This is a genomic window from Streptomyces sp. NPDC052023, from assembly GCF_044548465.1.
Taxonomy (GTDB): Bacteria; Actinomycetota; Actinomycetes; order Streptomycetales; family Streptomycetaceae; genus Streptomyces.
This window is the reverse complement of sequence record NZ_JBIUBW010000014.1, coordinates 1-112691: the sequence shown is the minus strand read 5'-3', so window position 1 is coordinate 112691 and position 112691 is coordinate 1. Positions and strand designations below refer to the sequence as shown.

100 protein-coding genes and 2 pseudogenes (1 of these 102 running past the window's edge) are annotated in these 112691 nt (G+C 72.2%); 45 read left to right on the top strand and 57 right to left on the bottom strand.

What is annotated here, in order from left to right:
- The 5 genes in view from ACIHCM_RS25720 to fdhD are tightly spaced (at most 7 nt apart) and all read left to right on the top strand, a layout consistent with a single transcriptional unit that may run on beyond the window.
- On the top strand, nt 1-220 hold the final stretch of the coding sequence (locus tag ACIHCM_RS25720; protein ID WP_399900153.1) for a 2-dehydropantoate 2-reductase. 752 nt of this gene lie to the left of the window's left edge; the window shows 220 of its 972 coding nt (coding positions 753-972); its start codon lies off the left edge, out of view; its stop codon occupies nt 218-220.
- On the top strand, nt 217-2139 hold the full coding sequence (locus ACIHCM_RS25715) for a molybdopterin oxidoreductase family protein (RefSeq protein ID WP_399900150.1): 1923 nt from the start codon (nt 217-219) through the stop codon (nt 2137-2139). Before ACIHCM_RS25720 ends, ACIHCM_RS25715 begins: the two co-directional genes overlap by 4 nt.
- 5 nt (nt 2140-2144) lie before the next feature.
- Nucleotides 2145-3962, top strand: coding sequence for an NADH-ubiquinone oxidoreductase-F iron-sulfur binding region domain-containing protein (locus ACIHCM_RS25710; protein ID WP_399900147.1), 1818 nt, complete (start codon nt 2145-2147; stop codon nt 3960-3962).
- Entirely contained in the window at nt 3959-4819 is an 861-nt protein-coding gene (locus ACIHCM_RS25705; protein WP_399900144.1) for a 2Fe-2S iron-sulfur cluster-binding protein, read from the top strand. The genes ACIHCM_RS25710 and ACIHCM_RS25705 overlap by 4 nt, the downstream gene beginning before the upstream one ends.
- Before the next feature lie 7 nt (nt 4820-4826).
- Nucleotides 4827-5675: a formate dehydrogenase accessory sulfurtransferase FdhD gene (gene fdhD / locus ACIHCM_RS25700; protein WP_399900141.1), complete on the top strand. Its 849-nt coding sequence runs from the start codon at nt 4827-4829 to the stop codon at nt 5673-5675.
- Between the two features lie 84 nt (nt 5676-5759).
- Here the strand turns inward: fdhD and ACIHCM_RS25695 are convergent, their stop codons facing one another.
- On the bottom strand, nt 5760-6194 hold the full coding sequence (locus tag ACIHCM_RS25695; protein ID WP_399900138.1) for a MarR family winged helix-turn-helix transcriptional regulator: 435 nt from the start codon (nt 6192-6194) through the stop codon (nt 5760-5762).
- A gap of 384 nt (nt 6195-6578) precedes the next feature.
- Between ACIHCM_RS25695 and ACIHCM_RS25690 the strand changes: the two genes are divergently transcribed.
- Both ACIHCM_RS25690 and ACIHCM_RS25685 read left to right on the top strand, forming a co-directional pair.
- Nucleotides 6579-8456 carry an exo-alpha-sialidase gene (locus ACIHCM_RS25690; protein ID WP_399900136.1) on the top strand — a complete coding sequence of 626 codons (1878 nt, stop codon included), beginning with the start codon at nt 6579-6581 and terminating at the stop codon, nt 8454-8456.
- An 11-nt stretch (nt 8457-8467) separates the two neighbouring features.
- Entirely contained in the window at nt 8468-9694 is a 1227-nt protein-coding gene (locus ACIHCM_RS25685; RefSeq protein WP_399900133.1) for a DUF4185 domain-containing protein, read from the top strand.
- On the opposite strand, the gene ACIHCM_RS25680 is transcribed toward ACIHCM_RS25685, so the two are convergent.
- On the bottom strand, nt 9630-10643 hold the full coding sequence (locus ACIHCM_RS25680) for a bile acid:sodium symporter family protein (protein WP_399900338.1): 1014 nt from the start codon (nt 10641-10643) through the stop codon (nt 9630-9632). The two genes, ACIHCM_RS25685 and ACIHCM_RS25680, sit on opposite strands and share 65 nt — an antisense overlap.
- Nucleotides 10644-10835: 192 nt before the next feature.
- Between ACIHCM_RS25680 and ACIHCM_RS25675 the strand changes: the two genes are divergently transcribed.
- The 3 genes from ACIHCM_RS25675 to ACIHCM_RS25665 all read left to right on the top strand — a co-directional run bounded on the left by ACIHCM_RS25675 (nt 10836) and on the right by ACIHCM_RS25665 (nt 14696).
- Complete coding sequence (locus ACIHCM_RS25675) at nt 10836-11699, top strand: LysR substrate-binding domain-containing protein (RefSeq protein ID WP_399900129.1); 864 nt, start codon at nt 10836-10838, stop codon at nt 11697-11699.
- A gap of 236 nt (nt 11700-11935) precedes the next feature.
- The gene (locus ACIHCM_RS25670) at nt 11936-13762 is read left to right on the top strand and encodes an AMP-dependent synthetase/ligase (protein WP_399900126.1); all 1827 of its coding nucleotides are present in this window, start codon (nt 11936-11938) and stop codon (nt 13760-13762) included.
- 97 nt (nt 13763-13859) lie between these two features.
- Nucleotides 13860-14696, top strand: coding sequence for an aldo/keto reductase (locus ACIHCM_RS25665; protein ID WP_399900123.1), 837 nt, complete (start codon nt 13860-13862; stop codon nt 14694-14696).
- Between the two features lie 76 nt (nt 14697-14772).
- On the opposite strand, the gene ACIHCM_RS25660 is transcribed toward ACIHCM_RS25665, so the two are convergent.
- Together ACIHCM_RS25660 and ACIHCM_RS25655 are read right to left on the bottom strand one after the other, a co-directional pair.
- The gene (locus tag ACIHCM_RS25660; protein ID WP_399900120.1) at nt 14773-15474 is read right to left on the bottom strand and encodes an SDR family oxidoreductase; all 702 of its coding nucleotides are present in this window, start codon (nt 15472-15474) and stop codon (nt 14773-14775) included.
- Between the two features lie 100 nt (nt 15475-15574).
- Nucleotides 15575-16480, bottom strand: a complete 906-nt coding sequence (locus tag ACIHCM_RS25655) for a class I SAM-dependent methyltransferase (protein ID WP_399900117.1) — start codon at nt 16478-16480, stop codon at nt 15575-15577.
- A gap of 147 nt (nt 16481-16627) precedes the next feature.
- Here ACIHCM_RS25655 and ACIHCM_RS25650 point away from each other — a divergent pair, with 147 nt between their 5' ends.
- Complete coding sequence (locus ACIHCM_RS25650; protein ID WP_399900114.1) at nt 16628-17461, top strand: hypothetical protein; 834 nt, start codon at nt 16628-16630, stop codon at nt 17459-17461.
- Between the two features lie 30 nt (nt 17462-17491).
- On the opposite strand, the gene ACIHCM_RS25645 is transcribed toward ACIHCM_RS25650, so the two are convergent.
- Together ACIHCM_RS25645 and ACIHCM_RS25640 are read right to left on the bottom strand one after the other, a co-directional pair.
- Entirely contained in the window at nt 17492-18235 is a 744-nt protein-coding gene (locus ACIHCM_RS25645; protein WP_399900111.1) for a class I SAM-dependent methyltransferase, read from the bottom strand.
- 7 nt (nt 18236-18242) lie between these two features.
- Nucleotides 18243-18548, bottom strand: coding sequence for a 4a-hydroxytetrahydrobiopterin dehydratase (locus tag ACIHCM_RS25640; protein WP_399900108.1), 306 nt, complete (start codon nt 18546-18548; stop codon nt 18243-18245).
- 160 nt (nt 18549-18708) lie between these two features.
- Here ACIHCM_RS25640 and ACIHCM_RS25635 point away from each other — a divergent pair, with 160 nt between their 5' ends.
- Entirely contained in the window at nt 18709-19539 is an 831-nt protein-coding gene (locus ACIHCM_RS25635) for a helix-turn-helix domain-containing protein (RefSeq protein WP_399900105.1), read from the top strand.
- Here ACIHCM_RS25635 and ACIHCM_RS25630 read toward each other — a convergent pair.
- A complete protein-coding gene (locus tag ACIHCM_RS25630; RefSeq protein WP_399900102.1) occupies nt 19521-19946 on the bottom strand; it encodes a hypothetical protein in 426 nt (141 codons plus the stop codon). The genes ACIHCM_RS25635 and ACIHCM_RS25630 overlap by 19 nt on opposite strands.
- Before the next feature lie 232 nt (nt 19947-20178).
- Here ACIHCM_RS25630 and ACIHCM_RS25625 point away from each other — a divergent pair, with 232 nt between their 5' ends.
- Together ACIHCM_RS25625 and ACIHCM_RS25620 are read left to right on the top strand one after the other, a co-directional pair.
- A complete protein-coding gene (locus ACIHCM_RS25625) occupies nt 20179-21045 on the top strand; it encodes a helix-turn-helix domain-containing protein (RefSeq protein ID WP_399900099.1) in 867 nt (288 codons plus the stop codon).
- 47 nt (nt 21046-21092) lie between these two features.
- Nucleotides 21093-21893 (top strand): SAM-dependent methyltransferase, encoded by an 801-nt coding sequence (locus ACIHCM_RS25620; RefSeq protein WP_399900096.1) that lies wholly within the window; start codon nt 21093-21095, stop codon nt 21891-21893.
- Between the two features lie 320 nt (nt 21894-22213).
- On the opposite strand, the gene ACIHCM_RS25615 is transcribed toward ACIHCM_RS25620, so the two are convergent.
- Complete coding sequence (locus ACIHCM_RS25615; RefSeq protein WP_399900093.1) at nt 22214-22432, bottom strand: hypothetical protein; 219 nt, start codon at nt 22430-22432, stop codon at nt 22214-22216.
- A 207-nt stretch (nt 22433-22639) separates the two neighbouring features.
- Between ACIHCM_RS25615 and ACIHCM_RS25610 the strand changes: the two genes are divergently transcribed.
- Nucleotides 22640-23209 (top strand): transposase, encoded by a 570-nt coding sequence (locus tag ACIHCM_RS25610; RefSeq protein ID WP_399900090.1) that lies wholly within the window; start codon nt 22640-22642, stop codon nt 23207-23209.
- On the opposite strand, the gene ACIHCM_RS25605 is transcribed toward ACIHCM_RS25610, so the two are convergent.
- The 10 genes from ACIHCM_RS25605 to ACIHCM_RS25560 form a co-directional block, all read right to left on the bottom strand.
- Nucleotides 23206-25689: a SpoIIE family protein phosphatase gene (locus ACIHCM_RS25605; RefSeq protein ID WP_399900087.1), complete on the bottom strand. Its 2484-nt coding sequence runs from the start codon at nt 25687-25689 to the stop codon at nt 23206-23208. The two genes, ACIHCM_RS25610 and ACIHCM_RS25605, sit on opposite strands and share 4 nt — an antisense overlap.
- Before the next feature lie 91 nt (nt 25690-25780).
- Nucleotides 25781-30061, bottom strand: a complete 4281-nt coding sequence (locus tag ACIHCM_RS25600) for a HAMP domain-containing protein (RefSeq protein ID WP_399900085.1) — start codon at nt 30059-30061, stop codon at nt 25781-25783.
- A 188-nt stretch (nt 30062-30249) separates the two neighbouring features.
- On the bottom strand, nt 30250-32118 hold the full coding sequence (dnaK, locus tag ACIHCM_RS25595) for a molecular chaperone DnaK (protein ID WP_399900082.1): 1869 nt from the start codon (nt 32116-32118) through the stop codon (nt 30250-30252).
- Between the two features lie 61 nt (nt 32119-32179).
- Nucleotides 32180-33043: a glycerophosphodiester phosphodiesterase family protein gene (locus ACIHCM_RS25590; RefSeq protein ID WP_399900079.1), complete on the bottom strand. Its 864-nt coding sequence runs from the start codon at nt 33041-33043 to the stop codon at nt 32180-32182.
- Nucleotides 33044-33106: 63 nt separating this feature from the next.
- Nucleotides 33107-33532 (bottom strand): OsmC family protein, encoded by a 426-nt coding sequence (locus ACIHCM_RS25585; RefSeq protein WP_393109008.1) that lies wholly within the window; start codon nt 33530-33532, stop codon nt 33107-33109.
- Nucleotides 33533-33606: 74 nt separating this feature from the next.
- Nucleotides 33607-35406, bottom strand: a complete 1800-nt coding sequence (locus tag ACIHCM_RS25580) for a hypothetical protein (protein WP_399900076.1) — start codon at nt 35404-35406, stop codon at nt 33607-33609.
- Nucleotides 35403-36464, bottom strand: a complete 1062-nt coding sequence (locus ACIHCM_RS25575; protein WP_399900073.1) for an ATP-binding protein — start codon at nt 36462-36464, stop codon at nt 35403-35405. The genes ACIHCM_RS25580 and ACIHCM_RS25575 overlap by 4 nt, the downstream gene beginning before the upstream one ends.
- Nucleotides 36465-36521: 57 nt before the next feature.
- Complete coding sequence (locus tag ACIHCM_RS25570) at nt 36522-37934, bottom strand: amino acid permease (RefSeq protein WP_399900071.1); 1413 nt, start codon at nt 37932-37934, stop codon at nt 36522-36524.
- Between the two features lie 83 nt (nt 37935-38017).
- Entirely contained in the window at nt 38018-40153 is a 2136-nt protein-coding gene (locus tag ACIHCM_RS25565) for a phage holin family protein (RefSeq protein ID WP_399900068.1), read from the bottom strand.
- Nucleotides 40154-40254: 101 nt separating this feature from the next.
- Nucleotides 40255-40656 carry a hypothetical protein gene (locus tag ACIHCM_RS25560; protein WP_399900066.1) on the bottom strand — a complete coding sequence of 134 codons (402 nt, stop codon included), beginning with the start codon at nt 40654-40656 and terminating at the stop codon, nt 40255-40257.
- Between the two features lie 82 nt (nt 40657-40738).
- Here ACIHCM_RS25560 and ACIHCM_RS25555 point away from each other — a divergent pair, with 82 nt between their 5' ends.
- Together ACIHCM_RS25555 and ACIHCM_RS25550 are read left to right on the top strand one after the other, a co-directional pair.
- Entirely contained in the window at nt 40739-41512 is a 774-nt protein-coding gene (locus ACIHCM_RS25555; RefSeq protein ID WP_399900063.1) for an MBL fold metallo-hydrolase, read from the top strand.
- Nucleotides 41509-42135, top strand: a complete 627-nt coding sequence (locus ACIHCM_RS25550; protein WP_399900061.1) for a DedA family protein — start codon at nt 41509-41511, stop codon at nt 42133-42135. The genes ACIHCM_RS25555 and ACIHCM_RS25550 overlap by 4 nt, the downstream gene beginning before the upstream one ends.
- A gap of 287 nt (nt 42136-42422) precedes the next feature.
- Here ACIHCM_RS25550 and ACIHCM_RS25545 read toward each other — a convergent pair whose 3' ends face one another.
- The 4 genes from ACIHCM_RS25545 to ACIHCM_RS25530 all read right to left on the bottom strand — a co-directional run bounded on the left by ACIHCM_RS25545 (nt 42423) and on the right by ACIHCM_RS25530 (nt 46478).
- A complete protein-coding gene (locus tag ACIHCM_RS25545; RefSeq protein ID WP_399900058.1) occupies nt 42423-43511 on the bottom strand; it encodes an MBL fold metallo-hydrolase in 1089 nt (362 codons plus the stop codon).
- Nucleotides 43508-44755 (bottom strand): aminotransferase class I/II-fold pyridoxal phosphate-dependent enzyme, encoded by a 1248-nt coding sequence (locus tag ACIHCM_RS25540; protein WP_399900056.1) that lies wholly within the window; start codon nt 44753-44755, stop codon nt 43508-43510. Before ACIHCM_RS25540 ends, ACIHCM_RS25545 begins: the two co-directional genes overlap by 4 nt.
- A gap of 137 nt (nt 44756-44892) precedes the next feature.
- Nucleotides 44893-45519: a hypothetical protein gene (locus ACIHCM_RS25535; RefSeq protein ID WP_399900054.1), complete on the bottom strand. Its 627-nt coding sequence runs from the start codon at nt 45517-45519 to the stop codon at nt 44893-44895.
- A 158-nt stretch (nt 45520-45677) separates the two neighbouring features.
- Entirely contained in the window at nt 45678-46478 is an 801-nt protein-coding gene (locus tag ACIHCM_RS25530; RefSeq protein WP_399900051.1) for an RNA polymerase sigma factor SigF, read from the bottom strand.
- Between the two features lie 244 nt (nt 46479-46722).
- Here ACIHCM_RS25530 and ACIHCM_RS25525 point away from each other — a divergent pair, with 244 nt between their 5' ends.
- Complete coding sequence (locus tag ACIHCM_RS25525; protein ID WP_399900048.1) at nt 46723-48516, top strand: thiamine pyrophosphate-requiring protein; 1794 nt, start codon at nt 46723-46725, stop codon at nt 48514-48516.
- Between the two features lie 108 nt (nt 48517-48624).
- Here ACIHCM_RS25525 and ACIHCM_RS25520 read toward each other — a convergent pair whose 3' ends face one another.
- Nucleotides 48625-49500, bottom strand: a complete 876-nt coding sequence (locus ACIHCM_RS25520) for a universal stress protein (RefSeq protein ID WP_399900046.1) — start codon at nt 49498-49500, stop codon at nt 48625-48627.
- Between the two features lie 494 nt (nt 49501-49994).
- On the opposite strand from ACIHCM_RS25520, the gene ACIHCM_RS25515 reads away from it, so the two are divergent.
- Together ACIHCM_RS25515 and ACIHCM_RS25510 are read left to right on the top strand one after the other, a co-directional pair.
- Nucleotides 49995-50453 carry a Crp/Fnr family transcriptional regulator gene (locus tag ACIHCM_RS25515; protein ID WP_399900043.1) on the top strand — a complete coding sequence of 153 codons (459 nt, stop codon included), beginning with the start codon at nt 49995-49997 and terminating at the stop codon, nt 50451-50453.
- 66 nt (nt 50454-50519) lie between these two features.
- Nucleotides 50520-50675 (top strand): annotated as a pseudogene (locus tag ACIHCM_RS25510) (CBS domain-containing protein); the annotation flags it as partial.
- A gap of 66 nt (nt 50676-50741) precedes the next feature.
- On the opposite strand, the gene ACIHCM_RS25505 reads toward ACIHCM_RS25510, so the two are convergent.
- From ACIHCM_RS25505 to ACIHCM_RS25465, 9 genes are all read right to left on the bottom strand, one after another.
- Entirely contained in the window at nt 50742-51437 is a 696-nt protein-coding gene (locus tag ACIHCM_RS25505) for a hypothetical protein (protein ID WP_399900040.1), read from the bottom strand.
- A 77-nt stretch (nt 51438-51514) separates the two neighbouring features.
- Nucleotides 51515-51937 (bottom strand): SsgA family sporulation/cell division regulator, encoded by a 423-nt coding sequence (locus tag ACIHCM_RS25500; RefSeq protein WP_399900037.1) that lies wholly within the window; start codon nt 51935-51937, stop codon nt 51515-51517.
- A gap of 245 nt (nt 51938-52182) precedes the next feature.
- Nucleotides 52183-52725 carry a hypothetical protein gene (locus tag ACIHCM_RS25495; RefSeq protein ID WP_399900034.1) on the bottom strand — a complete coding sequence of 181 codons (543 nt, stop codon included), beginning with the start codon at nt 52723-52725 and terminating at the stop codon, nt 52183-52185.
- Nucleotides 52726-53081: 356 nt separating this feature from the next.
- On the bottom strand, nt 53082-53435 hold the full coding sequence (locus ACIHCM_RS25490) for a DoxX family protein (RefSeq protein ID WP_399900031.1): 354 nt from the start codon (nt 53433-53435) through the stop codon (nt 53082-53084).
- A 113-nt stretch (nt 53436-53548) separates the two neighbouring features.
- Nucleotides 53549-54166 carry a malonic semialdehyde reductase gene (locus tag ACIHCM_RS25485; RefSeq protein WP_399900336.1) on the bottom strand — a complete coding sequence of 206 codons (618 nt, stop codon included), beginning with the start codon at nt 54164-54166 and terminating at the stop codon, nt 53549-53551.
- Between the two features lie 114 nt (nt 54167-54280).
- Complete coding sequence (locus ACIHCM_RS25480; RefSeq protein ID WP_399900029.1) at nt 54281-56299, bottom strand: acetoacetate--CoA ligase; 2019 nt, start codon at nt 56297-56299, stop codon at nt 54281-54283.
- Nucleotides 56296-57924: a bifunctional 3-(3-hydroxy-phenyl)propionate/3-hydroxycinnamic acid hydroxylase gene (locus ACIHCM_RS25475; protein ID WP_399900026.1), complete on the bottom strand. Its 1629-nt coding sequence runs from the start codon at nt 57922-57924 to the stop codon at nt 56296-56298. Before ACIHCM_RS25475 ends, ACIHCM_RS25480 begins: the two co-directional genes overlap by 4 nt.
- Entirely contained in the window at nt 57921-58859 is a 939-nt protein-coding gene (locus ACIHCM_RS25470) for a fumarylacetoacetate hydrolase family protein (protein ID WP_399900023.1), read from the bottom strand. Before ACIHCM_RS25470 ends, ACIHCM_RS25475 begins: the two co-directional genes overlap by 4 nt.
- Nucleotides 58856-60001 (bottom strand): VOC family protein, encoded by a 1146-nt coding sequence (locus tag ACIHCM_RS25465; RefSeq protein ID WP_399900020.1) that lies wholly within the window; start codon nt 59999-60001, stop codon nt 58856-58858. Before ACIHCM_RS25465 ends, ACIHCM_RS25470 begins: the two co-directional genes overlap by 4 nt.
- A gap of 137 nt (nt 60002-60138) precedes the next feature.
- Here ACIHCM_RS25465 and ACIHCM_RS25460 point away from each other — a divergent pair, with 137 nt between their 5' ends.
- The 5 genes from ACIHCM_RS25460 (at nt 60139) to ACIHCM_RS25440 (ending at nt 64593) form a co-directional block, all read left to right on the top strand.
- Complete coding sequence (locus ACIHCM_RS25460; RefSeq protein WP_399900017.1) at nt 60139-60804, top strand: TetR/AcrR family transcriptional regulator; 666 nt, start codon at nt 60139-60141, stop codon at nt 60802-60804.
- Nucleotides 60805-60942: 138 nt separating this feature from the next.
- Nucleotides 60943-61599, top strand: a complete 657-nt coding sequence (locus ACIHCM_RS25455) for a TetR/AcrR family transcriptional regulator (RefSeq protein ID WP_399900014.1) — start codon at nt 60943-60945, stop codon at nt 61597-61599.
- Between the two features lie 210 nt (nt 61600-61809).
- Nucleotides 61810-62019, top strand: coding sequence for a ferredoxin (locus ACIHCM_RS25450; protein ID WP_399900011.1), 210 nt, complete (start codon nt 61810-61812; stop codon nt 62017-62019).
- Nucleotides 62009-63376 (top strand): NAD(P)/FAD-dependent oxidoreductase, encoded by a 1368-nt coding sequence (locus ACIHCM_RS25445; protein ID WP_399900008.1) that lies wholly within the window; start codon nt 62009-62011, stop codon nt 63374-63376. Before ACIHCM_RS25450 ends, ACIHCM_RS25445 begins: the two co-directional genes overlap by 11 nt.
- A 32-nt stretch (nt 63377-63408) precedes the next feature.
- Nucleotides 63409-64593, top strand: a complete 1185-nt coding sequence (locus tag ACIHCM_RS25440; RefSeq protein ID WP_399900005.1) for a cytochrome P450 — start codon at nt 63409-63411, stop codon at nt 64591-64593.
- A 360-nt stretch (nt 64594-64953) separates the two neighbouring features.
- Here the strand turns inward: ACIHCM_RS25440 and ACIHCM_RS25435 are convergent, their stop codons facing one another.
- Nucleotides 64954-65583: a TetR/AcrR family transcriptional regulator gene (locus tag ACIHCM_RS25435; protein WP_399900002.1), complete on the bottom strand. Its 630-nt coding sequence runs from the start codon at nt 65581-65583 to the stop codon at nt 64954-64956.
- Between the two features lie 187 nt (nt 65584-65770).
- Here ACIHCM_RS25435 and ACIHCM_RS25430 point away from each other — a divergent pair, with 187 nt between their 5' ends.
- From ACIHCM_RS25430 to ACIHCM_RS25415, 4 genes are all read left to right on the top strand, one after another.
- A complete protein-coding gene (locus ACIHCM_RS25430; RefSeq protein WP_399899998.1) occupies nt 65771-68236 on the top strand; it encodes a SpoIIE family protein phosphatase in 2466 nt (821 codons plus the stop codon).
- A gap of 126 nt (nt 68237-68362) precedes the next feature.
- On the top strand, nt 68363-70717 hold the full coding sequence (locus tag ACIHCM_RS25425; RefSeq protein ID WP_399899995.1) for a SpoIIE family protein phosphatase: 2355 nt from the start codon (nt 68363-68365) through the stop codon (nt 70715-70717).
- A gap of 262 nt (nt 70718-70979) precedes the next feature.
- Nucleotides 70980-71504 carry a TetR/AcrR family transcriptional regulator gene (locus ACIHCM_RS25420; protein WP_399899992.1) on the top strand — a complete coding sequence of 175 codons (525 nt, stop codon included), beginning with the start codon at nt 70980-70982 and terminating at the stop codon, nt 71502-71504.
- Between the two features lie 336 nt (nt 71505-71840).
- Entirely contained in the window at nt 71841-72293 is a 453-nt protein-coding gene (locus ACIHCM_RS25415) for a universal stress protein (RefSeq protein WP_399899989.1), read from the top strand.
- A 167-nt stretch (nt 72294-72460) separates the two neighbouring features.
- Here ACIHCM_RS25415 and ACIHCM_RS25410 read toward each other — a convergent pair whose 3' ends face one another.
- Nucleotides 72461-74188, bottom strand: a complete 1728-nt coding sequence (locus tag ACIHCM_RS25410) for a GAF domain-containing protein (protein ID WP_399899987.1) — start codon at nt 74186-74188, stop codon at nt 72461-72463.
- 152 nt (nt 74189-74340) lie between these two features.
- Complete coding sequence (locus ACIHCM_RS25405) at nt 74341-75033, bottom strand: response regulator (protein WP_399899984.1); 693 nt, start codon at nt 75031-75033, stop codon at nt 74341-74343.
- 215 nt (nt 75034-75248) lie between these two features.
- Here ACIHCM_RS25405 and ppdK point away from each other — a divergent pair, with 215 nt between their 5' ends.
- Together ppdK and ACIHCM_RS25395 are read left to right on the top strand one after the other, a co-directional pair.
- Complete coding sequence (gene ppdK / locus ACIHCM_RS25400) at nt 75249-77948, top strand: pyruvate, phosphate dikinase (RefSeq protein WP_399899981.1); 2700 nt, start codon at nt 75249-75251, stop codon at nt 77946-77948.
- A 44-nt stretch (nt 77949-77992) separates the two neighbouring features.
- Nucleotides 77993-78484, top strand: coding sequence for a pyridoxamine 5'-phosphate oxidase family protein (locus ACIHCM_RS25395; RefSeq protein ID WP_399899979.1), 492 nt, complete (start codon nt 77993-77995; stop codon nt 78482-78484).
- Nucleotides 78485-78531: 47 nt separating this feature from the next.
- Here the strand turns inward: ACIHCM_RS25395 and ACIHCM_RS25390 are convergent, their stop codons facing one another.
- Both ACIHCM_RS25390 and ACIHCM_RS25385 read right to left on the bottom strand, forming a co-directional pair.
- On the bottom strand, nt 78532-79194 hold the full coding sequence (locus ACIHCM_RS25390) for a helix-turn-helix domain-containing protein (RefSeq protein WP_399900333.1): 663 nt from the start codon (nt 79192-79194) through the stop codon (nt 78532-78534).
- 44 nt (nt 79195-79238) lie between these two features.
- Nucleotides 79239-80309 (bottom strand): zinc-dependent alcohol dehydrogenase family protein, encoded by a 1071-nt coding sequence (locus ACIHCM_RS25385; RefSeq protein WP_399900330.1) that lies wholly within the window; start codon nt 80307-80309, stop codon nt 79239-79241.
- A 216-nt stretch (nt 80310-80525) separates the two neighbouring features.
- Here ACIHCM_RS25385 and ACIHCM_RS25380 point away from each other — a divergent pair, with 216 nt between their 5' ends.
- From ACIHCM_RS25380 to ACIHCM_RS25365, 4 genes are all read left to right on the top strand, one after another.
- Nucleotides 80526-80918 (top strand): STAS domain-containing protein, encoded by a 393-nt coding sequence (locus tag ACIHCM_RS25380; RefSeq protein ID WP_399899976.1) that lies wholly within the window; start codon nt 80526-80528, stop codon nt 80916-80918.
- A gap of 202 nt (nt 80919-81120) precedes the next feature.
- Nucleotides 81121-82641: an FAD-dependent monooxygenase gene (locus tag ACIHCM_RS25375; RefSeq protein WP_399899973.1), complete on the top strand. Its 1521-nt coding sequence runs from the start codon at nt 81121-81123 to the stop codon at nt 82639-82641.
- A gap of 50 nt (nt 82642-82691) precedes the next feature.
- A complete protein-coding gene (locus ACIHCM_RS25370) occupies nt 82692-83303 on the top strand; it encodes a TetR/AcrR family transcriptional regulator (protein ID WP_399899971.1) in 612 nt (203 codons plus the stop codon).
- Nucleotides 83304-83358: 55 nt separating this feature from the next.
- Nucleotides 83359-83571 (top strand): hypothetical protein, encoded by a 213-nt coding sequence (locus ACIHCM_RS25365; RefSeq protein WP_399899968.1) that lies wholly within the window; start codon nt 83359-83361, stop codon nt 83569-83571.
- Nucleotides 83572-83619: 48 nt separating this feature from the next.
- Here the strand turns inward: ACIHCM_RS25365 and ACIHCM_RS25360 are convergent, their stop codons facing one another.
- The 4 genes and pseudogenes from ACIHCM_RS25360 to ACIHCM_RS25345 form a co-directional block, all read right to left on the bottom strand.
- Entirely contained in the window at nt 83620-84153 is a 534-nt protein-coding gene (locus tag ACIHCM_RS25360; protein ID WP_399899965.1) for a MarR family winged helix-turn-helix transcriptional regulator, read from the bottom strand.
- Nucleotides 84154-84192: 39 nt separating this feature from the next.
- Nucleotides 84193-85305, bottom strand: coding sequence for a PP2C family protein-serine/threonine phosphatase (locus ACIHCM_RS25355; RefSeq protein ID WP_399899962.1), 1113 nt, complete (start codon nt 85303-85305; stop codon nt 84193-84195).
- A gap of 231 nt (nt 85306-85536) precedes the next feature.
- Nucleotides 85537-86835, bottom strand: coding sequence for a cation:proton antiporter (locus tag ACIHCM_RS25350; protein WP_399899959.1), 1299 nt, complete (start codon nt 86833-86835; stop codon nt 85537-85539).
- A 178-nt stretch (nt 86836-87013) separates the two neighbouring features.
- Nucleotides 87014-89416: pseudogene (locus ACIHCM_RS25345) on the bottom strand (AAA family ATPase); the annotation flags it as partial.
- Nucleotides 89417-89901: 485 nt separating this feature from the next.
- Between ACIHCM_RS25345 and ACIHCM_RS25340 the strand changes: the two are divergent.
- From ACIHCM_RS25340 to ACIHCM_RS25320, 5 genes are all read left to right on the top strand, one after another.
- Nucleotides 89902-91437 (top strand): alanine/glycine:cation symporter family protein, encoded by a 1536-nt coding sequence (locus ACIHCM_RS25340; RefSeq protein WP_399899956.1) that lies wholly within the window; start codon nt 89902-89904, stop codon nt 91435-91437.
- A gap of 271 nt (nt 91438-91708) precedes the next feature.
- Nucleotides 91709-93010 carry a Na+/H+ antiporter NhaA gene (gene nhaA / locus ACIHCM_RS25335; protein WP_399899953.1) on the top strand — a complete coding sequence of 434 codons (1302 nt, stop codon included), beginning with the start codon at nt 91709-91711 and terminating at the stop codon, nt 93008-93010.
- A 278-nt stretch (nt 93011-93288) separates the two neighbouring features.
- Complete coding sequence (locus tag ACIHCM_RS25330; RefSeq protein WP_399899950.1) at nt 93289-93669, top strand: DUF2795 domain-containing protein; 381 nt, start codon at nt 93289-93291, stop codon at nt 93667-93669.
- Nucleotides 93669-94127, top strand: coding sequence for a CBS domain-containing protein (locus tag ACIHCM_RS25325; RefSeq protein WP_399900327.1), 459 nt, complete (start codon nt 93669-93671; stop codon nt 94125-94127). The genes ACIHCM_RS25330 and ACIHCM_RS25325 overlap by 1 nt, the downstream gene beginning before the upstream one ends.
- 83 nt (nt 94128-94210) lie before the next feature.
- The gene (locus ACIHCM_RS25320) at nt 94211-94753 is read left to right on the top strand and encodes a type 1 glutamine amidotransferase domain-containing protein (RefSeq protein ID WP_399899947.1); all 543 of its coding nucleotides are present in this window, start codon (nt 94211-94213) and stop codon (nt 94751-94753) included.
- 66 nt (nt 94754-94819) lie between these two features.
- On the opposite strand, the gene ACIHCM_RS25315 is transcribed toward ACIHCM_RS25320, so the two are convergent.
- The gene (locus ACIHCM_RS25315; protein WP_399899944.1) at nt 94820-95155 is read right to left on the bottom strand and encodes a DUF6158 family protein; all 336 of its coding nucleotides are present in this window, start codon (nt 95153-95155) and stop codon (nt 94820-94822) included.
- 56 nt (nt 95156-95211) lie between these two features.
- On the opposite strand from ACIHCM_RS25315, the gene ACIHCM_RS25310 reads away from it, so the two are divergent.
- Nucleotides 95212-96327: a Vms1/Ankzf1 family peptidyl-tRNA hydrolase gene (locus ACIHCM_RS25310; protein ID WP_399899940.1), complete on the top strand. Its 1116-nt coding sequence runs from the start codon at nt 95212-95214 to the stop codon at nt 96325-96327.
- Nucleotides 96328-96595: 268 nt separating this feature from the next.
- On the opposite strand, the gene ACIHCM_RS25305 is transcribed toward ACIHCM_RS25310, so the two are convergent.
- The gene (locus tag ACIHCM_RS25305) at nt 96596-98215 is read right to left on the bottom strand and encodes an ABC-F family ATP-binding cassette domain-containing protein (RefSeq protein ID WP_399899937.1); all 1620 of its coding nucleotides are present in this window, start codon (nt 98213-98215) and stop codon (nt 96596-96598) included.
- A 42-nt stretch (nt 98216-98257) separates the two neighbouring features.
- Nucleotides 98258-98923, bottom strand: a complete 666-nt coding sequence (locus tag ACIHCM_RS25300) for a histidine phosphatase family protein (protein WP_399899934.1) — start codon at nt 98921-98923, stop codon at nt 98258-98260.
- 73 nt (nt 98924-98996) lie between these two features.
- Here ACIHCM_RS25300 and ACIHCM_RS25295 point away from each other — a divergent pair, with 73 nt between their 5' ends.
- The 3 genes from ACIHCM_RS25295 to ACIHCM_RS25285 all read left to right on the top strand — a co-directional run bounded on the left by ACIHCM_RS25295 (nt 98997) and on the right by ACIHCM_RS25285 (nt 101654).
- On the top strand, nt 98997-100493 hold the full coding sequence (locus ACIHCM_RS25295; protein ID WP_399899931.1) for a bifunctional phosphatase PAP2/diacylglycerol kinase family protein: 1497 nt from the start codon (nt 98997-98999) through the stop codon (nt 100491-100493).
- A gap of 129 nt (nt 100494-100622) precedes the next feature.
- Nucleotides 100623-101444, top strand: a complete 822-nt coding sequence (locus ACIHCM_RS25290; RefSeq protein ID WP_399899928.1) for a methyltransferase domain-containing protein — start codon at nt 100623-100625, stop codon at nt 101442-101444.
- 39 nt (nt 101445-101483) lie between these two features.
- Entirely contained in the window at nt 101484-101654 is a 171-nt protein-coding gene (locus ACIHCM_RS25285; protein ID WP_399899925.1) for a hydrophobic protein, read from the top strand.
- A 15-nt stretch (nt 101655-101669) separates the two neighbouring features.
- Here the strand turns inward: ACIHCM_RS25285 and ACIHCM_RS25280 are convergent, their stop codons facing one another.
- From ACIHCM_RS25280 to ACIHCM_RS25220, 13 genes are all read right to left on the bottom strand, one after another.
- Nucleotides 101670-101951 carry a gas vesicle protein K gene (locus tag ACIHCM_RS25280; protein WP_393108916.1) on the bottom strand — a complete coding sequence of 94 codons (282 nt, stop codon included), beginning with the start codon at nt 101949-101951 and terminating at the stop codon, nt 101670-101672.
- Nucleotides 101948-102136, bottom strand: a complete 189-nt coding sequence (locus ACIHCM_RS25275) for a gas vesicle protein (RefSeq protein ID WP_393108914.1) — start codon at nt 102134-102136, stop codon at nt 101948-101950. Before ACIHCM_RS25275 ends, ACIHCM_RS25280 begins: the two co-directional genes overlap by 4 nt.
- On the bottom strand, nt 102133-102951 hold the full coding sequence (locus ACIHCM_RS25270; RefSeq protein WP_399899921.1) for a GvpL/GvpF family gas vesicle protein: 819 nt from the start codon (nt 102949-102951) through the stop codon (nt 102133-102135). The genes ACIHCM_RS25275 and ACIHCM_RS25270 overlap by 4 nt, the downstream gene beginning before the upstream one ends.
- Nucleotides 102948-103274, bottom strand: a complete 327-nt coding sequence (locus tag ACIHCM_RS25265) for a gas vesicle protein (protein WP_399899918.1) — start codon at nt 103272-103274, stop codon at nt 102948-102950. The genes ACIHCM_RS25270 and ACIHCM_RS25265 overlap by 4 nt, the downstream gene beginning before the upstream one ends.
- A complete protein-coding gene (locus ACIHCM_RS25260; protein ID WP_399899915.1) occupies nt 103271-104395 on the bottom strand; it encodes an SRPBCC family protein in 1125 nt (374 codons plus the stop codon). The genes ACIHCM_RS25265 and ACIHCM_RS25260 overlap by 4 nt, the downstream gene beginning before the upstream one ends.
- On the bottom strand, nt 104392-105096 hold the full coding sequence (locus ACIHCM_RS25255; RefSeq protein ID WP_399899912.1) for a DNA primase: 705 nt from the start codon (nt 105094-105096) through the stop codon (nt 104392-104394). The genes ACIHCM_RS25260 and ACIHCM_RS25255 overlap by 4 nt, the downstream gene beginning before the upstream one ends.
- On the bottom strand, nt 105093-105356 hold the full coding sequence (locus ACIHCM_RS25250) for a gas vesicle protein GvpG (protein WP_399899909.1): 264 nt from the start codon (nt 105354-105356) through the stop codon (nt 105093-105095). The genes ACIHCM_RS25255 and ACIHCM_RS25250 overlap by 4 nt, the downstream gene beginning before the upstream one ends.
- Before the next feature lie 4 nt (nt 105357-105360).
- On the bottom strand, nt 105361-106134 hold the full coding sequence (locus ACIHCM_RS25245; protein ID WP_399899906.1) for a GvpL/GvpF family gas vesicle protein: 774 nt from the start codon (nt 106132-106134) through the stop codon (nt 105361-105363).
- Nucleotides 106131-106550: a gas vesicle structural protein GvpA gene (locus ACIHCM_RS25240; RefSeq protein ID WP_399899903.1), complete on the bottom strand. Its 420-nt coding sequence runs from the start codon at nt 106548-106550 to the stop codon at nt 106131-106133. Before ACIHCM_RS25240 ends, ACIHCM_RS25245 begins: the two co-directional genes overlap by 4 nt.
- A 45-nt stretch (nt 106551-106595) precedes the next feature.
- Entirely contained in the window at nt 106596-106958 is a 363-nt protein-coding gene (locus ACIHCM_RS25235; protein ID WP_399899900.1) for a gas vesicle protein, read from the bottom strand.
- Nucleotides 106959-107063: 105 nt separating this feature from the next.
- Nucleotides 107064-107990: a non-homologous end-joining DNA ligase gene (ligD, locus tag ACIHCM_RS25230; protein WP_399899897.1), complete on the bottom strand. Its 927-nt coding sequence runs from the start codon at nt 107988-107990 to the stop codon at nt 107064-107066.
- Nucleotides 107987-109834, bottom strand: coding sequence for a transketolase (locus ACIHCM_RS25225; protein WP_399899894.1), 1848 nt, complete (start codon nt 109832-109834; stop codon nt 107987-107989). Before ACIHCM_RS25225 ends, ligD begins: the two co-directional genes overlap by 4 nt.
- Nucleotides 109831-111459, bottom strand: coding sequence for an FAD-dependent oxidoreductase (locus tag ACIHCM_RS25220; protein WP_399899891.1), 1629 nt, complete (start codon nt 111457-111459; stop codon nt 109831-109833). The genes ACIHCM_RS25225 and ACIHCM_RS25220 overlap by 4 nt, the downstream gene beginning before the upstream one ends.
- Before the next feature lie 162 nt (nt 111460-111621).
- Between ACIHCM_RS25220 and ACIHCM_RS25215 the strand changes: the two genes are divergently transcribed.
- Nucleotides 111622-112578, top strand: coding sequence for an LLM class F420-dependent oxidoreductase (locus ACIHCM_RS25215; protein ID WP_399899888.1), 957 nt, complete (start codon nt 111622-111624; stop codon nt 112576-112578).
- The last annotated feature ends 113 nt before the right edge of the window (nt 112579-112691 follow it).

The window sequence follows — 112691 nt, the reverse complement described above, 5'->3', positions numbered from 1 at the left end:
CGAGGTCGGCGTCTCCATCGAGCGCCGCCTCGAGGGCGCCGAGAAGGTGGGCGACCACCGCACCTCCACGCTCCAGGACCTGGAGCGCGGCAAGCCGCTCGAACTCGACGTGCTGCTCGCCGCGGTCGTCGAACTTGCGGAGATCACCGGCGTCGACGTGCCCACCCTGCGCACCGTGCACGCCATCTCGGACCTGCTCGCGCTGAGGAGCGCCGCATGAGGAAACGCCAGTCCCCGAAGACCTACACCCGGCTCACCCATCCCCTTGTCAGGGACTCGCGCGACGAACCGTTCCGCCCGGCCACCTGGGACGAGGCGCTCGACCGGGCGGCGCGCGGACTGAACGCCGCACGTGGGGCGTTCGGCATGTTCTCCTGCGCCCGCGCGACCAACGAGATGAACTATGTCGCCCAGAAGTTCGCCCGCGTGGTCATGGGCACCAACAACGTCGACTCCTGCAACCGCACCTGCCACGCCCCCAGCGTCGCGGGTCTGTCCGCCGCCTTCGGCTCGGGCGGCGGGACGTCGTCGTACGAGGAGATCGAGCACACCGACGTCATCGTGATGTGGGGCTCCAACGCCCGCTTCGCGCACCCGATCTTCTTCCAGCACGTCCTGCGGGGCATCCGGGGCGGCGCGCGCATGTACGCCGTCGATCCGCGCCGTACCTCCACCGCCGAGTGGGCGGAGAGCTGGCTCGGACTGAACGTCGGCACCGACATCCCGATGGCGCACGCGATCGGCCGCGAGATCATTCACGCCGGGCTCGCCAACGAGGCGTTCATCGAGCGGGCGACCAGCGGCTTCGAGGAGTACAAGGCCCTGGTCGAGCCGTGGACGCTGTCGCTCGCCGAGAAGGTGACGGGCGTACCGGCCCAGGCGATCCGCGAACTGGCGCACGCCTACGCCCGTGCCGAGCGCGCCCAGTTGTGCTGGACCCTCGGCATCACCGAGCACCACAACGGCACCGACAACGTCCGCGCGCTCATCAACCTGTCGCTGCTCACCGGCCACGTGGGCCGCTTCGGCTCCGGTCTCCAGCCGCTGCGCGGCCAGAACAACGTGCAGGGCGGCGGCGACATGGGCGCGATCCCCAACCGCCTGCCCGGCTTCCAGGACATCCTCGACGCGGGCACCCGGCTGAAGTTCGAGTCCGCCTGGGACACCGTCATCCAGCCGCACTACGGACTGAACCTCACGGAGATGTTCGAGGCGATGGAGGAGGGCACCCTCAAGGCCGTCTACTGCATCGGCGAGAACCCGGCCCAGTCGGAGGCGGACAGCGGTCAGGCGGTACGGCGCCTGCAGGCGCTGGACTTCCTGGTCGTGCAGGACATCTTCCTGACCAAGACCGCCGAGCTGGCGGACGTCGTGCTGCCCGCGACGGCCGGATGGGCCGAGACGGAGGGCACGACGACCAACAGCGAGCGGCGCGTGCAGCGGGTACGCCGGGCCGTGACCCCGCCCGGCGAGGCCCGCGAGGACATCGACATCCTCTGCGACCTGGCCGCGCGCCTCGGCCACGACTGGAAGTACGCCGACGCCGAGGCCGTCTGGAACGAGCTGCGCTCGGTCTCGCCGGACCACTACGGGATGACGTACGACCGCCTGGAGGAGCACCAGGGCATCCAGTGGCCGTGCCCGAGCACGGACCGGCTCGAACCCACCTATCTGCACGGCCGGTTGTGGGACCCGGACCCGGCCCGGCGCGGCCGGCTCGCGCCCTTCGGGCTGGTCCAGCACGACCCGCCCGTGGACCTCACCGACGACCAGTACCCGATCCGGCTCACCACCGGCCGCCGTCTCGACTCCTACAACACCGGTGTGCAGAGCGGCAGTTTCGCCTCCCCGCTGCGGCGCGGCGAGTACGTCGAGCTGTGCCCGGAGGACGCCGAGCGGTACGGGGTCGTCGTGGGCGAGGAGGTCCAGGTGTCCTCCCGGCGGGGCTCCGTGGTGGCGCCCGTGTGGATCGACCCGGCGCTGCGGCCCGGACTCGCCTTCATGACCATGCATTTTCCCGACGAGGTGGACACCAACCAGCTGACGATCGAGGCGAACTGCCCGATCGCGGGGACGGCGGAGTTCAAGGCGTCGGCGATCAGGATCGAGAAGCTTCCCGTCGCGACCATCGTGAGGTGACGTAAGTGGACCTGCACTTCGGTGACAGCAAACCGACGGACGACGAACGGGCGGCCGTCGACGCCCTGCTCGGTCCGCCCGGGTCCTCGTGGGAGGGGGCCGACCGCTCCGATGCCGACCTGCGGTGGGCGCGGGGCGGCCGGGAGGCACGCGACCGCCGCGACCTGCTGTTGCCGGGGCTGCACGCGATCAACGACCGGATCGGCTGGATCAGCGAGGGCGCCCTGGACTACCTGTGCCGGCGGCTGACCGTGCCGCCGGCGGAGGCGTACGGGGTGGCCACCTTCTACGCGATGTTCTCGGTGAAGCCGCGCCCGGCGACCGTGCTGCACGTCTGCACGGACCTCACCTGCGCGGCCGCCGGAGCGCAGGAGCTGTGCGCCGGGATCGAGGCCCGCCTCGGTCCCGGCGTCCACGTCGAGCGCTCCCCGTGCCTCGGCCTGTGCGAACGCGCCCCGGCCGCGCTCGCGGTCAAGGCCGGCGACCCGGTCCGTACCGCGGTGTCGGCACCGGCGACCGTGGACGCGGCCGTCCTCGCCGCGACCGCACCCGACTCGGCGCCGGAGGAGCCCCCGGCGGCACTGGCCGTACCGCAGGCGGGGTCGCCGGACCTGGTGCTGCTGCGGCGGGTAGGCGTGGTGGATCCCGCGTCGCTCGACGACTACCGCGCCCACGGCGGCTACACCGCCCTGCGCCGCGCCTTCGACCTCGGACCGGCCGGGGTGATCCGCGAGGTCACCGACTCGGGCCTGGTCGGGCGCGGCGGCGCCGCCTTCCCCACCGGCCGCAAATGGCAGGCCACGGCGTCCCAGCCGGACCATCCGCACTACGTCGTCTGCAACGCCGACGAGTCCGAGCCGGGCACCTTCAAGGACCGGGTGCTCATGGAGGGCGACCCGTACGCGCTGGTGGAGGCGATGACCATCGCCGGGTACGCCACCGGCGCGCACCACGGCTACCTCTACCTGCGCGGTGAGTACCCGCGCGCCCTGCACCGGCTGGAGCACGCCCTCGCCCAGGCCCGCGCCCGTGGCCTGCTGGGCGAGGACGTCCTCGGCCAGGGGTACGCCTTCGACATCGAGATCCGGCGGGGCGCGGGCGCGTACATCTGCGGTGAGGAGACGGCGCTGTTCAACTCCATCGAGGGCTACCGGGGCGAGCCGCGCTCGAAGCCGCCCTTCCCGGTGGAGAGGGGGCTGTTCGGCAAGCCCACGGTCGAGAACAACGTCGAGACGCTGGTCAACGTCCTGCCGATCCTGACGATGGGCGCCCCGGCGTACGCGGCGATCGGCACGGCGGCGTCGACCGGCCCCAAGCTGTTCTGCGTGTCGGGCAGCGTGGCGCGGCCCGGGATCTACGAGCTGCCGTTCGGCGCGACGCTGGGCGAGCTGCTGGAGCTGGCGGGCGTGCGGGACGGGCTGCGGGCGGTCCTGCTCGGCGGCGCGGCCGGCGGCTTCGTACGGCCCGACGAGACGGACATCCCGCTCACCTTCGAAGGCACCCGCGAGGCCGGCACGACGCTCGGCTCGGGCGTCGTGATGGCCTTCGACGACGCGGTCCCGCTGCCCCGGCTGCTGCTGCGTATCGCCGAGTTCTTCCGCGACGAGTCGTGCGGGCAGTGCGTGCCGTGCCGGGTCGGCACCGTGCGGCAGGAGGAGGCGCTGCACCGGATCGCGGAGCGCACCGGTGCCGCCGCCGCCGGCGACATCGCCCTGCTCAGGGAGGTCGGCCGCGCGATGCGGGACGCCTCGATCTGCGGTCTGGGACAGACCGCCTGGAACGCCGTGGAATCCGCCATCGACCGACTGGGGGCCTACGAATGACCGCGATACCGCTGGGAGTGCCTCGCCGGCTCGTCGAGTTCACCGTCGACGGGCATCAGGCCCGGGTCCCGGAGGGCTCGACCATCCTCGACGCCTGCCGGGCCGCGGGGAAGGACGTCCCCACCCTCTGTCACGGGGACACGCTCACCCCGAAGAACGCCTGCCGGGTCTGCATGGTCGAGGTAGAGGGCTCCCGGACCCTGGTCCCGGCCTGCTCGCGCAAGGCGGAGCCGGGGATGACCGTCCGCACGGACACCGAGCGCGCCCGGCACAGCCGCAAGATCGTCCTGGAGCTCCTCGCCTCCTCGGTCGACCTGTCGACCACACCCGAGGTGGCGGGGTGGCTGAAGGAGTACGAGGCGAAGCCGGACCGCTTCGGCCCTCAGGCCGCCCGCCTGAGCGAGGAACCGAGGGTCGACAACGACCTCTACGTCCGTGACTACGACAAGTGCATCCTCTGCTACAAGTGCGTCGACGCCTGCGGCGACCAGTGGCAGAACACCTTCGCGATCTCCGTCGTGGGCCGCGGCTTCGACGCCCGGATCGCGGTCGAGCACGACGCCCCGCTGACCGACTCGGCGTGTGTCTACTGCGGCAACTGCATCGAGGTCTGCCCGACGGGGGCGCTGTCGTTCAAGTCCGAGTTCGACATGCGCGAGGCGGGTACGTGGGACGAGTCGCAGCAGACGGAGACCACGACGGTGTGCGCCTACTGCGGTGTGGGCTGCAACCTCACGCTCCATGTGCAGGACAATGAGATCGTCAAGGTCACCTCGCCGCACGACAACCCGGTGACCCACGGCAACCTCTGCATCAAGGGCCGTTTCGGCTACCAGCACGTACAGAACCGGGGCTGATCAGGACATGGGACGAGTCACGGAGCGACGCAAGGTGATCCGGATCCGGGACGGGGCGGTCTCCACCCGCCCGGACACGCTCGTCGCCGAGGAACCCCTGGAGATCCGGCTGAACGGCAAGCCGCTCGCGATCACCATGCGCACCCCCGGCGACGACTTCGCCCTCGCGGCCGGGTTCCTGGTGAGCGAGGGCGTGCTGGGCGAGCGTGGCGACCTGCGCAACATCGTGTACTGCGCGGGTGCCACGGTCGACGGCTCGAACACCTACAACGTGGTGGACGTGCAGACGGCTCCCGGGGTGCCGATCCCGGACATCACGCTCGAGCGCAACGTCTACACGACCTCGTCCTGCGGGCTGTGCGGCAAGGCCAGCCTGGACGCGGTGCGGACCACGGCCCGCTGGCCCATCTCCGACACTCCCCCGGTCCGTGTCGAGCCCGAGCTGCTCGCGTGCCTCCCCGACCGGCTGCGCGCGGCCCAGCGGGTCTTCGACCGGACCGGGGGGCTGCACGCGGCGGCGCTGTTCGACGAGGGCGGCGAGCTGCTGGACGTACGGGAGGACGTGGGCCGGCACAACGCGGTCGACAAGCTGGTCGGCCGTGCCCTGCAGAGCGGGGACCTGCCGCTGTCCCGCACCGTCCTGCTGGTCTCGGGCCGGGCCTCCTTCGAGCTGGCGCAGAAGGCCGTGATGGCGGGCATCCCGGTGCTGGCGGCGGTCTCGGCGCCCTCGTCGCTGGCGGTGGACCTGGCCCAGGAGACCGGGCTGACCCTGGTGGGCTTTCTGCGGGGCAGCTCCATGAACGTGTACGCGGGCGAGGACCGCATCCCCTTGCGGACCGCGGCCGCCCAGGGCTGACGGTCCCCCGCTGCACGGCGGCGGGACCCGGGCCGGCGGGGAGCGCCCCCTGCGCCGCCGGGGTCCCGCCTCAGCCCCCGGGCGTCACTCCGTGCCGGAGATCCTGCCCAGCAGGCCCATGAACTGGCGGCGTTCGGCCGCGGTGAGCGGGGCCAGCAGGGCCTCGTTCGCCTCGCAGGCGGCCTGCTCGCAGCGCCGCAGCAGCCGGGTGCCGTCCGCGGTGACGGACACGGCGTTCTTGCGCCGGTCCTCCGGGTCGGGTGCACGCACGACGTGGCCGGCCGACTGCAGGTCGTTGAGCACCCCGACGACGTCCTTGGGGTCGAGCCCCACGCTCCGGCCGAGGTCGGCCTGGGCGATCGGGCCGAGGTCACGGACGGCGACCAGCACCATGTGGTGCCACATCTTCATGCCCTCGGCGGCCAGCGCCTGTGCCACCAGGGCGCGCCCGCGAGCGGCGGCCCGGCCGAGGATCCAGCTGGGCAGCGAGTGAATCGCGGAGAGTGGTGCCTCGGCCATGACTCCAGCCTAGTGCGCATTTCATTGGATTTCCCCACGACCTGATTTATCGTTGGGAACTCCAACGAACTCAGGAGGCTCGATGCGCCGCGTCGTCCGCCACGGCTCCCTCGGCGACGCCATACCCGACGCGGCCTCCGCCGTCACCGCCGCCCGCCCCGGACCGCGGCGGCCGTAGCGCCAGGAGCCGACGAGACCGCGCGGTGACCGCGCCGCCCATCCGCTCCCCTTTCACTGGCCCCTGACGTCGCGTCAGGACGTCCTGCCGGCATTCCACTTGCGCCGCTGGCGCCGGTTGCGGTGTGTCGTTGCCGCCAACTACCGTCTGTGGCGCATAGGTTGGACATGGGATGTACAGATGTCCAGACAAATGAAGGGTCATTCATGCCGTCGAGACTCCGCGCACGTCTGAGAACCACCCTCACCGCGGGCGCCGTCCTGACGGCCGCCGCCGCACTCCCGGGCCCGGCCCAGGCCCAACCCGCCGCGGCGGCACCTTTGTTCGAGGAACAGGTCCTCTTCAAGGCCTCGCAGGACCCCGGCTACGCCTGCTTCCGGATTCCGACGGTCGTGCAGACCACGAAGGGCACCCTGCTCGCGTTCGCCGAGGGGCGGGTCCTCAACTGCGGGGACGCGACCGACATCGACATCGTGCTGAAGCGCTCCACCGACGGCGGCCGCACCTGGGGCCCGTTGCAGGTCGTCAACGACGGCGCCGGTGACACGCACGGCAATCCGACGCCGGTCGTCGACCGGGACACCGGCCGGATCCTGCTCGCGGAGACGTACAACACGGGCCGCCCCGACAGCGAGCACTGCGACGTCCCCTGCGACCGCGTCCCCCATCTGCAGCACAGCGACGACGACGGGGTCACCTGGTCCACACCCCGCGACCTCAGCCCGCAGATCCTGCCCTCGCACTGGAACTCCTGGTACGCCACCGGCCCCGTGCACGGCATCCAGCTCACCCAGGGCGCCCACGCCGGCAGGCTGGTCTTCGGCGTCAACACCGAGACCTGGGACGGCAACCGGGTCACCGCGAACCACGCGGCCCTCATCCTCAGCGACGACGGCGGCACCACCTGGCGGGTCGGCGCCACGGACTCCTGGCCGCTGTCGGCCGACGGCACCTTCCGCCAGAAGCCCTCCGAGATCTCCATGACCGAGCGCTCCGACGGCACGATCCTGGTCAGCGGCCGTGAGCAGGAGGGCACCGACCTGGGCCACCGCTCCCAGGTGCTCAGCAGCGACGGCGGCGAGACCTACAAGGGCACCTTCGAGGCCCTCCCCGACCTCTACGCCCCCCAGGTCCAGGGCGCCACGCTGCGCCTCGGCGACCGCCTTCTGCTGGCCTGCCCGGGCGACCCCGACCGCCGCCGGACCATGATGATCCGCTCCTCCTACGACGACGGCGAGACCTGGGACAGCGTGGACCGCGGTACGGTCGTCACCCGCGACTGGTCCGGCTACTCCGACCTGGTGCACATCTCCGGCAGCACCGTCGGCCTGATGTACGAGGCCGGCACGGCCGACGCCCGCGACGAGATCCGCTTCACCCGCTTCAACGAGGAGTGGCTCACGCCCCGCCGCGGCGCCGACCCGACCACCACCGACCGTGCCCTGCTCGCCCCCGAGGCGAGCGTGCTCGGCGGCGCCTCCACCACCGCCGGCGTGCTGAACAACGGCATCTCCTTCGACGGCACCGACGACGCCGTGCGCCTGCCGTACCGCGAGGAACTCCAGCTCGGCAGCGGCGACTTCACCGCCTCCCTGTGGTTCCGCTACACGGCGGCCAGCGGTGAGCAGCCGCTGCTGTGGATGGGCGGGGTGGGCACCAGCCAGCCACAGGTCTGGCTGCGCGCCGAGCCCGAGGGCAAGCGGGTGCGCGGACTGATCAGCACCCGGGAGGGGGTGCGGACCGTCAACACGGCCGCCGTGGCGACGAACGGCGCCTACAACGACGGCAAGTGGCACCACCTCGCACTGCGCCGCGGCGACGGGCAGCTGACCCTGTTCATCGACGGCACCGCGATCAGCACCGAGGACGTGCCCGGCTCGGTGAGCCGCAACTCGCCGTTCGGGGTGCACATCGGCCAGCGCATGGACAGCCGGGCCTTCTTCACCGGGGCGCTCGACGAGGTGCGTGTCTGGGACATGGCGCTGTCCGACGCCGAGATCGAGCAGGTCCGCCTCACCCACACCGGCCCCTGGTTCGGCAACGTCCTGTGGCTCCCCATGGACCAGGTGACCGCGGCCCGCTAACGTCACGGAGCGTGCCCGACGAACGACGAGCACGACAGCGCACGGGAACCGGGGCCGCTCTGCTGCTGGCCCTGGTTCTCGCGGCCGTGCTGCTCACCGCCCTCCCGGACGACGACCGGGAGGGCGGCGGTGCGTGCGCGGGCCGTCGGGTCGCTTCCTGGACGGCCGCCGACGCGCTCACCGGCGAGTTCGCCCGCTACGGCGACGACGCGGGCCGCACCGACGACTGGACCGGCGGCGACGGCACGCACTCGCTGAGGCTGCCGGACGGCCGGGTGCTGTGGCTGTTCTCCGACACCTTCCTCGGCCCCGTGCACCCGCCGCCCAACCCGTCCGGCGAGTCGTACGCCTGGCGCGACAGCGGCGCGCCGATGGTGCGCAACTCGGCCGTGGTGATGTCCGGGGACCGGCTGCGCACCACGCTCCCCGCGCCGCTCTTCCCGGAGCCGGCCACCGGCCAGTGGCGCTGGCCCGTCGCCGCCCGGGTCGAGCCGCGCTCCCCCGGCGCGGCCGAGCAGGTGGTGCGGGTGCTGCTGTGGACGCGCGCGGCCGGCCAGGCGCCGTGGATCTACGGGGTGCCGCTCGCCACCGAGGTGGCCACGCTCTCCCTGCCGCAGTTGCGGGTCGAGTCCGTCACGAAGGTGTTCGACCAGGGGTCGGTGCCGGATCCGTCCCGGCGGGTGCTGTTCGGCACGACGCTGGTGGCGCGGGACGGCTGGACGTATGTGTTCGGTGGCGACGACGGGCAGGCCGTGTCGCGCCCGGCCTCGTCGGCCTATGTGGCGCGGGTGCCGGACGGCGGGCTCGCGGACCCGGCCGCCTGGGAGTACTGGGACGGTTCCGCCTGGGTCACCGGCACCCGGCCGGCCGCCGTGCTCGGCGACGAGCGGCGCACCGGGGTGGGCAGCGCGTTCTCGGTCGTACGGGACGGGGACACATATGTCCTGTTCACCATGGCGGCGGGTACGGCCGGACTGGGCACGGTGACGTCGTACTGGGCCTGCTCCCCCACCGGGCCCTGGCACGGGCCGGCCCGCGGCTTCAGTCCGCCACTGCCGTCCGCCGGGGTCGCCGCGTACAACCCGCAGGCGCATCCCGACGTCGGCGGCGACGGGCGTCTGGTGCTCAGCTACGACGTCAACTGGCTGGAGACGACGGGCGCGGCGGCGGCGATCAGCGGGAACGTGAGCCTGTACCGGCCACGGTTCGTGACCCTGAGGCTGAAGCCGGTGCAGTGAGCTCCTCGCGCGGGTCGCGGGAGCGGCGCTTGGCGATCACCGCGCAGACCATCAGCTGCATCTGGTGGAAGAGCATCAGCGGCAGCACGGCCAGCGAGGCCTGCGCGCCGAACAGCACGCTCGCCATCGGCAGCCCGGAGGCCAGCGACTTCTTCGAGCCGGCGAACTGGATGGCGATGCGGTCCTCCCGGCTGAAGCCGAGCGCCTTGGAGCCGTACCAGGTCAGGGCGAGCATCACGGCGAGCAGCACCGCCTCGACGCCGAGCAGGCCGGCCAGCCGCACCGGGCTGACCTGGTGCCAGACGCCGTGGACCATGCCCTCGCTGAAGGCCGTGTACACGACGAGAAGGATCGACCCGCGGTCGACGTATCCGAGGCCCTTCCTGTGGCGTGCGACGAAGCCGCCGATCCAGCGGCGCAGCAGCTGCCCGGCGAGGAAGGGCACCAGCAGCTGGAGCACGATCTTGAGGATCGAGTCGGCCCGGAAACCGCCCGCGCCACTGCCCAGCAGCGACGCCGCGAGCAGGGGGGTGATCACGATGCCCGCGAGGGAGGAGAAGGAGCCGGCGCAGATCGCCGCGGGCACGTTGCCGCGGGCGATCGAGGTGAACGCGATCGACGACTGGATGGTCGACGGGACCAGGGTGAGGAAGAGCAGGCCGGTCCACAGGGAGTGGGTCAGGAACACCGGGACCAGCCCGCGGGCGGCCAGCCCGAGCAGCGGGAAGGCGACGAAGGTACAGGCCAGCACGGTGACGTGGAGCCGCCAGTGCCTGAGCCCGTCCAGCGCCTCACGGGTGGACAGCCGGGCGCCGTAGAGGAAGAAGAGGAAGGCGATCGCCGCGGTGGAGGCGCCGGAGGCCACGTCGGCGGCCGTACCCCTGGCCGGGAGGAGCGCCGCGAGGCCCACCGTCCCGAGCAGCATCAGGATGTACGGGTCGATCGGCATCCAGGACGGCCGGCGCAGGCGTTTCACGGTGCTCCACTACCTCTGTACTTGCTTCTGTACGTACTTCTGACTCGGTACCCGTACGGGGACGCGGGTCCCCGCTCCATCCTGCTCCCTCACCGGCCGATCGTGAATCCGGCATACCGCTCTGACTGTCATCACGGATTCCGATGACCCCGTTACCCTGGCCTTGTGTACGACCCCTCCCAGCTGCGCACGTTCCTCGCCGTCGCCCAGACGCTGAGCTTCACCCAGGCCGGGCGGCGGCTCGGGCTGCGCCAGTCGACGGTCAGCCAGCACGTACGGCGGCTCGAGGACGCCACCGGGCGCCGGCTGTTCAGCCGGGACACCCACTCCGTGGAGCTGACGGAGGACGGCGAGGCGATGCTCGGTTTCGCGCGCCGGATCCTGGAAGTGCACGAGCAGGCCACGGCGTTCTTCACGGGTACCCGGCTGCGGGGCCGGCTGCGCTTCGGCGCCTCGGAGGACTTCGTGCTCACCCGGCTCCCGGAGATCCTGGAGGGCTTCCGGCACGACCACCCCGAGGTCGACCTGGAGCTGACCGTGGAGCTGTCCGGCACCCTGCACGAGCAGCTCGCCGCCGGAAAGCTGGACCTGGTCCTGGCCAAACGGCGCCCCGAGGACCCGCGCGGTGAGCTGGTGTGGCACGACCGTCTGGTCTGGATCGGCGCGGAACGCCTGCGCCTGGACCCCGGCCGCCCGGTCCCGCTGATCGTCTATCCGCCGCCGGGCATCACCCGCGCCCTCGCTCTGGAGGCGCTGCAACGCCAGGGCCGCGAGTGGCGCGTCGCCTGTACCAGCGGCAGCCTGAACGGGCTGATCGCCGCCGCCCGCGCGGGCCTCGGCGTGATGGCCCACTCCCGGGGCTTCGTCCCGCCGGGCCTGGTCCGCGTCCCGGACCGGCTCGGCCTGCCCGAACTCGGCCAGGTCGACTTCGTGCTGGTCCACGGCCGCCGCCGCGCCACCGCCCAGGGTCCGGCGGACGCCCTTGCGGCGGCGGTCCTGGCGGCGGGCGAGCGGCTGCACCGCCGCTGACACCCGGCACGGTGAGTGGGTCGTACAGATTCCGTGGAGATTACGGTGCCGAAACTTACTCCGCCGTCAGGAATCTGTACGAACCTTCCCCTTCTGCGGCTTATCTCCCCCGCTGACCAGCACATACCTGAGCGCCTCTCCGCTTTCGCACCCCTCCCGTCACGACGGTCCGTGGGGTAGCTTTCACGGCCTGTGCGGGCGTCACAGGGAGCCGTCACAGAGAGCGGGGAACGGGTTTGCGCGAGTTCACCAATCCTCCGTTGGCGCTGGCGCCCCCCGTGGGCGGTCTGGCCGACGTCGTCTTCGAGCACGCCCAGGACGATCCGCTGCACATCGCGCTCGGCCGCAAGGACGACGCGGGGCACTGGCGGGACGTGACGTCAGCCGAGTTCCGCGACGAGGTGCTCGCGCTCGCCAAGGGCCTGCTCGCCGAGGGCATCCGGTTCGGCGACCGCGTCGCCATCATGTCCCGCACCCGCTACGAGTGGACCCTGTGCGACTTCGCGCTGTGGGCGATCGGCGCCCAGGTGGTGCCGGTCTACCCGACGTCCTCGGCCGAGCAGTGCTACTGGATGCTGTACGACGCGGAGGTGACGGCCGCGTTCGTGGAGCACGAGGACCACGCGATGACCATCGCCACCGTCATCGACCGGCTCCCGAGGCTGCGCCGCCTGTGGCAGCTCGACGCGGGCGCGGTCCATGAGCTCTACGACGCGGGCGCCCACCTCGACGACGACGTGGTGCACCGGCATCGCAAGGCGGTCACCCCGGACTCGGTCGCGACCGTCATCTACACCTCCGGCACCACGGGCCGCCCCAAGGGCTGTGTCCTCTCGCACGGCAACTTCATGTACGAGGCGGACACCGTCATCGAGCGCTGGGAGCCGGTGTTCCACTCCAAGCGGGGCGACGAGGCGGCGACCCTGCTCTTCCTGCCGCTCGCGCATGTGTTCGGCCGGATGGTGGAGGTGGCCGCGATCCGCGGCAGGGTCCGCTTCGGCCACCAGCCGCAGCTCAACGCGGCCGCCCTGCTGCCCGACCTGGCCGCCTTCCGGCCGACGTTCATCCTGGCCGTGCCGTACATCTTCGAGAAGGTCTTCAACGCCGCCCGCCGCAAGGCCGAGCGGGAGGGCAAGGCGGGGCCCTTCGAGAAGGCCGTCGACGTCGCCGTGCGCTACGCCGACGCGGCCGAGGCCAAGGCGTGGGGTATCGGGCCCGGCCCCTCGGCCGGCCTGCGCGTGCAGCACCAGCTGTTCGACAAGCTCGTCTACGCCAAGGTGCGCCAGGCGATGGGCGGCAGGGTGCGGCACGCCATGTCCGGTGGCTCGGCGATGGACCGGCGGCTCGGCCTGTTCTTCGCGGGCGCGGGCGTGCAGATCTACGAGGGGTACGGCCTGACCGAGTCCACGGCGGCCGCGACGGCCAACCCGCCCGAGCGCACCCGCTACGGCACGGTCGGGCAGCCCGTCCCCGGTGTCACCGTGCACATCGCGGACGACGGCGAGGTCTGGCTGCGCGGCCCCACCGTCTTCCAGGGCTACCTGAACAATCCCAAGGCCACCGACGAGACCCTGCACGAGGGCTGGCTCGCCACCGGCGACCTGGGCTCGCTCGACGAGGACGGCTACCTCACCCTCACCGGCCGCAAGAAGGAGATCCTCGTCACCTCGGGCGGCAAGAGCGTGTCGCCGGGCCTGCTGGAGGAACGCGTCCGTGACCACCCGCTGATCGCCCAGTGCATCCTCGTCGGCAACGACCGCCCCTTCGTCGCCGCCCTGGTCACGCTCGACCAGGAGGCGGTCGAGCACTGGCTCCAGATGCGCAACAAGCCGCGGCTCACCCCGGCCGCACTGGTCCGCGATCCGGACCTGGAGACCGAGGTGCGGCGGGCGGTGGTCGCCGCGAACACCCTCGTCTCGCAGGCCGAGTCGATCCGCACCTTCCGCATCCTGGCGCAGCCCTTCACCGAGGAGCACGGGCTGCTCACGCCGTCGCTGAAGCTGAAGCGCAAGGCGATCGAGAAGGCCTACTCCAACGAGGTCGAGGCGCTGTACGGCACATGAGGCGGGTTCCGGTCATTTTCGCGTCAGGAATGCATCCGGGCCCGTGATCGTTGACGATATGAGTACCACCTGACGACAACCGAAGGATCAAGAGCTCGTGAGCAGCAAGGTCCCCCCGATCATCCTGAACAACGGCGTCGAGATGCCCCAGCTGGGCTTCGGCGTCTGGCAGGTGCCGGACGACGAGGCGGAGCGCGCGGTCGCCACGGCGCTGGAGGCCGGGTACCGCAGCATCGACACAGCGGCGATCTACGGCAACGAGGAGGGCACCGGCAAGGCCGTCGCCGCCTCCGGCGTCCCCCGCGAGGAGCTCTTTGTCACCACCAAGCTCTGGAACGGCGACCAGGGTTACGACTCCACCCTGCGCGCCTTCGACGTCTCCCTCGGCAAGCTCGGCCTGGACTACGTGGACCTGTACCTGATCCACTGGCCGCTGCCGTCGAAGGACCGGTACGTCGACACCTACAAGGCGTTCGAGAAGCTGCACGCCGACGGACGTATCAAGGCGATCGGCGTCTCCAACTTCCTGCCGGAGCACCTCGAGCGGCTGATCGGCGAGACCTCGGTCGTCCCGGCCGTGAACCAGATCGAGCTGCACCCGCACCTCCAGCAGCACGCCGCGCGCGAGTTCCACGCTGAGCAGGGCATCGCCACCGAGGCCTGGTCGCCGCTGGGTTCCGGCAAGGGCCTGCTGGAGGTCCCGGCGATCGTGGCCATCGCCCAGAAGCACCATCGCACGCCCGCCCAGGTCGTGCTGCGCTGGCACCTCCAGCTCGGCAACGTGGTGATCCCGAAGTCCGTGACACCGTCCCGGATCGCGGAGAACATCGACGTCTTCGACTTCAGCCTGGACACCGAGGACCTCGCGGCGATCAGCGCCCTGAACGAGGACCGCCGCCTGGGCCCGGACCCGGCCACGTTCGACGTGAGCTGACCGTTCCCCGGCACGGAACCGTACGCGAAGCGCCCCGGGAACCTCGTCGGTCCCGGGGCGCTCGGCGTGCGTGAGGTCAGTTGGGCTGTCCGACGGGCCGTACGACGACGGTGTTGACGTCGACCCCTTCGGGCTGCCCGATGGCCCAGACGACGGAGTCGGCGATCTGACCGGCGGTCAGCAGGCGCCCCGGCGGCAGGCCCCCGAAGTCGTCCCAGAACGGCGTCTCCACCCGCCCCGGCGCGATCAGCGTGACCCCGATCCCCCACTCCGTGACCTGGCGCCGGGTGTTCTCGGCGAGGCCGGTCACCGCCCACTTGGTGGCCCCGTAGAGGTTGCCCGGCGTCGGCACGAAGCCGGCGACACTGCCGACGAGCACGATCCGCCCGCGCGTCTGCTTCAGCGCCTCGGCGGAGGCCCGGATCAGCAGCGCCGGTCCGAGCACGTTGGTCAGCACCATCTCCGTCCACCCCGACGGGTCGCCGTCGGCCACGGCGTCATGGGTGGCGAACCCGGCGTTGGCCACGACGGTGTCGAGCCGCCCGAACTCCTTGAGCGTGGTCTCCACCGCGGCCCGCACGTCCGCGTAGTCGGCGGCGTTCCCCGGGATCGTCAACAGCCCCTCGGGCCGCCCGAGTTCCTCGGCGAACCCGCGCAGCCGCGCCTCCCCGCGCCCCGTGACGGCGACCCGGTGCCCACCGTCCAGCAACCGCCGCGCCACCGCGGCACCGATACCACTGCCCCCACCGGTGACGAGCGCGACCTGAGACCCGGTCATGGTGTACCCCCTGTTCCTGATGCGTGCCGGGAGTCCATCACTTGGAGCGCGCTCCAGGTCAAGTCCCGCGTACGTCAAGGCGGGAAACGGGACAAGCGCCCTACAGCGGCCGGCTCGCCGTGTGCACCGTCTGTGCCGTCAGCAGGAACAGGTCCGGACGGTGGTGGACGCTCGCCTTGTCCCCGGGGTCGAGGAGGCGGTCCACGGTGGCGAGGTCGGTGGCGTCGAGACGCTCGGCGACCGCCTCGCGGGTGCGGGAGAGGGTGGCGGCCACATAGGCGCGGGCCCGCTCGGGGGCCGGGGCGGGCAGGTCGAGCAGGAAACTGCGGGTGCGGGGGTGGGCCAGGCCCGCCTCGGTGAGCAGCGCCGGCCAGTCCTCCGTCTCCTCGACCGTGCCGGGCAGCGCCGCGCGCATCTCGTTGAACCACTCCTCCTCGATCGCGTTCAGCCGGGCCTGGAGCCCCGGGCGGCCCATGCCGATGTCGCGCGGCAGGAAGCGCGTCGGCAGGCCCCCCTCCACGATCGCCAGTGTGCCGCCTGGCGCCAGCCGTCCGGCGAAGGCGGCCAGGGCGGCCCGCTGGTCGCCGAGGTGGTGCAGGCTGCGGCTGGCCCACAGCAGGTCGGCGGGGTAGTCGAGGTCGTCGAGGACGCCGGGCAGCTCACCGGCCAGGGTGCCGAACCGGTCGGCGAGGCCGAGGCGGGCGGCGCGGTCGCGGGCCCGCGCGAGCAGCGGCTCCGCGCCGTCCACGGCGACGATGCGGGCGCCGGGGAAGGTCTCGGCGAGCAGACAGGACACGACGCCGGGTCCGCTGCCCACGTCCACCACCAGGCCGGGGGCCGTCTGCTGCTTCGCCAGCCAGGCCAGGGCCCGCTCGTACAGCGGCGCGTACAGCTCGGCGCCCGCCTCCAGCAGCGGGGCCATCTCGGTCCAGTCGATCTCGGCGTGGTCGTGGTGGTGACCTGGCCGGTGCTCGTGCCGGTGGTCGTCGTGGTGGTCGTGCGCCATGGGTCAGCCTCTCCTCCGGATGCCGCCAGCGTGCGACGGCGCCCGGGGAAAGGGCAAGAGACGTTGCCGGAACGGCAAGGTGGACGCGGTCCGGCGGCCGTGACGTCCAAGGCGGCCACGGCGTGCCCCGTCCGTAGGATTCGCCGCGTGACTGAGATCGACTACGCACGTTTCCCTGAGCTCCTGGAGCACGCACGCGACGCCGGCACGGCCGCCCGCTGGGAGTTGCTGCGCTCCTTCCAGCAGGGGTGGGGCTACGAGCCCAGCGGCGACCGGGAACGGACGCGGACCGGCGAGGCGGACGAGGCCTCCGGGCGCGTCGACCCCACGCTCCCCATACCGGCCGCGCTGGCCGAGTGGTGGGACCTGCCCTTCAACTCCTTCGCCGACCAGCCGCGCCTGTACTGGACCCACCCGGAGTGGCCCCCGACGGTCCGCCCCGACCCTTCCGGCTACGGCGCCTCCGAGGCCCTGCCGCGGGACAACCCCTTCGTCGGGCCGGAGGAGGATCTGCGGGTCTGTGTGTTCATGGCGGAGTACCAGTACGGCAACGAGTGGGGCTATCCGGCGGCCCGCGGCGCCCTCGCCGACCCGCCGGTGCTGGTCACCGCCGAGGACGACGACGGCGGGGACGGATGGGTACTGCAGAGCCACTCGCTCTCGGAGTTCTTCCTCCAGCTCGCCGTCAACCGGCTGCCCGAGCACTTCGGATGGGCGGCCGGGGAGAGCGAGATCGCCCCGGAGACGGTGACACGGCTGCACAAGCACCTCACCCCGCTGGGCCTGCTGCCGTGGCGTGAACTGGGCGCCCGGAGCGAGTACTTCGGCGGCCCGGACGTCATCGTCCGCCACGACACCGGCCTGCACGACCTCGCGCTCACCGCGTACGGCCGCACCGAGGAGGCCGTACACGAACTCGCCGGCACCCTCGGCATCGAGTGGTCCGAGGGCATCGGCGAGCCGGCCAGTCACGGCGTGTAGAGCCGGCGTCAAGCTCCGGCCCAAGGCCGGTCACGTGGCCTTACGGAACGCGCGGAGGGTGAACCACGGGTCCGGGCGCGGGCGGTCCTGGTCGGGGAGCGCGGCGAGGCGTGCGGCGAAGCCGTCGGCGAGCGGGTGGCCGGGCGGGAGCGTCACGAACCAGCCCCGGCGCAGGTCGGCGATGGTGCGGCGGGGACTGCGGCCCTGTCCCCGGCCCGGGAAGCGGGTCTGCCCGGCGGGCAGCAGTCCGTGCTCCGCGGCGTACGACTCGACGGCCGCCGAGGTGTCGGGGGCGGGGCTGCGGGGACGCGAGGCGAGGACGGCGTCGATGTCACTGCCGACGTTGTGAGCGGCGGCCTTGTCGACCGTCGTGACATGGACGCCGCCGGGGCGCAGCACGCGGGCGCACTCGGCGACGGCGGCCCGCACGTGCTCCGGCCGCCGCAGCAGGTGCAGCAGCCACACGCTGGCGACGGCATCGAACTCCCCATCACGGAAGGGCAGTCGGCGGCAGTCGGCGAGGACGACGGCGCCGGGCAGCCGTTCGGCGGCGTGCCGCGCCATGGCGTGCGTGAGGTCGGCGCCGATGACCCGCATCCCGGCCCTGGCAACCGCGAGCCGCCGGGTCACGATGCCGGTGCCGCAGGCCACGTCGAGCAGGCTGCGCGCCCCTTGCGGCACGAGGCTCAGTACGCCCTCGGCGGCGGCGGCCGCCCTGGCCTCGCCACCGCGCAGGACGTCGTAGCACTCGGCCTCATCGGTGTAGTCCAGCACCGTGCGCTCAGCCGGCGCCGTGCGCCGGGGCGAGGGCCTCGACCCGCTCGGCCAGCCCGAAGTCCAGGGCGGTGACCTTGCCGCCGGCGCTGTGCGTGGTCACCGTGAGGCCGACGGTGCGGTAGCCGAGGGTCAGGTCGCAGTGGTGGTCGAGTTCTTCCTGGACCTGGGCGATATGGACGACCAGGGCGGTCGCGGCGAAGTGCGAGGCGAGCCGGTACGAGCGGGTGAGGGAGTCGCCGTCGAGCGACCAGCCGGGCAGCTCCGCCAGGCGGTCCTCGATCTCCTTCTGCGACAGCGGTTCGACGGGCATGAGCAGGCTCCCTTCACGGACGTCGCGTACCTCTTCAGCGTGCCACAGGCCCGCGACTGCGGGCCTGGTCAGGCCGGTTCCTCCGGGACCGGCACCCGCCGGTACCGCATGGATCCGGCCGGGAGAGCGTCCGGGCGCCCGTTCGACTACGGTCGTACGTATGACCCTCCTCCCGCCCGCGCCGGGCACGCCTCCCGTCGTCCCCCACGGCCAGGGCGCCGGTCCGATGCTGCGGGCCTGGCGAGAGCAGCGGCGGGTCAGCCAGCTGGAACTGGCGCTGCGCGCGGGCTCCTCGGCCCGGCACATCAGCTTCGTCGAGACGGGCCGCTCCCGCCCCAGCGAGGAGATGGTGCTGAAGCTGGCGGAGCACCTGGACGTACCCGTACGGGAGCGCAACGCGCTGCTGCTGGCGGCCGGTTACGCCCCGCGGTATCCGCAGACGCCCTTGGACGACCCGGCGCTGGATGTCGTACGCGAGGGCATGGAACGGCTGATCCAGGGCTACGAGCCCTACCCGGCGCTGGTGGTGGACGCGACATACGACGTACTGGCCGCCAACCGGGGGGTCTCCCTGCTGCTGGAGGGCCTGCCGGAGTCCCTGCTCGCCCAGCCGCCGAACGCGATGCGGCTGACGCTGCACCCCCAGGGCCTGGCGCCGCGCATCCGCAACTTCCCCCAGTGGCGCGGGCATCTGCTCGCCCAGATGGAGCGGCAGATCGCACTGCACCGCTCGGCGGCGCTGCGCGAGCTGTACGAGGAGGTGTCCGCGTACCCGGCCCCCGAGCGGGCGGCCGGCGGCGAACCGGAGGGACCCGTCCCCTACTTCGCGCTGCCGCTGCGGATCGAGCACGAGGGCCGGACCCTGTCGTTCGTCTCGTCGATCGCCACGTTCAACACGCCCCTGGACGTGACCGTCGCCGAGCTGGCCATCGAGACGTTGCTCCCGGCCGACCCGGCGACGGTCAAGTACCTTCACTCGACCCTGCCCTGACAGGCTTTCGCCGCGGCGTACTGCACAGCCGCGAACCCGGCCACCACCAGGGCCTGGAGCACGCCCCACACGGCACCCGCGGTGCTCGGCGTGAGCCACAGGGCGAGGGCGAGGAAACTGAGCACGGCCCAGGCGAGGTTGATCTCGATCACGGCCCGCACGGGCGGGCCTGCCGGGCGCGGCCGGGAGGCGAGCAGGCCGACGCCCGCCGCGTACGCCGTCAGCACCGCGCCGAGCACCGACAACAGCCCGGCATCCACGCCGAGGAGCCGCCCGAGCGGCCCGGAGGCGACGAGGTAGGCGACGCCGTTGGCCCCGGTCACCACCGCGTCCAGGGCCAGGAAGCGGCGGAGCGCGGACTGCGGCCCGGTGGTACGGGCGAGAGCGGCGAGCTGTGTTGCGGTCATGGCGGATCACCCTCCGTCGAGGTCGAGTCGGGCCGGGAGCCGGGCCGGAGTGCGCCGGTCCGGCCCCCGGTACGACCACGATGGCCCGCGCGGGCGAAGCGGTCGATTACCCCGGACGTCATGCCGCCGCCGGACCGGCTGAGTGGCGTATGCCGCACCGCCGCGCCCGTGTGGCGGTAAGCGGAACATGACAGACTGCACGCATGCTTTCGGCGCGTAGGGGAGGCGTGGCGTGAGTGAGCGGCGGGCCGCGCCCACCGTGGGCCAGGTGGTGCTCGGAAAGCGGTTGCAGGAGTTGCGCGAGGCAGCCGGACTCAGACGCGAGGAGGCCGCACGCGTCCTGCGGGTGGCCCCGGCGACGGTGCGGCGGATGGAGACGGCCGAGGTCACGCTCAGGATTCCGTACCTCCAGATCCTGCTGCCCGCCTACGGCATCCCCGAGGACGAGGTGGCGGCGTTCGTCACGCTGGCCGAGGAGGCGAACCGGCCGGGCTGGTGGCAGCGGTTCAGCGACGTGCTGCCGGACTGGTTCAGCCTGTTCGTCAGCCTGGAGGGCGCCGCCCGGCTGATCCGCTCCTACGAGCCGCACTTCGTGCCCGGACTGCTCCAGACCGAGGACTACGCCCGTGCCGTGCTGGAGGCGGGGACGATCGGCCGGTCCGGCGGCGCGGAGACGATCGAACGGCATGTGTCCCTGCGCATGGCCCGGCAGGAGCTGCTGCGGCGGCCCCGTCCGCCGCACCTGTGGGTGATCATGGACGAGACCGTCCTGCGCCGCCCGGTGAGCACGCGCCGCGACGTCATGGCCGCCCAGCTGGACCGGCTGCTGGAGGCCGCCGAGAGCGACCGGATCACCCTCCAGGTCGCCGAGTTCGCCGCCGGCCCGCACCCGGGGACGTACGCCCCGTTCTCGCTGTTCCGCTTCGCCGAACCGGAACTGCCGGACATGGTCTTCACCGAGTACCTGAGCGGCGCGCTGTACCTGGACTCCCGCAGCGAGGTCTCCGCACATCTGGAGGTACTGGACCACATGACCGCGCACGCGGCGTCGGCGCAGCGCACCAGGAAGATCCTGCGGGAGTGCCGCGGCGACTTCTGACCCCCGTCCACGGCACCACCTCACACACGACCAGGAGAGCGCAGCGCATGACCGGATCCGACGCACCGGCCCCCCGGATCGACACCAGCCGTCCGCACCCGGCGCGGGTCTACGACTGGTGGCTGGGCGGCAAGGACAACTACCCGGTGGACGAGGAACTCGCCCGCCGGATTCTCGCCGTGGACGGGACGGTGCTGCGCGGTGCGCGCGCCAACCGGCGGTTCATGCACCGGGCGGTGCGCACGGTCGCGGAGGCCGGCGTCCGCCAGTTCCTGGACATCGGCACCGGCATCCCCACCGAGCCCAATCTGCACCAGGTGGCCCAGGGCATCGCCGCGGAGTCCCGGGTCGTGTACGCGGACAACGACCCCATCGTCCTGCGGCACGCGCAGGCCCTGCTGCACAGCTCCCCCGAGGGCGCCACCGCCTATGTGCACGCCGATGTGCGCGATCACGACACCCTGCTGCGCCGGGCGGGCGAGACGCTGGACTTCGGCCGGCCCCTCGCGCTGTCGCTGGTCGCGCTCACCCACTACCTCGACGACGAGGTGTACGGCCTGGTCGAGCGCTACGTCGCCGCGCTCGCGCCCGGCAGTCACCTGATCCTCTCCCAGGTCACCCCCGACCTCAGCCCCGAGGCGATCGGGAAGGCCGCCGAGCACTTCCGGGGCACCGGTACGCCGTTCTTCCCCCGCTCGCTCGCCGACTTCTCCCGCTTCTTCGACGGCCTGGAACTGCTCGGCCCCGGCGTGATCCCCGTCCACGGCTGGCGGCCGGCGCCCGAGGACGTGGCCGCGCAGGCGGAGGGCATCGTGCCGGTGTACGCGGGCGTGGCCCGCAAACCCTGACCCACGGCGGGGCCCCGGCTAGATCAGGCCAACCACATCCAGACGCCTCACCGGTGTCGCTGCGCCGCTCGTAGTCACGGACCAGGCGCCGGCTGCGCAGGAGCCCGGCGAGGGCGTCCCGGCCGGTCGTGGACGCCGCCCGCCAAGAGGCCCTTCTTCTCTGCCCCACCAGCCAACACGTCACCGATTCAGGCCCCTGTTCGAACCAGACCGAGCGCACGACCGGACAGAGAACGGCCAGTTGTTACCGCGGGAGTTCGCTGGGGTCGATGTTGTTGACGGGGTCGCCTCAGCAGCTGTGACCTGTGGCAGGTGCTCGATCAGCGCTGAGGAGGGAGACCGCTGGTGCCAACGCCTTTGAACCGCCAGGCTATGAGAGCCCAGACGGCAACGACGATTCCCAGCCCGATCCATGCCTCACTGATCCCCTGGCCAACGATCAGATAGATGAGCAGCAGGACGCAGGGCACGGTGGCGACAGTCGTCCACCGCAAGTTCCTGCGGGTTCTGCTGGCGTCGGTGAAGCTTCCCTTGCTCATACTCGTTCCTTCCGAAGTAGGGGTGGGAGAGGGGTGAGCCTCCCACCCTGCGGCGGCTTTTCCAGTCACCCTTGATGGCGCCTGACACGATCTCGCCGGTGTAGAACCCCACGCCCGCGCATACGGCGGGAGCCACCGCCGCTCCCACCCCTGCGCGGCTGGTCCTACGTGGTGGCGGTCGACCCCAAGGAGATTGCCCGCCCGGCCATGGCCGAGCCCCACCTGCCCGAGTACGGCGAGTTGGGGCCGCCCACCCTGCCCCGCTACCGCGAGGCCGCCAAGCCACTGACCTCGTTTGTCGGCTCTGACACCCGCTTCGAGTCGGTCACCTGGCGGCAGGGCAGCAAGGGCACGATGACCTCGCGATTCACCGTGCTCGAGGTGCGGCCCTCGGGCAAGGAAGCCACCCGAACCGCGCAGGAAGCGGCCGGCGGACGCAGCCGCTGGAACGGGGTGCTGCCGTTGCGGACCCTGCTGATCGAGCAGCCCGAAGACGCGGCCGAGCCCACCGGCTACTGGATGACCAACCTGCCCGCCACCACCCCGATCGCCGACCTGGTGCGGTGGGCGAAGATGCGCTGGCGCATCGAGCACGACTACCGCGAGCTCAAACACGGCCTGGGCCTGGACCACTTCGAGGGCCGCACCTGGCGCGGCTGGCACCACCACGTCACCCTCGTCACCGCCGCCCAGGCCCTGGACCGGTACCTGCACCACCTGCGGCCGCCCCCTCACCACACGCAGAAGAAGAGCCAGAACCTAACGAAGCACTGTTAGTCGACGCGGATGCCGACGAGGCAGGTGTCGTCGTCCGTGTCCGACCTGCTGTACGTCAGCAGCCGGTCGAGCTGCTGGTCCAGGGTGCTCGGCGCGGTGCGGGCCGCGGTCAGCAGATGGGTCAGCGACTCCTCCACGGAGCGGTCCCGGCGTTCGACGAGGCCGTCGGTGTACATCAGCAGGGTGTCCTCGGCAGCCAGTTGCACCTCGGCCTCCTCGTACGCCGCCTCGGGCACGGCGCCCAGCAGGATGCCCTTGACCAGCGGCAGCGGCGTGGCCTCCGTGTCGCGCACCAGCACCGGCGGCAGATGACCCGCGCGGGCCCAGCGCAGGGTACGCCGCCCGGGGTCGTACAGGGCGCACACCGCGGTCGCGGTGACCGCCCCGGTGAGGTGGTGCGCCACGATGTTGAGCCAGGAGAGCAGCTGGCCGGGTCCGGCGCCGGTGACCGCGAGGCCGCGCAGCGCGTTGCGCAGGACCACCATGCTCGTCGCGGCCTCTATCCCGTGGCCGGCCACGTCTCCCACGCACAGCAGCACGCGCCGCGAGGGGAGCACCACGGCGTCGTACCAGTCGCCGCCCACCAGTTGCTCGGTCTCCGCCGGCCGGTAGCGCACCGCGACCTCCAGGCCGGGCATCTGCAGGGGCGCCTGCGCCGGCGGCATGATGGCGTGCTGCAACTGGAGTGTCAGCCGGTTGCGTTCGGCGGCCTGCTGTTCGGTGTGGGCGAGCTGGTCGCGGGTGGCCGCCAGCGCCACTTCCGTCCAGTGCTGGGCCGAGATGTCCTGACAGGCCCCGCGGACGACGAACAGCCGGCCGTCGGTGTCGAGGACCGGCTCGGCGACGACGCGGATGTGACGGTTGACTCCGTCGGGCCGCTGCAGCCGGAAGGCCGCGGTGGCGGGCCGCCGGTGGTGGAGCAGCGTACGCAGGAACCGGCCGATGATGACCGCGTCGTCCGGGTGGGCATGAGCGGGGAGGTTCTCCAGCGGCACGGGCGGGCTCGTGGCGGGGTGGCCGTACAGGTCGAACATCTGGTTGTTCCAGGTGATCTGGCCGGTCAGCAGGTTCTCCTCGAAGCCGCCGATACGGCCGAGGCGCTGGGCGTGCTGGAGCAGGCTCGCCAGGCGTGCCGTCTCGTCCTCGATGCGCCAGATCAGCAGCACGCTGTTGGCGTGCCGGCTGATGCTGATGTCGGCCACCGCCGACAGCGGCACCTGGTCGACCAGCGCGGTCAGCTGCATGCGGCGGGCCCGGAACGGCTCGCCGGTGGCGTACACCCGCTCGATGCGCTGGAACAGCTCGCTGTCCCCGGCCGTCATCGGGTAGGCCTCCAGCAGCAGCGCCCCGCTCACCACGGCGCGGGGCCGGCCCGCCGGGTCGAGGAAACGGGTGTTGACGTGCTGGATGCGGAAGTCGGCCAGTTGCCCGGACTCGTCGACGTGCGGCACGAGTACAAGAGCGGGGTCGTGCAGCCCGTCGGCGAGGTCGGTGAGTTCCGCGGCGTCCGGCAGGATCCGCGGCTCCTGCACCGTGCCGGGGCGCGGCGTGTACGTCTCCAGCGTGTGGGCGCACAGCTCCGCCAGGGCCTCGACCTGCCGGACGACCTGCGGCGGCTGCGGTTCCAGCGGCCCCGGCCAGGCGATCTCCAGCACGCCGTGGATGCGGCCGCCGGTGCCGGCGGGCACGGCCACCCGGCCGCCGTCGGGGTACGGGTGGCGGCCGACGGTGGGCAGCCCGGTCCGGGCCAGCGACGTGATCCACTGGCCGCTGCGCTCGACGAGCCCGCGGCGCGCCACCGTCACCACGTCCGGCGGCACATAGCGCCAGCGGGAGGCCTCGGCCGGGGAGAAGCCGGCGCTGCCGGCCAGGGTCAGGGAGCCGTCGGGGCCCGCCGCCCACACGGCCACGGCCACCGCGCCCAGCGGACGCAGGGCGTGCTCCAGCAGCGAGTCGGCGACGGCCTGCGCGTCGGACGCGGCGAGCGCACCGCTCTCGGCGGCGCGCAGACGTACGGCGGCCGTGTCGCGCTCCGCCGGGCGGGTGCCGTGGGCGGCTGCGAGGAAGGCTTCCGTGACCTCTGACATCCGGTCGCGGGCTGCCTGGTTGATGACCTCGACGGCGAACTCCAGCGGGGTCACCCGGGCCTGCTCCGTCAGTTCCGCGAGCTGCCGGGCGGCCTGCGCGGGGCCGCATCCGAGCCGCTCGACCAGGATGCCCTTGGCGAGCTCGACCAGGGCACGTCCCTCGGCCTCCGCCTGCGCCGCCCGCACCTCCCGCCGCAACCGCTCGACCGTGGCGGCGAGCCTGCCGACGGGGGAGGTCCGGGAGACGCCCGCCCCCTCGCCGGCCGGCTCCGCACCGGGCGCGGCGGGGCGCCGATCCGTCGGCTCCGGCGCGCCTGAGGCGGCCTGCTGCGACGCCGGCTCGGCGCCCGGGGGCACGGGGGCCTGGTCGGAAGGTCGGTCGGGCGTGCTCACGATGTGGATGCTCCTCGGCGGGAGGCCCGTGGGGCGTGGACGGTCGGGCCGGGCCCGCCCCCGCGCGGTGCCGGGGCGGGCTGCGGTGCGCTCACGGGGTCAGCCAGCGTCGGACGCAGGTGATCAGGTCGTGGGTGTCGACCGGTTTGGTGACGTAGTCGCTGGCCCCCGACGCCAGGGACTTCTCCCGGTCCCCGGGCATCGCCTTGGCGGTCACGGCGATGATGGGCAGGTCGGCGTACCGGGGCATCCTGCGGATCTCGGCCGTGGCGGTGTAGCCGTCCATCTCCGGCATCATCACGTCCATCAGCACCAGGGAGACGTCCGGGTTGTCGACGAGCGTCTCGATGCCCTTGCGGCCGTCCTCCGCGTGCAGCACACGGAAGCCGTGCAGCTCCAGGATGCCGCTGAGCGCGAACAGGTTGCGCGCGTCGTCGTCGACGACCAGCACGGTGCGGCCGGCGAAGGAGTGGTCGACGACGTGTGACGCGAGGTTCTGCGGCTCCTCCGCCCTGACCAGGGTCAGCACGTCCCCGGGCTCTTCGGCGGACAGGTGCAGCGCGATGCGCTCGCGCAGTTCGTCGAGGCTGGAGAGGAACTCCAGTGCCCCGTCGTCCGCGCGGGAGCGCAGCGCCCACGCCCGCGCCACGTCGGGGCGGTGACTGCTGTGCACCAGCACGGGCACGTCGGCGAGGGCCGAGTCGCCCTGGAGCGCCTCCAGGAAGCGGGTGGCCTCGTCGTCGGGCATGTCCAGGTCCAGCACGACGCAGTGGCACGGTTCGGCGGCCAGCGCTCCGGCCGCCTCCTGGGCGCTGTCGGCGGTGATCAGCTCCACGTCCGGCCGCGGCACCGCTTCGTCGGCGCCGTGCCGGACGACGTCCGCGACGACGCTCTCGGCGACCAGGGTCAGCAGGCCGCGGGGCCGCTCCTCCACGACGAGCAGCCGGCGCCGGCGCGATCCCCGCCCGGCCGGTCCGGGACGCGGGGCGAGCGCGGGGGCGTCGACGGGGACCTGCGCGGCGGGCAGTTCGGCCGCCTTCTCGGGGTACCGGCCGGCCAGCGCCTCGAAGTCGGGCCGGGTCACCGGAAGGAACAGCGTGAAGGTGCTGCCCCGGCCGGGCGTGCTGTCCACGGTGACCGCGCCGCCGAGCAGGTGGGCGATCTCCCGGGTGATGGACAGGCCGAGGCCCGTGCCGCCGTACTTGCGGCTGGTGGTGCCGTCGGCCTGCTGGAAGGCGCCGAAGATGGACTCCAGTTGCTGTTCCTGGATCCCGATCCCGGTGTCCTTCACGCGGAACGCCACCACGGCACCGCCCTTGACGACCCCCTCGGGCACCTCCTCGTCCACGGCCGGCTGGATGAGCAGCTCGACTCCGCCCTGCTCGGTGAACTTGACCGCGTTCGACAGCAGGTTGCGCAGCACCTGACGCAGGCGGGAGTCGTCGGTGAGCAGGTCGCCGGGCGCTCCCGGCGAGGTGGTGACCGTGAACTCCAGGCCCTTCTGCGTCGTCATCGGCCGGAAGGTGGCCTCGACGTACTCGATGAGCTGGCGCAGCGGCACCCGTTCCGGGGCGACGTCCATCTTCCCGGCCTCGACCTTGGACAGGTCGAGGATGTCGTTGATCAGCTGGAGCAGGTCGGAGCCGGCGGAGTGGATGATGCCCGCGTACTCGACCTGCTTCTGCGTGAGGTTGCGCGAGGGGTTCTGGGCGAGCAACTGGGCCAGGATGAGCAGGCTGTTGAGCGGGGTGCGCAGCTCGTGGCTCATGTTCGCCAGGAACTCCGACTTGTACTTCGAGGCCAGTGCCAGCTGCTGCGCCCGCGCCTCCAGCTCCTGCCGGGCCTGCTCGATCTGGAGGTTCTTCGCCTCGATGTCGCGGTTCTGGGTCGCCAGCAGCGAGGCCTTGTCCTCCAGTTCGGCGTTGGAGCGCTGGAGCTCCTCCTGCTGTGCCTGCAACTCCGCCGAGCGGACCTGGAGTTCGGCCGTCAGACGCTGCGACTCGCCGAGCAGCTCGTCGGTGCGGGCGTTGGCGACGATCGTGTTGACGTTGACGCCGATCGTCTCCCGGAGCTGCTCCAGCAGGTCCCGGTGGATGGGGGTGAAGGATGTGACGGACGCCAGCTCGATGACGCCGAGGACCTGGTCCTCGAAGAGGATCGGCAGCAGGAGCAGGGCGGTCGGCACGGTCCGGCCGAGCCCGGAGGAGATGGTCACGTAGTCCGGCGGCAGCTGGTCGACCGGGATCGTACGGCGGCTGCGGGCGGCCTGGCCGACCAGGGAGCGGCCGAAGGGGATCCGGTCGGGCCGCGGGTCGTCCTCGGGGCGGCCGTAGGAGCCGACGAGCCGCAGCTCGGGGCCTGTCGCGCGGTCCTCGGCAAGGTAGAAGGCGCCGTACTGGGCGGAGACCAGCGGCACCAGCTCGTCCATGATCAGTTCGGCTACGACGGGCAGGTCGCGGTGGCCCTGCATCAGGCCGGCGATCCGCGCCAGGTTGGTCTTGAGCCAGTCCTGCTCCTGGTTGGCCAGGGTCGTCTCACGCAGGGACTCCACCATGGAGTTGATGTTGTCCTTGAGCTCGGCGACCTCGCCGGAGGCCTCCACGGTGATCGACCGGGTCAGGTCGCCCTCGGCGACGGCGCTGGCCACCTCGGCGATCGCGCGCACCTGCCGGGTCAGGTTGCCGGCCAGCTCGTTGACGTTCTCGGTCAGCCGCTTCCAGGTGCCGGAGACGCCTTCCACCTCGGCCTGGCCGCCCAGGCGTCCCTCGGTGCCGACCTCGCGGGCGACGCGGGTGACCTCGTCGGCGAAGGCGGAGAGCTGGTCGACCATCGTGTTGATGGTCGTCTTCAGCTCCAGGATCTCCCCGCGCGCGTCGACGTCGATCTTCTTCGACAAGTCGCCCCGGGCCACCGCCGTCGTGACCAGCGCGATGTTGCGGACCTGGCCGGTGAGGTTGTTGGCCATCGAGTTGACGTTGTCGGTGAGGTCCTTCCAGGTGCCCGCCACGTTCGGCACCTGGGCCTGGCCGCCGAGGCGTCCCTCGGTGCCGACCTCGCGAGCCACGCGGGTGACCTCGTCGGCGAACGCCGAGAGGGTGTCCACCATCGTGTTGATGACGTCCGCCAGGGCCGCGACCTCGCCCTTGGCCTCGACGGTGATCTTCTGCGAGAGGTCGCCGCGGGCGACCGCGGTGGCGACCTGGGCGATGGAACGGACCTGGCTCGTCAGCTTCGACGCCATCACGTTGACGTTGTCGGTGAGGTCCTTCCAGGTACCTGACACGCCCCGCACGTGCGCCTGCCCGCCCAGGCTTCCCTCGGTGCCGACCTCGCGAGCGACCCGGGTGACCTCGTCGGCGAAGGCGGACAGCTGGTCGACCATCGTGTTGATGGTGTTCTTCAGCTCCAGGATCTCGCCCCGCGCGTCCACCGTGATCTTCTGCGACAGGTCGCCCTTGGCCACCGCCGTCGCGACCTGGGCCACGTTGCGCACCTGCGAGGTCAGATTGCCCGCCATGAAGTTCACCGAGTCGGTGAGGTCACGCCAGGTGCCCTTGACGCCCTTCACGTCCGCCTGACCGCCGAGGCGCCCCTCGGTGCCGACCTCGCGAGCGACCCGGGTGACCTCGTCGGCGAAGGCGGACAGCTGGTCGACCATCGTGTTGATGGTGTTCTTCAGCTCCAGGATCTCGCCCCGCGCGTCCACCGTGATCTTCTGCGACAGGTCGCCCTTGGCCACCGCCGTCGTCACCTGGGCGACATTGCGGACCTGGGAGGTCAGATTGCCCGCCATCAGGTTGACCGAGTCGGTCAGGTCACGCCAGACGCCCGCGACCCCGGGCACCTTGGCCTGACCGCCGAGCCTGCCCTCACTGCCGACCTCACGGGCGACGCGCGTGACCTCGTCGGCGAAGGCCGAGAGCTGGTCGACCATCGTGTTGACGGTCTCCTTCAGCTCCAGGATCTCGCCGCGCGCGGGCACGTCGATCTTCTGGGAGAGGTCGCCCTTGGCCACCGCCGTCGCCACCTGGGCGATGTCGCGGACCTGGGTGGTGAGATTGCCGGCCATGGCGTTGACCGAATCGGTCAGATCGGCCCAGGTGCCGGAGACCCCCGGCACCTCCGCCTGGCCGCCCAGGGTCCCCTCGGTGCCCACCTCACGGGCGACCCGGGTGACCTCGGACGTGAACACGGACAGCTGGTCCACCATGCCGTTGAACACCGTGGCGATGTCGCCCATGAGCCCGTCGGCGTCCTCGGGCAGCCGTGTGCCGAAGTCACCGTCACGCACCGCTGTCAGGCCCGCCAGAAGCCGTCTGAGCTCCTGATCGCCCGGCACCGTCTCGGCGGCTTCGCCCGTGTTGCTGGTCATGCGCACCCTCGTTCCCCTCCCAGGGGCAATGCCGACTGTTCGTTGCCGGACGACAAATACGCCGCAGGTTAACAGTCCGAACGGTGCACACAAAGTCTTCCACCAACCTGCACACCACGGCCGCCTTTGGCCGGAAACAGACCGTGGACGCGCGTGTACCCCCTTTGCGGGGCCCACGCGCGGTGCTCCTAGGCCGCCCCGCCCTTGGTGTCCTTCTCGTCGTCGACGATCTCCGCGTCGACGACACCCTCCTCGTCCTGCGCTCCGGTGCGCTGCTCCCCGGCGGTGCCCTCCGTCGGCGTCTGCTGCGACTGCGCGTACATGGCCTGGCCGACCTTCTGGCTGACGGTGGCCAGCTTCTCGACGCCGGTGCGCAGTTCGGCGGTCTCGGCGTTGCGCTCCAGCGACTGCTTCAGCTCCGTGATCGCGGACTCCACCTCCGACTTCGTATCGGCCGGCACCCGCTCCTCGTTCTCGCGCAGGAACTTCTCCGTCTGGTAGACGAGTTGTTCGGCCTGGTTGCGGGTCTCGGCGGCCTCCCGGCGTCCCCGGTCCTCCTCGGCGTACTGCTCGGCCTCCCGCATCATGCGGTCGATGTCGTCCTTCGGCAGCGCCGAGCCGCCGGTGACGGTCATCTTCTGCTCGCGGCCGGTCGCCAGGTCCTTGGCGGAGACGTGCATGATCCCGTTGGCGTCGATGTCGAAGGCGACCTCGATCTGCGGGACACCGCGCGGTGCGGGCGGCAGGCCGGTGAGGTCGAACGTGCCGAGCTTCTTGTTGTAGGCGGCGATCTCGCGTTCGCCCTGGTAGACCTGGATGCCGACCGAGGGCTGGTTGTCGGTGGCGGTCGTGAAGATCTCCGAACGCCGGGTCGGGATCGTGGTGTTGCGCTCGATGAGCTTGGTCATGATGCCGCCCTTGGTCTCGATGCCCAGGGACAGCGGGGTGACGTCGAGCAGCAGCACGTCCTTGACGTCGCCACGGATGACGCCGGCCTGGAGGGCGGCGCCGACGGCCACCACCTCGTCCGGGTTGACGCCCTTGTGCGGGTCCTTGCCGGTGAGTTCCTTGACCAGGTCGGTGACGGCGGGCATCCGCGTGGAGCCACCGACGAGGATGACGTGGTCGATCGCGGCGAGCTTGACGCCGGCGTCCTTGACCGCCTGGTGGAAGGGGGTCTTGCAGCGATCGAGCAGGTCGGCGGTGAGCTCCTGGAACTGGGCCCGGGTGAGCTTCTCGTCCAGGTGCAGCGGGCCCTCGGCGGAGGCGGTGATGTACGGCAGGTTGATCGACGTCTCCGACGAGCTGGACAGCTCGATCTTGGCCTTCTCGGCGCCCTCGCGCAGCCGCTGGAGGGCCATCTTGTCGTTGCCCAGGTCGATGCCGTACTGGCCCTTGAACCGCTTGACGAGGTGCTCGACGATCCGCTGGTCCCAGTCGTCGCCGCCGAGGTGGGTGTCGCCGTTGGTCGCCTTGACCTCGATCACGCCGTCGCCGATCTCCAGCAGCGAGACGTCGAAGGTGCCGCCGCCGAGGTCGAAGACGAGCACGGTCTGCTCCTCGCCCCGGTCGAGACCGTAGGCGAGGGCGGCGGCGGTGGGCTCGTTGATGATCCTCAGCACCTTCAGGCCGGCGATCTCGCCGGCTTCCTTGGTCGCCTGCCGCTGGGCGTCGTCGAAGTAGGCGGGCACGGTGATGACCGCGTCGGTGACGTCCTCGCCGAGATAGGCCTCGGCGTCCCGCTTCAGCTTCTGCAGCACCCGCGCCGACAGCTCCTGGGCCCGGTAGCGGGTGCCGTCGACGGAGCCCTCCTCGGGGAACCGCCAGTTCCCGTCCCCCATGTGCCGCTTGACGGAGCGCGCGGTGCGCTCGACGTTGGTCACGGCCTGCCGTTTGGCGACCTCACCGACGAGAACCTCGCCGTTCTTGGCGAAGGCCACGACCGACGGTGTGGTCCTGGCTCCCTCCGCGTTGGCGACGACCGTGGGGTCGCCGCCCTCCAGGACGGCCACCACCGAGTTCGTGGTCCCGAGATCGATACCGACCGCGCGTGCCATCGCTGTCCCCTTCCGCCAGGGCGCCTCTTGAAGTCCAGCACAAAACTTGAGTGGGCTCCTGTCAATGGGGCCCTCGGTCGTGCAGACGGTCGTCCATGCGGCCATTCAGGTACATACCCGGGCAGGGCCCGCTCAGTCCGCGCTCGGCTCCCGCACCCGGCCGGGCGGCGCGCGTCCCGTCCCGCGGCGTCATCGCGTCCGTCGCCGCTTCACGCAGGGCCACGGCGTGCCGCGGCCGGTCGGTGACCAGTACGTCGACGCGCGGGTCGCGGAGGAAGCTCCGCATCGCGGGCTCGTCGTTGACCGTCCAGACCATGGTGTGCAGGCCGTTCCGGGCGGCCTCGCGCAGTACGTTGGCACGCGCCAGCCGCTGGTGCACGGCGACACCATGCGCCCCGCAGGCGCGCACCCGACGCATCGGGAACAGCTCGCTCGCCCGGATCGCCGCCCGCCGCGCCGCCCCGGTCCCCGCGCCGCCCCGGCCCAGCGACAGCGCGGTCCGCACGCCGGGGAAGGCCTCGGTGATCGCGGCGACGGAACGGTCCTCCAGGGTGGTCGCGACGAACCCGTCCCGGCCCAGCAGGGCCACCGCGCGATCGATCACGGCACGCTCGTAGCCGGACTCCTTGAGGTCCAGGTGCGCGACGAGCTTGCCGGCGATCAGCTGCATGACGTCGTCCACGACGGGGACGGGACGCCCCGCGCGGGCGCCCATTTCGGCATGGGTGAGCGCGGCGACGGGCGGCCCGCCGGGGCCGACGCGGGCGTCGTGGTGGACGACGAGGACACCGTCGGCGGTGCGCCGGATGTCGAACTCGGCGTACTCGGCTCCCGACAGCAGGGCGTCCTCGTAGGCCTCCCAGGTGGCCGGGCCGAAGCGCTCGGTGCCGCCGCGATGGGCGGAGACGGCGGGGCGTGGGGGCATGACGGTCCCTCCCGACGGTCAGGCCGCCCCCGCGGGGACGGCCTGTGTCCGGTAGCGCGTGTCTCAGGCGAGCTTCGCCGACAGGGTGATCGGGACGGCCTTCAGGGCCTGGCTCACGGGGCAGTTGGCCTTGGCGTCCTCGGCGGCGGCGACGAACGCGTCGTCGTCCAGACCGGGGACGGTGCCCTCGACCGTCAGGGCGATGCCGGTGATGCCCTCACCGGGCTGGAAGGTCACGTCGGCGGTGGTGACCAGCTTGGTGGGCGGGGTGCCGGCGCCGGCCAGGCCGTGCGACAGGGCCATGGAGAAGCAGCTGGAGTGGGCGGCGGCGATCAGCTCCTCGGGGCTGGTCTTGCCGTTGGCCTGCTCGGCGCGCGACGGCCACGACACCGGCTGCTGGCCGATGCCGGAGGAGTCGAAGGTGACGACGCCGTTGCCCTCGAGCAGGTTGCCTTCCCAGACGGTGTGTGCGGAGCGCGTGGTTGCCACGGTTGTTCCTTTCGCATGCTCTCGATGCGACCCCGTTTCCGGGGTTCCCGGCCTCTATCCGATCACATTCCGGCTCACCGCACCCGGAACACCGGACCACGTGCGGTGAACGGCAGCCGGGCACCCTGGGGAATCAGATAGGCGTGCTCGCGCCGCACCCGCAGCACGTCGCACCACCCGTCGGTGATCACCAGTACGGGCGCGCCGGGCGGGAAGTCCTCCGCCCGCTGCAGCAGATCGATCCCGGGCTGCAGGACCGTGCCGCCGCGCCCGCGCACCCGCACCCGGCCCGCGATGTCGGCCACCGGCAGATAGCCGGCGTCGTGCGCCGCCGCGTCGCAGAAGACGACCCGCGCGGCGGGTACGTCACGGGCCTCGGCGTACGAGGCGATGGCGCCCAGCGCCTTGCCGAGCAGTGTCCGCTCCATGGAGCCGGAGGTGTCCAGGACGACGCCGAAGGTGCAGCGGGCGACCTCCTCGGGCGGGAAGTGGCGGCCCGCGCGCGGGATGCCGGGCGTGGACGCCTGCCGCCGGGCGGGCCGGGCGTAGGAGCGCACCGGCTCCGGGCGGGGCACGAACTCGTCGAACCACCGCGCCAGCCGGGCGTCCCAGGGCAGCGGCGGATGGCTCAGGGCGCGGATCTCCTCGACGAGGCCGCCGGGCAGGAAGCCGCGCTCCTGGCGCTCGTGCAGGTCGAGGCCGCCGGCGAGGCCGCGCCGGTAGAACTCGTCGAGGTCGACGTAGGCGCCCGGCGCGCCGAGCGGGGCGCCCAGGATGTCGGGGCGTCCCCTGCCGCACAGCGTGGACAGGCGGCGTATCCGGCGCAGATCGCCGGCGATCCGGTCGTAGACCTCCTCGGCGGACAGGCCCGCCAGGTCCCTGTCGTACAGCAGCCCCTCCGGCATGGCGCCGACCTGCATCTCGCACAGCCAGCCGTTGATGACGTAGTCGCAGGCGACGTTGAACAGGTACGGGTCGCGGGTGCCGCAGCGGTCGCCGTGGCGCAGGGCGGCGTGCAGCATCTCGTGGGCGAGGACGAAGCGCCACTCCTCGTCCTCGAATTGGCTCAGCGGGTTGATGTAGATCTCGCCGGCCTCGGCGTTGACGGCCGCGACGGAGATGCCGTGTGCGCGGGTCAGTTCGGCGTCGGCGACGAGCTTGATGCCGGCCGCGATGCCGCCGAGCAGCGGGTAGGAGGAGACGAACCAGCGCAGCGCCCGCTCCCACGGGCGGGCCGGGGCCAGGGTGCCGTCGAGGGAGTCACGCCGGCCGCCCGCCATGTCCAGGGCGGCGGACATGGTGCGGGTGAGGGCGTTCGCGAAGGCGAGCTGCCAGTCCGGGGGCTGCCCGAGCCAGCCGCGCCAGGTGAGCAGCAGCTGGTCGGGCTCCCCGCCCGCGGTGCCGCACCGCTCGTACGCGGGCGGGACGCCGTCGCGGCGCCAGCGGGCGGCGAGATGCTCCTCGTCGCCGTCGGGATAGGTGTCCGGAAGGTGCTCGGGCGTGCGGCCGACGGGGAAGGTGAGCAGGAAGCGGTTGACGACGGCGCAGCGGGCGGCTAGTTCGTGGCGCTCGGGCCGGATCCGGTCCCCCTTCGCGGCGGGCACGTGGCCGAAGCCGAGGTGGATCACGGCGTGCGCGATGGCCCAGGCCCAGTCGCGGCCGTCGGCGAGCCGGTCGGGATGGGAGTGCAGCACGCCCTCGGAGTCCACGCGGATCAGGCCGTCCCGGGGCGCGAGCTCGCAGTGCTCGTCCCGGCAGGTGTCGAAGTCGACGGCCTTCAGCGCCGGGTTCGCCAGGACGAGCCGCATGCCCTGCGCGAACGCCTCCGCCGCCGCCTCCCGCTTCTTGTGGCCCTTGCCGCGCGTCCGGCTCACCGGCGGGCCTCCACCAGCCGCGGCATGTCGCGGGCCGCCTCGATCAGGAACCAGGCGGGCAGGACCGGGTTCCCGTCCGCGTCGGAGGCGATCACGCTCTGCGCGACCTCGACGGAGATCTCGGCGAGCTGCACCAGCAGCGACTTCGCGCGGTACGCCGTCTGGCGCCCGTGCGCCGACATGTGCTCCTTGTTCGCGGGCAGTTCCTTGACCAGCCGCCCCCGGAACGACTCGGCGAGGTAGTAGAGCAGGTCGCGGTCCTGAAGGCGGTGCGGCCAGCGGGCCTCGCCCTTGAGGATGGCCTCGATGCCGAAGCGGCTGCGCACGATCTTGACGTAGCCGCAGAACGCCGTCGCGTGCGCGGGAGTCAGCACGCCGTGCGCGAGCACCTTCAGCGTCTCCTCGTCGAGGTCCCGGCCGAAGGAGTGCAGCGCGTCGGAGAGCATGTGCCAGGAGCGGGGCGTGGAGAACGGCTCCTCGGTCTTGGGCGGCTTGGACCACAGGTGGTCGGGCCGGTCGGTGAGGTGGTCCAGGACCCACGGGTGGATGCCGTTGTTCGCGGCCCACACCAGCCAGTCCTTCGGGGACGCCTCCAGATGCACATGCGCGAGACGGTTGACCAGCGCGGAGGCGATGGGGCGGGCGAGGGCGTTGTCGGTGGCGCGGTTGCCGGCACCGATGACGATCGAGCCCTTGGGGAGTTCGTAGGTGCCGATACGGCGGTCCAGGATCAGCGAGTAGAACGCCTTCTGCACATCGGGCGTGGCCGCGTTCAGCTCGTCCAGGAACAGGCAGTACGGCTCGTCGCGGGCGATCGCCTCCGGCGGGCAGAACACCGACCGTCCGTCGCGGATCTGCGGCACGCCGATCAGGTCCTCCGGCGCGAGCTGCGTGCCGAGCAGACTGACGCACTCCAGGCCGAGCGACTCGGCGAACTCCCGCACCAGGGACGACTTCCCGATGCCGGGGGCGCCCCAGAGGAAGACCGGCCGGACGGTGGCGAGGCCGAGGAGGAGTTCGGGGACACGGGCGGGAGTGACGGTTATGGCTGCCTGCACGGGGTCCAGTGTGAGCGGCACGGGTGCAAGGTGCAGCCGAATTTTCGGCGCGGGGTGCTACTTCATCCGCTTTGCTCTCGCTGCCATCACGGCATGGACCAGTACTCCCGCGAACAGGAACAGGACTCCCTGGTAGACCGCCGCGTAGCCTGCTCCCGCCACCAGCCACATCGAGAAGGCGGCCGCGACCGTGGCGACCACCGCGTCCCGGACCAGGCGGCGGCGGTCGACCAGCTCGCGCCGTCCCGAGAGCAGGTGGAACAGCTGCGCGGCGGTTGCCAGGAGGTAGGGGACAGTCGCCGTGAACGTCGTGACCAGGACCAGGACCTCGAAGACCTTCGCCGAGCCGGAGGTGTAGTTGTAGACGGTCAGCAGCGAGGCCAGCACGACCGTCACACCCACGCCGAAGGTCGGCACCCCGCGCTTCCTGCGGGCGAACGCGGCCGGGAAAAGTCCGTCCTTCGCGGCGGCGTACGGGGTCTGGGCGCTCAGCAGGGTCCAGCCGTTGAGGCAGCCGGTCATGGAGACCAGCGCGGCCAGCGCGACCACCCAGCCGCCCCAGCCGCCGCCGAACATGGCGTTCACGGCGTCGGAGAAGGGCGCGGTGGAGTTCACCAGTTCGTCGTGCGCGACCGTGCCGAAGACCGCGAGCGTGCCCAGCAGATAGACCAGCGCGGCGCCCGCCGTGCCGATGACGGTGGCCCGGCCCACGTTGCGGCGCGGGTTCGTGACCTCCCCGGCGCTGACGGCTGCGGACTCGACGCCGAGGTAGGAGAAGAGCAGGATCGCGGCAGAGGCCGAGACCGCGCCGATCGCGCTGCCGTCGCCCGTGTGGAACGGGCCGAGGTTGTCCGCGTCGAAGAAGAACAGCCCGCCGACCGCGACCAGCAGCAGCGGCACGAACTTCAGCACGGTGGAGACCAGCTGGACGGCACCGACCCAGCGGGTGCCCGCGAAGTTGGCGAGGGCCGGCAGCCACTGGATGCCCAGCGCGGCGAGGCAGGCGGTCCAGCGGTGGTCGTTCACCGGGATCAGGACGTCGAGGTAGCCGACGGCGGCGACGGCGAGCGCCGCGTTGGACACCCAGGTGGTGATCCAGTACGCCCAGGCGGCGAGGAACCCGGCGAAGTCACCGAAGGCGGCGCGTGCGTAGACGTAGGGCCCGCCGGTGCGCGGGTCGCGCTCGGCGAGCCGCCCGAAGACCAGGGCGAGGGCGATGGCGCCGACGGTCAGCACGCCGAAGGCGACCAGGCTGACGGTGCCGAAGGGGGCGACGGAGGCCGGGAGCAGGAAGATGCCGCCGCCGATGATGTTGCCCATGACCAGCGCGGTCGCGACGGGCAGCCCGAAGCGGCGGGCGTGCTTGCCGGAGTCACCGGGGTCTGCGGGGCTCTGCCGGGCCGGGGCGGGGGCCGCCGGGGTCTCCTGCGGGGCCGGAGCCGACGGGGGGACGGTTCCGGTGACGTGCATGGGGTGGTGCGCCTCTCATCGAACTGATGCCCGGGATCGCCGGACGCCGCCCATGGTCGGACATGGTCCGGAAGCGCTCCACATCACACGATTTTGTCCTGCGCGGCCTGGTCCGGCGCCGTAAAAGGTGTGGCCTCACGGACCGTGAGCCGGGAATCGTCCAGCGGCACCTGAGGACCGTTGCCTTCCCGCAGCCAGCGGCGGAGCACCCGGTGCACCTGCTCCGCGCCGACCAGGTCCGTCCCGTCGGCCACCGGCGCGGACAGGTCGAGCGGCGACAGCAGGAAGGGGCGGCCCTGGCAGCCGCCGAGCCCGCCGTGCGAGCCGATCTGCTCCTCGAAGGCGAGGACCTCGCCGTCCGCGGGGTCGTGGAAGGAGTTGACCATGACGTCGGCGGTGTGCGGGAAGGAATGCGTACGCCGCACGGCGTCCGCGGCGCCGGGCCCGAACCCGGCGAGCGGCCCGGGATGCTCGTCGTCGAGCTCGTCCACCGGCACCTCGGCGCCGTTCGCGCCGAGCACGACGCCGCCGTGCTCCTCGCTGCGCACGAGCAGGAAGCCGATGCCGGGGTGGTTGGCGAGGGTCGGCAGCAGCGCCGGGTGGCGGGCGTCGATCTCCTCCCTGCTCAGCCGGTGGCGCACGTCGGGAAAGGAGATCAGGCCCAGGTTGCCGGAGGCCAGCACGATCGGCTCCGAGCGGCGCGACGTGCGGCGCTGCCCGTACTCCTCCTCCACCGGTATGCGCAGCGCGGCCCGGACGGCGGCGCGGGCCTCCGTGCCGCTGCGGGTGCGACGCGCCCGGCGCGGCACGGGCAGCCCGCAGCCGGCCCGGACCAGGTCGCCGAGGGTGAGGCCGTAGCGGGCCCGGAAGGTCTCGCCGGGACTCTGGCCGTGGTCGGACAGGACGACGATCCGGTACGGGCGGGGAGCGTGCTCGGCGACCTTCTCGATCAGCGCCAGCGCCCGGTCGAGGCGTTCGAGGACCTTCTCGGCGTCCCGGCTCGCCGGTCCGGAGTGGTGCGCCACCTCGTCGTAGGCGACCAGGTCGGCGTAGACGGCGGTCCGCCCGGCGAGCAGGTCGCCCATCACCGCGGCGACGACGACGTCCCGTTCGACGACGGTCGCGAAGGCGCGGACGAGGGGGTAGAGGCCGCCGCGAGAGACACGCGGACGGACCTTGCGCATCCGGGCCCGGGTGGACTGGCCCATCTCACGCCCGGTCTCGGCGACGAAGGACAGGGCGGTGCGCACGGCGTTGGCGGGGTCGGAGAAGTAGGCGAAGTAGCCCGCGCGGGAACGGGTCTCGCGGCTGCGCCGCCGGGTGGCGATGGACAGCACCAGGGCCTGCTCGTCGGCGCCGCCGCTGAAGAGGTTGCCGCGGCTGGCGCCGTCCACCGTGAGCAGCCCGCCGTCGCCGGTGCGCTCGACGGCGCGGCGCTGGAGCTCCGCGGCGCTGGTCGGCCGGTTGCTGACCATCACCTCCTGGGTGTCCTTCTCGTACCACCGGAACGCCGGCACGTCGAAGGTGCTGCCGTGCAGGATGCCGAGCTGGCTGGCGCCGGTCTGACTGGACCAGTCGGTGCGCCAGGGGGTGAGGCGGTGGGTGGCCCTGCCGGGACCGGCGGCTGATCCGTGGCCGAGCCAGCGCGCGACGGTCGGCATCAGCCCCCGGCCGACGGCGGCCGTCAGCACGTCGTGCCCGACGCCGTCGAGCTGGACGAACACGGTGCCCGGCGTGAGCGGTCCGGGCGGCAGCGTGCGGCGGCGCCGGTCGGCGAGGCGGTACAGACGGCGGCGGTAGGCGTCGTCGTCACGGACGGCGAGGGCGGCGCCGGTGGCGGAGGCGACGGCGGACATCACGGCGGCGACGACCACGGCGGTCTCCGGGTCGACAGCGCCGCGCTCGGCGGGGTTCAGGCGCAGGGCGACGAGGAGCAGCGCGCCGTTGAGGAAGAACACCAGCAGCCCGAGCACGAGGGCGGGCACCAGCAGCAGAAGCCGTACGAGCAGCGGCCACACCAGCGCGGACAGCAGACCGAAGGCGCCCGCCCCGAACGCGGCGGTCACGGTGATGGTGGTGGCGCTGTCGCCGTCGGGGCTCTGCAACTGGAAGTCGGGCAGGAGCCCGGCAAGCACGAGCATGGTCAGCGTGCTGACGGCCCACACCGCGACGCTCCGCCCCACCTGACTGACGGCCCGCCGCCAATGCCCTCCGAGCACTCCCCGTACACCTCACGTCCCGGCCCGCCGTCGGCGCAGGCCTGCGTCCAGATTGTCATAACGCGTGCCGGAACCCCCGCGTCCGCCGGTACGACGGCCCGTCAGCCCCCGTCGTACCCCGCCGTCGGCATCGACAGCCGCCGGTGCACCCGGGCCTTCATCTGCGCGTCGTACGACGGCTCGGCCCGGCCCACCGTCTCGACGCGCACGCCGCGCCGCGCGCACTCCGCGGTGAACTCGTCGACGTTCGACAGGGCGCACTCGAGCACCCGGCGGCTCGGCGCCACGAAGAGGTCGCATCCGGGCCGTACGCCGTCCCACAGGGCGCAGTGATCCGCGCGCAGCCCGCGCACCAGCAACTGGCGGGCGACGACGTACCCCCGCTCCGCGGCCCACCCCGCGCACATGGCGTGCTGGCTGCGGGAGTCGACCAGGAAGGGGTCCGCGTCGAGTTGCTCCAGCGGCGTCAGACTGGCGATCGCCGTGACGCGCAACGGTCCCATGGCGCCCCCTCACCTCCGGGTTTCGCGGCCGACCCTACTCCTGCCCGTAGGCTTCGGGGAGTCGCGCGAAGGAGGCAAAGAGGTGCCGGTGGAGATCACCTGGTGGGGGCATGCCACCTGCACGGTCGCGGACTCGGGCGTACGTGTGCTCACCGATCCCCTGTTCGCCCGCAGGCTCGCCCATCTGCGCCGCCGCCGGGGCGCGATGCCCCCGCCCGGCGCCTGGCGCGCGGACGTCGTCCTCGTCTCCCACCTGCACGCCGACCATCTGCATGTGCCGTCCCTGGCGCGGCTCGCGCCGGGCACGCGCCTGCTCGTACCCCGGGGCGCACCCCGGGCGGTACCGGCGCTGCGCCGGCTCGTCCATCTCCGCCTGACGGAGATGGCCCCCGGCGACACCACCCGCGTGGCCGATCTGACCCTACGGGCCGTACCCGCCCGGCACGACGGGCGGCGGCTGCCCGTCGGCCCGCACCGCTCCCCCGCCCTCGGCTACGTCGTCGAGGGCGAGGCCCGCACCTACTTCGCCGGTGACACCGGGCTGTTCGACACGATGGCGGCGGACGTGGGGCCGATCGACGTGGCGCTGCTGCCGGTCGGCGGCTGGGGCCCGTATCTCGGCCACGGGCATCTGGACCCCGCGCTGGCCGCGGAAGCGCTGGTCCGGCTGGCGCCGCGCAGCGCGGTGCCGGTGCACTTCGGTACCTACTGGCCGATCGGCATGGACGCGGTGCGCCCGCACGAGTTCCACGCGCCCGGCGACGAGTTCGTGCGCCTCGCGGCCCGGCGGGCGCCGAAGGTGGACGTACATCTGCTGGGGCACGGGGAGAGTGTGCGGCTGGAGGTCGCACGGTGAGCTGGCTCGCGGCGGTCCCGTCGCCGATACCGACGGAGTCCACCCAGCAGGCGATCGGCTATCCCTCGCTGTTCCTGCTGGTGCTGGCCGGGGCGCTGGTGCCGGTCGTGCCGACGGGGGCACTGGTGAGCTCGGCGGCGGTGGTGGCCTTTCACCAGACGGCGCCGTTCTCGCTGGCGCTGGTGTTCGTGACGGCGTCGCTGGCCGCGTTCCTCGGCGACGCCACCCTGTACTGGCTGGGCCGGCGCGGCCTCAAGTCGAAGAACGGCTCGCGCTGGCTGGAGGCGATCCGGGCGCGGGCGCCGGAGGACCGGCTGGGGCAGGCGCAGGAGAAGCTGGCCTCGCACGGTGTCGCGGTGCTGGTGCTGTCCCGGCTGGTGCCGGCGGGCCGGCTGCCGGTGATGCTGGCCTGTCTGCTGGCGAAGTGGCCGATGCGGCGGTTCGCGCGCGGGAATCTGCCGGCGTGTCTGGCGTGGGCGGTGACGTATCAGCTGATCGGGATCCTGGGTGGGTCGCTGTTTCCGGAACCGTGGGAGGGGGTTGTCGCGGCGGTGGCGCTGACGCTGGTCATCAGTGTGGTGCCGGGGGTTTGGCGGCGGTTCCGGGAGCGGTCGGCCGGGTGAGGTGCCCCTGGCCGGGGGTGCGTGGGGTGTGGGGTGCGGGGGGGCGGGGTCGTCGGGATGTGCGGGTCGTGGGGGCTGGTCGCGCAGTTCCCCGCGCCCCTCAGCGGCGTCCGGGCTCGCGTTCGGGTAGAGGTCGGTCGGGTGTGGGGATCGTCGGGATGTGCGGGTCGTGGGGGCTGGTCGCGCAGTTCCCCGCGCCCCTCAGCGGCGTCCGGGCTCGCGTTCGGGTAGAGGTGGCGTCCCTGGGTGGTGTTCGGGCTCGCGTTCGTTGAAGGTGGCCGGGTCGCTCACGGCGTGCTGCTGGTCAGCAGCCTTGAGGCTCCCACCGGCAGGTCCCAGAGGTCCTCGCGGTCGCGGCCCGCCTTCTGCCATGCCGTCCGCACGCGGATCAGGGGTTCCAGGACGGGCTCCGCCGAGAGTACGAACGTCCCCCAGTGCATCGGGGCCATCCGCCGTGCGCCCAGGTCCTGCACCGCCCGCACCGCCTCGTCCGGGTCGCAGTGCACGTCGCTGAGCCACCAGCGCGGGTCGTACGCGCCGATCGGCATCAACGCGAGGTCGATGCCGGGGTAGCGGCGGCCGATGCGCGAGAACCAGTGGCCGTACCCGGTGTCGCCCGCGAAGTAGACCCGCCTGCCCTCGGGGTCGGTGAGCACCCAGCCGCCCCACAGGGAGCGGCAGGTGTCGGTCAGGGTGCGCTTGGACCAGTGGTGGGCGGGGACGAAGTCGAAGCGCACACCGTCCAGTTCGGCCGCCTCCCACCAGTCCAGCTCGGTGACGCGGGTGAAGCGGCGGCGCTGGAACCAGGGGCCGAGCCCCGCCGGGACGAACACCGGCGTCTCCCGCGGGAGCCTGCGCAGCGTGGGGGCGTCCAGGTGGTCGTAGTGGTTGTGGCTGATGACCACGGCGTCGACGCGGGGCAGTTCGCTCCAGGGGACCCCCACCGGCGTGATCCGCGCCGGGGTGCCCAGGATGCGGCGTGACCAGACCGGGTCGGTGAGCACGGTGAGCCCGCCGACGCGCAGCACCCAACTGGCGTGTCCCGCCCAGGTGACGGCGATCGTGCGGGCGTCGACGCGGGGCAGCGGGCCGGGTGCGAAGGGCAACCGGGGGATGTCGGCGAGACCTTCACGGCCGGGGCGTACGGCTCCCTCGCGGGCGAACCGGGCCAGGGCCCTGATCCCGGGCAGCGGGGCGGTCAGCCGGTCGTGGAAGGTACGGGGCCACACGCGCCGTTCCGCCAGCGGGCGGGGCTCGGCGAGCGGCGGGAACGGGTGCGCGAGCGGCGGCACGGCCGGTGCCGCCGGTGTCCTGGACGCCGGAGCGTCGGCCTCCTCGGTGGGCGTGCTCGTGGCCGACTCGGACTGCTGCGTCATCGAGGAGACTCCCATCGCTGAGCGTCGTCACGGAGATCGTCGAGTACCGACTTCAGATTGATCAACGCGCGTTCCACATGCGGAAGTTCCAACGGCGCGGGGGCGGCGAGGCACTGGGCGCGCTCGGTGTCGGTGCCACCCAGCAGCGGGCCGGTGGACAGCCGTACGCGCAGCGCGGCCAGGTCGTCGCCGAAGCGGTGGCCGCCCGGGGCGGGCATGCCGAGCCGGGCGGCGAGGAAGTCCTCCAGTTCCTGGGCGTCCCCCACGTCGTGCGCGGCGAGCCCGGACCGCAGCGGGCCCAGGTCGACGTACAGATGCCGGCCGGCCTGCGGCGGCGGGGAGAGGGCACCCGCGGCGACGACGGCCTGGTGCGCGGCCCCGGCCACGCGCGCGTGCAGGCGTACGACGGCGTCCACGTGCCCGCCGAGCGGCTCGGGCTCGCCCAGGGCGTAGGTGGCCGCGGCGGCGACCGGTGCGGCGATGCGCGCGTCCAGCGCGGTCAGCACGTCCAGCACGCGCGCGTGCAGCCCGTCCCCGGCCTCCCCCTCGGGGAACCGGCCCACGGCGGCGGGCCAGCCGGACGGCAGCAGGGCACCGGCCAGGTCGGTGACGACAGTGACCTGGCCGGGCAGCATCTCCGCCGGGCTGAGGAGCACCGTGTCGTGCGGGGCGTGCAGGGTGTCCCGCCAGGTCTCGTCGCTGACCAGGTGCAGGCCCTCGCCGGTGGCGGCTTCGAGGGTCTCGTGCACCAGCTCGGGCGGCGCCACCGTGGCCGTCGGGTCGTCGGCGACCGACAGCACCAGCAGCCGTGGGTCCCCACCCTCGGCGCGCACCCGGCGCACGGTCTCCAGCAGGGCGTACGGATCCGGTACGCCCCCGCACTCGGCGGGCGTCGCGACGTGGAACACCGGCCGGCCCAGCAGGCGTGCGTAGGGCGCCCACCAGGCGGCGCAGGGCCGCGGCACGAGCACGTCACCGCCGAGGGCCGCGGTCAGCGCCAGCAGCAGCGCGGGCGCCCCGGGCGCGGCCACGGCCCGCTCCGGCCCGGCGGCCAGCCCGCGCCGCTCCCAGTAGCCGCACGCGGCCTCCAGCAGCGCCGCACCGCCGCCCACCGGCTCACCGGCGGCACGGCCGGCGGCCGCGGCGAGCACGGCGGACAGCTCGGGCAGTACGGGCAGCCCGTCGTCGGGTAGGGGCGGCCCGTAGCGGACGGGCCCGTGGCCTTCCGGTTCGGTCCGCCGCATACGTACCTCCGCGCAGTCCCTGGTGCCGTGCCGGTGCCGTGCCGGGTCGCCCTGTGGCCGGGTCGGGTCGCCGGACGATGCGTCGTTCCTACGGTTCCGGTCGTGCTCTCGCTCTGCGTACCCAGCACGACGCCGCCTCAGGCGTCCCCCGGCGTGTCCCTGCGCCACAGCCGGTGCCCGGCGGCGCCGGCGGCCCCCGCGATCAGCAGTCCACCGGCGACCAGCGCGGGCACGGAGTCGTTGAAGGCGCCGCCCCCGCCCGCCCGCACGCCGTGTTCCACCGTGGCACCCTGGCACCACTCCTGGCCGTCGGAGCAGGCGGGCCGGGCGTCGTTCCCCTTGCGCGGCACGGTGAACGACGCGGTCCACGCCTTGCCCTGCGCGCCGGCCGCCGCCGGGCAGGTGCCGTCCACGGTCCACACGGAGTCGGCGGCCGCGGCGGCCGGATCGGCTTCGAACACGCTCGCAGGCAGCATGAGAGCGCTCCCCTCGTACACGAGACCGGTCGCGGCGGCGCCGTCGCCGGGCACCAGTTGCAGCTGGACCGTGCTCTCGGCGAACGCCTCGGAGGTCGCCTCGATCACTTCGGGCGCCGCCGCCCCGCTGAGGGGGTCGCACGTCACGGCGACGGTGACGCTCCCGCCCGGCTGGGCGGAGGCGGGCGACACCTCGGCGGCCGGGTCCGCCGACACCAGGGGAACGGCTCCACCCCAAGCGCCCCCGGCTATGACGGCAACGGACAGGACACGGGCGCTGCGGCGCATGGGACGGGCTCCTTAGACCGACGGGGAGGTACGAATCCGCACCCCCACAGCCATCACAGCCCGCGGCCCTCACTCCTGCCCGCGCCCGGACCCCATTCGCGGGAACCAGGCACCCAACCAGGTGACAACGCCTCTCCCACGGGACGAGACGCGGGCCGCTAGGCGCTGCCGCGCATCACTTCCTGCCGCACCCGGTCGCACGAGCGGCTGATCAGCCGGGACACGTGCATCTGCGAGATTCCGAGATGCTCGGCGATCCGGCTCTGTGTCATGTCGCGGAAGAACCGCATGTACAGGATCTCCCGCTCCCGCTCCGGCAGCGCGGCCAGCCGGGGCTTCACCGCCTCCCGGTCCACCACCGTCTCCAGCGCGGGATCGGCCGCTCCGAGCGCGTCGCCGAGCGAGTACCCGTCCTCGCCGCCTTGCAGCTCGGCGTCGAGCGACAGCGCGCTGAAGCTCTCCAGTGCCTCGAGGCCGGCCCGCACGTCCTCCTCGCTCATGCCGGTGTGCCGGGCGATCTCGGCCACGCCCGGCTGACGGCCCGAAGCGCCCTGCGTCTGCGCCGACAGCTCCTGCATGGCGATGCGGACCCGGTTGCGCAGATCCTGCACCCGCCGGGGCACGTGCAGCGTCCACATGTGGTCCCGGAAGTGCCGCTTGATCTCACCGGTGATCGTCGGCACGGCGTAGCTCTCGAACGCGTGGCCACGCGCGGGGTCGTACCGGTCGACGGCCTTGACCAGCCCCAGGGCGGCGACCTGGCGCAGGTCCTCGTAGTTCTCGCCACGGCTGCGGAAGCGCCCCGCCAGCCGTTCGGCCATGGGCAGCCAGGCCTCGACCAGCTCGTCACGGAGCGCGTCGCGCTCGGGTCCGGCGGGCAGTGCGGCGAGCCTGCGGAAGGCGCCGGCGGTGTCGGGGGCGTCGTCGTGCGGATGCCTGGCGCTCACTGGGGTTCGCATGATGCGTCGCAACTCCCTTGAAAGTGCTCTGGATTGGACGGTCACCGTGGGAGCGCGCGGGCGACCGGACCGGCCGTACGCGGGGGCCGCTAGGGCCGTTCCCACGGACGTGCCTCCTGTCCGAAGCACTGTGTCGCGCCTGCCCCCCGCACCTGGGCGCAAACTCCCCCGACGGGGTTTTCCGGGTGCGCGGAGGGTGACTCGTGACGGTGCTGCCATGTCGTCACGTCCGAGAGGTCACCCCATGAGCACCAAGGTCTCCGACCACGTCCTGCAACGGTTGCGCGAGTGGGGTGTGGAGAACGTCTTCGGCTACCCCGGCGACGGCATCAACGGGCTCCTCGCCGCCTGGGGACGCGCCGGCGACCAGCCCCGTTTCGTCCAGTCCCGGCACGAGGAGATGTCGGCGTTCCAGGCGGTCGGCTACGCCAAGTTCAGCGGGCGGCTCGGGGTGTGCGCCGCGACTTCCGGACCGGGTGCGATCCACCTGCTCAACGGGCTGTACGACGCCAAGCTCGACCATGTGCCGGTGCTGGCGATCGTCGGCCAGACCCACCGCAGCGCGATGGGCGGCTCGTACCAGCAGGAGGTGGACCTGCACTCGCTGTTCAAGGACGTCGCCTCGGACTTCCTGGAGACGGTGACGGTTCCCGAGCAGCTGCCGAACGTGCTGGACCGGGCGATCCGCACCGCCTACGCGCGCCGCTCCCCGACCGCGGTCATCATCCCCGGGGACGTGCAGGAACTCGACTACTCGCCCCCGACACACGAGTTCAAGATGGTGCCCTCCAGCCTGGACCGCAGCGCCTGGACGGCCGTTCCCTCGGAGGAGTCGCTGCGCCGGGCGGCGGAGGTGCTCAACACCGGTGACAAGGTGGCGATCCTGGTCGGCCAGGGCGCGTCGGGGGCGCGCGCGGAGGTGGAGCGGATCGCGGAGCTGCTCGGCGCGGGGGTCGCCAAGGCGCTGCTCGGCAAGGACGCGCTGAGCGACGAACTCCCTTACGTCACCGGCTCGATCGGCCTGCTCGGCACGCGTCCGTCGTACGAGCTGATGCGCGACTGCGACACGTTGCTGACCATCGGCTCCTCGTTCCCGTACTCGCAGTTCCTGCCGGAGTTCGGCAAGGCGCGCGGGGTGCAGATCGACATCGACCCGCACATGGTGGGGATGCGTTACCCGTACGAGGTGAATCTCGTCGGGGACGCCAAGGAGACCCTGCGGCGGCTGATCCCGCTGCTGGACGGTGACCGCGGGCGCGAGTGGTTCGACACGGTGTGCGACAACGTGCACCGCTGGCGGGACGTGATGGAGCGCCGGGCCGCGCTGTCCGCCGACCCGATCAACCCGGAGCACGTGGCGCGGGCGCTGGACCCGCTGCTGCCCGAGAACGCGATCGTCACCTCCGACTCGGGCTCGGCGGCCAACTGGTACGCCCGCCATCTGACGATGCGCGCCGGCATGCGCTCCTCGCTCTCCGGGACGCTGGCGACGATGGGCTGCGGGGTGCCGTACGCGATCGGCGCCAAGTTCGCCCACCCGGACCGGCCCGCGATCGCGCTGGTCGGCGACGGGGCGATGCAGATGAACGGGATGGCGGAGCTGATCACGGCGGCGAAGTACCAGGACCGCTGGCAGGACCCGCGGCTCGTGGTCGGGGTGTGGAACAACCACGACCTCAACCAGGTCACCTGGGAGTTGCGGGCGATGGGGGGCGCACCGTCGTTCCTGCCCTCGCAGGAGCTGCCGGACGTGCAGTACGCGGCGTTCGCCCGCTCGCTCGGCCTGACCGGGGTCAGGGTGGAGAAGCCGGAGGACGTCGAGGCGGGCTGGCGGGCCGGGCTGGAGGCGGACGGCCCGGCGGTCGTCGAGTTCGTCACCGACCCCGCGGTGCCGCCGATCCCGCCGCACGCGACGTGGGAGCAGATGGAGGCGACGGCCGCGTCGATCCTGAAGGGCGACGCCGACCGTGGCTCGATGGTGCGGCAGGGCTTCAAGGCGAAGATGCAGGAGTTCCTGCCGGGGCGGGAGAAGAAGTAGCCGCGCCGACCGGGCACGAGCCCGCGCCGCACGATCTGCAGCGATACGTCCCCGACCACGCGGCGAGCCTGTGAGACCACCGATCGACGGGTGCTGCCGATCGGTGGGTCACACCGGTTGCGGTACGACCACCACCGGGCACGCCGCGTGGTGCAGCAAGGTGTGGTTCACGCGGCCCAGTTGCAGACCGAAGTGGCCGGACCTGCGCCGTGCGCCCACGACGACGAGGTCGGCGGCGGCCGAGCGGTGCACCAGCACCTTGCGTGCCGGGCCCTCGACCGTCGTACGGTTCACGCGGACGGCGGGGTGGTCGCCCGTCGCGTCGGCCAGCAGCGCGTCGAGCACGGCAGCGGCCTGTTCCTCGTGCTGGTGCGCCTGCTCGCGGGCGAGGGCCGCGTGGTCGGCGGTCTCGTACGCAGGGCAACGCCAGGCGCAGACGACGTCCAGGAGGCATCCGCGAGCGTCGGCCTCCCGGAAGGCGAACCGCGCGGCCTCGCCGCATTCCCCGGCCTCACCGGCGCCGAGCAGTATCCGCCCGTGGCTGCCGGCCAGGCCGGCCCGGTCGCCGCGGACCACGATCACCGGGCAGTTCGCACCGGCCGCGACGGCCAGGCCGACCGAACCGAGAAGCAGCCCTTTCAGCTCCCCGCGGCCACGCGAGCCGGTCACTACGGCGGCGGCGTGGTTGCCCTCCTCCAGGAGGGCGGACGCCGCGTCCGCCGGGATCACGTCGGTGGTGATCTTCACGTCGGGGTTGCGCAGATGGGCACGCTCGGTGGCAGAGGCGACGATGTGCTCCGCGAGCACCTGCTCCGCGGGGCGTTCGAGACTGGTCGCCGGAACGACGCCCTCGTAGCGTTCCCACAGCGAGGCGTGGACAAGCCGCAGCGGCAGACCGTGCCGGGCGGCCTCGTCCACCGCCCAGTCGACCGCATCGATGCTGCCGTTCGATCCGTCGACGCCCACGACCAGGGGCAGCTCCATCGTCCCCACCGCCTTTCACCGGGCAGTTGTGCGAGTCCCGCTTTCACCCTCGCATCACCCGGTCCCGGCAGGTAGGGCGGTTCGGCCCCTGTCCGGGACGTCCTTCCCCGGGCTCGACGGGCCTGTGGTGTCCGATGCCGTGCCGGGACCTCGGTCGGGACCGAACGGCCCTGGCGCCCGCGCGGTCCGCGTGGTGTGCTGCTGGTGACGGGAAGGACCCGAGGAAGACGCGGGGAAGCGGCTCTCACCGCGCACCGCGCAATCAGGATCCGCGAGAAGTGGATGTCCTTCCCGTCGCCCGTGTCCGGCCGCCGCCCGATGCCGTCTCCTGCGCTCGAATGGGGCCGGACGACCCTCGATCAGGTCCGTGCGGCCCGTGGTGGGCCCGCCCGCGCGGGAAGAGCCTGGGATCAGCGGGCCCCACGGCTCCCGGAGGGCCGATGACCGTTCAGCCCCTGAGCCGGTCACGCGGGCCGGAAGAAAGGACCGGAGCGATGACCTCCACCACCACCTCGGCCAGGGGCCTTCCGGCCGAGCACCGCGAACGACTGATGCGGATCGCCCGCGAGGTGTCCTTCGACGCGGGTGTCCGTCTGTTCGAGGAGGGCCGGCGCGCCGACCGGTTCTGGATCATCCGGACCGGCACGGTCACGCTGGACCTGAAAGTCCCCGGCCGCCGCGCCGCCGTCATCGAGTCCCTGGGGCCCGGCCAACTGGTCGGCTGGTCCTGGCACTTCCCTCCGTACCTCTGGCACCTGGGTGCCGAGGCCATGAGCCCGGTACGCGCCTGGGAGTTCGACGCGGACGCCGTGCGCGCCCTGTGCGCCGAGGACCCGGAATTCGGCCGCGCGATCGCCCACTGGGTCGGCCACGTGGTCGCCGACCGGCTGCACACGTCGCGGAGCCGGCTGCTGGACCTGTACGCCCCTTACGGCAGCGGGAGCCTGATATGAGCGCACCGCCGCGGCGTGCGGGCCTGCCTCGCCGTCCGCCACACCGGACCGCACGAGGAGGAGACCATGCACGGCCGTGCGCACGTCGTGAGCGACGTCATGACGCACACCGTCGTGGCCGTCGGCCGTGACGCGCCGTTCAAGGACATCGTCGGGCTCATGCAGCAGTGGAAGGTCAGCGCCCTGCCCGTGCTGGCGGGCGAAGGCCGCGTGATCGGTGTCAGCACAGGGGGAGGGGTGCCGTCGGCGGCCGGCACCGCTGCCGCGACGTGGTCCTCGAAACGGAGACTACGGGTTCGTACCGGCGTCGCCCTCGTCCTGCGAAGAGCCTCGCGGCCTGGTCTCGCCCTTGGTGCGGGCGTTCCTTGCATGGTCCTCCAGGAGCTCCCGGATCGCGGCGTCCGCCTTTCGCTTGTCTTCCTTCGTCAGTTCCAGAACTGCGTTGACGTAGACGGTGTACCGATCGGGTTGCGTGATGTTGTTGGCCCTCAAGGTGAATGTCAGCAGTCGGCGCCACCCCTTGCGGTGGCCGACCCTCACCTGGACTTCGACTTTGTAGTCACGCGCCTCCAGAACGACTCCGGTGAACGGTGCCTCGAACTCGATGATGAGTTGTTGCGCTTCTCTGCCGGACACGACGAATCCGGCCGGCACCCTCGCTTCCTCGTCCGGCCCGGGTTGGAGACGGGACGGCGAGGCGATCCACAGAAGCGGCAGATGCGAAGCGGGCTCATCAGGGAAGGCCAGCCTCAGGTCCTGGACGACTATGGGCCTGGCACCCGTGTTGTGAAGGACGAGTGGAAGCCGCAGGCGAACCACGGAGCCGTGAACGATCGCCGCGAAGGAATGGGGCTCCCACGACTTGAGACACCCCTGTCTGGCGTTGAGCCACCAGAACGAGGCAACGGTGAAGAGCAGTGCGCAGACCGACACCACGCCGGCGGCAGTAAGCGAATCGGACGCAACCTGCTCAGCGGCTGCCATCAGCGGAAGCACAAATTCAGTCTGCCAGCCTCAAGGTGGGCACGCCATGAACACCTGCCGCACCTGCCGCCCGTCCGTCATCCCTCGGCAAGGAAGTGGGCCAGCAAGGCGTGCCAGTCGACATACCGGGACTCGCCCCCTCTGGGCACCACCGACTCCGTTTCCCGCAGAAACATTCTGATTTCCCGAGCCGGGGCCTTGAGCAGAGCCGTACCGCTCGGCGGGCTGAACAGGATGCACACCTCGCGGCGGTCGTGCTCGCCGGCGGGCCATACGCGTACGTCCCCCTCACCGGCGGGGCCTTCCAGGCCATCGGTCAGAAGATCTCGTCCAATGATCCATTCCACCGTCTCGTCGCTGCCCACAACGGTGAACGCGGCACGGACGGCATAGGGATCACCGGGCTCGTACCGCAGACTCATGCTCACGGAGAAGGACACCTCCGGGGAGGCGACAAGCTGCACGGACAACTCGCGGAACAAGGTTCTCGACGAGTTCATGGTTCTCACTCTCCTGGTGCCCCGTCGACTGATACGGAGGGCCAAGGGCTACCGCCGTCATCGCAGACGCCGGCAGAGAAGCGGGTACTACGGGATCGCAGGGCCGGCACGAGAACGCTCGCAGGCTCATCGCGTGCCGTCCCGACGGGTACCCGGCCGTCAGGGGCGGGCGAACCCACCACTGACGGCCGGGACGTCACAGGGACGCGACCGGCACCATGCGCCGGACAGAGACGCTTCGGCTGTCAGCGCCCCAAGTGGTACCGGTCGTGACTGTCGTGGCCGTCACGGTCCGAGCGGTCCCGGTCACGATCCCGGCCGTCGTCGTGGCGGCGGTCCCACCGGTCGCCGTCACGGTCCCGGCCGTCGTCGTGGCGGCGGTCCCACCGGTCACCGTCACGGTCCCAGCGGTCGTCGTCCCGGCGGTCCCACCGGTCGCCGTCACGGTCCCGGCCGTCGCAGTCACGGTCCGACCGGTCCTCGTCACGGTCCCACCGGCCACCGTCACGATCCCACCGGACGTCGACGTAGCGGCCCCACCCGTCGCAGTCACGGTCCCGGTCATCGCCGTCCCGTCGGTCCCGGCGGTCGCCGTCGTCACGCCCCCAGCGGTCGTGGTGGTCCTCGTCCCAGCGGTGGTCGCCGGCCTCGCGGCCGGCGACCGGGCGCTCGGCGTGCGCGGAGGTGGACGTGGCGGCCGACGCGGTACCCCCGGTACCGAGAACGGCTCCGCCTGCCACCGCCAGGGAGGCGACAGCGACACATATGCGGTTCGCGAGGTTGCTCACGATTTCTCCTTCGGCTCAGAGCGACCGTCCATGCGACGGTGCTCGGATCACTCATGCGATGCGCGGGGCGGTCTTCGACGGCATGAGGGGGGCTCTCCCTCATGAACGCCGGTCGGCTCTTGCACTACGTCACCGGCGCCGGGAGGGGCCCAGCCGTCACGCCCCCGGGTTCCGTACGGCGTACGGAAGCCTCTGCAAGTAATACCATACAACGTATGGAAGATCGAAGTAGGAACGGCCGCCTCAGGAGCCGGTACGGACGCCTGGACGCCGAAAAGCCCGTTCTCCCCGCGCCGAACCGGCGGGTCGAACGGGCTGTTCAGCGGAGAGCGCACTCCGGCAACGCCTGGAAAGGACTACCCCGCGCCCCCGGTAAGCAGCACGAGGTACCAGGTCACGAGCGCCCCGCACACCACCGCGGGCACGAGCTTGGCCGGTGCGTCGCGCTTGCGCACGTGAGTCGCCGCCGCACCGGCAAGCAGCAGCAACAGCCCTGCGCCGGCCAGGACTCCGCCCAGCGGTACGACCGGGCCGAGCGCCACGCCGATGGCGCCCGCCAGCTCCAGCGCACCGATGACGCGGTAGGCCCCTGTGCTGAAGCCGGCATGTGCGGCCAGCTCAGGCATGGGCCCCAGGGCCAGGAGCTTGGACACACCCAGCAGGGCGAAGATCAAAACGATGAGACAGATCACAATGGCGTAGAGGTACATGAGAGCTTCTCGGTGATGTGGAGGATGGAGGCGCTCGCCCGGCAGAGCGGGAGCCCTGGTGCCGCGGCTGGGACAGCCGCTGCCGCGCGACCGGGCGGCGGCGGTGAGTGCCGTCAGGCCCAGGCGACGGCGTCCTCGACGGGCACGCGGGGCAGCCGCGGGAACCACGGGTCGGCACCGGGGTGACCGATGTTGACCACCAGATGCGAACGCCAGCTCGTACCGGCGAAGAACTCCTCGTCCACGCCCGCCCTGTCGAAGCCCGCCATGGGGCCCGCCGCCAGCCCCGCCGCGCGCACCGCGAGCAGGAAGACCCCGGTCTGCAGCGCGGAGTTGTAGGCCGCGAGGACCTCCCGCTTGCCGGCCTGGTCCGCGAACGCCGCGCGCAGCATGGCGCCGCGCGCCGGGAAGACGGTCGGCATCTGCTCGTGGAAGTCGACGTCGTACGCCAGGACCGCCACGGCCGGCGCCTGAAGCGTCTTGGCCCTGTTGCCCTCGTCGAGGTGCTGGACCAGTCGCTCCTTGCCCTCGCGGGTCCGCACGAAGAGCGCACGGAGCGGCTGACCGTTGGCGGAGCTCGGCGACCAGCGGGCGAGTTCCCATATCGAGGTGAGTTCGTCGTCGGTGACGGGCACCTCGGCGAAGGCGTTGGCGGTGCGGGCCTCGGTGAACAGCAGCTTGCGGCCGGCGTCGTCGAGGACGTCGAGGGGCTGCGGTTCGCGGTCGGTCATGCTCACGGTTTCTCTCTTACGTCAGTGTGCGAATGCAGTGCCGGCTGAGCGGGTTCTCCGCGCCGGCACCACTTGGTGGGACAGAAGTTGACGAATCGCCCCCCCGGACGGCGGTCATGTGCGGTGTGCCGCCCGTTCACTCCGCTCAGTGCCCAGCCTGGCGAAGTAGGCGATCAGGTCGGGGTCGTCGACCGCTGCGGGGTTGAGGACCTGCTCGGCGGGGGCGCCTTGGAGGAGCCGTTTGACGGGGACCTCGAGTTTCTTGCCGGTCCTGGTGTGCGGAATGGCCGGCACGGCGACGATCTCGTCGGGTACGTGGCGCGGTGAGGCGCCGGTGCGGATCGCGTCGCGGATCTTCTCGCGCAGGGCGTCGTCCAGGGTGACGCCGGGCGCGGGGACGACGAACAGGGGCATCCAGTAGCCGCCGTCGGGTTCCTCCGCGCCGATGACGAGGGCCTCGGTGATCTCGGGGAGGTTCTCGACGATCTCGTGGATGTCGGCGCTGCCCAGGCGCACGCCGTTGCGGTTGAGGGTGGCGTCGGAGCGGCCGTGGACGATCACGGAGCCGTGGGAGGTGTGGGTGATCCAGTCACCGTGCCGCCACACGCCGGGGTAGGCCGAGAAGTAGGCGTCGCGGTAGCGGCTGCCGTCGGGGTCGTTCCAGAAGGACACCGGCATGGACGGCATGGGCCGGGTGACGACCAGTTCGCCGACGCGGTCGCGGACCGGGGCGCCCTGGGCGTCGTAGGCGGCGAGCGCCACGCCCAGGTAGGGGGCGGACAGCTCGCCCGCCCAGACGGGCGTGGTGGGGGCGCTGCCGGCAAAGCCGGAGACGACGTCCGTGCCGCCGCTGGTGGAGGCCAGCTGGATGCCCGCGCCGACGTGGTCGCGTACCCAGGGGTAGGCGGAGGCGGGCAGGGTGGATCCGGTGGAGCCGACGACGCGGATGGCCGACAGGTCGTGCGCGGTGGGTTCGACGCCGAGCTTGGCCATGGCCAGCAGGTACTGGGGGCTGGTGCCGAAGACGGTGACCTTGTGGCGGGCCGCCAGCTCCCACAGGACGTCCGGGCGGGCCTGGGGTGCCGGGCTGCCGTCGTAGGTGCAGGTGGTGGCGCCGGTCAGCAGGGTGGAGACGACCAGGTTCCACATCATCCAGTGGGTGGTGGTGTACCACAGCAGGCGGTCGCCGACGCCCAGGTCGCAGTGCAGGCCGAGGATCTTGAGATGTTCGAGCAGGACGCCGCCGTGGCCGTGGACGATGCCCTTGGGCAGGCCGGTGGTGCCGGAGGAGAAGACGACCCACAGGGGGTGGTCGAACGGCACCGGGGCGAAGGTGAGGTACTCGGTGCGGGTGACCGCTTCCCCCCAGGGAATCGTCAGCCTCGCGTGCCGGTCCTCGGGCCAGGCGAGGCCCACGTGGTCCACGAGAACCGTCGCCTTCAGCGAGGGCAGGGCGCCGGCCAGTTCGAGCGAGGCGTCCCGGCGGTCGTGCGCGGTGCCGTTGAAGAGGTAGCCGTCCGCGGCGACGAGGACGGTGGGCCGGAGCTGGGCGAAGCGGTCGGCGGCGGCCTTGGGGGCGTAGTCCTGGCCGCACACCGACCACACCGCGCCCAGGCTGGCGGTGGCGAGGAAGGCGATGACGGCGTGGGGGGTGTTGGGCAGGTAGCCGACCACCCGGTCGCCCTGTCCGACGCCCAGGTCGCGCAAGGTCGCTGCGACGGAGGCGACCCGGGCGCGCAGTTCCCGGCCCGTGATCTCGTGGCCGGAGCCGGTCTCGTCCAGCGCGGTGATCGCGGGAGCGTCCGCTTGCAGGTTGCGCAGCGCGTGCTGGGCGTAGTTCAGGGTGGCGCCGGGAAACCAGCGGGCGCCCGGCATGGTCTCCTCGGCCAGCACCCGCTCGTGCGGCGTCGTCGCGTCGATGTCGAAGTACTCCCACACCGCGGCCCAGAACCCCTCCAGGTCGGTCACCGACCAGCGGTGCAGGGCCTGGTAGTCGGTGGGGTCCTCGATCCCTTCGGCACCCTGATGCCGGGCCACCCACCGGGCGAAGTCCGCGATGCGGCTGCGGGCGGCCGCCTGCGGGTCGGGGGTGAGGAAGGGTTCCGGACACGGCGTGGAGTGCGGGGTGGTCATGACGGGGTGCTCCTCAGCAGGGGGACGGTCCGGTCCTCGGCTGGACGCCGGGCGGTGTGCAGCAGCGGTGCCCATGTGGCGGTGTCCGTGAAGTCGCCGGTGCCGGCCGGGACGGTGTCCAGCACCACGCGGTCGGGACGCAGCAGGACGGCGTCCGCCCGGCCCTTGGCCAGCCAGGCGGCCAGGGTGCCGCCGTCGCGCAGATCGTCCGCGCGGACCGTCGTCGCGCCGAGTGCAGTGGCCACGGCCGTCATCCGCGCGGTGGGCGGTACGACGGTCACAACGGCGAAGGAGTCCCCCAGCACGTCGTCGAGGCGCACCCGCCCTTCCTCGTGCCGCACCCAGGGCTGCGGGCAGAGGGTGCCGGCCAGCGCGCGGCCGGTCGGCCGCAGGCCGCGCCGTACGAGCGGGCCGGCGGTCAGAGCGGGGCTGAGGTCGCGGCTGATCGCGGAGGTCAGACCGGGAACACGGCAGGCCGCGCCCACCACCGCCCGGCGGACCGCGGCGGCGCGGTCCTGTCCGCCGGTCATGGCCCAGCCGACGGCGACCGCGAGGCGGATCATGTGGCGCGCGTGCGGCTTGCGTTCGCGCTCGTAGGTGTCCAGCAGCCCGTCGTCCGCGCCGCCCCGCCCGAGGACCCGGGCCAGCTTCCAGGTGAGGTTGTGTGCGTCGCGCAGCCCCGCGCACAGACCCTGCCCGATGAAGGGCGGGGTGAGGTGTGCCGCGTCGCCCAGCAGGAAGACGCGGCCCCGGCGCCACCGGTCGGCCACGCGGGCCCGGAAGGTGTACTGCGCCTGCCGGATCACCTCGAAGTCGTCGCCCCACGAGGCGTCGGACGGCAGGTCCACCCACGGAGCGACGAGCTCCCGCAGGCGCTCGAGCCCGTCCGGGCCGTCCAGGGACTCGCTCTCGGGGAGCCGGAACTCCCAGCGGTAGCGATCCTCGGTGACGCGCATGAAGGTGGCCGGCCGGGTGGGGCAGCAGATCTGCTCCGCTCCGTCCCAGGTGCGCACCCGGCGGCTGGTGCGCACGTCGATGACGCGCCAGCTCTCCTCGAAGTGGAGGTCCTCCCACGCCGCGCCGATGGCCTCGCGGGTGAGGCTGCCCGCGCCGTCGCAGCCCAGCACGGCGTCGGCCCACAGGTGCTCCTCCTCGTCGCTGCCGTCGCGACGGAAGGCGATCCGGACCGCACCCGGCCCGTCCTGGGAGGGGTCGACGGACACGACCTCCACCCCGCCCCACAGCTCGCACTCCGGGCGGCGCGCCAGGGCGTCGCGCAGCAGGCGCTCCAGCTCGGGCTGGTCGAACATGGTGAGCTGCGGGAAGCCGTGGTGTCCGTGCGGGGAGCGCGGGAACTCGGCGATCAGGTGGTGCCGGGCATCGAGCAGCCGTAGCCCGGGCGCCGGGCGGGCGAGGGCGGCGAACTCCTCGTGGACGCCGACACTCTGCAGGATCCGGCGGACCTCGTCGTCGACGACGACGGCGCGCGGCAGCGGGTAGACGTCCCGGTGGCGTTCCAGGACGAGGCTGCGTACGCCGCGCCGGGCGAGCAGGAGGGCTGCGGTGACCCCCACGGGGCCCGCACCGATGATCACCACCGGCATCCGGGACGGTGCCGTGCTCATGGGGCGTCCGTCACGGGGGTCCGCTGCTCGCCCAGGTCGATCCGGCCGTCCGGGGTGGCGATCGTGGCGGTGACGACATCGCCCCTGCGCAGGTAATGCGGGTTCTTGGCCTGCCCGTTGAAGAAGGCCTTCCACTTCAGTGCCGGCGGCAGCAGCGCACCGATCTTCTCGACCGGTTTGGGCGGCGCCTTCAGGGCGGTGCCGCCGGGCGTGCCGGTCAGCAGCAGATCGCCCGGGTCCAGGGTCTGGAAGCGCGCGAGCAGGGTCAGCGCCTGTGCCGGCCGGACGATCATGTCGGCCAGCGTGCGGTCCTGGCGCGGCTCGCCGTTGACCGACAGCCGCAGCCGCAGGTCGAGCAGATGGGCGAAGTCCCCGGGCTCCAGCAGGGCCAGGTAGGGCCCCGTGGGCGTGAAGGTCGGGTAGGACTTGCTCTCGTAGAACTGGGTCTTGGTCAGCTGGACGTCGCGGGCGCTGACGTCATTGGTGATCACGAGCCCGGCGACGTACGACGGCAGATCCTGCTCCGCGACGACGGTGCCCACGGGCAGGGTGGCGCCCATGACGAGGCCGAGTTCGATCTCGTAGTCGAGGAACTTCACATGCGCGGGGCGGACGATCTCCTCGTGCGGTCCGCTGACCGAGCCGGACGCCTTGCGGAAGAAGGTGGGCGGGATCTCGCCGGTGAAGCCCGAGTCGCGGGCGTGGCTGCGGTAGTTGACCATCTGGGCGACCACCCGGCAGGGGGTGGTGACCGGAGGCAGGGCCGCCAGGTCGGCGACCGGTGTGCCGCTCTCGGTGGAGGCGGCGGCCGCGTGGACCGCGTCCCGTTCGGCGAGCAGCTCGGCGGTGGTGACCGCCTTGGTGTCGACGCGGACGGCGCGCTCGTCCCGGACGGCCCACCAGCCGTCGGCGGTGCGCAGGACGTTGGTGCTCATGAGCTCATCGCTTTCATCAGGCCCAGCAGGCGGGCGGGGTCGAGTTCGTTGTCGCCGCGCAGGGCGGTCATGACCTCGCGGAGCTTGGCCGGGGACGGGTTGGTGCCGAGGAAGTCGCGGGTGACCGGCGGGCCCCACTGGGCCAGGCCGCTGGCCGACATCGGCGCCCAGCCGGGCTCGACGTCGCAGGAGAACAGGTCGCCGTCGGCGAAGTGCTCCAGCATGAAGTGGTCGGGGTCGCGCCAGTAGTCGAAGAGCTGGCTGCCCTGGATGTGCCGGCCGATGCCCCAGCTGCGCCGGTAGCCTCGCTCGGCCAGGTACTCCCCGCCCGCGGCGATCGCGTCGAGGTCGGTGACCTGGTACGCGGAGTGGACGTATCCGGTGCCGGGTCCCAGGTGCAGGGCGAGGGTGTGGTGGTCGACGGCCAGGCTGCCCTGGTCGCAGCGGATGAAGGCCATGGTCGGACCACGCCCGCGCTGCCCGTCGAGGAACAGGAAGTCGGACACGATCATCCCGAGCGTGTCCAGGTACCAGTCCAGCGCCCGGGCGAACACGCGGGTCTCCAGCACCACATGCCCCAGCCGCTGGATGCGCGAGGGCTCACGCGGCGGACGCTGCGTGGCGTTCGTACGACGGTGGTCCGTGCCGAAGTTGAGCACGAGCGGCCGCTGTTCGGGCAGCGCGGGCAACTGCTCGGCGCAGTGCACGACCCGGACCACGAAGCCCGAAGGGTCGAGCAGGGCGACCGACCGTCCGCCACCGGGTACGTCGGCGTCGCGGACGCCGCTGCCGGTGGCGCGGGCCAGCCGGTCGAGGTCGGTCCGCTCGGCGGCGCGGAACGCCGGCCCGATGAAGCGGGACGCGGGCCCTCGCCGGATGACCATGCAGGGTGAGCCGGCGAAGGTGCCCCGCAGCCACAGTTCCCGCTCGGTGCGGGCGGCGATCGCGAAGCCGAAGTCCCGGGCGAACACCTCCGCCCGGTCCAGATCCGGCTTCTCGAACTCCAGCCAGGCCAGGTCCGCCGCCTTGATCACGGGGTTCCGGGACCGGCCGGGGTGCTCTCCGCGCAGGGCGCCCTGCTCGCTGTGGAGGTCTTGGTGGGCCGTCCGGGGATCGGCCCGGTCAACAGGGGAGTGGGACATGGTGTCCTCCAAGCAACACTGCCGCAATGAGGAAATCATCAGCTTTGTTGTAACCCATCGTCAATAGGGAAGCAACAATAAATTGATGATCTCATCAGAGGTGGGAGTGCCATCGCAGTGGTTGTTACACTCGCGGCATGCCGACGTCAGCCCCGCCCAAGAACCGCTTCGAACGGCGCCGCGCGGAGACCCGTCAAGCGCTTGTGCGCGCGGCCCGGCAGATCCTCGCGGAGACGGGCGACACCAGCGCCAGCATTCAGGCGATCGCCGAGCGCGCGGACGTCGGCTTCGGCTCCTTCTACAACCACTTCCAGTCCAAGACGGAGCTGTTCGACGCCGCGGTGGCGGACGCCCTGGAGGAGTTCGGACAGGTCATCGACGAGCGCGTGCAGGGGATCGAGGACCCCGCCGAACTCGTCGCGGCCGGCTTCCGGCTCACCGCCCGGATGACCGACTCCCACCCGGAACTGCTGCGGATCCTGCGCGATCGCGGCCTTGCCCACGTCCACTCCGACCGCGGCCTCTCCCCCCGCGCCCTGCGCGACCTGGAACGCGGCGCCGACTCGGGCCGCTTCGCCATCGGCAACCCGGCCACCGCCCTGTCCGCCCTGGGCGGCACCCTGCTGTCCCTCGTCGCGCTGCGGCTGGACCGCCCCGACCTCGACGGCGACGAGGCCGCCTCCGACCTGGCCGAGATGGTCCTGCGCATGCTGGGCGTACCCTCGGACGAGGCACATGAGGTCACCAGGCGCCCCCTGCCAGGCCTTGACCGAGCCGTCGCCGACGGGCCGGCATCCGGCTGATGCCGTGCGGGCCCAGCAGGCTCCAGGCGAGCGGGGTCCGGCCGAGCACACGAGGCGAGGCCGCCGCCGCGATCACCAGGCCGCCGCCGGGCACCGCAGGAACCACGCACGGAATCACCCGATGATACCATACGGTGTATGGAAAAGCGGCGGAAGCCCCCCAGGGGGACGAGGAAGAGAGACGTACCGCTCACCGAGGACGGTATCTACGCCAAGGCGCTGGAACTCATCGACGCCGACGGGGTCGAGGCCCTCACCATGCGCAAGCTCGCGGCGGCGCTGGACGCGAACCCGATGTCGCTGTACCACCACGTGCCGAACAAGGACGCCGTGCTGGGCGGCGTGGCCGAACGCGTCGGCTCGCAGTTCCGCACGGGGCAGCGGGAGGGCCTCCCGTGGCAGGAGCGGATGCGTCAGCTCGCCCACGACTTCCGTGAATTGGCACACCGTCACCCCAAACTGATGGAGTACTCCTTCCGGCGCGCCGACTACATCCAGCCGGAGGACCCCTTCTGGCGGGGACTGCTCGACGTCCTGACCGCCGCGAAACTGCCCGCCCCGGAGATCCCCCGCGTCGCCGCCACTCTGGTCGCGGTGTTCACAGGCCTGCTGGCCAGCGAACTGACCGGAGCACTGCAGCGGTGGAGCACCCTGCGGCCCGCGCAGGACGACGGCGACCGGAAGGACCTGCCCGCACCCTCCAAGGACATGATCGACACAATGTTCGACCAGGCGCTGGACGCGGCGATCGCCGGCGTGGAGAACCATCCCGGACGGGCCCACGAGAAGGACTGACGCTCACGGCTCCTGGCCGGCAACTGGGCAACTTCCCCCAGGCCTTCACTCACCTCGCCCTCATCGGCGCCGCCTTCGGCCTCGACCGCGCCCCGGGCTGACCCGTCGCCCTCCGGTGGCTCGACGCGATCCCCGCCGTGGCCGTGCGAGCCCCCCGTTCTCACCTCATGCTGGAGATGAGGGGGTGCGGCGACGGAGGGAGTGGTGGGGATGCGGACCGTTGTGGATCTCACCCGCTGCCAGGGCTACGCCCAGTGCGTGTTCCTCGCTCCGGAGGTCTTCCAGCTGCACGGGGAGGAAGGCCTGCTGTACGCCACGGCCGTCCCCGAGGACCAGGTCGAGCGTGTGCGCCAGGCCGCGGCGGCGTGCCCGGTGCAGGCCATCCTGCTCGGTGAGGAGGTGAGCGCCGGTGCCCGGTGACCTCAAGGACGGCCGTATCGTCGTCGTGGGCGCCTCGCTGGCCGGGTTGAGAGCCGCGGAGGCGCTGCGTGACGAGGGCTTCACCGGCTCACTGACCGTGGTCGGGGACGAACGCCACCCGCCCTACGACCGGCCGCCGCTGTCCAAGCAGGTGCTGCTGGGCCAGGCGACCGCGGACACCACGGAACTGCCGATGCGCCGCGACCCGGAAGCCGACTGGCGGCTGGGAGTACGCGCCACCGGCGTCGACCTGCTCGCCAAACGCGTGCTGCTGGCCGACGGCGAATCACTGCCGTACGACCGCGTGCTGATCGCCACCGGAACCCGGGCGCGGCCCTGGCCCGACCCCGATGAGGCCGCCCTGGACGGGGTGTTCACCCTGCGCACGCGTGAGGACGCCGCGGGACTGGCCGAGCGGCTGGACGCCGGGCCCGAGCGGGTGCTGGTGATCGGCGCCGGCTTCACCGGCTCGGAGATCGCTTCGGCATGCCGGGAGCGGGGGCTGGAGGTCACGGTCGCCGAACGCGGGCCCGCGCCTCTGGTGGGGGCCCTCGGCGGCACCCTGTCCAAGCTCGCGGCCGTCATGCAGCGCAACCACGGCGTGGACCTGCGCACCGGGGTGACGGTCACCGCCCTGAACGGCAACGGCGGCTTCACCGGCGCGGAGCTGTCCGACGGCAGCCGCGTCGAGGCCGACGTCTGCGTCGTGGCGCTGGGGGCGGTCCGCAACGTCGAGTGGCTGGCGGAGTCCGGGCTGGCGGCGGGCCCGCGCGGGATCGCCTGCGACGCCGGCTGCCGCGCCTTCAACATGTACGGCATCGTCACCGACGACGTCTTCGTGGCCGGTGACGTCTCCCGCTTCCCGCACCCGCTGTTCGGCTACCAGATGCTCTCCCTGGAGCACTGGGGCAACGCGGTCGAGCAGGCCCGGGTGGCCGCCCACAACATGGTCAGTCCGGGACCGTTGCAGCGCCCGCACCTGGCCCTGCCGACGTTCTGGTCGACCCAGTTCGGGCTCAACATCAAGTCGGTGGGCGTGCCCACCTTCTCCGACCACGTGGTCATCGCCCAGGGCTCCCTGGAGGCGCGCCGTCTGGCGATGGTCTACGGCTACCAGGGACGGGTCACCGCCGCGGTCACCGTCGACATGGCCAAGTCGCTCGACTACTACGCGCACCTGATCGAGACGGCTGCTCCGTTCCCTCCGCCACCCGGAGCGGCGGACCGTGCGATCGCGGCCGACATCACGATTCCGTCCGAGGTGCCGGATCCGCGGGGGTTGTCCCACGGCCCGACCGTGGCGCTCACCGGATACCTGCCGGACCGCCGGCTGACGCTGGTGCAGCCCACCGGCTGACCCGTGCACCCGTCCCACGACGAGGAGCCACGATGGCCTCCGACACCCTGCTGGCACGGATCACCGACTACGCCAGCCGTCCCGACCCCTACCCGCTGTACGCGGAACTCCGCGAGGCCGGTCCCGTCGTACAGCAGGCGGACGGCAGCTGTCTGGTCGGCACCTACCACGAGCTCGCCGCTCTGCTCCACGACCCTCGGATGAGTGTCGATCCCCGCAGCCGTGGCGAGGTCACGCACAAGCCGCCCTTCCTGCGTCTGGACGACCCCGAACACCACCGGCTGCGCACGCTGGCCATGCGGCCGTTCGGCCCGCCGCACAGTCCGGGACGGGTCGATTCCCTGCGCGGCGAGATCGCCCGGGTCACCGAGGAACTGCTGGAGCCCTTCCGGGCGGGCGGGCAGCTCGACGTCGTCGACGACTTCGCCTACCCGCTGCCCGTCACCGTGATCTGCCGCCTGCTCGGCGTGCCGAACGAGGACGAGCCGCTGTTCCGCGGATGGTCCGACGCGCTGGTCGCGGCCGCCGACGTCCGGCCCGGCGAGGACACCACCGAGACGGACAAGGCGGGCGAGCAGGCACGCATGGAGCTGGGCGGCTACCTCGTGAACCTCGCCGAGCGGCGCCGTGGCAAGCCGGGCGCCGACATGCTCTCCGCCTTCGCCAACGAGCCGGACCCGGCCCTGCGGCTCACGCAGGAGGAACTCGCGGAAACCGCCGTACTGCTCCTCATCGCGGGCCACGAGACGACGGTCAACCTGATCGCCAACGGGGTGCTCACCTTCCTGCGCCACCCCGAGCAGCTGGACCACCTGTGCCGCGAACCCGGCCTGCTGCCGCAAGCGGTGGAGGAACTGCTGCGCTACGAGCCCCCGGTGCACATGCGCGAGCGCATCCCCCGCGCCGACATCGACGTCGCCGGCACCACCATCCCCCAAGGCACGTCAGTCGTCATGGTGGTGGCGTCGGGCAACCGCGACCCGCTGCGGTTCCACGACCCCGAACGCTTCGACCCCACCCGCCCGGACATCGAGCACCTGGGCTTCGGCAGCGGCATCCACTACTGCTACGGCGCGCCGCTCGCCCGCATCGAGGCCCAGGCCGCCCTCGGCTCGCTGCTCCCCCGCCTGCGCACCGCACGCCTGGTGGAGGATCCGCCCCCCTACCGCCGGAACGCCATGCTCCGCGGGCCGCGCCACCTGCCGGTCCGCCTGTGAGGTCGCGGCTCGCCGGCATCGCACCGCAGGCGCTCTCGTCCTCCGGTGGAGTCCGCCTGCGGCGTCCTTCGGTGGTCAGGGGTGGCGCGCTCCCGCGACGTGAAGGAGCGGGGTTGCCGGGCTGGGGGCCACGCAGACCTGGCCGCGGTGCGGTCGGCGAAGTACGTCCCCCCGAGCGTCAGCCCGGCAGCGACGCCCCGGCTCCGGCCGTGCCTGCCCGTAGGCATCCGCACCGGTCACCGGCCATCTGCCGCGCCGGCCGCGCGAGGTGGTCCACCTGCCCGCATGACATGCGGGGCCGGGCCGGCCCGCTGCGAGGTACGACCGGGTCTCGGCCGTCAGGGCTGATGGGGGCTCCCGTCACGCTTCGGCGGGAAGGGAACGCCGGGCGACATCGCGTGCCTCGTCGCGGGAGAGGCCCAGCATGTGCAGGAGCATCTCGGCCATGGTGCCCGCGGCTCGGTCGCTGTCGGCGTGGGACTGGTTGAGCCAGAGTTCCAGGAGCGCCAGCAGGCTGCCGTTCAGCGCGGTCAGGGCGACGACCGGGTCGGCAACGCTGAAGCGGCCCGAGGCGATGCCCTGCTCCAGGTCACGCTTCGCGCGCGGATCCGGTCCGCGGCCGGCGCAGATGCGGCCGATTCCGCTGTGGCACAGGATCCGCATGATCTCCGGATACGACCCTGCCATGCGGGCGCTGAGCCGTATGCCGCAGGCGATGCGCTCGGCGGGATCGCCGACGCCCCGCAGGCGTTCGTCGACGGCTCGGGCGTACTCCTCCAGCGCATCCGCGACGGCCGCGTCGAACAGGTCCGGCTTGCCCGTGAAGTGGTTGTAGAAGGAGCCGAAGCCCACGTCGGCACGCTCTGCGATGGCGTGGATGCTGGCGTTGGTGTCGCCGGACTCGGCCAGGATCTGCCGCGCGGCACGGACGAGAGCCTGCCGGGTCTCGGCACGACGGCGTTCGTATCGGTTCCTGCGTGAGACTTGCATCGGCGTTCACCATGACCGATCCGGCATATCTGATAAGTTCATCATCGCAACTTTTGTTCCTTTTGTCCAATTGACTCCTTGGGCGTCTTCGGTGAAGCTTTCATCAAGTTTGACCCAATTCACTGAGTGCGGATCCGACGCAGCTGCCGTCCTCAGCCACACCCGGGAACCCGAAGGGAGAACCGCTGTGCACGCCTCCGAGACGGCACTCGCCGAGCCGGTGAACACCGGCGAGATACCCGACGCGGCGATAGCCATGCTCGACGCGGAGGGCACGGTGGTCGGCTGGACGCAGGCCGCCCAACAACTGGTCGGACACACGGCCAAGGAGATAGTGGGCCGCTCCGCCGCCCTCGTGCTGCCGCCGGCCGAGGACGCCGTGAGGGCCAGAGCGGTCGCCGAGCAGTGCCGTGCCGAGGGCGGCTGGTCCGGCACCGTGCAGGTCCGCCACCGCGACGGCCACACGCTGAGAATGACTCTGCGGGTGTCGTTGCTGTGGGGACGGGACGCGAGCACCCGATGGCTGGTGTCCGTGACCGACATCGGCACACTCTCCACGGGCACGGCCACCGGACCCGTGCGGGAGTCGCTCCTCGCCCACGCGCCCATCGGCATCACCGTCTACGACCCGCAGTTGCGCTGTGCCTGGGTGAACGACGCCAAGGAGCGCCAGGACGGCATCCCCCGAGACCGACGCTTCGGACGCGGGCTGAAGGACTGGCTGCCCGCCTTCGAGGCCGAAGCGCTCGAGGTGGTGATGAGGCAGGTGCTGCAGAGCGGCACCACCATGGTCCACGAGTACCGGGCCTGGCCGCCGGCGGACCCGCGCCGTGAGCACGCGTTCTCGGCCTCGTTCTTCTGCCTCCAGGACGCGGACGGCACGCCACTGGGCGTGTGCTCCATGACCGTGGACGTCACCGGAAACCGGCGGGCGCGCGAGCGGCTGGCCATCCTCAGCGAAGCCAGCACGCGCATCGGCAGCACCCTCGACGTCATGCAGACCGGGCAGGAACTGGCAGACCTCGCCGTGCCCCTGCTGGCCGACCTCGCCGTCGTCGACCTGGTGGAATCGGTTCCGTTCGGACTCGACCTCGCCGCGCGGACCGGACCGGCGAGCGGCCGCCGCCCTGTGTTGCGCCGTGCCGGGGTGGCCTGCGTCGACCTGGGTGTCCTGGAGTTGCCGGCGGTGCGCGAAGAGGTGATCCACGTCCCGCCGGCCTCGTCGTTCGCCGCCGTCCTGCGCACGGGCAGGTCGCACCTGGAACCGGTGCTGGACACCCATGCCGGCCCCTGGGTCGACCACGACCCGGAACGGGCGCGGAAGGTACGCGACAGCGGCTTCCATTCCATGCTGGTCGTACCCATCCGGGCGCGCCGCAGCGTGCTGGGGCTGGCGGTGTTCGGGCGCTCGCAGGAGCCGACGCCGTTCCAGGAGGACGACCTGCTGCTCGCCGAGGAACTCGTCACCCGGGCCGCGCTCTCCCTGGAGAACGCGCTCCAGTACGCGCGCGAACGCACGGCAGCCCTGACGCTCCAACGCGACCTCCTCCCCCACCATGTGGGAGGCGGTTCCGCCGTCGAGGTCGCCTCTCGCTATGTCCCGGCCGACATGGACCACGGCGTGGGAGGCGACTGGTTCGACGTGATCAAGCTGTCCGGCGCCCGGGTGGCCCTCGTCGTCGGAGACGTGGTCGGACACGGGATCAACGCCGCCGCGACCATGGGCCGGTTGCGCACCGCCGTCCGCACACTGGCGGACCTGGAACTGCCTCCCCAGGAGCTGCTGGCGCACCTCGACGCAACGGTCCGGCGGCTGAACGACGAGAACGAGAAGGACACCGACGACCAGGGCACGGCGCCCGCGGTGGTGGGCGCCACCTGCCTGTACGCCGTCTACGACCCGGTCACCCGGCGGTGCGCGATCGCACGGGCCGGGCACCCGCCGCCCGCGATCATCGACCCTCATGGCCAGGTCACCTTCCCCGACCTGCCCGCCGGAGCACCGCTCGGCCTCGGCCTCGGGATGGTCCCCTTCGAGTCCACGGACATGACCCTGCCCGAGGGAAGTGTCCTCGCCCTCTACACCGACGGTCTGGTCGAGTCCCGCGACGACGACCTCGACGTCGGCCTGCGCCGCCTGGGTGCCGCCCTGGCAGAGACCGGTTCATCCCTGGAAGACCTGTGCTCCCAGGTGATCGAGGCCCTGCCGACTCAGGCACCGGCCGACGATGTCACCTTGCTCCTCGCGCGGACTCGCGGACTCGAGCCGGCCCAGCTCGCCTCCTGGGAACTGCCGAACGAGCCGGGCGCCGTGCACACCGCCCGGCGCCTGGCCGCCCGTCAGCTCGGCGTATGGGGGATGGGGCATCTCGTGACCACCGTGGAGCTGATCGTCAGTGAACTGGTCACCAACGCCATCCGCCACGGCCACGGGCCGATCAGCGTACGGCTCATCCGGCATCAGGTCCTGACCTGCGAGGTTTCCGACACCAGCACCAGCCATCCACGCCCGCGGCATCCACACACCCTCGACGAGAAGGGCCGCGGCCTCCACCTCGTCGCTCGGCTGTCCCGCAGGTGGGGCTCCCGCGCGGCATCGGACGGCAAGGTCGTCTGGGCCGAACAGGACCTGCCCTGCACAGCCGCCGCGTGAGCCGGCGGGCAGCGCGCTGCCCGCAACCAGAGGTGCGTCGTCTCGGGTTCGGACGCCCTCCGTCACCGCAGCCCCCTACCAGGAAGTGGCAACATGGGCACACACCACCTGAACCGTTCGTCCCCGGTGCGTGATGCACAAGGGGGGCACGCCTTCGACGGCGTGGCGGCCGCCTTGCTCGACGGTCGGGGGACGGTGCTGCTGTGGACCGGGGCGGCGAAGGCCCTGACGGGCTTCACGGCCGAGAAGGTCTGCGGCCGCTCCGTACGGGAACTGCTGGCCGACCGCCCCGACGAGCCGAACGGGTCCACCGAACTGCCGGCATCCGGCAGGACACGACTGCGGCACCGGTCCGGCGACACCGTCGACGTCACCTTCCGGATCTCGGCGTTGGAAGGCTCCGCGGAGTTCCTCGTCCTGGCGGCGCCGGCGGACCACGTCACCGACCACGAGCAGGGCGCGGCACTCCTGCGCGCGCTGTCCTCACAAAACCGGATCACGATCGCTCTGCATGACACGGACCTCGTCACCGTGCAGACGAACGCCACCCCGGGCACTGCGGACGGCCGCCGAGTACAGCCCGGCACCCGGCTCCGCGACGTGCTCCACGCCGAGGACGCCGAGCGGCTCGAGGCAGTACTGCGCCGGGTGCTCAGCACGGGAGTCCCGGTCATCCGCAGGAACCTGCACGTCGGCTGGCGGCACGATCCGGCGCGGCGACAGGCCCTGTCACTGTCCGCCTTCCGTCTGGAGGACACGCGAGGGCACCCGACGGGGGTGGCGGCCCTGTACATCGACGGCACGAAAGACCTGCGTACTCGACGACACCTGGACCTCACCCGTGCCGTGGCCGAGCACGCGGGACGGTCGCTGGACGTCGCGCGCGCCGCGCAGGATCTCGCGGACGTACTCGTACCGGCCCTGGGGGACTTCGTCGCGGTCGACCTCGTGAGTTGCGTCTTCGACGGGGACGAACCCGTGAAGCACCCGCGCGGAGCGGATCTGCGTCTGCGCAACGCGGCCCAGGCTCCGGCCACGGTGGAGTGGCCGTCCGGCATCCGCCTCGGCGCCCCCGTCCCCCACCTTGCCCAGCACCCCATCGACTTCCCGAGCGGTGAGACGGTGATCCACGACCGTGACCACCTCGTCTCGCTGATCCACGACCCGGGGCTGATCGAGTACCTCGTCCCGGAGGGCGCCCATTCCGTGATGGCGGCGCCGTTGTACGCCCGCGGCCTCACCCTCGGTGACATATCGGTCTGGCGCACCGGCCGCTCCGACCCGTTCACCAAGGACGAGGCGGACCTCCTCACGCAGATCGCCTGGACGGGCGCGCTCGCCGTCGACAACGCCCGCCGCTACACCCGCGAGCACCGAGCCGCCGTGGCTCTGCAGCAACGTCTCCTTCCCCCCGCCACGACCGACACTCCGGCGGCCGAGACCGCCGGCGTCCACCTGCCCGCGGGCGGTGGAGCGGACGTCAGCGGCGACTGGTACGACGCCATCACACTCCCCTCTCTGCGGCTGGCCCTCGTCGCCGGAGACGTGATCGGCCACGGCGTGCCCGCGACCGCCACCATGGGCCGGCTGCGCTCCGCCATCCAGACCCTCGCGGACCTCGACCTCGAACCGGACGAGCTGCTGACCCGGATCGCGGACGTGGTGCAGCGACTCGCGGCCGAAGCACCGCCCGACGACCACGACATCATCGGCGCCACATGCCTGTACGCGGTCTACGACCCCGTCACCCGGCGCTGCGCCCTGGCCAGTGCCGGGCACCCACCCCCCGTCCTCGTGCGGCCCGACGGGAGTGCCGAGACGATCGAGGTCGCCCCCGGGCCGCCACTCGCCGTCTGCGGCATGCCGTACGAGACCACCACCGTCGAGCTGGAGCCGGGCAGCGTCCTCGCGCTCTGCACCAACGGCCTGATCGAAGGGGGCGACCGCGACATCGACCAGGGACTCCGGCGCCTGACGCATGTCCTCGCCGCGTCCTGCAGTCCGGACCGCCCTCTGGCCGAAACCGGTCGAACCGTCCTCGCCGGCCTGGCGGGGCGGGCGCCGCGCGACGACGCGACTCTGCTGCTGGCCCGCACCCGCGCCGTCCCGGCGAAGGACACCGCCCGCTGGGACATCCCGGCCGATCCGTCCGCCGTCTCCGCGGCCCGGGAATGGACAGCCCGTCAACTCACCCTGTGGGGGCTGAGCGACCTCCTGTTCACCACCGAAGTCATCGTCAGCGAACTGGTCACGAACGCCATCCGCTACGGCCGTCCGCCGGCGCAGCTGCGCCTGATCCGTCATGACGTGCTGGTCTGCGAGGTCACCGACTCCAGCTGCAGCCAGCCGCGTCTGCGGCGTGCCCACATCACCGACGAGGGAGGACGCGGTCTGTTCCTCGTCGCTCAACTCGGCGCGCGCTGGGGCTGCCGCCATGGACAGAACGGCAAGACGATCTGGTCCGAACAGGTCATCGGGTAGCGCGAAGCCGTGGGCGCCGGTGCTCCCTCAAGCACCGGCGCCCACTCACCCTTGCCCGAGGTGGCTTGGATGTCCCGCCGACAGGTGTCAGGGGACGAGGATCAGGCTTGGTGGGCCGTACGACGTTTGGGAAGTCGAGCGCAACCCCGACCGCACAGGCGGACCGCGCGCATGGAGTCACTTCCATGCAGCGTATGGCACTACTACCGTACGCGGTATGGAAAAGCCGAAGCGCCCGCCGCGGGGAACCAGGAAGAGAGAAGTGCCTCTGACCGAGGCCGGGATCTACGCCGCCGCCCTGCGGCTCATCGACGCGGACGGTGTCGAGGCGCTCACCATGCGAAAGCTCGCGACGGTGATGGACGCGAACCCGATGTCGCTCTACCACCACGTGCCGACCAGGGCCGCCGTGCTGCGCGGCGTGGCGAGAACGGTCGGCACCCGGTTCCGGACCGTGACGCTGGAGCACGCTCCCTGGCAGGAGCGGGTCCGCCTGCTCGCCACGGACTTCCGGACGCTGGCACACCGCCATCCCAAGCTGATGACCTACTCGTTCAGCCATCAGCCGGACTTCATCCAGCGCGAAGACCCGTTCCTGGCCGCGCTGACCGCGATCCCGGGCGCCGCGGGGGTGCCGCTGCGGGAGAACCCGGAGACCGCCGCCGTCTGCGCCGTCGCCGGGGTCCTCACCGCCGCATTCAACGGCACGCTCCACGTGGGCGAAGCTCAAGCCCGCCCTCATCCCCGCGGCCCGGACGGGCGAACCCGCGAGCCCACGCCCCGATGAGGACCGCGTCTTCCGTCTGGTGCTGGACACGATCATCACGGGTCTGGAAGGCAGGGCGGCCGCGGAGTCGTGACGGCCATGGACATCGGGCCGGGTGGGCCATCCGCCCGGTCGGCCCCCGCGTCCCGCAGACGAGTGAGCAACAGCCACACTGCTGCGACCATCGTCGCGCAGCCGGGAAATCCCGTCGTCCTTGCGCCGGCAGACCCTCCGGATGACGCGGGCGCCCTGGGACGGCCCGGGATTGCGCCGACGGCGGGAGCCGCCCGGCTGGCGCGGGGCTGCCGGTGCGGGCAGCGTGGAACTGTGGAGACATCGACTCGTGATGAGGTGGCCATGCATTCCTCTGAGCCGGTACCACGGGTGGTCGTGGGAGTGGACGGTTCGCCGTCCTCCTACGCGGCGCTGCGCTGGGCGGCCCGGTACGCGCAGTCGGTCGGCGGTGTCGTGGAGGCGGTGCACGCCTGGGACACGCCTTCGTCCGCCGGTTTCAGCGGCCCCGCGATCGACCCGGACTTCGACCTGGAGCAGGCCCGGGAGCGCTTCACGGAGGAGTTGGGCGCCGTCTTCCCGGACGAACGTCCCGCCGGGCTGCGCCAGGAGCTCGTGGAGGGCGACCCGTCGGAGGTGCTGATCCGCGCCTCGCAAGGAGCGGAGCTGCTCGTGGTGGGGAGCCGCGGACGAGGCGGCTTCGCCCGGGCGATGCTGGGCTCGGTCAGTCAGCGCTGCGCCCAGCACGCGGCGTGCCCGGTGGTCATCGTCCGGCAGCACCAGGATCCGGCGCACTGACCTCCGCATCCACGCCGCGGCAACCCCGCGCAGGTCTGCGGCTGGGTCCCGGTCATCACGGTGCCTCCTCGGCGCCGGACCGCCGGGATCGGCGTCCGGCTGAGGGGGCCCGCGCCACAGGGCCGACCGGGGCGGGACGACCGGCGAGCGGCCCGGAACAGACCGCGCTACGCCTCCCCCACCGGTACCCGCCACACCAGCCGCGCCCCGCCTTCGGAAGGACTGGTCACCTCCAGCGAGCCGCCCAGTTGCTCCGCTCGGTCGGCCATGTTCCGCAGGCCGCTGCGGCGGCCGTCCGGCGGGATGCCGACGCCGTTGTCCGCGACCGTGAGGGTCAGCGTGCCGCCGTCGGTCTCCAGGACGACGTCGGCACGGTCCGCGTGAGCGTGCCGGGCGACGTTGGCGAGTGCCTCGGACAGGACGGCGAGCGCGTGGTCGGCGGTCTCCTTGGGGACCTGGGTGTCCAGCAGGCCCTCCATGCGGAGGCTGGGAGCGAAACCGAGCACCGGCGCCGCTTCCCCGACCGCCCGGACCACCCTGGCGCGCAGTCCCTGCCCGACGGCGTCGTCGCGCGAGCGCAGCCCGAAGATCGTGGACCTGATGATCTTGATGGTTTCGTCCAGGTCGTCCACGGCCCGCGCGACCCGCTCCGAGGCCTGCGGATGCTCGATGAACCGGCCGGCGCTCTGCAGCGTCATACCGGTGGCGAACAGCCGCTGGATGGCCAGGTCGTGCAGGTCACGGGCGATGCGGTCGCGGTCCTGGAGCAGTGCGATCTGCTCGGCGTCCCGTCGGCGCTCGGCGAGCTCCATGGCGACCGCGGCCTGGGCGGCGAAGCCCTGGAGCGGTTCGGTCTCCTTCTCCGAGAACGCCGTCCGGCCCGCCGCGCGGGCCAGCAGCACGACTCCTCGAACGCCGTCCTTGCCGCCGATGGGCACGGCCACCGCCGGGCCGAGCGTGCTCACCAGCCCGGGATCGGCCGACACCCGGTCGTCGACGGCCACGTCGGGGCTGGTGACCGGGACGCCGGTCGAGAAGGCCTGGCCGATCAGGCTGTCCCCGGCGGGCAGCACCCGCCCCCGGTGTGCGTCGGCCTCCTGGCCGATGGCGAGTTCCACGGTGAGCGAGCCGGTGTGCTCCACGGGCACCGCGACCACGGCCAGGGCGGCGCCGGTGTTCTCCCTGGCCCGCTCGGCGATGAGGGCGAGGACCTCGGTGCGTTCGCTGCCGGACAGCAGCCGGTGGGTGATCTCGGCGCTGGCCCGCAGCCACCGCTCCCGCAGCCGGGACTCCTCGTAGAGCCGGGCGTTGTCGATGGCCACTCCGGCGGCCACGGCCAGAGTGGAAAGCACCGACTCGTCGTCCTCGTCGAACTGTGCCCCGCCACGTTTCTCGGTCAGGTAGAGGTTGCCGAAGATCTGGTCGCGGACCCGGATGGGGACGCCGAGGAAGGTGTTCATCGGCGGGTGGTTCGCCGGGAAGCCGTACGAGGCGGAGTGCGCGGAGATCTTCTCCAGGCGCAGGGTCTCGGGGTTGCGGATGAGTTCGCCGAGGATGCCGTGTCCCTCGGGATAGTGGCCGATCCGGGCGATCCCCTCGTCGCTGATGCCCACGGTGAGGAACTCCGACAGCCGCCTGCCGTCCGGGCCGATCACGCCGAGGGCGGCGTACTCGGCGTCCACCAGTACGGCGGCGGCCTGCACGATGCCGCGCAAGGCCTGCTGAAGGTCCAGTTCACGGCCGACGGAGAGCAGCGCCTCCAGAAGGCTGTGGACGCGGTCGCGGGTTCCCCGGGCCGCGTCCAGGCGGGCCTGGAGCTCCTCCAGGAGCTCGTCCAGCCTCAGCTGCGGCAGCCGCACACGGGCTTGTACCCCGGGCTCCTTGGGGCGTCCCACCGCTGATCCTCCAGGTCCCCTTGATCTGTCCCGGGCCGAACGTTCCGGTCATCTGCCACGGTATAAGCCCTGGGGAGGGTGCGGCACCGGGTAGGGGCAAATGGCCTGAAGGGGACGCGGACGGTGCAGCGCCCGCCGGGCAGCGCGCGCTCTCACCGTCCTTGCTGCCTCAGCCGGTCCTGGGCCTGCGTCGCGATGACGGCTGCCTGGATGCGGCGTTCCACGCCGAGCTTGGCCAGCATGCGGGAGATGTGGTTCTTGACGGTCTTCTCGGCGAGGTAGAGCCGCTGCCCGATCTGCCGGTTGGTCAGGCCCTCGCCGATGAGGGCGAGGATCTCCCTCTCCCGGGCGGTCAGCTGAGGCAGGGCGTCCGGCTCGGGCTCCGGTCGCTGTCCGCCGCGCAGTCGGGCCATCAGGCGGGTGGTGGCGCTCGGATCCAGCAGGGACTGGCCGCGGGCCACCGTCCGGACGGCGGAGACCAGGTCGGAGCCCTGGATCTGCTTGAGCACGTACCCGGACGCGCCCGCCATGATCGAGTCCAGCAGGGCCTCCTCGTCGTCGAACGAGGTCAGCATCAGACAGGCCAGGTCCGGCATGCGCGAGCGCAACTCCCGGCAGACGCTCACGCCGTCGCCGTCCGGCAGCCGGACGTCCAGCACCGCGACCTGCGGACGCAGGGCCGGCACCCGGACGAGGGCCTGCTCGGCGGTGGCGCCCTCGCCGACCACGGTGATGTCCGGCTCGTCGTCGAGCAGGTCGCGGACCCCGCGGCGTACCACCTCGTGGTCGTCGAGGAGGAAGACGCGGATCGGGGTCCCGGCGCCGCTGCGCTCGCTGTCCGGCATGGCACGCTCCTGTCGTACGCCGCCGTCCCCGTCGGACGCGGTCGGCTTCCGTGCTCAGGATCTTGCTCGCATCCGGGTCGAAGGGCCAGGGCCGGTCGGCCCTGTTCTCCCCCGAGCCGGGACCGTCCGGCACCTGCCCTCGCGCCCGCGCGCGTCCGAGGCTGGAGTCGGGCCGGACCGTCGGGGCCCGGCAACGGAAGGCAGGGCAGAGGATCATGGTCCGCTACGTGTACGACTTCGCCGAGGGCGGCCGTGGCATGGCCGGCCTGCTCGGCGGCAAGGGCGCGAACCTCGCCGAGATGACCCGCATGGGCCTTCCGGTGCCGCCCGGCTTCATCGTCAGCACCGAGGCCTGCCGGGCCTTCCTGGCCACGGGCGCGGAGCCCGAAGGCATGTCCCGGGAGATCTCCGCGCACCTCTCGGCCGTCGAGGCCGCCGCGGGACGCCGCCTCGGGCACCCGGACGATCCACTGCTGGTGTCGGTCCGCTCCGGGGCGCGTCCCTCCATGCCCGGCATGATGGAGACGGTCCTGGACATCGGCCTCGACGACGCGTCCGTCCTGGGCCTGGCCGAGGCCTCCGGGAACGAGCGCTTCGCCTGGGACTCGTACCGGCGCCTTGTGCAGATGTTCGGCAGCACGGTCATGGGCGTCGAGGCCTCGCTCTTCGAGGAGGCCATGGCCGTGCTGAAGGAGGCCCGTGACGCCCCGGACGACATGCACCTGGACGCCCGCGACCTCGCCGAACTCGTGGAGATGTTCAAGAAGCTGATCTACGACGCGACCGGGCACGACTTCCCCCAGTCCCCCGCCGAGCAACTGCGGCGCGCGGTGCTCGCCGTCTTCCGGTCCTGGAACGGCGAACGCGCCCGCCTCTACCGGCGGCGCGAGCACATCCCCGACGACCTGGGCACGGCAGTGACCGTCCAGCGTATGGTCTTCGGCAACCTCGGCCCCGACTCCGGCAGCGGCGTCGCCTTCACCCGCGACCCCGTCACCGGACGCCCCGGCCTCTACGGCGACTACCTCCCCGACGCGCAGGGCGAGGACGTCGTCGCCGGGGTCCGCAACACCGTTGCGCTGACCGAGCTGCGACGGCTGGACCCGCACTCGTACGACCAACTGCGGCAATACGCGCAGGCGTTGGAGAGCCACTACCGGGACCTGTGCGACATCGAGTTCACCGTCGAGCGGGGCCGGCTGTGGATGCTCCAGACCCGCGTCGGCAAGCGCACCGCCGAAGCCTCCTTCACCATCGCCGCCGAGCTGGCCGACGAGGGGGTCCTCACCCCCGACGAGGCCCTGACCCGCGTGAGCGGGGACGAACTGGCCCGGCTGATGTTCCCGCGCTTCGACACCTCCGCGACCGGACCCGTGCTCGCGCGGGGCGTCCCGGCCTCGCCCGGCGCCGCGGTGGGCGCGGTGGTCTTCGACTCCGCCACGGCCGTACGGCGCGCCGCCACCGGGGAGAAGGTCGTCCTCGTACGCCACGAGACCACCCCCGACGACCTGCCCGGCATGGTCGCCGCGCAGGCGGTGCTGACCAGCCACGGCGGCAGGACCAGCCACGCGGCCGTGGTCGCCCGCGGCATGGGCAAGGTCTGCGTCTGCGGCGCCGGGGAACTCCGCGTGCACGCCGGCACACGGAGTTTCACCACCCTTGACGGCATCGTCGTCGAGGAGGGCACGGTCATCTCCGTGGACGGCACCGCCGGTGCCGTGTACCCGGGGGCGGCGCCGCTGGTGGACTCGGCGGTCACGCGGTACCTGGAGACGGGCGAGCGGTCCGGCGATCTGACCGAGGCCGTGGCCGGAGCGCTGCAACAGGCCGACGCCGTAAGGCGGCTGGAGGTGCGGGCCAACGCCGACACCCCCGAGGACGCCGCCCGCGCCCGCCGGTTCGGCGCGCAGGGCATCGGCCTGTGCCGCACCGAGCACATGTTCCTCGGCGAGCGCCGCAAGCTGGTCGAGGAGATGATCCTGGCGCGCACGGACCACCAGCGGCGCCGCGCACTGGCCGCGCTGCTGCCGCTGCAACGCCGGGACTTCATCGGCATCCTGGCGGCGATGGACGGCCTTCCGGTCACGATCCGCCTCCTCGACCCGCCGCTGCACGAGTTTCTTCCCGACCGCACCGGACTCGCCGTGCGCATCGCGACCGCGGAGGCCCGTGGCGGCCTGCCCGACCCGCACGACGTCGAGCTGCTCGAAGCGGTGAGCCGCATGCACGAGGAGAACCCCATGCTCGGCCTGCGCGGCGTCCGCCTGGGCCTGGTGGTTCCGGGCCTGGTCGCCATGCAGGTACGCGCCGTCGCCGAGGCGGTCGTGGAGCGCACCCGGGCCGGTGGCACCCCGCTCGCGGAGATCATGGTGCCGCTGATCGGCTGCGTCGAGGAGCTCCGGCTGGAACGCGACGAGGTGGAACGCGTGCTGGCCGAGGTCTCGGCGGAGACCGGCGTCCCCGTGCGCTGCCCGGTCGGCACCATGATCGAGCTGCCCCGGGCCGCGCTGACGGCGGGCCGGATCGCCGAACAGGCGGACTTCTTCTCCTTCGGCACCAACGACCTGACCCAGACCACCTGGGGCTTCTCCCGCGACGACGTCGAGGCCGAGTTCTTCTCGGCCTACCTCGACAAGGGCATCTTCCCGGCCTCCCCGTTCGAGCGCCTGGACCGCGAGGGTGTCGGCCGGCTGGTCGAACTCGCCACCGCCGAGGGCCGCGCCGCTCACCCCGGGCTGAAGACCGGCGTCTGCGGCGAGCACGGCGGCGACCCGGACTCCCTCCACTTCTTCCACGCCACCGGGCTGGACTACGTCTCCTGCTCGCCGTTCCGCGTCCCGGTCGCCCGGCTGGAGGCCGGACGGGCCGCCCTCCGGCCTCCGGCCGACAGGGTGACAGGGGCCGAGCGGCCCTGACACTTCCGCAACCGCACGGCATCGCCTGAACGGACGAGCACGCGATGAGTGACGAACCAGGACGAGAGATCGGCACGGCCGCTCCGGCCGCGCGGCCCGGGCTCGCGGGACCGCGCCGGAGCGTCGCGCTGGACAGTGCCGAGGCCCTGCGGCTGCTGGGCAGTGTGTCCGTGGGCAGGATCGTCTTCACCCGGTGTGCCCTGCCGACGGTACGCCCGGTCAACCACGTCCTGGACGGCGGCGGCATCGTCATCCGCACCCATGAGGGCGCGGCCCTGACCCTGCACACCCAGGACGCGGACGCCCGGGACGTGGTCGTCGCCTACGAGGCGGACGCCATCGACCCGGAGACCCACCTCGGCTGGTGCGTCGTGGTCACCGGCTTCGCGCGCCTCGTGACCGACGCCCGGGAGCTGGCCCGCTACCGGGCGATGCTGCACCCGTGGGTGCAGCAGACGATGGACTACGCGGTCCGCATCAGCCCCGACCTCATCACCGGCATCCGGCTCACCGTCCCGGACGAGACGACCGTCTGACCGACGTACGGCCTGACCGACGTACGGCCCCGGGCCGGCCCGCAGTGTCAGCGGGATTCGATGCGGCGGCCGGTGATGCCGACGGGGTCGATCCGCACCCACACGTCACGCCGGCCTCCGGCCCAGGGCATGCTGTACGCCCTCGCCTCCAGCCGGCGCACCTCGTCCGGCTCGGTCACTGCCTGGGCGGTGCCGCGCACCAGCACACTCCAGCCCTGGCTGAGCGCGTCGTCGATCCGGTCGACCTCGAAGGCGACCAGGCTCCCACGAGCCTGCCAGGGTGTGGTGCCGGGCGCGGTCCGGAAGACGATCTCGCCGTCGACGACGCCGTAGTTGACGTGAACGATGGCGGGACCGGAGGGGGTGGACACCGCGATCCTTCCCACTCCGTGCGTGCCGATCAGCGTCCGGCACTCCGTCGCGCTCAGCTCGGTGAACCGGCGGTGCCGTGCTGCCCGGCCCAGGCCGGGCGGCAGATCGACGTTGCCGCCGGAGAGGTCCGTCACGGTGGTCCCGAGAGCTCCGGCGAGCCTGAGCAGCACACCGGCGTCCGGCGAGGCGGCCGGTTCCTCCTCCAGGTACCGCAGGTAGCTCGCGGACGTCCCCGCGCGCGCGGCCGTCTCCCGCCGGGTCAGACCGAGTTCGGACCGCCGCTGGGCGATCCGCCGGCCGAGGTCCCCTCGCGGGGAGGAGTCCGCCTTCTTCCACATCGCCTGCTCGGGCACAACAGCTCACTTCCTCCGTGTCAGGCGTGTCAGGCCGGGCGGACGGCGACGACATCGTGCTGCGGCTCGCCGAGCACCACCTTGAGCGCGCCGGTGTCGGCGGCCCGGGCGAAGACGTCGTACGCCTCCTCCATCTGTTCCAGCGGGAACGTATGGGTTACCAGCTGCGAGGTGGGGAGCCGGCCGGCGGCCGTCATGCGCAGCAGGGTGGGCGTGGAGTACGTGTCGACCAGTCCGGTCGTGAGGGTGACGTTCTTGATCCAGAGGTCTTCCAGGTGCAGGGTCGCGGGCCTGCCGTGCACGCCGATGTTGGCGACGTGCCCCCCCGGGCGCACCATGCGCGTGCACAGCTCGAAGGTCTCCGGTACGCCGACCGCCTCGATGACGACGTCGGCGCCCAGCCCGTCGGTGAGATCGGCGATCAGCTGTTCGGGCCGCTCGCCGGCGTGGGCGACGGCGTCCGCGCCGAGCCTCTTGGCGGCGTCCAGGCGCGAGGCGGCCAGGTCCACGGCGACGATCCGCTCGGGTGCGAACAACCGTGCCGTGGCGATCGCCGCCAGACCGATGGGACCGGCGCCGACCACGACGACGGTGTCTCCGGGCCGTACGCGCCCGTTGAGCACGCCGACCTCGTAGGAGGTCGGGAAGATGTCCGCGAGGAGCACGGCGTCCTTGCTGTCCACCGCGCCGGGCAGCGCGTGCACGGACAGGTCGGCGCACGGGACCCGGACGTACTCGGCCTGGGTGCCGTCGATCAGGTGGCCGAGGATCCAGCCTCCGCCGCCCCGGCACTGGCCGTACATGCTCTCCCGGCAGTAGCGGCAGCGGCCGCAGGCGGTGATGCAGGAGACGAGCACCCGGTCGCCCGGCCGTACGGTGCGTACGTCGCCGCCGGTCTCGACGATCTCGCCGACCGCCTCGTGTCCCAGCACCGTGCCGGGACGCACCTCGGGCACGTCGCCCTTGAGGATGTGCAGATCCGTCCCGCAGATGGTCACCGCGTCGACCCGCACGATCGCGTCGGTGGCGTCTTTGACGGCCGGGTCCGGGACGTCCACCCAGGCGGACTGTCCGGGACCGTGGAAGACGTATCCCTTCATCACGGTTCCCTCCTCGGGGCGAGGACACGGGTGCCGTACCGGCCCCACAGGTCCAGGCTCACTCCCCGCCACCGGGATCCGCTTGGGCCGGTCGGCCCCCGTGCGCGACCGACCGGCCGAGGGCCGCCTCCCCCGGGCCCACCGGCCCCACGGTCGCCTGCCGGTAGGGCCCGGCCGGCCCTACCGCACCCGGCGGAATCAGGATGGTCTACGGCTGTGTCCGAAATTCTGATCAGGGCCACGCCCCGCACCACCGAACGTGTCGTCGGAGACACGACGATCGTGGAGCTGAGCGGCGAGATAGACATCTTCACGGCGCCGCGCATCGGCGCCCGACTGAACGTGCTGTGCGCGCGTCCGTTCCCCGACCTGGTGCTGGACCTGCGCGAGGTGTCCTTCATCGACTGCAGCGGGCTTGGTCTGCTGTGCCGGGTCTCCAACAGCGTCCGCGCCCGGCACGGCCGGCTGCGGCTTGTCACGGACAGTCCGCGCTTCCTGCGAATCCTGCGGCTCACCGGCCTGTCCGGTGCCTTCGAACTCTGCGGAGGGCTCCAGGACGCCCCTGCCGCTAGCCCCTGCACGGGCGCCGCTCACCTGGCAGGCGGCTGAGAGCCGGTGCCCACAGCGGGCCGTGCGTCCCCAAGACCGTCCCCCGGGCCCTCCCGCGGGGAAGGGGGCAACGACCCTGAAGGCACACGCAGTTGGGGGCGACCCGTGCCGCACACGAGTCCCGCTCGGGCCTCCCCTGACATCTTCGCCCTGAATAGTGTTAGCCTCTAACAGTAGTTAGTCACTAACGCCAGGAGCCGGGATGTCGGATACGACCGTTGTCGTGGCCGGAGCGGGGCCGACCGGGCTTGCCCTGGCCTGCGCGTTGAGGGCGGGCGGGGTTCCGGTCCGGGTGCTGGACGCGGCGGAGCACCCCTCGGCGACCTCGCGAGCGCTCGGACTGCAGCCCCGGGGTTCGGAAGTGCTGGACCGCCTCGGCGCTCTGATGGATCTGCCGCAACGGTCGGTGCAGATCGGGCAGGTGATCACCCACGTCAACGGTGAGCCCATGGCGCGGCTGAAGGTCGGCGGTCGCACCAGGCTGGTGACCAGGCCCGGACTCCTCATCTCCCAGGCCGAGGTGGAGGCCCGGCTCCGGCAACGTCTCGCTGGACTCGGTGTCGAGGTGGAGTGGGGGCGCGCCGTACGTGCCGCCGACCAGGACGGCGGGGGCGTGCTCGTGGGAACGGACGACGGGGAGGTGCGAGCCGACTGGCTGGTGGGGTGCGACGGTGCGCACAGCCGGGTGCGCAAAGCGGCAGACATCGGATTCCCGGGGGTCGCCGTCATCGAGCGCTTCCTGCTCGCCGATGTGAGAGCAGAGCTTCCGCTGCCCCGGGACGCCGTCTCCGTATGGCTGCGCGGGAATCAGATGGTCGGCGCATTTCCGCTGCCCGGTGACGACGTGTGGCGCCTGATGGCGCCCGCACCCGCGGGCATGGCGGAGGACCTCGGGCCCGGTGTCCTGCTGACCGTACTGACCGGCGTACTCGAGGACCACGCACGTCTTCCCGCGGTGGCGGTGCGCGAGACGCTGTGGACCTCCACCTTCCGTATCCACCGCCGGCTGGCCTCCACCTACCGGCGCGGCCGGATCCTGCTGGCCGGGGACGCGGCCCACATCCACAGCCCGTTCGGCGGCCAAGGCCTGAACACCGGTCTGGGCGACGCGGAGAACCTGGCGTGGAAACTCGCCCTCGTCGCCACCGGGCGGTCCGGGACCGCGCTGCTGGACACCTACCAGGCCGAGCGGCGGCCCATCGCGCGGGAGGTGCTGGAGTCGACCAGCGCCATGACCCGCATGGTCGTCGGAGAGACCGCGCTCGCGCGGGCGGTGCGCGACCGCGTCTTCGTCCCGCTGATGAACCAGCCGTTCGTCCAGCGGCTGATCTGGGAGAAGTCCTCCCAGCTGAAGGTCACCTACCGCACCGGCCCACTCGCGCCCCGCTCTCTCGCCGACTGGGCCACTCGCGGGCCGCACACGGGCGACCGGGTCCCTGACCTCGAATGTGTGAGGGAGGAAGGCACTCCGACGCGTCTGCACGCGGAGCTGGGGTCACGCTGGGTGCTTCTCCTGCCGACCTCGGGCGCTCACCCATGCGTCGCGACGGCCCGCCGGCACCTCGGCGACGACCGCGTCATGACGGTGCTGACCCCCGACGTCGCCCGTGACGAGCGGATCATGCTGGTGCGGCCGGACGCACACCTGGCCTGGCGTGGCACCTCATCGGCCGCACTGGGCCGATGGCTGACACGCGCACTCGGCGACGACCAGGTCCGATGACCACACCGGGTACCTTCGCCTGGACCTGACGCACAGAAGGGAATCCGGCCATGAATCCGCACCCGGCCGCGCCGGCGGGCCTGCGTCAACGCAAGAAGGCGCAGACCCGCCGGACCATCCAGGAGCAGGCCCTGCGGCTGTTCCTCAGCCAGGGATACGAGAACACCACCGTCGAGGAGATCGCGGCCGCCGCCGGGGTCTCCCACATGACGTTCTTCCGTCATTTCCCCACCAAGGAATCAGTTGTCGAAAGCGACGACTACGACCCGATGATCGTCCGCCTCATCGAGGCACGCCCCCAGGAGGAAGACCCGCTCACCGCCTTGCACAGGGCACTGGCCGAGGGCCTGGCCGCGGTCTACACGGCCGACAAGGAGGCACTGCTGGTCCGCACCCGCCTCGTCCTGCGGACACCGGCACTGCGCGCCCGCGTCTGGGAGAACCAGCACGCCACCGAACGCCTGTTCGCCGACGCCCTCGCGGCCCGGCTCCGGACAGAAGCCACGCTCAGCACCCGCGTCCTCGCCGCGGCCTCGCTGGCCGCACTCACTACGGCACTCACCCACTGGGTGGACAGCGACGGCACCGAGGACCTGCCGTCGCTGGTGGACCAGGTGTTCCGCATCCTGGGGTCAGGAGACTTCTCCGGAAGCCGCACATGACGGTGGCGGCCGGCTGCGGTGCTGCGTCGCCGCCGCACGGCACTATCATTAAAGAATGCGTAAAGCGATGGGCAAGGAACATGAAACCGGCCCCCAAGGCGAGCTGACGTGCCCGATCTGCAAGCAGCCGCTCGACATGACCGACAAGCGGCGGCGCAAGACGCTCGGGCTCTTCGTGCCCGTCCGGCGCCCAGGACCCTGCCGCAACCCCGACTGCCCCGAGTACCTGGAGAACCCGGAGTGGACCTCGTCCCCGGAGCACTCGTAGCGCGTCCCGGCCGGTCCAGCGGCGCACCACGGCCCGCCGCAGCTGCCCTCAGGCACCCTGCCCGAGCGAGGTGTCGCCCCAGCCCAGCGGGTGCGGCTCCGTCTGGTCCACCGCCAGGACCGGTGGCTCCCCGCCCGCCTCGTTGAAGGCGGTCAGCGCCTCGACAAGGGCGGCCCGCTGGTCCGGCGCAAGCCGTTGGACGATCGCGGCGACCTCGGCGTGACGCCGGGCCGTGACGTCCGCGACCGTTCGCCGCCCCTCGTCCGTGAGCTGCAGCAGCGTCTCGCGTCGATTCCCTGGGTTGACCTGCCGGACCGCGAGACCGGCCGCGATCAGCCGGTCCACCATGCGCATGGCCGTCGACGGCGCCACCTGGAGCAACTCCGCGAGCGAGACCAGTTTCATGGCACCACGGCTGTACAGCGCCACCAGCATCCGGAACTGCGGCAGCGTCACCCCCTCCTCGACCGCGGCCAGAGAGCGGGCCGACACCGCGACCAGCAGCCGCGAAGCCGTCAGCACCGCGCCGGTCACGGCATCGACGTCGTCCTGGTGCCCCACGGGCATCTCACGCTGCGGCATGGGTCCTTTCTACCGTGCGGAAGTGACCGGCCACTCCGCTCACCAGCACGATTTTCCTCCCTCATGACCGTGCAGGCCCTCCTGGTGGGGCCCGTGGGCGTGGTACCGCAAGAGCAGCATCGCGGCGTCGTCGTGCGGCGGCGCGGCGGCGTGGCGGACGAGATCCTCGCGCAGAGCCTCCAGCGCGGCGCGGGCATCGGCGTCCTTGAGCAGATGCGCCCGCTCCCCCAGCGGGTAGAAGGCGCCACCGGGGTCCCGGGCCTCCGTGACGCCGTCGGTGTACAGCAGCAGTTGCTCGCCGGGCACGAACGCCACCCGGTAGGGCTTCGGCCCCTCGCCGCCGTGCGCGCCCAGGCCCAGTGGCAGCGCGTACGCGGGCGGCTGCGGGAAGTCGGCCGTTCCGTCCCGGCGTACGACCATGGGGGCCGGGTGGCCGTAGGTGAGGAAGACCGCCTCGTGGTCCGTACCGACCTCGGCGAGGATCGCGGTCACGAACTTCTCTCCCTCCAGCTCGCGTGCGACGCTGCGCTCCAGGCGCTCGCCGAGGCCGACCAGGTCCGGTTCGTCGTGCGCGGCCTCCCGGAACGCGCCGAGCACGACGGCAGCCGTCTCGACCGCCGCCAGCCCCTTGCCCTGGACGTCGCCCACGATGACCCGGATCCCGTGCGGCGAGGCGACCACCTCGTAGAGATCTCCGCCGATCCGCGCCTCGGCGACCGCCGACGTGTACGACACGGCGGCCTGCAGCGGTCCCGCGGTCAGCGGCACCGGCCGGAGCAGGACGCGCTGAGCCACTTCCGCGATCGAACGCACGCTGGCCAGCTCCGCCTCCCGGCGGCCGCGCATCACGGCCGCGGCGACACCCGCGCACGTCACCCCGGCCACGGAAGCCATCGCCGTATAACCCCGGCGACCGTCGAACAACCCGTCGTACAGACCCAGCCCGGCGCACAGCACCAGCGCCAGGAGACCGATCCACGCCGTACGCCGCCACCCACCGACCAGTCCGGCGAAGGCGGGCCCCAGCGAGACCAGCGGCAGGAAACCGACCTCCGGTCCGGCGACGACGTCGACGACCGCCACCACCGCCATCACCACGATCGGCAACCATGCCAGCACCTCCGAACTCGCGGACGGTTTCTCTGCGGCCATGCCTGCTCCAACGGTGTCGCAACACTTGAGAGCCGCCTTCCTCAGGCACCCCTCCCCATCTTTAGACTATGCAAAGATGCACGTGCGAGGTGTCGTCGCCGCCGCGCCTTTATCCAATCGAGGCCACCCGACCCGATCGACGCCTCGGGCCGTGCGGCCCGACCCGGCACCTGCGCGCGGCCCGCCGTCTGCGCGCGTTCACGGTGTCCCCGCGGAGGGAACCGAAGCCGCCTACCGCGAGGCAGGCCGGTCCGTCTCCTGCGTACCGCTCGATGCGGCCCGGCAGTCCACCCGGCCTTCGGACGAACGGCGCTCCTCCTGCTGAGGGGCGGCCCTCGGGGGCTCGGCCGGGATGCCCACGAGGTCGTCGACATCGAAGGCACGGGCGATGGGCACGTCGGTGGAACTGTGGGCGACGATCGAGAAGGCGATGCACACCGCGATCAGGGTGAACGCCTCCTCGGCCTGCGCGATGCCGGACTGCAGCACCAGCAGGCCGTAGACCACGGAGGCGAAACCCTTGGGGCCGAACCAGGCCGCCACCAGCTTCTCCTTGCGGGAGAACGACGTGCCGACCAGGGAGAGCAACAAGGAGGCCGGGCGGATCAGGACGATCGCCAGGACGACCGCCACATAGCCGCCGAAGGACAGGTCACCGAAGAGCTGAGGAGTCAGCAGGGCGCCGAAGACCAGCAGTGCCGCGAACTTCGCCAGCTCCGCCAGCGCCTCGCCCAGGGGTTCGAAGGCGGCCTTCGCCTCGGGTGAGAGGTGCACGACGGCCGCACCCGCCGAGAAGGCCGCCAGGTACGGGTTGGCGTGGGTGAGGTGGCAGGCCGCGTAGAGGATGACGCCCGTCGCCAGCGGCAGAAGGGGCTGCAACTTCGGCTCCGCGCCCAGCAGCCTGAAGCGCACCAGCCAGTTGACCAGCAGCGGCAGCGCAATGCCGAGGGCCAGGCCGAGCAGCAGCTCCAGAGCGATCTTCCCCGGTGAGGCTTCGGCGCTGCCGGCGGCCGGACCCGCGGCGGCGATCAGAACAAGGACCACGGGCAGGGCGAGGCCGTCGTTGATGCCGCTCTCCACGTTCAGCAACTGGCGCAGTTTCGCGGGGACTTCCCGGCGGCTGACGATGGCCGAGGCGAACACCGGGTCGGTCGGCGCCAGCACGGCTCCGACCAGGAACGACGTCGTCCAGTCCAGGCCGACCAGGAAGTGCGTCACCAGCGCCATGAACAGGAACGCGAGTGGCATGCCCAGGCCCAGGGCGCGCAGGGGATTGCGCCAGCCGGCGCGCAGCTTGGGCAGTGAGACGTGCATGCCGTCGGTGAACAGCACCGCGAAGAGCGCCAGATCGGCCGTCACCGACACCAGTTCGCTGTCCGGCGTGATGTGGATCAGGCCGAGGAACCCGTCACTGACGAGCGCACCGCCCGCCAGGAAGAGGAACGAGGTGGACAGGACGGTCCGGGCCGCCAGGCCGGACAGAAGCACTGCCACCAGCAGCGCGACACCGAAAACCGCCACGAGCACCATGCCGGAACCCCCGATCGTGAGAGAGACCAATCCCTGCTCGCCGACCAGGCTTCCCGGCACACCGCTGGGAACCCTACACGTCCTTGACGCGTCTTTGACAGCTCCTTGGCGTGCACCAGGGGGCGCACCGTCATTGCCGGATGCGGGCAATGACACGACCACGGCCGGTCCTGGCGGATCACGAGGAGGGCGCCCGCGACGCCCCGGTGGCGCGGGTGATCGCGGACTCGACGGCGGCGACGCGGTCGGCCAGCAGGCCGAGAGCGGCCACCGCCCGGGCTAGCTGATCGCCCTGCGCACCTCCGAGTGCCTGCGCCCGCACGTATGCCGCCTTCAACTCGGCCCAGCCGGCGGCCTGCTCGCCGGTCAGCACACCGCGTAGCGCGGCAAGCTTGAGCAGGTTGGCCTCGGCGCCGGTGGTGAGGGTCTGCGCCTCGGCACGGTAGTGGTCGTCGATGACGGCGGCGAGTTCGGCGTCGTTCATGACCGGCTCGATGCGCTGGGCGATCTTGTTCATGTTGCGGTAGGAGCCCTGGAGCCGGAAGGGCGGCTCGGTGCGGGTGGCGTCGGCACGGGCCGCCGACGCGAGGTACGCGGCGTTCACCGCGAGGACCGTCGCGCGCACCGTGAGCAGATGACGCAGGACGGCCAGGATCCGCTCCAGTTCCGCGGGGGCGTACGGGTGTGCCAGCCGGTCGGCACGGGCTGCCGGATCACCCTCCGCGAGGCGGACGAGCAACTCGACGTCACCGCGGTCACGGCCGGCGAGGGGCGCGAGGACCGGGTTGGCGGTGAGGGCGTTCTCGACGAAGCTGAGCGCGAAGACGTTCTCCTTGCCGGTGAGGACGTCGCCGAGGTTCCATACGTCGGCCCGGTTGGCGAGCATGTCGGGGACGCGGAAGCGGGCGCCGGACTCGGTGTACGGGTTGCCGGCCATGCAGACGGCGAACCGCTTGCCGCGCAGGTCGTAGGTGCGCGGCTCGCCGTTCCACACACCCTCCGCGCGGCGCGTGGCGTCGCAGAGCGGGATGAACTTCTGCAGCAGCTCGGGCGAGGTGTGCTGGATGTCGTCGAAGTAGAGCAGTGTGTTGTTGCCCGCCTCCAGAGCGAAGTTGATCTTCTGCACCTCCTGGCGTGCGGTCGCGTTCGGGGCCGCGGCCGGGTCGAGCGAGGTCACGTCGTGGCCGAGGGCGGGGCCGTCCACCTTGACCAGCATCAGTCCGAGGCGCTCGGCGACGTACTCCACCAGCGTCGTCTTGCCGTATCCCGGCGGGGAGATGAGCAGCAGCAGACCGCCCGTGCCGGTGCGCCTGGACTCGCCCGTGGTGCCGAGCTGTTTGGCGAGGCTGTCACCGATCAGCGGCAGATACACCTCGTCGATCAGCCGGTTGCGCACGAACGCCGGCATCACCCGCGGGCGGTACTCGTCCACGCGGATCCGGGCGCGCTCGGCCGCCGCCCATGCCGTGCGGCGGCGCTGGTAGGCCCGGTGGGCCGGCACCTCGTGGGCACGGAATTGCCGGGTGCGGGCAAGGAGCTCGTCGACGCGCACGGTGAGCGTGCCGCCGTGGATGCGCGGGTGGGCGCCGAGCAGTCCCCCGACGGTCTCGCTCAGCGGCGCGTCGCACGCGTAGCGGGGCAGGTCCGGGCAGAGTTCGGCGGCCACCGCTTCGGCCAGGTCACCGGGGGCGAGGTCCGCGCCCGTCGCCGTGGCGTACGCGGTCAGCCACGCCTCGACCAGTTGTCGGCGGGCGGCCAGGTCACCGAGGGCCGCGAGATCGTCGTCGTACGCCGACGTGCCCACCGTGCGGCGGAACTTGTCGAGCAGCGTGCGGGTCCCGCTGCTGATGACGAACCCGGCGGGCTCGCTCGTCAGTTCGTCGAAGAGGTACACGGCGGCGGAATCGGCGGCCGGACCGCCGATCGCCTCCGTCAGCTCCGCCTGGAGGTCCGCGATCGCGGGTGCCGGTCCGAAGGTGTCCCGGGCGCGGGCCAGGGCCACCGCACGCCGGGTCAGGCTGTCGCGTACGTCGCTGGTCGCTTCGTGGGCCCAGAACAACTGGGCCGCGGCGCGGGCGGCCGGCTCGTGGCGCAGCAGGCCGGCGCCCTCGTGCAGGCGCAGGAGCGCCGTGAGGATCAGGGTCGTGTCATGGTCGTGGACACCGCGCTCGTACCCCTCGTCGTATGCGGCCTCCGCCGCCTGCCGCACCAAGGCGGGCAGGTCGCCGGCGTCCGCGAGGGCGGCAGGGCCGTGCTCGCCGAGCAGCCGGGCCGCGAGGTGTTCGGCGCGGTAGACGTCCGGCGACTCCGACGGCAGCGGGCGGTCCCAGTACGGGCGGGTGGCGGCGAGGTCGGGGTCCATCACCGGGGAGCGGTAGTCCGTACCGGTGAGCGCCAGGGCGAGACCCTCGCCGTGCGGGACCAGTGTCAGGTCCAGGGGCTGGGTGTTGACGGCGAAGCGGTGGGCGCCCAGACGCAGGGTGGCGCCGTCGTCGGCGTACAGGTCGGCGCGGTCGCGCAGGGCGCGCAGGGCCTCCTGGCGCGCGGCCTTCAGACGGCCGTCGACCTCCTCCGCCCTGACCACCGACGGGGCCGGCAGCCGGAGCGGGGCCGCCTGCGCTCGCTGCTCACGATCACGGAGCGTATTGTGCCGGGCGGTGCGCGTGACACCGGGGCGGGACCCCCCGACAGCTCCTGCCGCAGGGCGCCTGATCAGCGCAAATTCCGGGACCGCCGAAGTTCCGCCTGTTCGCTCAGCGGAGGCACGCATCCGGATAACGGTCCGGTCACGAGTGCTGGGACTTTTCAAAGCTACTCACCGTTATGTGATCCGCATCACTAAAGGATCCGTAAACGACGTGCTAAAACTGCGCAACCCCGCACGGGCTCGAGACCTCTGCGGAGTGCCGGCACGCGCCGGCAGCACGACCACGTGAACACGGCCCGAGTCCGCGGGACGTGCCACGGCGGGTCGCCGATCGGACAACGGCGTTCGCTCAAAGACCGCACACTCGCCGGCGCAGCCTCCCCGGGCGCCGGTCCCCCTGCGCCACCGAGGTAGCCATAGTGTCTCTCGACGCATTCACCGACTCCGTCGACAAAGCAGTCAGCTCCTTCTTCGAACCGATAGCCTCCTGGCTCGGCGAAGTCGTCTTCTACGCCGTCCCCGTCGGCGGAACGGACCTCCCCCTCATCGTCGCCTGGCTCGTCGTCGCCGGTCTGGTCTTCACCGGCTGGTTCGGGTTCGTGCAGTTCCGCAAGTTCCGGCTCGCCGTCGACGTCGTCCGGGGCAAGTACGACGAGAAGGGGTCGGCCGGCGAGGTCAACCACTTCCAGGCCCTGACCGCGGCCGTCTCCGGCACCGTCGGACTCGGCAACATCGCGGGTGTCGCCGTCGCCGTCTCCATCGGTGGTCCCGGTGCCACGTTCTGGATGATCCTCTGCGGTCTGCTCGGCATGGCCACCAAGTTCGTCGAGGTCACGCTCGGCGTGAAGTACCGCGAGGTGCACGCCGACGGCACCGTCTCCGGCGGCCCGATGCACTACCTGCCCAAGGGCCTCGCCGACCGCTTCGGCAAGAACGGCAAGACCTTCGGCAAGGTCCTCGCGGTCCTCGCCTCCTTCATGGTCCTGTTCTTCGGCCTCTTCGGCGGCAACCTCTTCCAGGTCAACCAGAGCTACGCCCAGCTCGTCTCCGTCGCCGGCGGCGAGGACGGCGCGATCGGCTCCTCGACCGGCGCCCTGTTCTTCGGCATCCTGATCGCCGCGCTCGTCGGCATCGTCCTGCTCGGCGGCATCCGCTCCATCGCCAACGTCACCAGCAAGCTCGTCCCCTCCATGGCCGGCATCTACATCGCCGCCTGTCTGGTCGTCATCCTGGTGAACATCACGGCCGTTCCCGACGCCCTTGTCTCGATCGTCGAGGGCGCCTTCAACCCCGAGGGCGTCGCCGGTGGTGTCCTCGGCGCGCTGATCATCGGCTTCAAGCGGGCCGCGTTCTCCAACGAGGCCGGTCTCGGCTCCGCGCCGATCGCGCACTCCGCGGTCAAGACCAAGCACCCCGCCAGCGAGGGCCTGGTCGCCCTGCTGGAGCCGTTCATCGACACGGTCATCATCTGCACCATGACCGCCCTCACGATCGTGATCGCCAACCCGGCCAGCTGGGCCGAGGCACGCGCGGGTGAGTCCATCGGCGGCGTCACCATCACCTCCGACGCCTTCGGCACGGTGCTGCCCTGGTTCCCGTACATCCTCACCGTCGCGGTGATGCTGTTCGCCATCTCGACGGTGCTGACCTGGGGCTACTACTGCCTCAAGGCGTGGACGCACCTCTTTGGCCGCAGCAAGGCCAGCGAGCTGACCTTCAAGGTCCTCTACACCCTCTTCGCCGTCGCGGGCTCCCTGCTCACGCTGCAGACCCTGATCGACATGGCCGACGCCGTGCTCTTCATGCTCGCCGTCATCAACATCATCGGCCTCTACCTCCTCGCCCCGGTCGTCAAGCGCGAGCTGAACTCCTTCCTGGAGTTCGTCCGCGCCCGCAAGGCCGGCGAGACCGACGAGGCCGACGAAGGCAAGGAGCCGGTGAAGACCACCGCCTGACCGCCTCCCACGGCCGGGCAGCCCGACTCCTGAGCGGGCCCGTGCACACCTCGCGCCTTGGTGTGGACGGGCCCGCTCGTCATGCCCAAATACCGCGTTTCAGCAGGTGAAACAGGGTCTGGCAGGGCGGGCGGCAGGCGGTTAGGGTGTAAAGAACGCGTCAAAGGCCGCCCCTTGTGTGCGGCCGCAGCACGACGCGCGGTGTGCCGGGAAGTCTGGTCGGCGTCCAAGGGGCTCGTATGCCCTCGCCCCGAACCCCGGAGGATCCCTGATGGCAGCCGCGCCCCGCGAGCGTTCCCCCTTCCTCGGCCTGCTCCCGCTCCCGGAGCGCAACGCCGTCACCCAGGCCCTGCGCACGGAGACGGTCGGCGGTCTGGTCCTCCTCGCCGCGGCGCTGGTGGCCCTCGTCTGGGTCAACACCCCCTGGGGTGACACGTACGAGAACATCCGCGACTTCCACTTCGGCATACCGGCGCTCGGCCTGGACCTGTCCGTCGGGCACTGGACGGCCGACGGGCTGCTGACGATCTTCTTCCTCGTCGCCGGCATCGAACTGAAGCGTGAACTGGTCGTCGGCGAGCTGCGCACCCCCGCGACCGCCGCCCTTCCCGTCATCGCCGCCGTCGCCGGCATGGCCGTCCCGGCCGCGTTCTACGCCGTCACCGTCACGGCGGGCGGCGGCGACCTGTCCGGCTGGGCCGTTCCCATGGCCACCGACATCGCCTTCGCCCTCGCGGTCCTCGCGGTACTGAGCACGCATCTGCCCGCCGCGCTGCGCGCGTTCCTGCTGACCCTCGCCGTCGTCGACGACCTCGGCGGCATCCTGGTCATCGCCGTCTTCTTCACCAGCGACCTCGATTTCGCCGCCCTGGGCGGCGCCCTCGCGTGCCTGCTCGTCTTCTACGCGCTCCAGCGCTTCCGCGTGCGCGGCTGGTGGTGGTACGTCCCGCTCGGCCTCGTGACCTGGGCGCTCATGTACAACGGCGGCGTCCACGCCACGGTCGCCGGTGTCGCGATGGGCCTCATCCTGCGTACCACCCGCGACAAGGGCGAGACGGCCTCACCCGCCGAACGCACCTCCCACCTGCTTCATCCCGTGTCCGCGGGGGTGGCGGTACCGCTCTTCGCGCTCTTCGCCTCCGGCGTCGGCATCACGGCCGCCTCGCTGGGCGAGGTGTTCACCGAACCCGAACCACTGGGCGTCATCCTGGGCCTCGTCGCGGGCAAGACCCTGGGCATCTTCGCCGGCACCTACCTGGCCGCCCGCTTCACCCGGGCCAAACTCAACCCCGAACTCGCGTGGGCCGACGTGTTCGCCCTCGCCGTGCTGGCCGGCATCGGCTTCACCGTCGCCCTGCTCATCGGGGAACTGGCCTTCCCCGACCCGGCCGCGGCCGAGCACATCAAGGCCGCCGTCCTGGTCGGTTCCCTCGTCGCCGCCTTCCTGGCGGCCCTCCTCGTCAAGCGGCGCAACGGCATCTACCGCCGCCTGTACGAGGAGGAGACCCGGGACGACGACCACGACGGCATCCCCGACATCTACCAGCGGACCGCCGCCGGCGACCCCACCTGAGCCGGGGGGCCGGACGGACGCCCCTCCCGCCCCGGCCACCCGCTCGACCGAGGTGCCCGGCACCCTCCGCGTGCCGGCCCTGTCCGCAGCCGCGCGCCGTACGTGCCAGGACGGCCCGCCCGGGTACCCGTCCGCCGACCGTGCGGACCGCGTCGGGGAACGGGGAACGAGCAGGGGACGAGCGGGGGACGAAATGGGCCGGATGCGGCCCTGTGCGCCCCGTGTCGCTCCCCGCCCTCCGGGTACGCGGTGCGCGACCCCGAAGTCTGGAGCAAGACATGCAGCGAGGCAGTGACCGGCTCAGCGTCCACCGGGACGAGGAGATGAAGCACGAACTGCAGGGGCTGCTCAGGTCGGGCCACCCCACCCGCTCGGACGAGTGGCACGACCCCGAGCCCACCGCCGACGACGACCCGCGCATCGCGGGTGGTCCGGCCATGCCGGCCTCGCTGGCGGAGATCCGGCTGGAGCTGGGCCGGATCCTGGGCCGCAGCGCCTTCCCCGCGGGGCCGGGCGACCTGATGAGCGCCCTGCGCCGGCGAAACGCGCCCGACGCCCTGATCGAGCCGCTGCGGCGGCTGCCCCGCTCGGCCCGCTACGGCAACGTGCAGGAGCTGGCCGAGGCCCTGACCCACGGTGAGCGGCGGAGGGAGACATGATGACGGCCGACTATGTGCGCGAAGTGATGACGCCGGGGGTGGTGGCGGTCCGTCCGGACGCCTCGCTGGTGGAGGCGGCGCAGCTGATGCGCGCCCAGGACATCGGCGATGTGGTCGTGGCCGACGGGCAACGTGTGGTCGGGGTGCTGACCGACCGGGACATCACCGTGCGGGCGGTCGCCGAGGGCATCGATCCGCTGACGGTGAGCGCCGCGTCGATGTGCACTCCCGACCCGGTGGTGGTCGGCCCCCAGGACCCGGTGTCGACGGCGGTGGCGCTGATGCGCGAGAAGGCCGTACGCCGGCTCCCCGTCGTCGAGGACGGCCTGCCGGTCGGGATGGTGAGCCTCGGGGACCTGGCACTGGCCCAGGACCCGGAGAGCGCCCTCGCCGACATCAGCCGGGCCGACCCGGACACCGCCGCACGCCCCGTCCCCGACATCAGGGGGCCTGTGTGAGGCGGGGCCCCTCGGCGGCGACCGGGAGGCCGAGCCGGCCGAGCAGGAAGAGCAAGAAGCACACGGAAGGACGCTGAGGCATCATGCGTATCGCTTTTCTGACCGCGCCCGAGGGCGTCGAGCAGGTCGAGCTGACCGACCCCTGGAAGGCCGTCGCCGACGCCGGGCACCAGCCCGTGCTGGTCTCCACGAAGAGCGGCGAGATCCAGGCCTTCGACCACCTCGACAAGGCGGACACCTTCCCCGTCGACGAGGTGGTGGGCGAGACGTCCGCCGGCTCCTTCGGCGGCCTGGTGCTGCCGGGCGGGGTCGCCAATCCGGACTTCCTGCGGATGGACGACAAGGCCGTGGCCTTCGTACGGGACTTCTTCGAGCAGGGCCGCCCGGTCGCGGCGATCTGTCACGCGCCCTGGACGCTCGTCGAGGCCGACGTCGTACGGGGCCGGGTGCTGACCTCGTGGCCCAGCCTGCGCACCGACATCCGCAACGCCGGCGGCACCTGGGTGGATGAGCAGGTCAAGGTGTGCGACCACGGCGGCAACAAGCTCGTCACCAGCCGCAGGCCGGACGATCTGGAGGCCTTCTGCGAGACCTTCCTCGAGGTGTTCGCGAAGGAGAGCGCGTAGCGCCACGGCACGTCGACGCCGAGCCGGTCTCCGCACGCGGAGCCCGGCTCGCGCCGTGCCACGCCCTCATACCGAACCGGGCTCCCGGGTCGCCGGGCCGCCCGAACCCCACTTGCCCACCGGGGTCCGCTCGTCGCGGGCGTCCTCGGGGCAGGCGCGTTCGCGGGCGCCGTCGCGGGTGCGGCCGGGAGCGACGCAGCGGCGCGGATTGCGGCGCAGGTACTCGCCCTCCAGCTGGGCCATGCGTTCGTTGTGCACGCGCAGCGCGTCGTTCGAGCCGTACAGCAGGGTGTCGTGGCGTGTGCGGTGGATGGTCTCCAGCTCCTTCATGAGCTGCTGGTCATCCAGCCGGTCCGGGTCGACTCCGGTCATCGTGGTGCCCCGCTCGTCGTGTTCTCTCATGCGGTACGGGTACCCGCCCGGGAAGCAGTACCCCGAGCGGCAACCGGGAGGGAGCCATGGATCTCGCGTTCCTGCATCCACTCTACGAACATCCGGGCCCCTGGGCCTCCGTGTACGTGGACCTGTCACGGCATGCGGAGGACACGCCTCATCAGCGGCAACTGACAGCGGAGGCGATGTCCCGGGAGCTCGCCGGGCAGGGCGCCGACGAGGCGACCTGCCGTGCCGTGCGGGACGCGATCGCGGAGCTGAAGCACTCACCCGAGCCGCACGGCCGTGCCCTGTTCGCCCGCGCGGGCAAGGTGGCCCTCGATCCGCCGCTGGCCCGTGCCCCGCAGCGCGACCGTGCCGTGTGGGCGCCGCTGCCCCGGGCCACCCCGCTGCTGGACCTGACCGGCGAGGACGCGGTGGCCGTCGTGGCGTACATCGACCGCAGGGGCGCCGATTTCGAGCTGCGCAGCGCGCTGGCCCGGGAGAAGGCCGGTTCGGTCACCGGACGCCAGTGGCCCGTGCACCGGACGGGCTCCGCCGACTGGTCGGAGCGCCACTTCCAGCTGCGGGTGGAGAACACCTGGGAGCACAACGCCGCGGAGATCGCCGACGCGCTCGCGGTGTGCCAGGAGGAGACCCGTGCCGACCTGCTGATTCTCGTCGGCGACGACCGGGAGCGGCAGACCGTGCACGAGCGGCTGCCCAAGCGGCTGCACGAGCGGGTGGTGGCGGCCCGGCACGGCGCGGGCAGCCGGCTGCTCGACGGCGACGTGGAGGAGGCCCGGGCCACCCATGTGCGCCGGCATGCCGAGGCGGAGCTGGAGCGGTTCCTGGCGGCCCGCGCACCGGACGAGGAGGGTCGCGCCAGGGCCGCGGAGGGCGTGCCGGCCCTGATCGAGGCGGCGCGGGAGCACCGTATCGACGAGCTGGTCGTGCGTCCGGACGGCAGCGACATCCACCGTGAGGTGTGGATCGGGGAGGACGCCGATCAGCTGGCGGTCCGCCGTACGGACCTGAAGATCCTCGGCGAGCAGAACTCCTGGTCGGCCCGCGTGGACGACGCCCTGCTCCGCTCGGTGGTCGCGACGAACGCCCCGGCGATCTCGCTGACCCCGGTCGAGGCGGCGCGCGAGCAGGACATACCGGCCGGCGGCCTGGGCGCGCTGCTGCGCTGGCCCTGACCGGGACGCCGTCGCGCCCCCGCGCCGCCCGGACCGCGCCGGGCGGCGCCCGGACATCGGCCCCACCGCACCCGGCCGACCCGACCGGCCCCACACCACGCCGGCCAAGCAGCCCACTCCCGCGACCTGGGGCCGGGCGCCGGCGGGAAACCGGCCCGCGACCACACCCACGCCCCCGCCCCCTGACCAGACAGCGCACCCACCAGCCCGCCACGCGACCCGCCCGACCGGGGGCAGGCCGCGCGTCACGGGGCCTCGGGGGCAGCCGCTAGCGCGCCCGTTCCACCCGCCGCTCGTCCCATACCGGTTCCGGGGTCTCCCGGACGCGGCCGTCGCTGCCGAAGACGAGGAAGCGGTCGAAGGAGCGGGCGAACCAGCGGTCGTGGGTGACCGCCAGGACCGTGCCGTCGAAGGCCTCCAGGCCCTCCTGGAGCGCCTCTGCGGACTCCAGGTCGAGGTTGTCGGTCGGCTCGTCGAGGAGCAGGGCGGTGACACCCTGGAGTTCCAGCAGCAGGATCTGGAAGCGGGCCTGCTGGCCACCGGAGAGCCGGTCAAAGGTCTGTTCGGCCTGGCCGGTCAGTTCGTAGCGGCGCAGCCGGGACATCGCCGCGCCCCGGTCCTGGGCGTGTTCCCGCCACAGGATGTCGAGCAGGGTGCGGCCCAGGAGTTCCGGATGGGCGTGCGTCTGCGCGAAGTGCCCGGGCACGACCCGCGCCCCGAGCTTCCACTCACCCACGTGCGCCACGTCGTCCCCGGCGAGCAGCCGCAGGAAGTGCGACTTGCCCGAGCCGTTGGAGCCGAGGACGGCGACCCGCTCGCCGTAGAAGACCTCCAGGTCGAACGGCTTCATCAGACCGGTGAGTTCGAGTCCCGCGCAGGTGACGGCCCGTACGCCGGTCCGGCCGCCCTTGAGCCGCATGGTGATGTCCTGCTCTCGCGGCGGTTCCGGCGGCGGGCCCGCTTCCTCGAACTTGCGCAGCCGGGTCTGGGCCGCCGCGTACCGGGACGCCATCTCGTGGCTGACCGCTGCGGCCTGACGCAGATTCAGCACCAGCTTCTTCAGCTGGGCGTGCTTCTCGTCCCAGCGCTTGCGCAACTCCTCGAAGCGGGCGAAGCGTTCCCGCCGGGCCTCGTGGTAGGTGGCGAAGCCGCCGCCGTGCACCCAGGCGTCGGCACCGGCCGGGCCGGGTTCGACGGAGATGATCCGCTCGGCGGTGCGGGCGAGCAGTTCGCGGTCGTGGGAGACGAACAGGACCGTCTTGCGGGTCTCGGCGAGACGCTCCTCCAGCCAGCGCTTGCCGGGTACGTCGAGGTAGTTGTCGGGTTCGTCGAGCAGCAGTACCTCGTCGGTGCCGCGCAGCAGCGCCTCCAGCACGAGGCGTTTCTGCTCACCGCCGGAGAGGGACCGCACCTGCCGCCACTGCGCCTTGTCGTACGGCACGCCGAGCGCGGCGGTGGTGCACATGTCCCACAGCGTCTCCGCCTCGTAGCCGCGCGCCTCGGCCCAGTCCGCGAGCGCCTGCGCGTACCGCATCTGGGCCGCCTCGTCGTCGACGGTCATGACGGCGTGCTCGGCGGCGTCGACAGCCTGCGCGGCCTCGCGGAGGCGGGGCGGCGCCACCGACACCAGCAGGTCACGTACGGTCGTGTCGTCCCGTACCGAGCCCACGAACTGCCGCATCACGCCGAGCCCGCCGCTGACGGTGACGGAGCCGCCGTGCGGTTTCAGCTCCCCCGCGAGCAGCCGGAGCAGGGTGGTCTTGCCCGCGCCGTTGGGCCCGACGAGGGCGGCGACGGCGCCCTCGCCCACCCGGAAGGACACATCGCCGAGCAGGGTCCTCCCGTCGGGGAGGTGGTACTCGATGTGCGCGGCTTCCAGATGTCCCATGAGGCCGCATTCTGCGGGCGGCCGAGGGGGTGGGGCAAACGCTTAACGCGCGTGACCGGCCGTGTCCACCGGCTCCCCGGTCGGACCGCCGTCGCCCGCGGGCGCGACGGTCGCGCCGGCCCAGGTCAGGGCCTTCCAGCCGTCCGACGGGGAGCCTTCGAGGACCACCACGCCGGTGTTCTCCAGCGGATGGGCCGCGGCGAAGGCCACGTCGACGTTGCCGGCGCGGGCGGCCGTCCAGGTCCGGATCGCGGCGCCGTGGCTGACCATGGCGACGGTCCCGGCGCCGCTGCGGGCGGCCTCGGCGACCACCGCGTCGTACCGTGCGAGCGCCTCCGTGCCGCTCTCTCCGCCGGGCACCCGCAGCGCGGTGTCCCCCGCGGCCCAGGCGAACGCGATCCGCATGTACTCCTCGCCGCGCTCCGAGTCGCCGGGCAGCATCTCCAGATCACCCGCAGACAGTTCACGGATGCCGTCCCGCACGATCACGTCGAGCCCGCGGGCCGCGGCGAGCGGAGCGGCGGTGAGCTGGGCGCGGACGAGTGTGGAGGCGTAGACGGCCTCGATGTCCTCGCCGGCGAGCGCGGCCGGCAGCGCGGCGGCCTGGCGTTCACCCAGCTCGGTCAGGCCGGGACCGGGGGCCGCGGTGTCCAGCAGATGGCGGACGTTGGACGGGGTCTGACCGTGGCGGACGAGCAGCAGGCGCATTCGGCGGGTTCCTCCGGGTGCCGGCCCCCGAGGACCGGACAGAAGACAGCCACTTCAGGGTACCCGCCCCTACATGAGCCCAGACGTCGACCTCACCGCCCCCCGACCCGGCCGCCACGCACTGCGCGAGCGGCTGCTCGCGCTGGACTGCCGGCTGTTCGAGTTCGCCGCCGCGCGGGACTGGCCCGCCGCCGAACCCGTGCTGCCCCGGCTGAGCCGCAGCGCGAACCACGGGCTGCTGTGGTTCGCGACCGCCGGCGTCATCGCGGCCAGCCGCACCCCCAGGGCCCGGCGGGCAGCCGTCCGCGGAGTGGCCTCCCTCGCGCTGGCCTCGGCCACGATCAACACCATCGGCAAGCGCAGTGTGCGCCGCACCCGCCCCGTCCTCGACTCCGTGCCGTCCGTCCGTCATCTCAAGCGCCAGCCGATCACCACGTCCTTCCCCTCCGGCCACTCCGCCTCGGCCGCGGCCTTCGCGGCCGGTGTGGCCATGGAGTCCCCCACCTGGGGTGCCGTCGTCGCCCCGGTCGCGTTCTCGGTCGCCATGTCCCGCGTCTACACCGGTGTCCACTTCCCGAGCGACGTGCTGGCGGGCGCGGCCCTCGGCGCGGGTGCCGCGTTCGCCGTACGGGGCATGGTGCCGACCCGCGACCAGGTCACCCTGCCGCCCCGGCCGCGCGCCGACGCCCCGGCGCTGCCCGAGGGCGAAGGCATGGTCGTCGTCGCCAACACGGCGGCCGGCAGCTCCGACCGCATCCGGGCGCTGCGGACCGCCCTGCCCCGGGCGGAGGTCGTCGAGTGCCTGCCGGAGGAGGTGCCGGACGAGTTGGAGAAGGCGGCCGCCCGGGCCCGGGTGCTCGGCGTGTGCGGCGGCGACGGCACGGTGAACACCGCCGCCGAGATCGCCCTGCGCCACGACCTGCCGCTCGCCGCGCTGCCCGGCGGGACGCTGAACCACTTCGCCCACGACCTGGGCGTGGAGGACGTACGGGCCCTGGCCGGTGCCGTCCAGCAGGGCGACGCGGTCCGCGTGGACATGGGCCGGTTCGCCTGCGGCGACAAGCGGGGCGTCTTCGTCAACACGTGCAGCCTGGGTGTCTATCCGGAGCTGGTACGCGAGCGGGACCGCTGGTCTAACCGGATCGGCAGCTGGCCCGCGGGGGTGCTCGCGGCGCTGCGGGTGCTGCGCGCCGACCGGCATCCGCTGGAGGCCGAAGTGGGCGGCAGGGCCCGGCCCTTGTGGCTGCTGTTCGCCGGCAACGGCACCTATCACCGGATGGGGCTGGCGCCGGCCCGCCGGCTGGACCTCGCGGACGGGCACCTCGACGTGCGGGTGGTGCACGGCGGCCGGAGGCCGGCGCTGCGCCTGCTCGCCGCCGCGCTCGCCGGGCCGCTGACCCGCTCCCCCGCCCACGCCGCCGTCCAGGTCCGCCGGCTGCGGCTGTCGGGCGTCGCCCCGGGCACGCTGCTCGCCTACGACGGCGAGGTCACCGAGGTGGAGGGCGAGGTGTCGCTGGAGAAGCTGCCGGAGGCACTGGTGGTCTACCGGCCCTTGCCTCAGCAGTACTGACACAGCAGTACCGACCCAGCAGTACTGATACACCGTCAGTCCGTATGGCAAAACTCCATGTCTCACCATCCGGTCGGACGCGTACCGTGACCGTGGACGCGATCCGGCCGGAGGACAAGGGGTACCGCCATGCAGAAAGCCCAGGAGACCGCCTTCTACACGCACGGGCACCACGAGTCCGTGCTGCGGTCCCACACCTGGCGGACCGCCGCCAACTCGGCGGCGTACCTCCTCGGCGTGCTGGAGCCGCACATGCGGATCCTGGATGTGGGGTGCGGCCCCGGCACCATCACCGCCGACCTGGCCGCGCTGGTCCCGGACGGCCGCGTCACCGGGGTCGACCGGGCGCCGGAGATCCTGGAGCAGGCGCGGGCCACGGCCGCCGGCCGGGGCCTGGCCAACGTCGGCTTCCCGGTGGCCGACGTGCACGCGCTGGACTTCCCGGACGACACCTTCTGCGTGGTCCACGCCCACCAGGTGCTCCAGCACGTCGGCGACCCGGTGCGGGCGCTGCGCGAGATGGTGAGGGTGACGAAGCCGGGCGGCTTCGTCGCGGCCCGTGACGGGGACTACGCCGCGATGACCTGGTACCCGGCCTCACCCGGCCTGGACGACTGGCTGGAGCTGTACCGGCGCGTCGCCCGCGCCAACGGGGGCGAGCCGGACGCGGGCCGCCGGCTGAAGGCCTGGGCGCTGCGGGCGGGGCTCACCGACGTCAGGGCCACATCGAGCACCTGGACCTTCTCGGCGCCGGACGAGCGGGCGTGGTGGAGCGGCCTGTGGGCGGACCGCACCGTGGCGTCCGCGTACGCCCGACGGGCGATCGAGGGCGGCCACGCCACCGGAGAGGAGCTGCGGGCCGTGGCCGAGGCCTGGCGGGAATGGGGAAGGGCGGCCGCCGGCTGGTTCGGCGTGCTGCACGGGGAAATCCTGTGCCGCAAGATCGGCTGAAACACCCGTTTCGGGAAACTCGGCGAACAGGAGGTCATCATGGTTCCCATCCTGCTCGTACTGCTTCTCGTACTGATTCTCTTCGGCGCCGGGTTCGCCGTCGAGGTGCTCTGGTGGATCGCCATCGCGGTGCTGGTCCTGTGGCTGCTGGGATTCCTGCTCCGGGGCACGACCGCCGGCGGCACCAGGGGACGCTGGTACCGCTGGTGACCTGGCCCCGGGCCGTCAGTCCCGGGGCAGCAGAGGTCCGAGCGGCCCGAGGTCCAGGTTGAGGTCCTCGGGCCGCAGCCCGTAGCGGTCCCGCAGCTCCGTCATACGGTCGTCGAGGAGCATCAGCGTGAGCCCGATCCGCTCCTCCTGCTCCTCGCTCAGATCGCCCTCGTCGAAGCGGCGCAGCGCCTGCCGTTCCATCAGCTGGCGCAGCAGCTCCACGACGGTGAGGACGAGCTTGACCAGGTCGCGTTCGACCGTGTCCGGCTCCAGGTCGAGCTTGCGGGGAGCTGTCACGTCGGATCACCCCAGGGGGACGGGACCTGTTCGTTCACGGAGCTGATCAGGGCGTTGAGGTCGATGCGGACGAGGTCGACGTCCGCGATGCGCAGGGTGATGTCGCCGGTGATGACCACACCGCCGGCCAGCAGCCGGTCGAGCAGGTCCACCAGGGCGATCTCACGGCGTTCGATCACCGTCACGGCTTCTCCCCCGCGAAGGAGTAGGCCGCCCACGGGCCGGTGAGTTCCACCCGGATCCCCGGCATCTCGTCCTTCGTACGATCCACGATCTCCACGAACTCCTCGGACTGCCCGCGCGGCACCAGATAGGCCGCGTTCAGCACGTTGCGGCCCGAGGCCCCGGACAGCTGGGCGCTCTGGGGCGCGTGCAGCCGGGAGTCCTCCGCGTGCGCGGCAAGCCTTTCGTGCAGCCGGTCCGCGAACTCCTCCGCCTTCCGCAGGCCCGACTCGCGTTCCTTGACGCTGCGGCTGCGCCGGCGCAGGTAGTCCCGCCCGGACATGGCCTTTCCGGCCGCCCGCCCGTCCTCCGCGCCGGCCTCGGCGTCCGGCCCCCGCGCGGGCTCCGCGGACTGCGCGGGCTCCCCGGATTCGCCGGTCCCGGACTCCGCGTACACCTTCACGCCCCACTCCACCCGGCCCGCGAGCCGGTCCAGGGTGCGCAGGAAGTCGCCCTCGCGGGCCTCCAGCATCATCCGTACGCCGCTGTCGTCCCGGAAGACGGTGCCCAGCCGGAGCGGAAGGGGCGTCGTCACCGTGGTGAGCGCGTCGATCACGCCCTGGTGACCCCGGGCGGTGGCGGTGAGCCAGTCGAGGTCCTCCAGATGCGCGCGCAGCGGCTCCTCGGCGAAGTCGTGCTCGGGCACCGTGCTGACCACCGCGACCAGGCCACCGTGGTGCAGCAGCTTGGGTGGCGCCCCCGCCACGCCCGTCAGCTGGGACTGCAGCGCCGCGCCGAAGGGGCGGCAGACGGCGTACACGTACCGCAGTCCGGTCATGGGCTCTCCTCCTGTGCGCGGCCGGCCTCCAGCGCCGCCAGCCGCTCGCGCAACTCGGCGTTCTCCTGCGCGAGTTCCTTACGGCGAGCGCCCGACGACAGGGCCGGGTCGTCCTCCCACCAGTCGATGCCCATCTCCTTCGCCTTGTCGACGGAGGCGACGATGAGCCGCAGCTTGATGGTGAGCAGTTCGATGTCGAGCAGGTTGATGCGGATGTCGCCCGCGATGACGACGCCCTTGTCGAGCACCCGCTCCAGGATGTCGGCGAGGTTGGCGCCGCTGCCGTTGCCATAGGGGTCGGGCAGACGGGTCGGCGTCGTCATCGACGGCTCCGGGCCTCTGCGTGCTCGTCCCGGTACTCGTCGTCGGTCGCCTCGGGCTCCTCACTCTCCTCGGGTTCCTCGGTCTCGTCCCGCGGTCCGGGTTCCCCTTCCGCGCGAGGTTCCTCGTCCTCGTACTCCTCGTCGGGTTCCCGGTCCTCCTCGTACTCGTCGTAACCGTCGTACCCGCCGTCGTCCTGCTCGGCGTCGTCCGGGGCGGCCTCGTCCTGCCCGGCCTCGTCCTCCTCCTCGGCGACCGCCTCGTCGTGGCCGCGTACCACCTCGCCGTCGCGGATCTCCCCGCGCCAGCCGTCCTCCGCCTCGCCCCGGATGGTGATGTGGCGGGCGAAGTTCTTCAGGTCGAGCCGGGCGCGGCGGCCCTGTGCGCGCCAGATGTTGCCGGTCTTCTCGAACAGGCCCTTCGGGTAGTACTCGATCACCAGCAGGACCCGGGTGAGGTTGTCGGCGATCCGGTGGAAGGACACGACACCCTTGGTGGTGCCCTTGGCGCCTTCCGAGGTCCAGGCGATCCGGTCGTCGGGGACCTGCTCGGTGGTGCGGGCCTTCCAGCTGCGGTTGGACCAGAAGACCTTCAGCTGCCAGTCCGAGCTGGTGTCGTCGGCCCGCTGGGCGCTCTTGACGCCCTTGGCGAAGGTGCTGAAGTCCTGGTAGCGGGTCCACTGGTCGTAGGCCGTGCGCAGCGGCACACCCACGTCGACGTACTCCATGATCACTGTGGGCCGGTGGCCGGAGCCGCCCTTGCCGCCACCCTTGCCGCCGGTGAGGCTCTTCAGCGCACCGACCACGTTGTCCTTCGCCCGGGAAGCGCCGACCTCCACCGCCGAGCGCAGTGGGCCCTTGCCCTCGGCGAGCTTGCGGCCGCCCTCGAGGGCGAGCTGGGCGAAGCCGGGGCTACGGCCCTCGGCGATGTCGTTGAGCTTGCCGGTGGTCTCGCCGAGCTTGCGGCCGAGGCCGGTGAGCAGCCGGGTGGCCTGCGCCGCCAGATACTCCTGCGCCTCCGCCTTCAGGCGGTCCGCGGCCTCGCTGTGGGCCACGTCGCCGAGCGGGTTGGAGCGGGCCGCGCGGCCCGCCGTGGACGTCGCCGATCCGAGGGTCCCGGTCATCGGTCACCGCCTCCCTTCGGTGCCCGGGCGCCTGGGCGCGCGGACGCCGTCTTGCGGCCGGCCGTCTTGGCGGCGGCCGTCTTGCGTGCGGCGGTGCGCTTGGCCGCCGCCTTCTTCGCCGGGGCCGCCTTGCGCGCGGGCGCCGTCTTGGCGGCCTTCTTGCCTGCCTCGGCCTTGGCGGCCGGGAGCTCCTTCGGGGCCGCCTTCCTGCGGGCGGTCCCCCGGGGCTGCTCGTCGTGGCGCTCCTCGTCGTCGTGCCCGCCGGAGTCCGGTGCGTCGTCGTAGCGCTCGTCGTCGTAGCGGTCGTCGTCGTACCGCTCGTCCTCGTAGCGCCCGTCGTCCCGTTCCTCGTCGTCGTACCCGAGGTCACGGCCGCCCGCAACCGCTCCGCCGAGCCGCTCACGCATGCCCGCCGTCCGGTCGTGCAGCCGGTCGGCGAGTGCGTCGAGCTGCCGCTCCACCAGGGCGCCCGTCGCGGCTCCGCCCACGCCCCGCAGGTCCTGGCGGAGCTGGTCGCCGAGCTCCTTGAACTGCGGGTTGTTCCGCAGTTGCCCGGACACCAGGTCCGCGAGCGCCCGCGGGCCCAGGTTCATCCGCTTGCCGGCGACGAGCGTGCCGACGGCGAACGCCAGTTTCATCTTCTTCGTGCGTCCGAGAATGTATCCGGCCCCTACCGCGAGGCCCAGTCCCACTCGATTCATCGTGCTGTCCCGTTGCCCGTTCCCGCGCCGCTGCGCGAAGCGATCTCCAGCCGGTCGAGGAGTTCGTCCTCCTCACGGTCGAACTCCTCCTCGGTGATCTCCCCGGCCTCCAGCCGCTCCTCCAGCCGGGCGAGTTCGGCCCGGATCGTGGCGGGGTCGTAGTAGATCCGCTCCGCCTCGTGGAGGACCTGTCTGATGGCCCAGGCGCTGCCGCGCACCGGGGCGAACGGCAGCAGCAGCACCTCCGAGATCAGTCCCATGCCGTCACCCGGCCCCGGTGTCCACGCCGCCCGCGGTGCTGCCCGCCGGCTCGGCGGGGCCGGGCTCGACGAAGCTGTACGGGGGCAGCGGGCCGTTCACGCGCACCTCCAGGTGCGGCATCTCCTTACGGACCTGCTCCACCGCCGCCAGGAAGTTCTCGGCGGACCGCCGGTCCACCAGGAACGACACGTTGGAGAGCCATCCGGAGGACTCCGGGCCCACACTGACCGCCTCCGCGGCCGGCTCCAGGACACGCTGGAGCGCGGGTCCGTCCTCGGCCTCCTTGGCCTGCACCGCGGCCGCGACCATCTCACCGAGCCGGATCTTGTCCTCGTAACCGCCGCCGCCCGCCTTGCGGTTGGCCTCGGCGAGCGCGCGGATCTCCGGGCTCTCGGCCATCACGTGGTGCAGGACGGCTTCCTCGACGTGATTGGCCTTGATGTTGTACTCGATCCGGCCGTCCAGCGCCGTCAGGCGTTCCTGGTAGTGCCCGGCGCGCTCCACGAGCACACCCGTGACCGCGGCGTCGTCCGGGGCGACACTGCCGAACCGCATCGGCAGCACACAGCCGGCCGATCCGGCCTCCGCCAGCACGTTCTGGTGGGCGAGCAGGTCCTTGCGCTTGGGGCGCAGTCCTTCGGGCGCGTCGCTGACGATGGCCGCCAGGGCGCCTTCCTTGAGGATGCGCACGGGCCGGGCCGGGTCGCCGACGCCGCCCATGCCGTCGGGAAGCGCGGGGTGCGCGCTCGCCGCGATGCCGTAGACGTACGTGCTCACTCCTGCTCCTCCCTGCGCCGCGAGGACGTGGTCTTACGGGCACGCGGCCGCGACTCGCCTTCCTCGCGCGCCTGGCTGAAGGCGTCGGATATCGTCTGCGCGGCCCCGGACAGGGCGCCCTTGGACTTGCCGCGCGCGCCGGACTCGGTGATCTGGCCGACGACGTCGGGCAGGCCGGGGCTCTTGCGCGGGCCGGACTCCAGGTCGAGACGGTTGCACGCCTCGGCGAAGCGCAGATAGGTGTCGACGCTGGCGACGACGACACGGACGTCGATCTTCAGGATCTCGATGCCGACCAGGGAGACGCGGACGAACGCGTCGATCACGAGCCCCCTGTCGAGCACCAGTTCAAGCACGTCGTAGAGGCCGCTGCTGCCGCCTCCACCGCCGCTCTGCTGTGCCGGTACAACGGTCATGCCGGCTGTTCCTCCTTTTCGATGGGTGTGGCTACGGGTGGACGGCTACCGCCTGCTGGCATCGGCCCGCCCGCGTTCGTAGCGGCGCAGGCGCCGGTAGCCGGTGAGCTGTCCGTCGGGGTCGAGTTCGACCTGGTAGCTCGCCATCAGGCTCATCGTGTCGGGCACGCGGGCGAGTTCGAGGACCTCGACCTCCAGGGACCAGCCGTCCTCGGTCTGCTCGAAGGACGACACGCTCTCGGCGGCCATACCGGTGAGCTCCTCCAGCTGGCCGCGCGCGTCGCGCAGCACCTGCATGGGGCTCGGCCGGGAGTCCGCCGCACCACCTTTCGCCTGGTCCGATGTGTCCTGCTTGTTGGGGGAGTTACGTGAACTCTGCGAATCTGATGTGTTCTTTGTGTTCGACATGGCCACCTCGCAGTTCGGGTGGCCGCTGATCCCTTGGCCAAACCTTCGGAATCCGCACGCGTTTCCCGGGTGGCCCATCAGGCCTGCGCAGCGGCGGTATGTGCGTCAGCCACGCAACGCGTCGAGCCGGCGCCGGGCGGGGCCGAGGGCACGGCCGCGGTTCAGCACACCGGCCCAGGGGTTGGTGCGGGCCTGGTCGACGGCGTCGGCGAGGGTCCAGCGGCGCGGCCCGAAGCCGGGGTGGTCGAGCTGGTCCCAGCCGACGGGCACGGCGACGGGCGCGCCGGGCAGCGCCCGTACGGTGAAGGGGGCGACGGCGGTCTGCGCGTAGCCGTTGCGCTGCACGTCGAGGTAGAGGCGGTCGCCGCGGTCCTTCTTGCGGGCCGCGATGGTGAACCGGTCGGGATGCGCCGCGGCGAGTGTGCCGGCCACGTCCCGGGCGAACTCCCGCACCTCGTCGAACTCGTGGCGCCCGTCGAGCGGTACGACGACGTGCAGCCCGCGCGAGCCGGTGGTCATCAGCGCCGAGGGCAGCTTCAGTGTGTCGAGCAGTTCCCCGAGCAGCCAGGCCGCCTCGCGCACCGGCGCGAAGGAGTCGCCGGACGGGTCGAGGTCGAACACCAGCCGGTCCGGCCGGTCGAGCCGGCCGGTCCGGGAGAGCCACCGGTGCAGGGTGAGGCACGCCTGGTCGGCGAGGTAGACGAGGGTGGCGGCGTCGTCGCACACGGTGTGGCACAGGGTGCCGCCCTCCTTGGTCACCTCGGCGCGGGTGATCCAGTCCGGATAGTTCTCCGGGGTGTTCTTCTGCATGAACTCCGGGCCGTCCAGGCCGTCCGGACGCCGCTGGAGCATCAGCGGACGGCCGCGCAGGTGCGGCAGCATGAACGGCGCGACGGCCCGGTAGTAGTCGGCCAGATCCCGTTTGGTGTACTCCTTGGCGTCCCCGCCGCCGGGGAAGAGCACCTTGTCCGGCCGGTGCACCTCGACGGTGCGCCGGCCGGCCCGCACGGCGTGGACGCCGTCACCGCTCACCGTACGACCGCCTGCTCCACCAGCAGCTGGACGGCGGCGGCGATGGACTCGGCGTCGATGCCCGCGGCGTGCAGCTGCTGGTCGGGCGCGGCCGAACCGGGCATGGTGCGCACCGCGAGCCGCACCAGCCGCGGCGTGGGACGACCGTCGAGGAAGGCGTCCAGGACGGCGTCGCCGAGGCCGCCCTCCTCACGGTGGTCCTCGACGGTGACCAGGCAGCCGGTGTCCTCGGCGGCCTGGCGCAGGGTGTGCCGGTCGACGGGCTTGACCGAGTACAGGTCGATCACCCTCACCTGGATGCCCTCGCCGTCCAGCGCGTCGGCGGCGGCCAGCGCCTCGGGCACGGTGACGCCTGCCGCGACGAGGGTCAGCCGGTCGGTCGCCGAGGCGCGCAGCACCTTGCTGCCGCCCACCGGGAAGTCCTCGTCGGGGCCGTAGATCACCTTGTTCTTGCCGCGCGAGGTGCGCAGGTAGCGGATGCCGTCCAGGTCGGCCATGGCCGCGACGAGCCGGGCGGTCTGGTTGGCGTCGCACGGGTACAGCACGGTCGAGCCGTGCACGGCCCGGAACATCGCGAGGTCCTCCAGGCCCATCTGCGAGGGCCCGTCCTGCCCGATCGCGACGCCCGCGTGCGAGCCGACCAGGTTGATCCCGGCCCCGCTGACCGAGGCCATGCGCACGAAGTCGTAGGCGCGCGTGAGGAAGGCCGCGAACGACGAGGCGTACGGCACCCAGCCACGGGTGGAAATGCCCACCGCGGCGGCGACCATCTGCTGCTCGGCGATGTAGCACTCGAAGAAGCGCTCGGGGTGCTCCTTGGCGAAGGCCTCGGCCCGCGTGGAGTCGCTCACCTCGCCGTCGAGGGCGACGACGTCCCCCCGTCCGGTCCCGAGGGCGGCGAGCGCCTTGCCGTAGGCGTCACGGGTCGCCACCTCCTCGCCCTTGTCGAAGCGGGGCAGCTCGACATGGTCCTCACGCACGGCGTGCAGCAGGCGCGCGGCCCGCGGCTCGTGCACGTGCACGCGCAGGTCACGGGGGCCGCCGAGTTCGGCGACGGCTTCGTCGGCGTCGGGGAGCGGCTTGCCGTGCAGCCCCTCACGGTCCTGGACGGCCTCGACGCCCTTGCCCTTGAGCGTGCGGGCGAGGACGACGGTCGGCTGGCCCTTGGTCGAGAGCGCCTCTCCGTACGCACGGTCGATCGCGTCCACGTCGTGCCCGTCGATCTCGATCGTGTGCCAGCCGAACGCCTGGAAGCGGCGGGCGTAGGCATCGAGGTCGTGGCCGTGCCGGGTGGGGCCGCGCTGGCCCAGCCGGTTGACGTCGACGATCGCGGTGAGGTTGTCGAGATTCTCGAACGAGGCGTGCTCGGCGGCCTCCCACACGGAGCCCTCGGCGAGTTCGCTGTCCCCGCACAGCACCCACACGCGGTAGTCCGCGCGGTCCAGCCGCTTGCCGGACAGCGCGATCCCGACGCCGACCGGCAGCCCCTGCCCCAGCGATCCGGTGGCCGTCTCGACCCACGGCAGCCGCTGCGGGGTGGGGTGCCCTTCGAGCCGGCTGCCCAGCTTGCGGAAGGTGAGCAGCTCACCGTCGTCGAGGGCACCGGCCGCCTTGTACGCGGAGTACAGCAGCGGCGAGGCGTGTCCCTTGGACAGCACGAAGCGGTCGTTGCCCGGGTGGTCCGGACGGTCGAAGTCGTAGCGCAGGTGGTGGGCGATCAGGACGGCCATCAGGTCGGCGGCGGACATCGACGACGTCGGGTGCCCGGAGCCTGCGGCGGCGGAGGCCCGCACGCTGTCCACGCGCAACTGCTGGGCCAGCTCGACGAGTTCGCGGGTGTTCATCGGTCTCCTTCGTCGGGGGTGTCGGTGCGCTTCACGGGGCCCGGCGAGGGGTGGTCCGCGCCGCGTCCGGCGGCGGACCGGTTCTCGGCGGGTTCGTCCCCGGCGGGTTCGTTCTCGGCGGGCCGGCCGCCGCGGTGCTTCCTCGCGGGTTCGCCGCCCGGATGGTGGCCCCTGGCCGGTTCGCCACCCGGATGGTTCCTGGCGGGCTCGGGCCCGGGCTGGTTCCTGGCGGGCTCGTCGCCGGGCCGGTTCCCCGCGGCGTCGGGGGACACGGCGGCCCCTGGTCCCTCCCCCGCCTCGGCCCCGGTGCCCCGCAGCGCCCCCTCCGGCATCCGCGCCAGCTCCGGCGACGCCGTGTCCAGCGGCACCGACCAGGACCGTACGAGCCCCAACTGCACGGCCTGGCGCGGCAGTACCGCGTCCAGCAGCCAGTCCGCCGCCACCCGCAGCCGGTTGCCCGGCATCGCGGCGAGGTGGTACCCCCGCGTGACGGCCCCGGCCGCGACCCCGGACAGCGCCACACCCAGCGGATTCGCGGCCGCCTTGGCGCCCCCCAGGTCCACCACGAACCCCAGGTCCCGGTGCCGGTAGGGACGCCGCTCCCCCGCCCCGAACGACGCCGCGATGTTCTGGGCGCACACCTTGCCGTGCCGCCAGGCGTGCTGCGCGGTCATCGGCGTGTACTGGCCGGGGTTCTCGAGGTCGGGCACCGCGGCGGCGTCCCCACACGCGAACACCTCGGGCCGGCCGGGCACCTGGAGGTACGGGTCCACGAGCAGCCGCCCGCGTTCCATGGGCAGGTCCAGCCCATCGACGAGCGGATCGGGCCGCACGCCCACGCACCACACGAGCGTGCGCGTGTCGACGTACTCCCCGTCGGTCAGCAGCACCCCGCCGTGCATCGCCTCCTTCACGGAGGTCCCCATCCGCACGTCGACGCCCCGCTCCCGCAGTACCCGGTCCGCGGTGCGGGAGAGGCGTTCGTCCAGTTCGGGCAGGACGCGCGGGGCGATGTCCAGCAGGATCCAGCGCGGCCGCATGCCTTCGCGCAGGGGGTGATTGCGCACCTGCGCGTCGGTGTACATCTGCCCGTGCGCGGCGACCTCGGTGCCGGTGTAGCCGGCGCCGACCACCACGAAGGTGCAGCGCGCGGCACAGCCCTTGGCGTCCGCGGCGGCGGCCGCCAGCTCCACCTGCCGGGTCACGTGGTCGCGCAGGTAGAGCGCCTCGGGCAGGCCGCGGAAGCCGTGGGCGTGCTCGGCGACGCCGGGGATGGGCAGCAGCTTGTTGACACTGCCGGCGGCGAGCACCAGCCGGTCGTACTCCAGCGTGCCGCCCCCGCCCTCGGGGTCCGAGTAGTGCACGGTGCGGGCGTCCAGGTCGATGCCCTCGGCCTCGCCGAGGACGAGCCGCACCTGTGGCAGGGTGCCGGACAGGGAGACGGTGACCCGGCGTGGCTCCAGGACCCCCGCGGCCACCTGTGGCAGCAGGGGAAGGTACAGAAAGTAGTCGGTCGGGTTCAGCAGTGTGATGTCGGCCTTGCCCCTGGCCAGCCGCGACAGGACGCGGGCCGTCCGGTAGCCGGCGAAGCCGGCTCCGACGATCACGATGCGGGGTCGACTCACGGTTTCGCCTCCGGCGGTCGTCTCGTCCGAGGTTCTCCGCGTCCCCCTGGTCAGGGCACCCAAACCCGGACGGACCCCCCGTTCGGCCCGGCGTTTGGTGCCGAGGGTGCCGGTTACCCGGCCCGGTGACCCACCCACCCGCCCTCACCCGGAGGCATCGCCATGCCCGAGTACGGCTATTTCCTGTCCTGCGAGGAGTTCGGCCCGGCGGATCTCGTCGAGCAGGCGCGGATGGCCGAGCAGGCCGGATTCGAGGCGCTGTGGATCTCGGACCACTACCACCCCTGGAACGACGCACAGGGCCAGAGCCCCTTCGTGTGGTCGGTGATCGGCGCGATCTCCCAGGCGGTGTCCCTGCCCGTCGAGACCGCGGTCACCTGCCCGACGGTCCGGATCCACCCGGCGGTGGTGGCGCAGGCCGCCGCGACCAGCGCGGTGATGACGAACGGCCGCTTCCGCCTGGGGGTGGGCACGGGCGAGGCGCTCAACGAGCACGTCGTCGGCCACACCTGGCCGCCCGCCACCGTGCGCATGGACATGCTGGAGGAGGCCATCCAGGTGATGCGCAAGCTGTTCACGGGCGAGGAGGTCAGTCACTACGGCACGCACTACAAGGTGGAGAACGCCCGCCTCTACACGGTCCCCGACGAGCCCGTCCCGATCGACATCTCCGGTTTCGGCCCGCAGGCCACGGCCCTCGCCGCGCGGGTGGGCGACGGCTACATCACGATGACGCCCGAGGAGTCGATGGTGGAGCAGTTCCGCAAGGGCGGCGGGGGCGCGAAGCCGGTGAGCGGCGGGACGAAGGTCTGTTACGGCACCGACCGCGACGAGGCGGTCCGCACGGTCCGGCGGCTGTGGTCGAACCAGCTGCTGCCCGGCGAGATGGGCCAGGTGCTGCCCTCACCTCGCCACTTCGAGCAGCTGGAGCCGCTGATCACCGAGGACATGGTCCGCGACCACACGGTCTGCGGCGACGACGTGGACGAACACGTGGCCGCGCTGAGCGCCTTCGCCGGGGCGGGCTTCGACCGCGTCTACGTCAACCAGATCGGTCCTGACCAGCGCGCCTTCTTCGACTTCTACCGCACGAAGGTGCTGCCGCAGCTCCGGCGCTGACACCACCGACGCGTGACCGAGGGGGGCGGGGGGGGGGGGGGGGGGGCGGCCCCCCCCCCCCCCCCCCCGCGCCCCCCCCCCCCCCCCCCGGGGGGGGGCCCCCCGCCCCCCCC

What these genes read in the sequence shown, in the direction of transcription:
- ACIHCM_RS25715 (WP_399900150.1), top strand. Translation starts at nt 217, where the DNA reads ATGAGGAAACGCCAGTCCCCGAAGACCTACACCCGGCTCACCCATCCC.
- ACIHCM_RS25705 (WP_399900144.1), top strand. Translation starts at nt 3,959, where the DNA reads ATGACCGCGATACCGCTGGGAGTGCCTCGCCGGCTCGTCGAGTTCACC.
- fdhD (WP_399900141.1), top strand. Translation starts at nt 4,827, where the DNA reads ATGGGACGAGTCACGGAGCGACGCAAGGTGATCCGGATCCGGGACGGG.
- ACIHCM_RS25695 (WP_399900138.1), bottom strand. Translation starts at nt 6,194, where the DNA reads ATGGCCGAGGCACCACTCTCCGCGATTCACTCGCTGCCCAGCTGGATC.
- ACIHCM_RS25690 (WP_399900136.1), top strand. Translation starts at nt 6,579, where the DNA reads ATGCCGTCGAGACTCCGCGCACGTCTGAGAACCACCCTCACCGCGGGC.
- ACIHCM_RS25680 (WP_399900338.1), bottom strand. Translation starts at nt 10,643, where the DNA reads ATGCCGATCGACCCGTACATCCTGATGCTGCTCGGGACGGTGGGCCTC.
- ACIHCM_RS25660 (WP_399900120.1), bottom strand. Translation starts at nt 15,474, where the DNA reads ATGACCGGGTCTCAGGTCGCGCTCGTCACCGGTGGGGGCAGTGGTATC.
- ACIHCM_RS25655 (WP_399900117.1), bottom strand. Translation starts at nt 16,480, where the DNA reads ATGGCGCACGACCACCACGACGACCACCGGCACGAGCACCGGCCAGGT.
- ACIHCM_RS25640 (WP_399900108.1), bottom strand. Translation starts at nt 18,548, where the DNA reads ATGCCCGTCGAACCGCTGTCGCAGAAGGAGATCGAGGACCGCCTGGCG.
- ACIHCM_RS25635 (WP_399900105.1), top strand. Translation starts at nt 18,709, where the DNA reads ATGACCCTCCTCCCGCCCGCGCCGGGCACGCCTCCCGTCGTCCCCCAC.
- ACIHCM_RS25630 (WP_399900102.1), bottom strand. Translation starts at nt 19,946, where the DNA reads ATGACCGCAACACAGCTCGCCGCTCTCGCCCGTACCACCGGGCCGCAG.
- ACIHCM_RS25620 (WP_399900096.1), top strand. Translation starts at nt 21,093, where the DNA reads ATGACCGGATCCGACGCACCGGCCCCCCGGATCGACACCAGCCGTCCG.
- ACIHCM_RS25615 (WP_399900093.1), bottom strand. Translation starts at nt 22,432, where the DNA reads ATGAGCAAGGGAAGCTTCACCGACGCCAGCAGAACCCGCAGGAACTTG.
- ACIHCM_RS25610 (WP_399900090.1), top strand. Translation starts at nt 22,640, where the DNA reads ATGGCCGAGCCCCACCTGCCCGAGTACGGCGAGTTGGGGCCGCCCACC.
- ACIHCM_RS25600 (WP_399900085.1), bottom strand. Translation starts at nt 30,061, where the DNA reads ATGACCAGCAACACGGGCGAAGCCGCCGAGACGGTGCCGGGCGATCAG.
- dnaK (WP_399900082.1), bottom strand. Translation starts at nt 32,118, where the DNA reads ATGGCACGCGCGGTCGGTATCGATCTCGGGACCACGAACTCGGTGGTG.
- ACIHCM_RS25590 (WP_399900079.1), bottom strand. Translation starts at nt 33,043, where the DNA reads ATGCCCCCACGCCCCGCCGTCTCCGCCCATCGCGGCGGCACCGAGCGC.
- ACIHCM_RS25570 (WP_399900071.1), bottom strand. Translation starts at nt 37,934, where the DNA reads ATGCACGTCACCGGAACCGTCCCCCCGTCGGCTCCGGCCCCGCAGGAG.
- ACIHCM_RS25560 (WP_399900066.1), bottom strand. Translation starts at nt 40,656, where the DNA reads ATGGGACCGTTGCGCGTCACGGCGATCGCCAGTCTGACGCCGCTGGAG.
- ACIHCM_RS25545 (WP_399900058.1), bottom strand. Translation starts at nt 43,511, where the DNA reads ATGACGCAGCAGTCCGAGTCGGCCACGAGCACGCCCACCGAGGAGGCC.
- ACIHCM_RS25540 (WP_399900056.1), bottom strand. Translation starts at nt 44,755, where the DNA reads ATGCGGCGGACCGAACCGGAAGGCCACGGGCCCGTCCGCTACGGGCCG.
- ACIHCM_RS25535 (WP_399900054.1), bottom strand. Translation starts at nt 45,519, where the DNA reads ATGCGCCGCAGCGCCCGTGTCCTGTCCGTTGCCGTCATAGCCGGGGGC.
- ACIHCM_RS25530 (WP_399900051.1), bottom strand. Translation starts at nt 46,478, where the DNA reads ATGCGAACCCCAGTGAGCGCCAGGCATCCGCACGACGACGCCCCCGAC.
- ACIHCM_RS25525 (WP_399900048.1), top strand. Translation starts at nt 46,723, where the DNA reads ATGAGCACCAAGGTCTCCGACCACGTCCTGCAACGGTTGCGCGAGTGG.
- ACIHCM_RS25520 (WP_399900046.1), bottom strand. Translation starts at nt 49,500, where the DNA reads ATGGAGCTGCCCCTGGTCGTGGGCGTCGACGGATCGAACGGCAGCATC.
- ACIHCM_RS25515 (WP_399900043.1), top strand. Translation starts at nt 49,995, where the DNA reads ATGACCTCCACCACCACCTCGGCCAGGGGCCTTCCGGCCGAGCACCGC.
- ACIHCM_RS25505 (WP_399900040.1), bottom strand. Translation starts at nt 51,437, where the DNA reads ATGGCAGCCGCTGAGCAGGTTGCGTCCGATTCGCTTACTGCCGCCGGC.
- ACIHCM_RS25500 (WP_399900037.1), bottom strand. Translation starts at nt 51,937, where the DNA reads ATGAACTCGTCGAGAACCTTGTTCCGCGAGTTGTCCGTGCAGCTTGTC.
- ACIHCM_RS25490 (WP_399900031.1), bottom strand. Translation starts at nt 53,435, where the DNA reads ATGTACCTCTACGCCATTGTGATCTGTCTCATCGTTTTGATCTTCGCC.
- ACIHCM_RS25485 (WP_399900336.1), bottom strand. Translation starts at nt 54,166, where the DNA reads ATGACCGACCGCGAACCGCAGCCCCTCGACGTCCTCGACGACGCCGGC.
- ACIHCM_RS25480 (WP_399900029.1), bottom strand. Translation starts at nt 56,299, where the DNA reads ATGACCACCCCGCACTCCACGCCGTGTCCGGAACCCTTCCTCACCCCC.
- ACIHCM_RS25475 (WP_399900026.1), bottom strand. Translation starts at nt 57,924, where the DNA reads ATGAGCACGGCACCGTCCCGGATGCCGGTGGTGATCATCGGTGCGGGC.
- ACIHCM_RS25470 (WP_399900023.1), bottom strand. Translation starts at nt 58,859, where the DNA reads ATGAGCACCAACGTCCTGCGCACCGCCGACGGCTGGTGGGCCGTCCGG.
- ACIHCM_RS25465 (WP_399900020.1), bottom strand. Translation starts at nt 60,001, where the DNA reads ATGTCCCACTCCCCTGTTGACCGGGCCGATCCCCGGACGGCCCACCAA.
- ACIHCM_RS25460 (WP_399900017.1), top strand. Translation starts at nt 60,139, where the DNA reads ATGCCGACGTCAGCCCCGCCCAAGAACCGCTTCGAACGGCGCCGCGCG.
- ACIHCM_RS25455 (WP_399900014.1), top strand. Translation starts at nt 60,943, where the DNA reads ATGGAAAAGCGGCGGAAGCCCCCCAGGGGGACGAGGAAGAGAGACGTA.
- ACIHCM_RS25450 (WP_399900011.1), top strand. Translation starts at nt 61,810, where the DNA reads ATGCGGACCGTTGTGGATCTCACCCGCTGCCAGGGCTACGCCCAGTGC.
- ACIHCM_RS25440 (WP_399900005.1), top strand. Translation starts at nt 63,409, where the DNA reads ATGGCCTCCGACACCCTGCTGGCACGGATCACCGACTACGCCAGCCGT.
- ACIHCM_RS25435 (WP_399900002.1), bottom strand. Translation starts at nt 65,583, where the DNA reads ATGCAAGTCTCACGCAGGAACCGATACGAACGCCGTCGTGCCGAGACC.
- ACIHCM_RS25415 (WP_399899989.1), top strand. Translation starts at nt 71,841, where the DNA reads ATGCATTCCTCTGAGCCGGTACCACGGGTGGTCGTGGGAGTGGACGGT.
- ACIHCM_RS25405 (WP_399899984.1), bottom strand. Translation starts at nt 75,033, where the DNA reads ATGCCGGACAGCGAGCGCAGCGGCGCCGGGACCCCGATCCGCGTCTTC.
- ppdK (WP_399899981.1), top strand. Translation starts at nt 75,249, where the DNA reads ATGGTCCGCTACGTGTACGACTTCGCCGAGGGCGGCCGTGGCATGGCC.
- ACIHCM_RS25395 (WP_399899979.1), top strand. Translation starts at nt 77,993, where the DNA reads ATGAGTGACGAACCAGGACGAGAGATCGGCACGGCCGCTCCGGCCGCG.
- ACIHCM_RS25390 (WP_399900333.1), bottom strand. Translation starts at nt 79,194, where the DNA reads ATGTGGAAGAAGGCGGACTCCTCCCCGCGAGGGGACCTCGGCCGGCGG.
- ACIHCM_RS25385 (WP_399900330.1), bottom strand. Translation starts at nt 80,309, where the DNA reads ATGAAGGGATACGTCTTCCACGGTCCCGGACAGTCCGCCTGGGTGGAC.
- ACIHCM_RS25375 (WP_399899973.1), top strand. Translation starts at nt 81,121, where the DNA reads ATGTCGGATACGACCGTTGTCGTGGCCGGAGCGGGGCCGACCGGGCTT.
- ACIHCM_RS25370 (WP_399899971.1), top strand. Translation starts at nt 82,692, where the DNA reads ATGAATCCGCACCCGGCCGCGCCGGCGGGCCTGCGTCAACGCAAGAAG.
- ACIHCM_RS25365 (WP_399899968.1), top strand. Translation starts at nt 83,359, where the DNA reads ATGCGTAAAGCGATGGGCAAGGAACATGAAACCGGCCCCCAAGGCGAG.
- ACIHCM_RS25360 (WP_399899965.1), bottom strand. Translation starts at nt 84,153, where the DNA reads ATGCCGCAGCGTGAGATGCCCGTGGGGCACCAGGACGACGTCGATGCC.
- ACIHCM_RS25355 (WP_399899962.1), bottom strand. Translation starts at nt 85,305, where the DNA reads ATGGCCGCAGAGAAACCGTCCGCGAGTTCGGAGGTGCTGGCATGGTTG.
- ACIHCM_RS25350 (WP_399899959.1), bottom strand. Translation starts at nt 86,835, where the DNA reads ATGGTGCTCGTGGCGGTTTTCGGTGTCGCGCTGCTGGTGGCAGTGCTT.
- nhaA (WP_399899953.1), top strand. Translation starts at nt 91,709, where the DNA reads ATGGCAGCCGCGCCCCGCGAGCGTTCCCCCTTCCTCGGCCTGCTCCCG.
- ACIHCM_RS25330 (WP_399899950.1), top strand. Translation starts at nt 93,289, where the DNA reads ATGCAGCGAGGCAGTGACCGGCTCAGCGTCCACCGGGACGAGGAGATG.
- ACIHCM_RS25325 (WP_399900327.1), top strand. Translation starts at nt 93,669, where the DNA reads ATGACGGCCGACTATGTGCGCGAAGTGATGACGCCGGGGGTGGTGGCG.
- ACIHCM_RS25320 (WP_399899947.1), top strand. Translation starts at nt 94,211, where the DNA reads ATGCGTATCGCTTTTCTGACCGCGCCCGAGGGCGTCGAGCAGGTCGAG.
- ACIHCM_RS25315 (WP_399899944.1), bottom strand. Translation starts at nt 95,155, where the DNA reads ATGAGAGAACACGACGAGCGGGGCACCACGATGACCGGAGTCGACCCG.
- ACIHCM_RS25310 (WP_399899940.1), top strand. Translation starts at nt 95,212, where the DNA reads ATGGATCTCGCGTTCCTGCATCCACTCTACGAACATCCGGGCCCCTGG.
- ACIHCM_RS25305 (WP_399899937.1), bottom strand. Translation starts at nt 98,215, where the DNA reads ATGGGACATCTGGAAGCCGCGCACATCGAGTACCACCTCCCCGACGGG.
- ACIHCM_RS25300 (WP_399899934.1), bottom strand. Translation starts at nt 98,923, where the DNA reads ATGCGCCTGCTGCTCGTCCGCCACGGTCAGACCCCGTCCAACGTCCGC.
- ACIHCM_RS25295 (WP_399899931.1), top strand. Translation starts at nt 98,997, where the DNA reads ATGAGCCCAGACGTCGACCTCACCGCCCCCCGACCCGGCCGCCACGCA.
- ACIHCM_RS25290 (WP_399899928.1), top strand. Translation starts at nt 100,623, where the DNA reads ATGCAGAAAGCCCAGGAGACCGCCTTCTACACGCACGGGCACCACGAG.
- ACIHCM_RS25285 (WP_399899925.1), top strand. Translation starts at nt 101,484, where the DNA reads ATGGTTCCCATCCTGCTCGTACTGCTTCTCGTACTGATTCTCTTCGGC.
- ACIHCM_RS25270 (WP_399899921.1), bottom strand. Translation starts at nt 102,951, where the DNA reads ATGACCGGACTGCGGTACGTGTACGCCGTCTGCCGCCCCTTCGGCGCG.
- ACIHCM_RS25265 (WP_399899918.1), bottom strand. Translation starts at nt 103,274, where the DNA reads ATGACGACGCCGACCCGTCTGCCCGACCCCTATGGCAACGGCAGCGGC.
- ACIHCM_RS25260 (WP_399899915.1), bottom strand. Translation starts at nt 104,395, where the DNA reads ATGACCGGGACCCTCGGATCGGCGACGTCCACGGCGGGCCGCGCGGCC.
- ACIHCM_RS25255 (WP_399899912.1), bottom strand. Translation starts at nt 105,096, where the DNA reads ATGAATCGAGTGGGACTGGGCCTCGCGGTAGGGGCCGGATACATTCTC.
- ACIHCM_RS25250 (WP_399899909.1), bottom strand. Translation starts at nt 105,356, where the DNA reads ATGGGACTGATCTCGGAGGTGCTGCTGCTGCCGTTCGCCCCGGTGCGC.
- ACIHCM_RS25240 (WP_399899903.1), bottom strand. Translation starts at nt 106,550, where the DNA reads ATGACCGTTGTACCGGCACAGCAGAGCGGCGGTGGAGGCGGCAGCAGC.
- ACIHCM_RS25235 (WP_399899900.1), bottom strand. Translation starts at nt 106,958, where the DNA reads ATGTCGAACACAAAGAACACATCAGATTCGCAGAGTTCACGTAACTCC.
- ACIHCM_RS25225 (WP_399899894.1), bottom strand. Translation starts at nt 109,834, where the DNA reads ATGAACACCCGCGAACTCGTCGAGCTGGCCCAGCAGTTGCGCGTGGAC.
- ACIHCM_RS25215 (WP_399899888.1), top strand. Translation starts at nt 111,622, where the DNA reads ATGCCCGAGTACGGCTATTTCCTGTCCTGCGAGGAGTTCGGCCCGGCG.